Below are 93,219 nucleotides of genomic sequence, written 5' to 3'. Positions count from 1 at the left end.
CCCGTCCTTGAAGTCCTGATCGAACTTCCGTCGCGTCTCTGCCATCGCCGTCCCCCTTTAAGGCGATGTCTCTACGTTACGAGGGGAAGCCCAGCTCAGCAGGCCAACGTGGCCTGATCTCTGCCGTTGCCCTGCTCATCGAGGCGAGGCCCTCGCGGGGCAGGGGTTCGGGGGCGGCAGCCCCCGAGACCACAGACCGAACTCCGCCCCGGTGGAGGGCCATTGGCGGGTGAGCGCGCCGAGCGGACAGCGATACGTGGACCATAACGCACAGCGGGGTAGATCTAGGGTGTTGACCTGCGTAAACGCACAACGGGTGGGGGTGGTGCAGCGATGGGCGGCCATCTGAGGCGTCTCGGCGCAGACCGCATCGCGTTCCTGGCCGCGCTGGCGGCGCCGCTGGCCGTCGCGGGGGCGCTGGCGCCGTTTCGCGACATCCTGCCCAACACCAGCGTCGCGCTCGTCCTGGTCGTGATCGTGGTCGCGGTCGCCGCCCTGGGCAATCGCCTGGCCGGCGCGCTCGCGGCGATCTGGACCGCGGTGTGGTTCAACTTCTTCTTCACCCAGCCCTACCAGCGCTTCACCATCACCAGGCCCGCCGACATCCAGACCGCGATCTTGCTGCTCATCGTGGGCCTGGCGGTCTCGCAGCTGGCCGCCCGCGCCCGGAAGCTGAAGGTGGTGACCATCACCGACGCCGACTACCTGGCCCGCATCCACGACACCGCCGCCCTGGCCCAAAGCGCCAAGGCGCCCGAAACTGTGGTCGATCACGTCACCACCCAGCTCACCGAGGTGCTACACCTACGCAGCTGTCGTTTCGAGTACGGCACTTTGATCGGCCACCCGCCCCGGCTGGAACAAGACGGCAGCGTGTCCTGGGGCCGCAGACGCTGGAACGCCGACCGGCTCGGACTGCCCGATACCGAGGTCGAGCTGCGCACCTTCGGCAACGGCCGCTTCTACGGCCGGTTCGGGGCATGACGAGCATCGGAACGAAAAATCCCGTTAACAGCGCAGAGTTGAGCGGCTTACCGTGACCTTCCGTTCGGATGCGCCGAAGGCGGCTCAGCCGCTGAGCAGGTAATCGCGGGCCTTCTCCAGAGAGGAGATGCCATACTCCTCCTCCACCGCGGAGGCGATCAGATAGCAGAACAGGTACCGCTGGATCGGGGTGATGCCGAGCCTGGCCAGGTGCGCGTAGAGCATGTTGACCACGAGGCGGTGGGCGAGGAACCAGTCCGATTCGAGGATCTCGGTGCGGTACCGGTCGGTAGACATGAGCACGTCGAAATAGTCGACCGGGTGGCGGCGGTTGGCCACCGGCTGGTCGGGGACGTCCAGGTCGATCTCCTTGCGGGCCAGCAGCGGGAGAGCGATCTCCTTCTGGCGGTGGGTGAAGGCGATCCAGTCGCGTACGTGCGGCGCCGGGTCGCCCGCGTCGATCGACGCGACCAGGTCGACCACCGTCGCGCGCATTTCCCTGGCGTTCTTGCGATACCTGGCTTCGAACGCGGCCGTGACCGCGTCCCGGTCCTCGCATGACGAGGCGGCCGCTGCGGCGTGCGAGCGGTAGGACATGTAGCCGCGGCCGATCGGCGGGACGCTCACGTGCGCCAGGGCGATCATGAGGTCGATGGCGACCGCGAACAGCGCGAGCTCGCCCCGGCGGACCTTGTCCAGCGTGCCGAAGGCGAGCCGGGTGCTCTCCGCGGCGGCCGCGTCGATCAGGTTCGCCAGCGGCTGGCCGCCGAAGACGCGCAGCCGGTCGTCGTACGGCTCGGTCTGCAGGGAGTTGTCCGAGTACCAGGGCTGCAGCGGGCCGGTCTCGTGCTCGAGTACGACCAGCAGGCGGTGGGCGGCGAGTTGCTCGTGCTCGTCGAGGCGGGTGGTGGACGGGTGCTCGCGCAGATATCTGGTGATCGTTTCGGTCGCGACGGGGAGGATCTCGCGTTCCCAGTCCTTCAGGGTCGCGCGGAAGTTGAGCCGCAGGTGCGGTCCCTGGCGCCAGTGGCGGACGAGGTACGGCTGCTGCAAGAGGCCGTCCAGGTGCTCGAGCAGCGGGCGGACGCAGTCCAGGATCAGTCCGTCCTTGTCTTGGTCGTAGTAGCGGATCTGGATGCTGTGCCAGGGGAGGTCGCTCACGAGGTTCCCTCTTTCTGCGCCAGCCCGTCCAGGGTGACGGCGGTCAGGTAGCGCAGGTGCGCTTCTTCGACGATCGACAGGCCGAGCCGGTTGCAGAACAGGTGGACGCACCGGTTCAGCACGATCAGGACGTCGTGGCGTTCCGCATCCTCCGAGGTGTCGACGCCGGCGGGGCCAGGGGTGTCAGGAATGCGAGGGCGGCCGGGGGAGCGCGATGCCCCCTCCCTGCGGACCGGATAGAAGCCTCCGGCCCGCTGGAGCACGACGAGGCGCCGGTGCAGGGTGTCGATCGAGCGCCACCATGCGCTGAGCGAGTCGTGAGCGTCGCGCGCGTCGAGGACACCGCCCGGGGGCGGCCCGTCGGCGGAGGGAGCAGGGGCGTGGCTCTCGGACGAGGCGGTGCGGGCGGCGATGAGCCGGCACCGTTCGGCCTGTGCGGTGAGGGCTTCGCGCTGTTTCGTGAAGATCTCCACCTGCCGGGCGCGGGCCGGTGCCGGATCCCAGCGGTCCTGTTCCCGGGCCAGCAGGGGGCCCAGGCGGCGAGGGTCGGGTTCCCAGGCCACGAGGGCGAGCATCATCGCGGCGAGGGCGTGGCCCAGCCGCCGCCGGTGATCGTGCTCGCCGCGTAGGATCGCCAGCGCGATCCGGCTGGAGTCGGTGAAGTGCCGCTCGACGGCGGCCACCGCCTGCGGCCCGCCGAACGTCGCGTACTCGGGCCGGTAGGCGATGGCCTCCACGTGGTCGTCGGGCCGCAGCCGGCGGTCGTAGGCGACCAGGCCCTCCTGCCGGGCGAACTCCTGGGCGAGCAGCGCGTAGCGCTCGCGGTCCCACGTGACCGTCGTCGGATACGCCGCGAGGTGCTCTTCCAGCACGGCTGTGGCGCGTTTCTCGATCATCACCGCGTCGTCGGGGACGCGCGGCAGAAGGCGGAGCCGCAGATGCGGGCCGCCCTCCCAGTACCGCAGGAAGAAGAACCGGTCGAGCCGTCCGTCCAGCTCCCGCACCAGGCCGTCGACGGCCGTGCCGAGCAGCAGGTCGGTGCCGGCCTGGTGGAAGGCGTGCAGCGAGATCCAGCGGTCAGGCATGGCCTACCTCGATCACGTACTCGGTCACATGGTGGCGGCGGTCAGGGGGGCCGCCGTCTCCTTCCAGGCCGAGCGCCGCCTCGAAGTCCGGGAGCAGCTCACGAAAGACGACCACCGATCCGCTCGCGTCCAGCCCTCGGTCGAACAGCGTGACCAGCGCGGGGTCGGCCAGATCGAGATAGGTCGGTTTGGCGAGCCGCACCATGTGCAGCCTTTCGCGGACCGGCGCGCCGGGATCGCCCGAGGAGACGAAACAACGTTCCGGCAGGGAGTGCTCGGCGAACCAGGCCGCGAGCGCGAGCAGGTGCGCTGCAGCGGAGTTCTTGCCCCGGCGCGGGATTTCGCGCACCGGGACATACCAGGCGGCACGGGCTACGGTGACCCGACCGACCGACACCCGGGCCGTACGCTCGACACGGGCCGGCACCGACTCCGGCGGACGGGAGAAGACCGACGCCAGCTCCATCACCGGGCTGGGCATGTCGCCGAAGAGCTGGAGCAAGAGGCGGGCCGTACGCGGCAGCAGCATGGGCGCGACTATCCCGGTGTACACCGGCCGGAGCCGGGTGCCGTGCCCGGCGTGCACCAGAACGAGGCCGCCGGCGCCGGACTCGTGCCGGACGGCCAGGTCCCGCAGGTCGAACGTGGCCGGGCCGCTCGGGACCACGCCCGGATAGCCGATCTCCTGGGCCGCCACCGGGGAACGCAGGTTGACGTTGCTGCCGAACAGCCCGGTGATCTCCACCGGCATGTCGCGTTCCGTCCCGAGCAGGCGGTTTTCGCCAGCAGGAACTCCGGCGACCCGCAGCAGGCGGTGCACGCGGCTGCGCATCGCGCCGTGCCCCGGGCCAAGACCGTTGAGCACCAGCCGCACCGGCGTGCCGTCCGGCGAGCTGATCGTCTGCACGAAGCAGGACAGCGACCCCACCGGACGGACGAACTCGGGGCGGTCGGTGGCGAGAGAGGCCAGCACCGTCGGGTCGATGGTAAGCGCGTCCGGGGTCTCGGGCAGCAGCTCGCGCACCGCGGCCAGCGCCGCCGTCCGGGCGTCTCGAAGCTCGTCGAGCCGGGGCACGGCGGGCGTCCGGCCGGGCGGGTGTCGCTCCTGCCACGGGTACATGAGCGCGTGCAGCTCACCGGCCGGGGTGCCGGGTGCGGCCGGATGGGTGCGCTGCGCGAGCATTCGGTGGAACCGCCCGAACGGCACCTGCGCGCCGGCGCCGAACCACTCCGCGAACAGGTCGGCGGCGAGTAGCCGGGCGACGCCATCACGATCGAAGACCGCCGCGAAGTCGACGATCGCGTGCAGGTCGCCCAGGGCGGGACGCCAGGCGGCCAGGCCCAGCCGCGGGCCGAGTGTGGTGACCACGGCGTTCTCGTGGAAAAGGTTGCGGTCCGGCAGGCGATCGGTATCGTCTCCGGCAAGTTCGGCGAACGCGGACCGTACCTTCCGCTGCAGCGCCTCACGTTCGGACACGCGGGCCGCCTCCGGGTAACAAGCGAGCGCCTCCTGTACGGCGGCCAGCGCTTTGCCCGCCGGATGCGTGCCGAGCCGATCGGTCAGGTCGGCGAGGTGCGCGGCGGCCTGGTCGGCGACCGGGGGGTGGAGTTCCAGCACTCCCAGGTCGACCAGCCGGTCGAGCGCGCCGCCGGCCTGGGTACGGAGGTCGTCGTACGGCGGGCGCAGCAGCCGCCGGAGCGGTTGGGACGCGGCGATGCCGCTGTAGGCGTCCTCCTGGCCGGTCACGTACCACAGGCGCCCGTTGTCCTCCTCGATGCTCGGGTTGGGCCTGACCTCGAAGAGGGCGGCGAGCCCGCCGTCGACGCGGGCCAGGTCGGTGAGCAGCCGGAGCAGCAGGGGCACGTTCGGCTCGACAGCGCTCCGCCACGCCCATGGCCCGTCCCAGCGGACCGGCTCGCCGTCGTCGCTCCACTGCCCCAGAGCCGCCATCATGAAGGTCGCGTGCGGGCTGGTCTTCGCCACGACGCGGGCCAGGTACCTGGTGAGCCGGAGCGCGACCTGGCGCGGCGGGACGCTGCCGGGCGGCGAGGCCAGCCACTGGCGCAGCGCGGCGGACATCGCCGGTCCCGCCTGGAGCACGCCATAGCCGAAGGCGTCGGTGCCGACCCACCGGCGCAGCACTTCGTAGGTGCCCCGGCGCTCCTGATCGAGCAGGTCCGGCAGCTGTCGGACGAGCGCGTCATGCCGATCGAGGTCCGTGAGCCAGGCCGCGACGCGCGGACCGAGGCCGGAAGCGATCTCCACCGGCCAGGCACGGCCCGCCGGCCGCCTTGCGTTGTACAGCGCCCGCCGCAACGCCACCAGCGCCGAGCGCGCCGGGCCCGGCCCGACCGCTCCGATCAGCGGCTCCAGTTCGTCCGCGAGCCGCCGGCCCTCGACGGCCAGCCGGCCACGGGCCGCGAGGATCTCCTGGACGCTCCGCCACGTGGCTGTGCACCTCAGCTCCGCGAGCGCCGTCACCGGTAGCGCGGCGACCCTGGCAACCACGCTCGCGTCCACCGTGCGGCGAGCCGCGTCGATCTCGACACGTCCCGGCAGGCCACGACGGGTCGAGACCATGTCCGGGGAGGCTTAGATGAGCCAGCTCGTACGCGCAATGCCCGAGGCACCCACTTCGGTGTTGCCGAGACCCATGCCCAGGGCCTTCACGAGATCCTCGCCGGGGAGCTCGACCGTCATCACGTCGAGCGCGTCCAGATCGAGGCGGAGCGGTTCATTGGTCGCCATCTGCACTCCCATTCCGACCCACCGGAGCGGGCCATATCGGTGAGGATCACCACCATAAGCACGGTCGACGATCTCGTCCATCCGACAAGAGGGCAATAAATGGGCAGAAAGCACGGAGGTCGAACATTAATCGACCCTCCGCGCTGCGGTGACGAGTGTCGCCACCTTTCCGACCAGGCAGGCGTCACCGTAAGTGTGATGACAGAACCAGTCAATTTCACGATGGTAAGAGATTGCTGTCCGCCGAAGTATCACCGATGCCCGTCGAAAGATTTCAGACGGGCGGAAGGGTGGTCCTGGAGTAAGCTTCGGAAGGTCGACGCGATTAAATGTTACATGTTTGTTTCGCTGCCACGCGGCCGTGACACGAGGACTGCTGCTGCCGCCCGTGGGATCCGCCGGCGCGCGGCCCAGGCGCTGGCCGCGGGCGCGGGTGGCGTCCAAGCTCTCGCGGCTGCCTTCGACGATGAGCTCCGCGAGCGCGGTGAAGACACGGGACTTTTCGTTCCGATGCTCGTCATGCCCCGGTTCATGCTCGAGCCCACCCCGGGGACGATCCCGCCGTTGCAAGCGCGCCTGGTCGCGGTCACGCTGGCCGATCAGGCGGGCTCGGCGCTGGACACCGCCGCGAGCGGCTCGGGTGGTTGACGGCCAGCGCAGGTGGTGCTCGGGAGTACTGGGACTCGCTCCAGGTGGGGCCATTTCAAGCCGTCACGAATTCACACTGTGATCAACAAGTGGGGCCAAGTCAAACCGCCAAGTGGGGCCAGATGGAACCGTCCTAATCAGCCTGTCGGAATCCGCTCACCGACCCGTTTGCCGACGTCGGTTCTCGGCACGAGTTCTCGACGCTCACCACCTGCGACCTCGTAGTTTCCCGGCGGAGTGTCGACAGACGAAGGTATATCGACACTGGCAAGCGATCACGCAGAGCTACTTTGCACTTGGTCGCACGGACCCGAGTGGAGGGCCTCCGAAGTTGGCTTGACCTTGTCACCAGCGTCAACGTTTACCGTCGCAGCATGAGCAACATGGATCGGGTCACCCTCCTCAAGCGCGACCAGAGTTTCTTCGACGCCCTAGTGGCCAGCGATCTTGCCGTTCTGGAGGAGCTACTGGCAGACGACTTCGTTCTGGTCGGCGTCGAGGACGGGGCCGTCGCCGACAGAAAGATCGTGCTGAACCTGGTGGCCTCCGGCTCTCTCCGGTTCCCGCGAATCCATTCGTTCCTGGACGAGGCGATCGTCCGGGTCATTGGCACGGTAGGCATCGTCGTTGGGCGTACTGGCATGAACTTCACCAACCCCGGCGGTGCCACGTTCAGCGCCGAGAGCCGCTACACCCACGTTTACGCCGCTGATGCCCTCGGTGTCTGGCGCCTCGTCTCCGCACAAGGCACCGCAATCAAGGCGTGATCCCCGCCAGGGCGCGGGCGTCCAGGCGGATGTGTCGGTCCGGTTGTGGCAGCACCGACGCCATTGGGATTCAGCCCGCATAAGGTCAAAATCCACATTCAGTGGATCATGGGCGGGTGTTACCCCTGGTGAAGGGCAGTCTGGGATGTCGAGGGTGCTCCTGAGCGCATGTACTGGATAAGGAACTGTTATCCGGTACATGACCGCCGGACGGAGGGCGGTGACCTGCGGGTCCGTCGAGACGGCGGCCGCGCGACTCGGGAGCGTTACACGCGTGGCCCACACGTCCGCAGTAGTCCTGAAACCGTCCCGTATCGGTGATCTTCCGACTACGGTGACGCCCGTCGTCACAAAAGGCCGGGTCGCCGTGGGCGCCGTCCACCAGTTGAAGCTCACCTTGCGGGAGGTCCGCCCGCCGGTGTGGCGGCGGGTCCATGGGCCGTCGGAGGCGATTCTGGTCGAGCTGCACGAGGTGATTCAGGTCGCGATGGGCTGGGAGCAGCACCACCTGCACCTGTTCGGCAAGGGCGATCGGGAGTACGGCGACAACGCCGGCGACGAGACGAAGGTGACGCTGGCCGGCCTGATCCCCCAGGCCGGGGACTGGCTGGGCTACCGCTATGACCTGGGCGACTGCTGGGATCACGACATCGAGGTGGAGAAGGTCCACCGGGCGGCGGCGAACACGGTCTACCCGCGGTGCAGCGGCGGCGGCCGGGCCTGCCCGCCCGAGGACTCCGGCGGCCCGGAGGGCTACGCCGAGCACATGCGGGCCCTGCGGCAGCGCAAGGGCTGGAAGTACCGGGTGGCCAAGTCCATCTTCGGCACCACTCGGTGGGATCCGGCCAAGTGGGATCGCATGGAGGTCAACGCCGGCCTGGCCGGGCTGGCCAAGCTGTGGGCCAAGCAGGCCGCGGCGAAAGCCAAGCAGCAGGGCGAAAGAGAAGGCGGCCGCCGCGGTGGCCGAGGCCTCGACGGGCCCTGCCGCCCCGGAAAACATCCGTCCCGGAAACGGTGACGGTCTCAAGGGACCAACGCATCACCGTCTTTGATGAGGTCAGCGTAGACCTCGGCCGGGCTTCGGAATCCATGGATCCGGCGAGGTCGATTGTTAAGTTCGGCGGCGATGCCATCGAGGTCTTCCTGCGTCAGGCGGCGCAGCTGAGGGTGCCGGGCCAGCTTGGCGGGCTTGGGACGGCAGGCCCGGCGGCGGGCGTTGTCTTCGGCGCTCTGAGCCCGGTAGCGCTCGCGGCCGCCATTGCGGGCGATCTCCCGGGAGACGGTCGAGGCTGAGTGTCCCAGCTGCCGGGTGATCGCCCGCGCCGAGTGGCCGGCGGCCAGACCGCGGGAGACCTCCTCCCGCTCGGCAATGGCCAAATGCCGGGGGAGCGTCGCGCGGGAGTCGGCCGGACGTCACCGGTCTGGGAGAAGAACCGCCGTACATGCTGCAGTGGGGGCACCGACGCCTCGGGCGATGGAGCTCAATGATTCTCCGCCGCGCCATCGCCGCCAGACCTCATCTTGGCGCTCGGGTGACAACCCGTAGTCCCGCACAGGCACCTCCACTGATGATCAAGGCCCATTGTGTGGTGATGCGTTGATCCCTTGAGACCGCCCTCGTTTCTCGACGCATCTGTGGACATTAACCGAAGGCCACTCCATGAACGCGGTGACTACGCAGAGCTACTTTGCACTTGGTCGTACCGACCCGAGTGGAGGGCCACATGGGCACGCCGATACACGAATACGAGACGATCATCGCCGTGCGCGGCGGCCGTCGCCAGCTTCCGCCAGCCGTACCGCTACCCATGGCGAGTTGCCTCGAAGGCCTTGACCCGAGCTCTTACCACGTGTGACCATGATCCGGAAATCACGTGTTACGGCGTAAGGATGTAATCACCGAGAATAGGTAGACCGTGGGCCCGTGATGGTGGCGAGCGCGCGGCCATACGTCTCCTGTTTCGGGATGGGCAAACAAACGCACGCAGATGAGGTCCTGCGGGCAACACGTAAATGCTGATAGCGGCCATCCGCACATGGGAGGATTTTTGAACACGGGCAGAAAACGCGTCACCGGTCTGCGAATCTTCATGGTCGCTGCTCTTGCTGTGGCCGCTATAGGTGTTTTTAGCAGTCCTGCTCAGGCATCTGTCTGGGATTGCACTTCTAATCACCTCTATACGGGTAACTGGGCGTGGGCCATTTGCGAGGGGGGAAGCGGAAGCTACCGCGTAGGGGCAAGGTGCAGCTCCCCGACCTATCCGTACACACGCACTATCTACGGAGAGTGGGTATCGCGTACCTCCGGCGGCGGCAGTGGACCTACCGCGGTGGTATATGGCGATGACTACAATTGCCACATCTTCGAGGCATGGGTAGCGATCTAAGGCTGTAGGGGCTGACCCCCGCCTACCAGTCCAGTCGTACGTGTTGAGGCCGATGACTGTCTGGTGCGCTGGCCCCCAACCAGCCCGTCCAGACCTGGGGCGACAACAGCAACGGCCGGCTCGGCAACGGCTCCACCACCGACAGCCCCTTCCCCATCGGCATCCGGACAGGAGTTAGCGGACTCACGTCCGTCTCCGCAGGTGTAGTGCACAGCCTCGTGGTCTGATCCTCCTGCCCGAGATCACCCCCCGTCCCCTTACGTGCGGCCCCGCCGGACTGGGCTCTCCCAGCGCAGCGCAGTAGAGAGGCCAACGCTTCCACCTGCCGCCCACGGCGAGGCCGCCTAACCCCGCCGGACATCTCCGCGGCGAGCCGAAACCCGAGAACGGCGGCGCCACCCGGCGCATCACGCCGAGCCACCGAACACCGCGACGGCCACCACCGGGAACGCGAGCACCGAACCGGCCACTGCCGGCCGGGCCAACCGGGCCGACCGGGCCGAACAACCAATCCGGTCAGCTAATACTCCAGTGACACTTCGCGATCTTGATGGACGCACGCCGCCGCGAACGCGATCCTGATCGAGGCCCAGCGCGGCGTGCCGATCGTGGCGCTGTGGGGCGGCGGGCTGCTGGCCGTCGGTCGACGGGCTGCGGTTCGTCGTCCCGGTCCAGACGATCAACGCTGCCCCATCGCCGAAGTACTTCGGCTACAAACGCGGCCTCACACTCCTCAACGCAGTAAATGATCAGGTGATGGGGATCGGGCAGATGGTCGTGCCCGGCATGCCGCGCGACTCGCTGTACATCCTCGACACCCTGATCAGCATCCTGGACCCGATCGACGACACCTATCGGCGCAAGCTGAACAAGCAGCTCACCGTCCAGGAGTCCCGGCACCGGCTCGCCCGCAAGATCTGCCACGGCGCAGGCGGCCAGATCCGCAAGACATACCGCGAAGGACAAGAAGATCAACTAGCGGCTCTTGGTCTCGTCGTCAACGCCGTCGCGCTGTGGAACTCGAAGTACCTGTCGGCCGCGCTCGACCAGTTGCGCGCCCAAGGCGTCCCGGTCAAGGATGAGGACGCCGCCCGGCTGTCCCCGCTCGGCCACGCCCACCTCAACGTCCTGGGCCGCTACTCCATCTCCTCCTCCGCCCCGGCCGAAGGCTTACGGCAGCTCGGTGAGATCCCAGACCTTCCCGACGGCGGCGTGGGCGAGGAAGGGGAGTAGACCCCGGGGCCGCAGATGCGGCGGGTGTACCTAGTGGCAAGATCCTCAACGGCAGACCGTGTCCGCGCGAGAATCGGCGCGTAGTCGTGAGACTTGTGCCTGGTCCGTCCTGCTGGCCTCCGGGCATGACTGCTGCTTGCCTGTGGTGCTTATGCCGGGGCGATACGTTCGCCCCGGCATAGGTTCTCTACTCGGCGTGCTCGACTGCGGCTTTCGGAAGTGCGAGCATCACGAGTGCCGTGATCAGGTAGAGCGCGGTGGAGACGATCAGGACGATGCTGAGCGCGTGACTGTAGTCGGGCAGCACCGGCGCTCCGGTGGCTGAACCGGTGACGGTGGTGAAGAAGATCGTGCCGAGAACGGCGATGCCGACAGCGCCGCCGATCTGGTTGACGGTGGAGAGCACTCCGCCTGCGGCGCCTGCGTTGCGTCCGGGGACGCCTGCGAGGACGACGTTGATGAGAATGGGTGCGGCGAGACCGAGCCCGAGGCCACCGATGAAGAGTGCGAGGGCGAGGAGCCAGTATCCGGGATCGTTGCCGTCCTTGACGATGAACCACAGGACGAGCTGAGATGCCGCGATGGTGAGCGAGCCGGTGATCAGGAGCGTTCTGCCCGCTTTGGCGGCGAGAGCGACGCCGAGGCCGGAGGTGATGATCGAGCCGAGCGCGTACGGGAGGATCACCAGGCCGGTCTCCCACGCGGTTCGGCCGGTTCCGTTCTGGAGGTAGACCGAGAGGGTGAGGAAGTACGACCCGATGCCGCCGAAAAAGAGCACCGAAGCGCTCAGGCCGACTGCGAAGGCGCGGATTCTCAGCAGAGCCGGGTCAAAGACAGGTTCGTTTCCGCGTCCGGTGAGGCGGCGCTCGTAGGCGAGGAAGATCGCGAGCACGATGATTCCGGCTGCGAGGAGGGCGTAGCTGGCCCAGGTCCATCCCCATGTCTCGGTCTGGATGATCGGCAGCAGCAGGAGAAGAATGCCCGTGGCCGCGAGGAGCGCGCCTGGGAGGTCCAGTCGCGCGGTCGAGGCGGAGCGGGACTCCGGCAGGACCTTCGCTCCGCTGATGAGAGCCAGGATCGAGACGGGCACGTTGATCCAGAAGATCGTGCGCCAGCCCAGGTCGAACAGGTTGGCGTCGACGAGCAGCCCGCCCAGCAGCGGGCCGGCGACCGAGGCGAGGCCCTGGACCGCTCCGTAAGCGCCGAACGCCTTGGCACGCTCGTCCGGAGCGAATGATGCCCGGATGATCCCGAACACCTGCGGGACCATGATTCCGGCGGTCAGTCCCTGCCCGGCCCGCATGCCGATGAGCATCCCCGGATCGACGGCCAGCGCGCACAGCGCCGAGGTGACCATGAACCCGGCCAGCCCGATCATGAACAGCCGTTTGCGGCCGTACTGATCACCGAGCCGTCCGCCGGTGATCAGGCCCGCGCCCAGGGCGAGGGTGTAGGCGGCGATCGTCCACTGGATCTGAGCGTCGCCGGCACCCAGGTCTTGGGCTATCGCCGGGGCCGCGACGGTGACGATCGTCGCATCGAGAAGGTCCATGAAGGAACCGAAGAGCACCACCAACAGCGCCGTGGTCGCGCCGGCGCTGGCGATGAGTGCCGGGGAAGCCTCAGTTGTGCGGATGCTCGCTCGGGGGTTCGATGAATCGGTCATGTCGGCCACCATCGCGGGCATAGTTGCCGTCGAGTGACCGCTATCGGTGAGAGAATCGGAGAATCATGGCTGCTACCTCCGCGCGGACGCTCAAGCTGCTGTCGATCTTCGGGATCGGTACGATCCTTACCGCCGAGGAGCTCGCCACCCGGCTCGGAGCGTCGGTGAGAACCGTGCGTCGCGATATTGATACGCTCCGGGACCTCGGGTACGAGATCGAGGCCGTCCGCGGAGCAGGTGGAGGATATCGGCTCGGTCGCGCTACCCGCTTGCCGCCGGTCGTATTCGATGAAGATCAGGCCGTCGCCACGGCCGTCGCACTCCAGACCGTGCCGACGGTCCTCTCCGGCATCCGCGAGAACGCGGCCCGTGCTCTCGCCACGCTGCACCAGGCGATGCCCACGCGCAGTCGCCTGCACGCCGAAGCGTTCACCGTCTCCTCAGCCCGCAACTACTGGGAGTTCCCCGCGCCACCGATCGACGCCGAGATCGTCCGCGCCGTTGGCAGCGCGATCAACCGGCAGCATCTCGTTCGCGTGGACTACACCGGTGACGGCGAACCCGCCACACTCATGCTGGAACCGCACGACCTCGTGGTCTGGGCCGCACGCTGGTACCTGGTCGCCTTCGAGCTGGATGCGGACCGATGGCGCGCGATGCGCATGGACCGCATCAAACCACACATGCCCACGCACACCCCCTTCGACCGACGTGACATCCCGCACGGCGATCCCGTCGCCTTCGTCATGACCGCACACGACCGCGGAGACGCCGCTGCCGAATGGCAATGCCGCGGCTCAGCCGTCGTTGCCCTGCCCGCCTCCACCGTCGCCCGGTTCGCCCCCGGCGGATCAACAGTCGGGTACGACACCGAAACCACTTGCCGACTCACACTCGGCGCATGGTCATGGCCAGGGTTGGCAGGACTGCTCCTCACCTTCGACGCCGACATCACAGACATCGAACCGGCCGAACTCAGGCAGGCCCTGCACTCCCTGCGCACCCGAATCAGCAAGGGACTCGGACCCGATCGACCTCGCCGGTGACCTGCACATCTGGCGTCCGCGTTCCCCATCAGCCGCTGACCTGACTGACCGGCCCGCCCGTCTTCTCGGCATCTCCCTACCGTTCTGAATGGAGGCATGCTACCGAGGTAGATCCCACGTACCTCCTCTACGAGACGACTCGTGAGGGGGACAGGCGTGAAGAGCGGAACCCGCGTCGGCTACGCCCGCTGCTCCATCGACGAGCAAGACGTCATCATCCAGGCCGGGCAGCTCCTGGCCTCGGTGTCCCGGAAAGCCGGATCTACATCGACCGCGGTTTCTCCGGCACCACCCGCCGTAACCGCGCCGGCCTCGACCAGGCCCTCGCCGCCGTGTGGGACGGGACGGTGTTCACCGTGATCACGTTCGACCGGTTCGCCCGCAACATGGCCGAGGCCAACGAGACCCTGACCGGCCTGTCCGGGCGTGGCGTCCTGTTCGGACTCGGCGGCTCTGTCTACGACTGGACCGACCCGTTCGGCCGGCTGTTCCTGTAGACTCTCGCCATGGTCGCCGAGTTCGAGGTCGACCTCGGGCGCCTGCGCACCCGTGAGGGCATGGCGCCGGCGAAGAAGAACGGCAAGCTCAAGGGCAAGCAGCCCAAGCTGCCCGAACCCGCCCGGCGCTCCATTCGCCGCCGCTACGCCGAGGGCGAGGTGTCCCTGGCCGATCTGGCCACCGAGTACAGCGTCGGACGCTCCATCATCCACCGCATCATCCACGGGCCGGAAACCTCCAGGTAGGGCGATCACACACCGAAGTCCGACGTCATACTTCGCTCAGGATCATTCTCAGCGCCAACGGCTTCAACCCCGAGGGAGGCCCAGAAGGGCGGCCGGAGCGTTCGCGCGAGGGTCGTACCGCGTGCTGCGGTTCAGCGCGACCCGAATATGATCACCCATTTATCTATACAACGCTTAGCGATATATATCGCATATGGCGCTACGTGAGCAGAGTTACCTCATCCTGTTGGCCCTGGCCGACGGCCCGCTCCATGGCTACGGCGTGATCAAAGCCGTCCGGGACCTGTCGGAGGAGCGAGTGCGGCTCGGTGCAGGCACCCTGTACGGTGCGCTCGACCGATTGTCGGGCGACGGCCTGGTGTCCGTGGTCAAAGAAGAGGTCGTCGCCGGCCGCCACCGCCGCTACTACGACCGGCCACGGCCACGGCCGCACCGTCCTGGCCGAGGAGACCTCCCGCCTGACACGCCTGGCCGCCACCGCCCGGCACCGTTTGTCCCTGCGGCCGGAGTGGGGAACGCGATGACCGGACACGAGCACCTCGCCGCCGAAAGCCACAGCGACGCCTACGCCGACCGCTGCCGCCTGCTGCTGCGCGTGGCATATCCGCCGCGCTTCATGCACGCGCGCGGCGAGGAGTTCCTGGGCACCCTTCTCGATCTGGCCGACCCCGGCCGGTCCCGGCCGGACCTGCGCACCGTGCTGGACGTGCTGCGCGCCGGCGCGGCCTGGCGCCTGCGGGAGCGCCCTCCCCTATGGCACTGGCTCTGCTACCGCCTGTTCGGCAAGCGACTTCCCTTGCGCTACCGCTGGTGGGTCCGTGACGACGTCCGTGGCCGGTTTTTTCTCCTGCGCCTTCTCGGGTCGTGGACATTCCTGGTTTTCCTGCCATGCACACTGGTGGACGGCCTCGGGTTGATCGGCGAGCCCGGCTCCTGGGGGCTCAAACTCGGCGCTCTGCTGGGCGCCTGCGTGACCGCCATTACCAGCCGCCGTCAGATCCGACGCGACTTGCTGGCCAAGCACCGGTTCAACTCCGACGGCACTCCTATCGCCCCGTAGCCTGCCGATGGCGAGCCGTAATGGCCTCTTCGCGTGCCCCTCAGATGATTATGTGTCTTTTGAGAGGGTCTGACATGCTTCCCCCGGCTGCGCCGAACCTGATCGCACGTCATCACCTTCAGCGTGCTGTCCGGTTCCGTTGCAGGTGCGCATCCGTTCTTCCTCGTCCCGGCTCCCGCGCTCCTATCGTTCAATCCTGCGTGGATCCTCCTCGACCCCCTAGCATGTGTCGATGTTTCACAAACCTGTGGGCGATCCCCGAAGCTCCCGAGCTGTCTATCCCGGAACGTTCGACCCCTTCACTGACGGTCATCGGGATCTCGTTGATCGGGCGCGGCGCTTGTTCGAACACGTAACGGTGCTGGTCGCGGTCAATGACGAGAAGCGGCCCACCAAGACGGGTGCGGAACGCGCGCTGGACATCCGTGCCACTCTCCCGGCGGACTGGAAGAACGTGACAGTTGCAGCCTGGAGCGGGCTGACAGTGGCCTACTGCCAGCAACACGGAGCCGGAGTGATCATCCGTGGCGTGCGGAACGCTATCGACGGAGTGCGCGAGTATCAGCTGGCCACCATGAACGAGACGCTGGGCATCACGACCTTATTCATGCCGGCTCGGCCCGAACTGGCGACGATCTCTTCGACCGCGGTCCGCGCGGCTGCGACCTCGAGGGGCCGGTAAGAATCCAGGGTCACGCGTGCGCGAGAGGCGCACCGTGGTCTCGTGACTTTTGTGACAGGACTACGCGCGTGCGTGAGCCGGCCTCCTGCCCGCCACGCGCTGGCCCGGTGGTCGGCTCCGGCAAGTGGGACGGCACCGCGTGGGACAAGGACGAGGTCAGCGACCACCTCGTCGAGCTGGCCAAGCAGTGGGTCCAGCGGGACGCCGGCCAGGCCGGACCGGAGCGGCTGCAGCGGGCGGCCGGCCCTCCACAGTGACCGAGGCCGTCCTGGCCACCGCCCGCGCCCGCCCCGCCCGCGGGGAGCCGGTCACCGCGATCGCCACGGCCCTCAAGGTCGGCCGCTCGACGCTGTATCGGGCGCTGGAAGGCGACGACCGCTCTCCCTCTGCCTGATCGCCGGAGCTCACTGGTCCGGGTTCTGCCAGCTGTCCACGAAGGCCTGCAGTGCGGCGCGCTGGCGCCGTTCCTCGGCGAGCACGGGGGTGGACCTGCAATGGAACCGGAACGCACGCTAAGCCGACTCCATTGCAGGTCCACCCCCGCGACGCGGCCGTGCCTCTGCCTCATGATCGTGAAGTCGATGCAGCTTCACTTCCCTTGTCACCTCAGAAGCCTCAGAAGCCGACGCGGGCGATGATCTCCAGGACAAACGGCGCGGCGACGACGAGGACGGCGATGACGATCAGCAGCGCGATCACGTTGCCGACGAAGCTCGACCGGCCGGACCGGCGCGCCAGCCGCGCCGAGTCCTGAGTGGATTGGCGCGCCCACTGGGCCGCCCTGGCCGCGTTCTGGTTGGCGTTCTGCTGGCTCTGCCACGACGAGAAGTTCGGGTTGGTCATGACGATCTTTCCTTTCGTACCGTATGGATCAGGTCGTTCATTGGGACGAGTCCCCGGCCGGACCGTCCTGCGACCTCCGTGCCGGGATGCATATTCGGATCGCGCCGACGAGCAGAGCGGCGCCGAGGGGCCAGCACCCAGGAGGTAGGGGGCTCCCGGATCGCCGGTGAGCGGGCCGAGCAGAGCGGCGAGCGCAATGACCGCTCCAGCCGCCGGCCGGACCAGTCCGGCGCGGGCGAGCCCGTACGCCAGCAGCGCGATGCTGACGGCGGCGGCATAGGCCAAGGCGAGCCACGGGACGGACTGCGCCGCGACCCACCGCCCGCCGGTGACCCGCAGCGTCGCCTCGACCATCCAGGCCGAGGCGACCACCCCGAGCAGGGCCAGTGCGACGGCGGCCCGCCCCCGTCCTGCGTGCCGCGCGACGTCGCGGTACACCGTCGCGGTCGCCGCCACCCCGGCCCATGCGCCGGCCCCCCACATCACCTCGGCGGATGCGGTCAGGGTCCCGGCGAGGCAGAGCATCGCCGAGGCCAGCAGCCCCAGCCCGCCGAGCGCCTGCGCTCTCATGTCCATCGTCAGGGCCGGCGGTGCGGGCTCAGCAGTGCTTGCTCAGCGACATGTGCTTGATGAGCGGGAACAGGTCGGCGTCGAACTCTGCCTCGGTGTCCTTGATCTGCCACCGGTACGGCTCGGTGTGGCTGGGCATGTTCTTGACGAACTTCGTCAGGTTCGTAGGGTTGGAGCGGGTGTGTCTCAGCCAGCCGAGCACGGCGCCGTTCTCATCCTTGATCTTCGCCCACATCAGCCAGGCGTCGTCGTCATCACTGCTGGTGACCGTGCCATCGAAGGAGGCCTTGCCGTCGGAGGTCAAGGTCCATCGGGCACCCGAGAACATCGTGCAGTCGCCCGCCCGCATCGTTCCGAAGTAGAAGGTCTTGGCGGCCAGGGCGGTGGTGCCCTGCGCGTGGGCGGTTCCGGTGGTGGCGAAGGTCAGCCCCGCGATCAGGGCCGCAGTGGTCGATATGGCGCCCAACATCCTTTGGGTCCCGCGCATGGGATCGTCCTTTCCTGAAGGTGGCTCGTCGATCAGTCACCCTCAGGGTGGGTGGTACCGCGTCCCGTCGTCATGGGTCCCGGGTCCCAGCCGATCCGGGAGGTTGTTCCCGGGCGCGGTGCCGGCGAAAGGGGGCGTTAGGAGGATTCGGGCGCTCCGCCGAGTCCCGCCTCGCGGGCCCGTACGATCGCCGCGGGCCGGTCGGCCAGCTGCAACTTGGTCAGTACGTTCGAGACGTGGTTGCGCACGGTCTTGCCGCTCACGCCGAGGCGCCGCGCGATCGCCGTGTTGTCCAGGCCCCGCGCGACCAGCCCGAGCACCTCATGTTCCCGCTCGGTGAGCTGCGGGAACGGGGAAGCCACGACGGCCTTGGAGAAGTGCGCGAGCAGCCGCGTCGCCACGCCAGCGCCGAAGACCGCCTCGCCGCGGGCGACCGCGCGGACCGTGGCCGTGATCTCCTCGGGGCCGGCGCCCTTGAGCGCGTAGCCGTGGGCGCCGGCCCGCAGGGCGGCCAGGACGTTCTCGTCGTCGTCGTACATCGTCAGGATCAGCGCACGCGTGGGCAGACCGGCGGCCCGCATCCGGGAGGTGACCGTGAGCCCGTCGCCGCCGGGCATGTTGACGTCGAGCACCGCGACGTCGGGCCGGTGCTCGATCGCCGAGCGCAGCGCTTCCTCGCCGGTCACGGCGACCGCGAGCACCGTCATGTCCTCCTCGGAGTCGAGCAGGGCCTGCAGACCCGACGCGAACACGGGGTGGTCGTCGGCAAGGATCAGCCGGATCATCGTGCCCTCCCAGACTCGCCCAGATCCGCCGGCAGGAAGGCGCGCACACAGGTGCCCCCCTCGGGCAGGGAGCATATCGACCATTCCCCGCCGACCTCGGCGGCCCGCTCCCGCATGGAACGCAGCCCCACCCCGGGCGCCCGCTCAGGATCGAGCCCGCGGCCGTCGTCGCGTACCGTCACCTCGACGCCGTCGGCCGCCAGCGCGATCTCGGCCGTGCAGCCGGTCGCGCCGCTGTGCCGGACCGCGTTGGTGATCGCCTCGACGGCGATCCGGTACGCCGCCGTCTCGACCGCGGCGGGCAGCGGCGGCAAGCCTTCCTCGCCGATGACCTCGATCGGCATCGCTCCCGCCAGGGTCGCTGCTCGGGAGCGTACCGCTCCGACGATGCCCAACTCGTCCAGCGCGGGCGGGCGCAGCGCCTCGACCAGGCGCCGGATGTCGGTCAGCGACGCGCTCGCCTCCGCGGATATCTCGCCGAGCAGGGAACGCGCCGCCGAGTCACCCGGTACGGCGCGGGCCGCCAGCGCGGCCTTGAGCCCGATCGCGGCCAGCGTCGGTCCCAGCCCGTCGTGCAGGTCGCGGCGGAGCCGGCGGCGTTCGTCCTCCCGTGAGGCCACCACCTCGGCGCGGGAGCGGGCCAGGTCGTCGTGCAGCCGTACCGCCTGCACCGCGCTTCCCACCTGCTGCGCCAGCGAGGCGATCAGGCTGAGGTCGATGGAGTCGAGCGGGTCGTCCGAGCCGCGCGCCGAGACCAGCAGGAGCCCGACGAGCGTCCCTTGGTAGCGCAGCGGCTCGGCGTGCACCTCGCCCGCCGCGACGCCGTGCCGGGCCGCCGAGTGGCGCTCGCCCGCGCCGTCCACCAGGTCGATCGCCACGTACGGCACGCGTAACGACCGGGCCACGGTTTCCACGATCGCCGGTAGCATCTCGGCGGGCAGCAGCACCGCCTGCAGCCGTGTCCCGAGGCGGGTCAGCGCCCCCTCCGGGTCGTGGCGGTCGCCGTACATCACCCGGTTGACGGTGCTCTGCGCCGCGTTGCGCAGCGGCGCCAGCGCGAGCGCCGCACTGGCCGCGGCGAGCGCGGCGGCCACGGTGCCCGACAGCCGCAGCACGCTGACCAGTAGCGCGACCACGGCCGCATACCCGGCGAGCAGGATCGCGACCACGGTGGCGTACACCAGCGAGCGGTTGGCCAGCCTCTCGATGTTGAACAGGCGGTGGCGGCGCAGCGCGACCCCGATCCCGGCCACGAACGGCAGTCCCGACAGGCCGAGCGCGCCCCACGGCAGCGGCTGCATTCCGGTGATCAGTTCCGGGAGGTGCCAGCCCGCGATGCCGAGTACGGCCGCGGCCGCGCCGCCGCCCAGCATCCAGCGCATCCGCCCGCGCATCAGCGGATCCGGGTTGCCGCGATAGCTGATCGCGCCCCAGACCGTCCCGGCCACCAGCACCAGCGCCACCACCGCCGTCTGACCGCTGTGCAGCAGGCCGAGCCACCGCAGCGCGTCAGGCGCCATCAGCGCCGCGACCCCGCTCCACGCGGCCATCGCGGCCAGGGGCGCGGCGTACGCGACGGCGATCGTCTTCTGGGTACGGGGCGACAGAGGCTGACGAGCCGTGAACGCGAGCACGAAGGCCAGGAACGCTCCCCAGCCGATGGAGTACGACACGATCGCGTTGATGTGGAACAGCCAGAGCTGAGGGCCGCCGGTGGCCAGCGCGAGTACGGGCAGCCCGACGGCGACGGTGAGCGTGCTGCCCAGCAGCCCGGCCGCGAGCACGAGCAGCGGGGCCGTCGCGGGCGCCTCGGGCCGTCGCAGGTACAGCGCGGCCGCCAGCCCCGCCAGCGCGAGGACGAACACGAGATTGCCCCAGCCCTGCACGAGCAGCGGGTACGGATCGGGCCGATCGACGCGCACCGCCACGACCGCGTCCTCGCCGGCCACGCCGTACGGGACGCTGGCGCCCAGGCCGGGACGAGAGACGGCGCCGAGCCCGTCGGCCAGGCGCTCGCCCGCGACGGCGATCACCAGGTCCCCGGTCCGCAGCCCAGGCCCCGAGGGCGCGGCCGGCACGTCCACCACGACGCCGTCGAGACGCCACGTCGACCAGCCCAGCCGCACGACGCTGCCGTCGGACGGCGCGTCCAGTGAGACGGCGGTCGCGACGACGCCCAGCACCACCAGGACGGTCGCGACCCCGGCCGGAACCCTGCGCGACCGTCGCGCCGAAGCCAACCAGGACAGCCGCGTGGACACACCCCCATCCTCACCGACAACCGGCCGCGAAACCACCGGCCCGCCGGACAGGATCGTCCTGAGCCAATGATGGCCCGCCGACCGGTAGGTCACAGGTCGAGTTGGAGTGTCACGATCTTGTGAGTCGGCCGGTAGCCGAGCGTGTCGTTGAGGGCGCGCATGTGGTGGTTGCTGTCGGCGGTGTCGGTCAGCAGGCCGTCGATGCAGGGGTGCCACCGGAATGCGGCAGATTCGGGCCGTCGAGCCTCCGACCTGCGATGTTGCAAGCCCAGCCATCCGGCGTCCAGGAACGTACACGTTTTCGGACGCTCGGGTGGCCTGCGGGAACACCGTCCGGTAACCCTTGTCCAGAAAGTCTCCGCGCTCGTTATGTCCTTTGGCGGCCCGTGCCAGCCGTATTCCGGTGGCCCCCCTGGGTCCTACTGGTGACGTTCCGTGCTTCTCGGCGGCGCAGCGGTTCAGCTGCGGAACCCGCGGAAGACGCCGTCCGTATCGGCGCTCTCGGCGAACTCGCCGAAGTCCATGTTGCCGATGGAGAGGTTGGCATGAATCGCGGGGAGCTCGGAGGGGATGACGCGCATTTCCCATTTGCATTCCAGCTCGATGACCAGGAACGGCATCTCCTGCGAATCGATGGTGACCTTGTCGGCGATGACGAAGAGCGGGTCCTTGTAGCCGTCCGGGAGCAGGGCGAGGAACTGCTGCGAGGTGAGACTTGATAGGCAGGGTCCTCGACGACTCAGGTGGCCGACGCCCGCGCCCGCTCAGCCGATGTCGCCTCCCGGCGCCGGCACGATCTCGGTCCCCGGCGCGGCCACGGCCGGTAGGCACACTCAGTCCTACCGTTATCCGTTGGGCATGGCAGCCGAGGCCGTCAAGATCGTGTTTGCATGCCATACATGATCATTCTTAGCGCCAACGGCTGTCCGTCAGTATCGACCCCGCTCTCACGCGGGGTAGGAGACGCGGCCGGCGTCCGCCGGACAGTCTCGTTGGGAGTCCGCAGCCGCGCGGTGGACAACGAGGTGAACGAGTACGGCAATGACGAACTGATAGTCCTGCTCGACAACGGCGCCACCCGTGCACCTGGCGTGGGGTGGGTATGGTCTGGCGTGGCAGTCCATGGTGGACCTCGCCGGGGCCATCAGCCTGGCGGCAGATGAGGCACAGGTCACGGAGGAAGCGGAGACCGGTGCCGCGTTCGTCTACCCCGCCGGCGGCGGCGCTTCCAGCTACGACGATGAACTTCCGGCCTGGCTCTAACGCATCGAGCAGCGCCCGTTCACTGCGTGGCCGGTTGGCCCGGAACCTCGGCCGCGGCCCGCGCCGCCCGAGCCGCCGTGGTTGACCGGACTCCCAGCGCAGCCTCCATCCTCCTCGCCCGGCACCGACTAGATCACCGCTCTACTGTGATGGAGGGCGGCATGCGGAAGAAAACACACTGACGGCCGCAACGCTCCACAGCTCAGCTATCTGACCAGGCCGCGGCGGCGGCCCGACCGTCCGCAAGAAAAGGCGTCACCTGCGCCTGCACCCCCTCAGGCGTGTTGGTCGATCTGTGATCGGAGCCGCCGGAAGAACACCCGTACGTCGCCGACAAGCAGTTGTGGCTGTTCCATGGCCGCGAAGTGCCCGCCCCGGTCGTATGTCGTCCACTGCACGATGTTGTTCGTCCGGTCGGCGATGTGGCGCAGCGGAATGAAGTTGTCCCGGGGAAAGTCGGCCAGCGCGGTCGGCGTGGTGGACGGCTCGGGCGGCATGCCCCAGTAGTCGGCGTGCGCCCGCTCGTAGTAGATGCGAGCGGACGAGCCAGCCGTGCCGGTTAGCCAGTACAGCATCACGTTGGTGAGCATCTGGTCGCGGTCGACGGCGTCCTCCGGACGGTCGTGGGAGTCGGTCCACTCCTTGAACTTCTCAGCGATCCAGGCCAGTTGGCCTACCGGTGAGTCGGTCAGTCCGTAGGCAAGTGTCTGCGGCCGGGTGGCCTGGATGTCGGCATACCCCTGACGGTCCCGGCTCCACACCTGCATGCGCTCCCAGGAAGCCAGGGCGCGCTCGCGCTCGTCCGGACTCAGCGCGTCCAGCTCGTCTGCATCGGGTTGGTGCGTCGGGGCCGCGTTCGGCAGTAGGTTCAGATGTACGCCGATGACGCGGTCGGGCCGGGTGCGGCCCAGCTCCCGGGAAATGCCCGCTCCCCAGTCGCCGCCCTGCACCCCGTAGCGCTCGTAGCCGAGGCGCTCCATCAACTCGGCGAACGCGGCCGCCACGCGCTTGAACTCCCAGCCGGTATCCCTGGTCGGACCGGAAAGACCGAACCCGGGGATGCTCGGCAGCACGAGGTGGAAGGCATCGGCGGAGTCGCCGCCGTGCGCGCGCGGATCGGTGAGCGGGCCGGCAACCTCGGCGAACTCGACGATCGAGCCCGGCCAGCCATGGGTCATGAGCAGCGGGGTCGCGTCCGGTTCCGGGGAGCGGATGTGCGCGAAGTGGATGTTGGCCCCGTCGATCGTGGTGGTGAACTGCGGCCACTGGTTCAGCTTGGTTTCCGCGGCCCGCCAGTCGTATTCGTGCCGCCAGTACTGCACCAGTTCCACAAGATAGTCACGCGGGATGCCGTACGACCAGCCCACCCCGGGCAGCTCGTCCGGCCATCGGGTGCGGTCAAGACGCTCGTGGAGGTCATCCAGGTCGCCTTGGGGGATGTCGATACGGAAAGGACAGATGTTCTCGTGAGCCAACGTCATCATGCTTGCGTATGTTATGTCCGGGCCCCAAGCCAAATCCGCTTACAAAATGAGGGAAAGCTCTCGGTCGCGGCACGGCGGAACCCGTGTACCGGTTTCTGAACGACGAGCACGTCGAAGAGCGCAGGCCGAGGTTGATCCACAGGTCGCGCACGCAGCCGGCCCGGCCACAGGAGCGGGCAAAGAGCAGGCAGCCCGAGGAAACGATTCATCGCATGGCGACGTCGGCTCCGCCCCGGGTGAGAACGTCGATCAGGCCGTGCAGGGTGATCGCCGGGCCCCAGGCCCGTTGGGCGTAGGCCGGGCGACCATAGCTCGAGATGACTCACACCGCGAGTCGCCACACGTCGCCGTCGCGGCGGATCAGCCCGTCCGTGGTCAGGGCGTCGAGCATCCGCATCCGCACCCCGGGCGGCAGGGAGCCCAGGTGCTGGTCGATCTGGCGGCTGGTGAGCCCGTGCGGTGCCGCCTCGCTCAAGACCCTCCGCTCCCGAACGTGTCCCCAGACATCCGAGCACGTTGTGGTGTCAAGCGATGGCTGCCAGGCGAGGTGGAAACGCGACGGACTCGTCGTAGGTTCGGCGCTTTTGGAGACAGTGATAGAGGCAGCCGATCAGGCGGTTGAACAGGTGCCGTAGAGCTGCGGTATGGGCGTCGTCGGCTGCTTTGCGATGGTCGTAGTGCGCCCGCGCCCCCGGTGAGGGCCGTAGTGCGGCCAAGGCCCAGATGTAGCCAGCGGCGGCCAGACGGTCGTTCTTCACCTTGCGGGTCATGATGTGCCGCGACTTGCCGCTGGCTCGGGTGACCGGCGCCGAGCCGGCATACGCCTTCAGGCCGCGAGCATCGGCGAAGCGGGTCCGGTCGTCACCGATCTCGGCCAGGACGCGGGCACCGACCAGCGGGCCGGCCCCGGGAAGCCGGTGATGATTTCGGCGTCGGGGTGCTGGGTGAAGGCCTCCTCCACGAGGGTGGCCAGGTTCTGCTCGGCTGTGCAGGCCGCTTCGAGCTGGCCGAGCAGCGCGGTGAGCTGGTGGCCCATGGCCTGCTCGACCAGATCAGGGAGACGCATGTGTTCGGCGCGGAAGATCGCGTGAAGGCGTTCGACGTCCTGGTCGACGTGGCGGACTCGCCCGGCCCGTTTGAGCGCGGCCCGCAGTTGCCCGCGGGTCAGGACGGAGTCGGCGGGCAGCGGCCGGTGCGCGGCCATGTCGGTGCGCAAGATATTGGCCAGGGTCAGCACGTCCTGCTCGTCGGATTTCTTGCGCGCGACCCCGTGCCGGTCTCGATAGCGCGAGACCGCGTAGGGGTTGATGGCGAACACCTGCCGCCCGGTGGCGCGCAGGCAGGCCACCAGCAGGCCGTGCGGCTTTTCGATCGCGACCGGGATCGGGTCATCCGGGTGGTCGCCGACGCCGGCCAGCAGCTCCAGCAGCGCGCGCAGGCCTGCGGCGTCGTTGCTGATGCGGGCCTTGGCGACCCGGACGCCGGTGTCGTCGACGATGGCGATGTCGTGGTGGTGTTCGGCCCAGTCGATCCCGCAAAACAGCTTCGCCAAGGTTCCTCCAAGGACAGACAGCCGGTCATCGGCGCGGCTCAAAACCGCAGCGGAGACGCGCGGCCCGCTAATCGAAGGACTCGCCGGTCCGACATCCGATCAGCCGTTCGCGACCCCAGCGATCCACGGGGCCTCCCTCTGCCGCAAGAGCTCACCGGCTCGGCCGCGTTGGGGAGATCGGCCCCGCAGACGGGCTCGAACCACGAACGCCACGCTCGTCGAAAAGCCGTGGTCGTGGCGGGCGAATGCCGGGAGGGCCGGTCTGGGGATAGGCATCCAGTGCCCTCGCCAAGTCAGGTTCTGAGCCTGGCGCCTGCTCACAACATGCGATTAGCCGCCAGGTAGCTGATCAACGCGGGTTCTCCGGGACGGTCCTGGCGAGGCGAAGCGAGAGTGGGTGTGGCTCTTTTCAAGTGAGATCGCGAGTCAGCGTGGAGGTGACCCCGCTGCGACGACCCGGAGGAGAAGGTCTTTCACCTCCACTCGATGGTGTGATGCTTCGTGGCGCACTTCTGCCTCATCGGAGCTGAGGCATGATCGCCGTCATGGCCCCTGGTCACGGTGGACGCTGAACAAGGAGACCCCATGGCGATTTCCGCCTATCTGAAGTGGCTACGGCAGCGCGTAGGTCATGCCCTGGTGCTGATGCCGGCGGTAACAGCCGTCATCGTTGACGACGAGGGTCGCATTCTGCTGGCAGAGGACATCGGCACCGGCTGGTGGACCCTGCCCGGCGGGTCGATCGATCCTGGCGAACGGCCGGCGGACGCTCTCGTTCGGGAGATGCGGGAGGAACTCGGCGTTGACGTTGAGCCGACAGCCGTACTCGGGGTGTTCGGTGGTCCCGAGCTCGTCATCGAGTATCGCAACGGTGACCGCGTCGAATATGTGACGACAGTGTTCGCCTGCCGGATCGCCGCCGGTGATCCGATGGCTGATGGGGAGGAAGTGGCCCGGTTTCGCTTCATCGTCCCTGGCGATCATGAAAGGATGCGCGTGGCGCCGTGGGCGCGTCATGTCCTGGCCCGGATCGATCTGGGCGCATCCGAGGCCCGGTTTGATCCTCCGCTGTCCTCCGGTCTCCCATAACCAACGGGGCGATTCCTAGACAGGTCGGCGGGATCACGGTGGGGCTTCTTCACCCACCCGAGCGGAGGGCCTCCGGGCATGTCTCAGGCGGTCGAAACACCGGAAACTCGCTATGGTGCCCAATGATGTCCCCGAAGTGATCAATGCCGACGTAGGCTCGCCACTGACCGCAGGTCCGATTTGTGAAGGATTGAACGCTGTGACGACGCCGCCAACTTCGTCCGCCGCGCTGAGCGCGTCCAAGGCCCGGTGATCCGCAAGCGCGCCGCGCGGCCCACGCGGCGAATCGACGTGGCCCGCCTTCCCGAGGACATCGTGGCTCTCATCGACACCCTCCAGCCCGGCGAGAACCTGGTCATCACGCGGGACGGCCAGTCGATCGCGATGATCTCCAGCACCATCGACGTGCTCCAAGGCGCCATCGTCGATCGCGACACGCCAGAGGAGGCCAACGACCAACCATCGATCGACTACGACAATGTAACCGTCGTCGCCACCGCGATGAAGCTGTCGACGGCGGCCCGGGTGTCGCTGTCCACCCAACTGGGGGTGGACTACATCGTGCTCGACATGCACGCGGCTCCCGCGACGGCCGACGTGCTGCTGGCACCGCCGGGCAGCCCGCAGTTGATCGCCAGTCTCCGATCAATGTTCCCAAAAGCTCGTGTCATCATCACCGAAATCGAGGACCATGAGCTCGGAGTCAATTACCACGGCCCGGTCCGACGCCTGCTCAACGCCGGCGCCGATGCATACCTGCCCGCGACGAGCGTCCCTCGTCTGGCCAGGCAGCTCGATTACACGCTCACTCATGGGCTTCAGCTCACTGGCGGGATCGCCACGCCACTGGAGATCGCACCGGCCACGGAACCACCAGATCCCAAAGATGCCTGACCCCGCTGCTCCTCAACCCCGGACATGTCACATCCCATGGGGGCAGATCGTCTAGATGCCATGGTGAGAATTCTGGTGACGGGCGGCAGCGGCAGGCTCGGCCGCGCCGTACTCGAGCGAATGTCAGGCGGCATCGGGCGGCGCGCCAGGTCGGCGGAGGTTCCGGCGGCGATCAGATCTGCTGCGGTGTCGTGTCGGCCGTGTCAGTACGGCAATGGCCCCGTATCAATGCGGTCGGCGACGGTGAATGTCATGGGGTGTTCAGCGATTGCGGCTTTCGCGGCTGGGTTCGTGGTCGCTGGTGCTTCTGCCGCGTCCGCGGGCCGGGGGAAGTCGGCGGTCGCAATCTTCGGTGGGTTGACGCGGGCCGTCTTCTCATAGGGGTAGGCCGCGGACTCGTTCACAAGCAGTGGTCAGGTCGCCTGCATCCACACGGTTGCGATCCCGGCTTACGCCCAGCTATTCAGTATTGCTAGATACCGGTAGTCAGTGTTACTGTATACCGGTAGTCAGCAACATTGAGTAGCTGAAAGGGGGTGTTCCATGGGCAAACAGATGACGGAGATGCTCAAGGGAACGCTGGAGGGCATCGTCCTGGCGATCCTGTCCGGCCGGTCCGCGTACGGCTACGAGATCACGGCGTGGCTGCGGGATCAGGGCTTCTCCGACATCGCCGAGGGCACCATCTACGCGCTGCTGGTCAGGATCGAGCAGCGCGGCCTGGTCGACGTGGAGAAGGTCCCGTCCGACAAGGGGCCGCCGCGCAAGGTGTACTCCCTGAACGCTCAAGGACAGGAATATCTCGAAGAATTCTGGAGGACCTGGAGCTTCCTCGCAGAACGGCTCGAACAGCTCCGCAAGGGAGGTAGATGACCATGTCCGACGCTGAAAAGGGCGGCTTCCTCACAAAGGTGATCGGCCCCAAGCGGCGGTGGTGGCAGTACAAGGCGCGCAAGGAGCAGCTTCCGCCGAACTACCGCACGGCGGTCGAAGCGATCGAGCGGTACCTGATGCACTTCGTGCCGACCGACGGCGACAGCAATGCGTCGATGTTCGAAGACCTCGCCGACCTGTTCGAGCAGGCCGCAGCGGACGGGACGCCGATCCGCGAGATCGTCGGACAGGACCCGGTGGAGTTCGTCGAGGCGTTCGTCCAGAACTACTCGGAGGGCGGCTACGTCCCCGCCCGTGCGCGGAAGCGGCTGACCGACGCCATCGAGCGCGCCGCCGGCGAAGACACCGGAAAAGAAGACAAGACAGTCTGATAACGACACAGCACATCGTGCCCGGGGCCGAGTACCACTTTCATCGGCTGTCTGCACTACGCGGCCACGGGGTCATGCCCGGTCGGCTACTTCTCACCGCGGGTCAGCGGCCGCCTCAAGACGGTGACGGCCCAGTATCAGAGCGGTTGGCGATGGTGGATGCCATGAACGGTTCAGCGATCGCACCCTCGGGGCTGTGAACCGAGCCACGCCGAGCTCACCCCCGACCCTCGTGCGGCGCTCATGGCAGCCATGAGCGCCACGCCGGGACGGGCTTTCGCAAGATCGAACACTGTATGTAAGGAGATTCATGATGGGAAAAGGCAACAGCGGTTTCTCGGCAACGGGACTGCGCAGACTGCGTGAGGTGCTGGCACGGCATGTCGAGTCCAAAAGGATTCCCGGGCTGGTCGCCCTGGTCGGCCGGGGCGGTGAGACGCACGTCGAGGCGATCGGGACGATGCGCCACGACGGTGGCGTGCCGATGTGCCGCGACACCATCTTCCGGATGGCCTCGACGACCAAGCCGGTCGCGGTGGCGGCGGCGATGGTCCTGCTGGATGAGTGCCGGCTGCGGCTGGATGACCCGGTCGATGAGTGGCTGCCCGAACTGGCCGACCGGCAGGTGCTGAAGCGGGTCGACGGCCCGCTGGACGACACCGTGCCGGCGCGGCGGCCGATCACCGTACGGGACCTGTTGACCTCCACGTTCGGGCTCGGCATGGACATGACGGCGATGGGCTCCCCGATGATGGCCGCGTTCTTCGAGCAGGGGATCTACGGCCAGGAGGACGGATGGCTGTTGCCGGCACCGGAGCCGGATGAGTGGATGCGCCGCCTCGGCACGCTTCCGCTGGCCTACCAGCCCGGAGAGCGATGGCAGTACAACGTCAGCAATGACGTGCTCGGCGTGCTGGTGGCCAGGGTCACCGGCCAGTCGTTCGAGGCGTTCCTGCGCGAACGCATCTTCGATCCGCTGGGCATGAAGGACACCGCCTTCCACGTGCCCGCCGACAAGATCGACCGGCTGCCACCCCTGTACGCCCCCGATCCGCAGACCGGAGAGTTCCTCGTGGCGGACGCGGCCGAAGGGGGACACCACAGCCGGCCTCCGGCGTTCCCGTCAGGCGGCGGCGGACTCGACTCAACCGTCGACGACTACCACGCCTATTTCCGGATGCTGCTCAATAAGGGCATGCACGACGGCCAGCGGATCCTGTCCCGGCCCGCCGTCGAGCTGATGACCACCAACCGCCTCACGCCCGAGCAACAAGCCGCCCGAGAAACCTGGGGCCGCAACGCCGCCCATCTGGGTTACGGCCTGGGGCAGCACGGCAGCTGGGGCTTCGGGATGGCGGTGCGCACCTACCGTGGTGACTACGCGCCCATCGGCCAGTTCGGCTGGGACGGCGGAACCGGCACCACTACCTACGCCGACCCGGACAACCAGCTCGTCGGCATCCTGCTCACCCAGACCGGAATGTCCACCCCGGATTCGGCGCGGGCCATCCACGACTTCTGGACCACGCTCTACCAGGCAATCGACGACTGACCCGTCTCCCTGGTCGAGGTCGGTCCGGCAGAAGACCTCAACCATGCTCCGGCCTTCGACGCCACCACGTTCTGCGATCACCTTCGTCTACTACAGCACGGCCGACGAACACGTGCGCCGCCTGCTCACCCGGGGCCTGCATCACGCCGACCACATCGATAGCGACATCGACCGCGACGACCTCGGCCACGCACCCGCCTCGGTCTGTCGTTAAGGAAGCTGTCATCAAGTACAGGCGAGCGTGTTGAGCCTGGTCAGTGAGGTCTTCGTCGGCTTCTTGCGGATCTTTCGCGGAATCCGAGACGAGCCCGGTCGCGTACGGTCAGTATTGATTCGGTTTCGGGGGTCGTCCGCAGTGGTCAGGTGACCGCCAGCCCGCGAGAAAGCCGGATGCGACGTGACGCGTGTCGTCGATGAAGACGAGTCGGCCGGGAACTGGACGCTCCTCGATGAGGAGATGGAACTGCTGGCGGGGCGGCGCGGGCCGACGAAAGAGGTGTTCAAGTTCGGTGCGATCGAGGCCGTCGGCCTACCCGAGGGCGTGTCCGACGATGTCGCGCCGGGTGTGCTGCCGGCCGGGCGGGCGCGGGTCGTGGCCGAGGCGCCCAGTCATCTGCGCGCATCCGGAGGAGATCAAGGTGACGTTGCTGGCGGCTTATCTGTACTGCCGCCAGCGGGAGATCATCAACGCCTTGGTCGATCTGCTGATCACCACGGTGCAGCGGATCAATGCTCGCGTCGACACCAGGGTGACCGAGGAGTTCGGGGGACATCCTCGGGAGTCGCGGGCCGTACCACGCCGGGCGGGCGCGGCTGACGTCAGTCAGCTCGCAAGAGGGTGTGCAACTCGGCGGTTTCGAGGATGTGGGCCCGTGAGGGAAAGACCTGATGGAGCAGGACGTCGTGCGCTTCGGGGTCAGGGTCGGCGATGCCGTCGGCCAGGACGTAGAGCTGGTAGTCGCGGTCGGCCGCGTCGAGGACGGTGGACAGGACGACGCCGCTGGTACTGATGCCCGCGATGATCAGAGTGGTGATGCCGCGTTCGCGCAGCCGCTGATCGAGGTCGGTGGTGGATAGGCCTCCGTAACGGATCTTACGCACGATGATGTCTCCGTCCTGGGGAGCGAGACGTTCGTGGATAGCGGTGTCAAGGTCTGCGTGGTGCATGAGACGGTGCTGGGCGATCGGTGCGAAAGACCTGTTGGTGGGCGGGATCGCAGCCCAGTCGGCCTCGGTGAAGCCGACCCGGACATAGGCGACGGTGCCGCCCCTGGCGCGAACGTCGGCGATTACCTTTTCCACGCGTCCCAGCAGGGCTTCACTGTCGCTTTCAGGTAGCAGCGCGAGGATCGCGGGCTGATAGTCCATGACGAGCAGGGCGGTGTGTGCGGGGTCGAGCGCGGGGGCGGTGCTCATGCGAGTGTTTGCCTTTCCGGTGGCGCCTGGTCGGCGTTCTTGAGTTGGGGCGTGCGGTCGTGTCGGGGGAGGAGGAGCGAGGTCGCCAGGAGGAGGAGACCGGCGATCGCGATCGCGGTGCGGGGACTGGTGAGGCCGGCCAGCGGGCCCCACACGCCGGTCATGACTGCGATGGTGGCTTTACTGGTGATCGACCAGGCAGACAGTGCGCGGGCGACGCGGTCCGACGGGAGCTGTTCGAGCCGGTAGGTAGCGAATACCGGGTTGAACACGCCCATGCAGGTGATCAGCCCGAGTTCGACGGCGATGACGAGGAAGAGCCCGGTGGGGCCGGGGCCGATGAAGGCCAATCCGAGTGGCCAGCACGCGCGCAGCGTCCCGGCGGTGAGCATGACCTTGTGCTGTCCGAACCGTGCGAGGAGCGGGCGGGCCAGTCGCGAGCCGATGAGGCCGCCGATGCAGGGGACGCCGAAGGCGAGGCCGTATTGCCAGGGTGCGAACCCGAGGTCGCCGAGCATGAGAACGGCGAGCAACGGCAAGGCTGCCATGATCAGGCCGTTGACCAGGACAGTGTTGAAGAACAACGGGCGCAGCGCCGGGCTGGCGAGGATGTACCGCCATCCCTCCAGCAGGTCGCCGGCTCCAGGCCGGGACGGTGCGGCGGTTCGCGCGGGCCGTGGCTCCCGCCCGCCGATGGCGCGGATCCCCGCGGCTGAGAGGAGGAAGCTGACCGCGTTGGCCGCCACGCTCGTCACCGGGCCCACCAGCCCGATCGCGGCGGTACCGAGCGGCGGCCCGAACGCGGTGGCGGTCCAGGTCGTGGCCTCGAACCGCCCGTTCGCAACGAGCAGGTCCTCGGAGCGGACGAGTGCCTTCAGACATGCTCCGCTCGCAGCGGTGAAGGCGATGTCGGCCGCGCCGACAACGACCGCCACAACCAGGAGCTGAGCGAAGCTCAACCAGCCGAGCACGTAGGCGGCGGGAACGCTCATCAGCGCCGCGAACCGGATCAGGTCCATCGCGATCATCACCGGCCGTTTGCGCCGGAACTCCACCCACGGCCCGAGCGGCACCGCGACCACCGCCCCGACCGCGAGCCCCGCGGCGGCCAGAACCGACACCTCGGTAGGTCCTGCGTCCAGAGTGAGAATCGCGATCAGGGCGAACGCGTCGAACGCGAGCCATGTGCCGAACGTGCTGACCGCATATGCGGCCCAGAACCACCTGAACCGCCGCCCCAGCGACCTTCCCAACGCGCACCCCGCCATCTCTAGGAAACAACCATCCGTTGATTTGAGAGATCAAAACGCGCAGCTAGTAGGCGCGTCAAACAACCGGCTGACCGAAGGCGCACAACTGTGAGTTGTGTACTAAGGTCGGTGGGCGTGGATCTCGATGCTGTGCGCACGTTCGTCGCCGTCGTGGACACCGGCCAGTTCCAGGACGCCGCCGCCGAGCTGGCGGTCACCCAGCAGGCCGTCTCCAAGCGCATCGCCGGGCTGGAGAAGGACCTCGCAGTGCGGCTGTTCACCCGCACTGCGCGCGGGGCCCGGCTCACCATCGACGGGCAGGCGTTCTTGCCTCACGCGCGCGAGCTGCTGCGCGTCGCCGAGCGCGCGGTCGCGTCCGTGCTCCCCGGCAGCCGCCCGCTGCGCGTCGACGTGATCGCCTCGCGCACCGCGGCGTCGGGTCTGATGCGCGGCTTTCACCGTGCGCACCCCGAGATCGAGCTCGACGTGGTGATGCTGTTCGATGTCGAGACGGCTGTCGCCGCCATTCGGTCCGGTGCGATCGACGCGTCCTTCCGGGCCGTGGCCGTGCCCGGCCGGCCCCTTCCTGAGGACATCGAGTCCGTCCGGGTGCTCGACGAGCCGCTCCAGCTCCTCACCGGACCCGCCCACGCGCTGGCCGGCGCTCGGTCGGTGACCGTCGCTCAGCTCGCCGGGCATCGGATCTGGATGCCCGGCATCGTCCCCGGTACCGAGTGGGCCGCCTACTACGACGATCTCGTCGCCGAGTTCGGCCTCACCATCGAGGCGACCGGCCCCAACTTCGGCTCCGACGCGCTCCTCGACACCATCGCCGACACCCCGGCCTTGGCCACTTTCATGGGCGAGCAGACCCGCCTGGTCTGGCCCGCCGACCACGGCCTGCGCCGCATCCCGGTGACCGGCCCGACGCCCGTCTACCCGCACTCGCTCCTGTGGCACCGCGACAACCCCCACCCAGGGCTGGCCACCCTCCGTGCCCACCTCGGCGCCGCAGCGGCCGGCCACGACGCCGCCGGGACCTGGGCGCCGGGCTGGGTGATTCGGCGCTGAACGCCGCCGCGTCTGCGATCATCGTGGCCGGAACGCCTGCGACATCACCGACGCCGAGCGCCCGCTCGGCGCGCAACTTTGCCTCCCGAGCCGGCCTCGGTGCTGCTCGCGGATCAGGACCTGTACGGCTGCGCCCTCGGAGTCATCTGAGCCCCCGGCGATAGCCGCGGGGGGACAGCCCGAACTCCTGGCGGAAGGCGCGGCTGAAGTGGAAGGGGCTGACGAAGCCCGAGGCCGTGGCGATCTGGGCGATATCCAGGTCCGTGGCCTCGAGCAGGCGGGCGGCGTGCCGTACCCGGGCCTCGCGGACGGCGCGCATCGGCGTGCGGCGGGTCTCGGCGGCGAACAGGTGGGCGAAGCGCGACGGCGACAGGGCGACTGCCGCGGCCAGTGACGCCACCGAGTGGCGCGCGCCCGGCTCGGCGGCGATGAGCGCCAGCGCCCGCGCCACCCGCGGGTCGCCGGGCTCTTCTCCCGCCCTGGCCGAGGACGTGGCCAGCACCAGGACCTCCTCCAGCGCGCCGAGCACCAGCTCACGCGCGGGGGACGCCGTCGCGACCGCCGTCGCGACGGCGTCCCCCGGTCCTTGCTCTGGGTCGGGAACGGGTGCTGGGTGCCCGGCGGGCAGGCGGGCGTCGTGGTGCGCCCGGTGGAAGGCCGACACGATCCGCGGGTGCAACGCGGCGGGCACGCCCGCCACCAGGTGGAACCCGGGCACCAGCGTGTACGGCGCCAGCCACCCCGACCAGGAGGGCCGGGGCTGGAAGTGCGCCCACCAGAAGCGCCAGCGCGCGTGCCCGGGCGCGACCCGGTAGTGCTGCGGCGCCCTGGATCCCAGCACGACCAGGTCGCCTGGCCGGGCCAGGCACGCCGTACCCGACTGCTCGACCGAGCCGGCGCCGGCCTGCGTCCACATGAGCAGCCAGCTGGGCGAGCCGGTCGAGCGGCGGATCGCGTAGCCGGGCGGCTTGTCGTGGTGGCCCACGATCATCAGCTCGGCAGCAGGAACAGACATGTTCTCAGCGGTCACAGACATACCCTTCCCCAAGCGGGCTCCCTACCGTGAGAGGTATGAGGCGCAACGAGTTCGAGGAACGGGGCTACGTGATCGTGCCCGCCCTGCTGTCACCTGACGAGGTGGCCGAGCTGCGGGAGGAGTTCATGGCCCTGCACGCCAGGGGTCCCATTCCACGGCATTTCACCCCGACCCCGCAACAGCCGGGCCGGCCGTACGACGTGCTGCGCGACTACCCGCGCGTCATGCACCCGCACCAGGTCAACGACGTGGCCCTGCGCTACCTGCTTGACGCCAGGATCGCGACGATACTGCGCGAGCTGCTCCAGGAGGAGCCGATAGCAGCCCAGAGCATGTTCTACTTCAAGCCTCCGGGCGCCAAGGGCCAGGCGTTGCACCAGGACAACTTCTACCTCCAGGTCCAGCCGGGCACCTGCGTGGCCGCCTGGATCGCGCTGGACAAGGTCGACAGGGCCAACGGCGGGCTGGAGGTGGTGCCGGGGACGCACAAGATGGACCTGTTCTGTCCCGAGGATGCCGACCCGAGCGTGTCGTTCACGCGGGACTACGTGCCGCCGCCGCCAGGGCTGGAGCCGGTGCCGGTCGACATGGAGCCGGGCGACGTGCTGTTCTTCAACGGCAGCCTGGTGCACGGCTCAGAGCCCAACACCACGGCCGACCGCTTCAGATGCAGCTTCATCTGCCACTACGCTGGCCGCTCGGCCGAGCGCATCGCCACGTACTACCCGACGATCACCATGGACGGCGAGCCGATCCACCTGGAGCCCGCCACGGGCGGCGGCCCCTGCGGGACGGAGATCGACGGCCCGCACTAGGGAGCGGCCGGAGTACGCCAGAAACACACCGCGCCACCACGTCCCCGCAGGCCATCGCCACCATGTCCGGCCGGGCCGGCCTGAGCATGCACCGGATCGAGCCGCCGAAGACCACCCGGGTGGAACGCGTCCTGAGCGCGGCCGAGTCGATGTGCGAGCGGAGCTTCACGGTCGCGACCCTGCAGCGCCTGCCGGTCGACGCGGTGAGCAGGCTGGAGGTGCTGGACCTGATCAAGAACGTCGACCACGCCACCCAGTCCACCGCCGAGTTCACCTCGGTCGCTTCGCGCAACGCCGGCCAGAGCAGCGGCGGCAATCACCGCTGCCGCGAACCCTAGGAATTCACGCGTCACAACGGGCGCAGGTGCTCGATCGTGACGTGGTGCTGCTCGGTCAGTCGCTGGGCGATCAACGAGCGGTGGCAGGCCTCGGGGTCGCGCTCGACACAGAGCAGCGCTGCGGTCCCACTGCTCGGCAGCTCAGACACGATCGGCGTGAGGTCGGCGCGGTCGAGGATCTCGGTGGTGTAGCGGCGGGTGTACTCGGCAGCGAGTTCGCGGCGCGAGCGCTTGCCGACCCCTTGGCGGTCATCCTCGGCATATTGGAGTTGGCGTAGCTCGGTGGTCGGGGCGAGCTCACGGTGATGCTCGTAGGCGATCCCGGCAAGGGCGAGGGCCGCCTGCAGCCGGCGCGAGTTCGCCCAGACGTACTCGGGTCCGCGGACACCGCGGCGCTGGCGTACGTCGAGCAGCAGACGAACGTCCGCATGCCGCAGTCGTTGCAGGAAGGACTCGCCGCCGAAGCCGTAGACGCCGATTGTCACCATCTTGAGCACCGGAAATCACCCACCTGCCTACTACTCGTGCCGCCTCCGGCAGCCCTGCCGGAGGCGGCGAGGTCACATCACGCGACGGCGGTTCCCTCAAGCTCGACCATCAGGTCGGGGATCGCCAGCCGTGTCACCCCGAGCATCGTGGTGGACGGTGCCACCTCGGCGGCGCCCAACCGCGCCGCCAGCACGCCGTAGTGCTGGAAGAGCCGATCGACGTCGGTGGTGTAGACGTTGAGCCGGACGAGGTTCGCGAGGGACATGCCGGCCTCGCCGAGCACGGCCTCCAGGTTGTCGAGGCTCAGCGCCAACTGTGCCGCCATGTCATCGGCATGCTGGGGCTTGCCGTCGCCGCTCATCGCGGTCTGCCCGGAGCAGTACAGGGTCTGGGTGTGCCCGGAGACGATCTCACCCTGGTTGTACCCCAGCTCCACCGACCACGCCCACGGGTTGACCGCCGTTCGCTCCATTGCCACATCAGCTCCATTCGATTCGTCGACATTACGTACGTCCATCGGCTCGGTAGCCGCCAACTGTTTGGTCGCGCTGATGAGCCTCCCAACAAATCACGACATCCTGTGTCGTATATTTCGGTAAAGTTCTCGTATGCGCGCCGACCGGTTGGTCTCGCTGGTGCTGCTGCTGCGGCAGCACGGTCGGCTGTCCGCGGCCGCGCTGGCCCGCGAACTGGAGGTATCCACCCGCACCGTGCTGCGCGACATCGAGGCGCTGTCCGCAGCCGGCGTCCCGGTCTACGCCGAACGCGGCCGGCACGGCGGGTTCGCGTTGTTGCCCGGTTTCCGGACCGAGCTCACCGGACTGAACCCCGACGAGGCCCTTGCCCTGCTGGTCGCCGGATCGCGGCGCGGCGCGCAGGCATTCGGCCTCGGCTCGGCGCTCGCTTCGGCGATGCTCAAGGTGGTTGACGCGCTGCCCGAAAGCTATCGGGACACCGCGGCCGGCGCGGCCGAGCGATTGCTCATCGACCCGGAGACCGACCTCCTCTCGCGTCGGCTGGTCGCTGAGGAGGTGCCTGACGCCATAGCGGCGGAGGTCCTGCGCGCGGTGTTCGCCGGGCACAAGCTGCAGATCCACTACGCGGCTGTGGACCAGGCCCCGAAGTGGCGCACGGTGGACCCGATCGGCCTGGTCACCGTACGCGACCGGGGCTACTTGCTGGCCACGAGGTCTGGCGCGGACCGCACCTACCGGCTGTCCCGGGTCTTGGCCGCCAAGGAACTCGCCGAACCCGCACAGCGACCAGACCGGGTCGATCTGGACCGGGCCTGGCAGGAACGCAGCACGCAATTTCGGACCGGCGGCGACCAAGTCACCGTGCTGGTACGGGTGGACCCGGCGCGGCGGGAGGACCTGGTGGGCACCGCGCTGGCCGTCCTCGCCGAAGAAGCCGACTCAGACGGCTGGCTGCGGCTGGAGGTGACCTTCCAAGATCCGAGGCACGCCGAATGGGCGCTGTGGCAGCTCACCACGAACGCGGAAGCCCTGGCCCCGCAGTGGTTGCGCAACTCCCTGCGCAACCGCGCCGCCGCGATCGCCACCCGCTACGGAGTGTCATCCTGAGAGTTGTCGCCTTATGCGGGCAGGCCGCGTTCCTGTCGTGGCCAATCGAGAGGCGGCACTTCGCGGATGGCGTCGCGTTCGGCGTAGACGCGTGCGGTGCGTGCGGCGGTGACGGCCTTCATGGCGTCTGCCGCCTCGGGGTCGGCGGGGGCGAGGTGGAGGACGACAGTCTCCCGGCCGGCGATCTGGAGACCCCGGCCGAAGCCCCGGCGGTGATCGGCGGCCGGTGAAGAAGCCGTCCTCTGCCCCCGCTTACGTTCAGGGCCGGTTCGGACCGGCGGGATCGACGATGTGGGTGAGGGTCAGAGCGGCGAGGTCGGCGATCGAGCGGCGTTGCAGGAAGACCGCGACCGGCAGGCTGACTTCAAGGTCGAGCGCGATGCGGTTGCGCAGTTGGACCGCCATGAGGGAGTCGATGCCCAGACGGTGCGGGCGCTGTGCCGGATCGACCTTCTCCCGAGGGAGCTGGACGACGTCGGCGACCTGCGCGCACAGATAGGCGGCGATGAGCCGCTCCGAAGCATCGGGGTCGTGCTCGGCGAGCGTGGCCCGGGTGAGAAGGGGTTCGGCGGTGTCGTCGGCGGGGCCGTCCTGCGCGAGGCCTCGGAAAAGGGAGGAGGAGCGGAGGGCGGGGAAGTAGTGCGTCCACTTGCCGGGGTCGAAGGACATGACACCCGCCTGGGCAGGTGGGTCGGCGAGCAGGCGTCCAAGGATCGCCAGCGCGTCTCCCGGAGAGAATCCCGCGAAGCCCCGCTCAGACAAGCGGAGGTCCTTGTCGGCCTTGGCGACCTGTCCGGTGGCGGCCCACTGTCCCCAGTTGACGCTGAGGGCGGGCAGGCCGTTGGCGCGGCGGTGCTGCGCGAGCCCGTCGAGGTAGGCGTTGGCGGTTGAGTAGTTGCCCTGACCGGGCGAGCCGATCAGCGAGGCCGCGGAGGAGTAGAGGAGGAAGAAGTCGAGAGGGAGGTGGCGGGTGAGCTCGTGCAGATGCCGTGATCCGTCGACCTTGGGGGGCATCGGCGCGAAGAACCGGTCGCGGTCCAGTTGGGCCAGCGTCCCGTCGTCGAGGACGACGGCGGAGTTGATCACACCGCGCAGGGGCGGCATGTCCATCGCGATTCGGTCCAGGAGATCGGTCAGCTGCCCGCGGCAGGTGATGTCGACCGCCGCGGCGTGGATCTCCACCCCGGAGTCGGTCATCGCTTTGATCCGGTCCAGCGCCTCGGGCGGAGCGCCGGTACGGCCGGTCAGGACGAGATGACGGGCGCCGTGCTCGGCGAGCCATTCGGCGGTGAGCAGCCCGACCCCGCCGAAACCACCGGCGATCAAGTAGGTCGCGTCGGCGTGAACCGGAACCGCGTGTGCGGCGGGGAGCGGCTGGGGCCGGAGGCGGTTGACGTACCGGCGACCGGCCCGCAGGGTGATCTCGGTTTCGTCTCCTCCGGCCTGGATCTCGGCGCACAGCGCGCGGAGCGTGGCGAGGTCCGGATCGGCAGGTAGGTCGATCATGGAACAGCGCAGTTCGGGATGCTCGTAGGGGATCACCCGGCCCAGCCCCCAGACGGCCGTCTGGCCGGGGTCGACGTCATCGGTGTCGTCCGGGGCCTGGGCACCCGAGGTGAGCAGCCAAAGGCGGGGAGCAGGCTGCTGGTCGGCTGCGGCGAGGGCCTTGACCAGGGTCAGCACATCGAAGCAGCCGTCCAGCGCTTCCACCCCGGTCGCGGTGTCGGGGGCACCGGCGGAGAGGTGGATGACGGCCTGCGGCGGCCATGCCCCGATCGCGGCCCGCTCCTTAATCAACTTCTTCCAGTCGTCTTCCGAGCCGGGATCCAGCAGGAAATGCCCGGCGTTGAGCCGCCGGTAGCCGTCACCCGGCTGGACCAGCACCGTCTCGCCTCCGCCCTCGGCAAAGGTGGCGCACAGCCGGGGCCCCATGGGCGAGCCGGTCACCACCAGCCAGTTCGCCCGCTCGGGCGATGGGGCGGTGAGCGGTTCCAGTTCCGTCCATTCCGTGCCGTACAGCAACCGGCGTGCCCTGTGCTCGACGACCTCCGGTAGGTCGGCGGCCAGGCGCTTGAGCTGGAAACCGGTGATGGCGGCGATCATGCGGCCGGTGTCGTCGACGATCAGGACATCGCCCTCGACCAGATCTTTCTCGTGCGGCGGTGAGGTGCGCACGGCACGGGACCACAGGCGCCCGCTCGTGTCCGGCCGGCCGTACAGGCGGCAGTGCCCGGTGCGCACCGGCAGGTAGGTGTCCTGCGTGACACCGGTGGTGTCGAGCAGGGTCATCAGCGGCTGGAGAGCCGAATCCAGCAGCGCCGGATGGAGCAGATACCGCTCGATGCCCGCGGCGATGCTGTCGTGCACGACCAGCTCGGCGGCCACCGCTCGGTCCGTCCGGTGAAGCGCGGCCACGCCCTGGAAGGGCCCGAACTGCTCGATGCCGCGGTTCCGGGAGGCGGCGTAGTGCTCTGCCACGTCCACCCGCTCGGGGTAGGCGGTGAGATCGAGGGCACCGGTCGCGTCGTCGTCCACGCCGGAAGGGCACGGGCGCAGCAGCGCCGTGGCGACCTGGACCCATTCCGTGGGCTTGCCGCTGGAGGGGGCCGCGTCAGCGGTGAAAACCGTCCAGCGGCGGCTTCCGTCGTCCGTGGCCGCGTCCAGACGGGCCTGAACGCGCTGGGCGGCCTCGGAGGTCAGGAAGAGGGCACGTTCGAGCCGCAGGTCCTCCACCTGGAAGGGCTGGTCGGCATAGGCCTCCTGGCCCGACGCCAACGCGAGCTCGTGGTAGGCCGCGCCAGGAAGCACGGGCATCTGGTGCACTCGATGATCGGCGAGATAGGGCAACCTGCCGAGGTCGAGATCGAAGTCCCACACCAGGTGGTCGCCTGGCGCCAGTCGAAGCGCCTCACCGAGGATCGGGTGACCGGCGTCGCCATGCACGACGCGTCCCCGTCTCGCTTCCACCCGCCGGGGTTCCTTCCAATACCGCTCGTGCTGCCAGGGGTAGGAGGGCAGGGAGACATGGTGCCGGTCGTAGGGCTGCATCCGGGCGAAGTCCGTCTCACGGCCGGTGACGTACAGCTCGGCCATCGCCTCCAGCAAGGCCGTACGGCCAGGCACGTCACGGGTCAGCGCGGTGACCACGATCCCGTCCCTGCCGGTGTGCCGGAGGTTCTGCTGCACCGCCCGGGCGAGCAGGGGGTTGGGGCTGAATTCGACGAAGGTGTCGAACCCCGCCTCGGCCAGGTGCTGGACGGCGTCAGCGAACAGTACGGGCATGCGCAGGTTGTCGGCCCAGTACGTCGCGTCCATCTCCGACCCCGAAAGGAGACGGCCGGTGACCGTGGAACACATCGGCGTCGTCCCGTCCTGGGGGCGCACAGGTGCCAGGAGCGTCAGGAGCGGTTCGCGCAACGGATCCATCTGCGGGCTGTGCGAGGCGATGTCCACCTGCACTCTCCGGCCGAAGATTCCTTCGGCTTCCAGGCCGCGGAGGATGGAGTCGATCTTTTCCGGCTCACCGGCGAGCACGCACGAGGTGGGGGAGTTGCTCACCGCCACGACCACCTGCTCACCATGATCGGCCGCCACCGCCTCGGCGCGTTCGACCGGCAGTTCGACGGCGGCCATTGCCCCGCGACCGCTGGTGCCGCGGATCAGCCTGCTGCGACCGCAGATGATCCGCGCCGCGTCGTCGAGGTCGAGCACCCCAGCCACGTGGGCCGCGGCCACCTCTCCCATCGAATGTCCGATCACCGCGTCGGGCTCGAATCCCCAGGAACGCCACAGGCGGGCGAGCGCCACCTGTACCGCGAAAATCGCAGGCTGGGCGATGTCGATCTCGGCGAGCCGGGACGCCCCCGCGTCGGCGGTGAGCTCGGCGATCAGGGACCAGTCGGCGTAGGGCCGCATGGCCTCCTCGCATTCGGCGATCGCCGCCGCGAAAATCGGCTCACTGCCGAGCAGATCACGGCCCATCCCCACCCACTGCGCCCCCTGGCCGGGGAACACCCACGCGGTCTTGTGACGCCCGGCGGACTCGACGTCACCGGCCTCGCCGGTGTGCACCTCGACGGAGTGGCCGTTCGCCACGAACGCGTCCAGCTTCGCGACGGCCTCCTGACGCGTGTCCGCGACCACCGCCAGCCGGAAGTCGTGATGGCTGCGCCGTACCCCGGCCGCGGCGCCCACCTGTCCCAGCGGCGTCGCCGACGAGCCGAGCAGCTCGCGGTATCGCTCCGCGAGCGCGGTCAGCGCCTGCGGGGTGCGCGCGGACAACGGCAGCAGCACCGGCCGGCCATCGGTGCTTGCGGGTTCCTCCGGCCGCGGCGGGGAGGGCGGCTCTTCGACCACGATGTGGACGTTGGTTCCGGCGATGCCGAAGCTGCTCACCCCGGCCCGCCGGGGGCCGGTCTCCTGCGGCCACGGCTGCCCACGATCACAGACCCGCACCCTCACCTGGTCCCAGGGGATCGCGGGGTTGGGGGTCTCGAAGTTCAGGCTCGCGGGCAGCCAGCCGTGCTTGACGCACAGCACGGACTTGATGAGGCCGGTGATCCCGGCCGCGCCCTCGGTGTGGCCGAGGTTGGTTTTGACCGACCCCACCAGGAGCGGCTGCCCGTCCGGCCGTCCCTGTCCGAGGACCGCGTCCAGTGCGGCGATCTCGACGGGGTCGCCCACGCTGGTACCCGTACCGTGTGCCTCCACGTAGGCGACGCTCGCCGGATCCACTCCGGCGTCGCGATAGGCCGCCTTCAACCCCGTTCGCTGACCAGGAACCTGAGGGGCCATGAAGCTCTCGCCGTACCCGTCGTTGCTGGCGGCTCCCCCGCGGATGACCGCGTGTATCCGGTCCCCGTCGGCCAGTGCCCGCGAGAGGGTCTTCAACACCACGATTCCCGCCCCTTCGCTGCGCACATAACCGTCAGCGCGGGCGTCGAACGCCTTGCATTGGCCGTCGAGGGCCATCATCGACCCCTGCGAGAACCCGATGGCGTGATCAGGGGTGAGGATGGCGTTCACACCACCGGCGAAGGCGAGGTCGCACGACCCGGCGCGCAACGACTGCACGGCCAGGTTTACGGCGACCAAAGAGGAGGAGCAGGCCGCGTCGAGCGCCACGCTCAGCCCCGTCAGGTTCAAGGCGTAGGAGATCCGGCCGGCGTTGCCGCCACGGGTGCTTCCCCCGACCGTGTGCACGTCCAACTCGTCGATGACTCCGGACTGGCGGTCCCAGTAGTCGCTGGTGATCACCCCCATGAACACCGCTCCGGTCATGCCGGGCATCTGCTCCAGCACCAGACCGGCATCCTCGAAGGCCTCCCAGGCGACCTCCATCGCCATGCGCTGCTGCGGGTCCATGCGTGCGGCCTCACGCGGTGAGATGCCGAAAAACTCCGCGTCGAACTCGTCGATGCCGGAGACGAAGCCTCCGTACCGAGAGGACAGTTTCCCCGGCGTGCCGGGAACGGGGTGATAGAACTCCTCGACCGGGAACCGGTCCGGGGGAACCTCGGAGATCACGTTGGTGCCATGGCACAGCAGACTCCACAGCTCCTCGGGAGAACGAGCACCGGGCAACCGGCAGGCCATGCCGATCACCGCGATCGGCTCGGAAACAGATCCACTATTTTCGGGCAAGCTCATGCGAACCCCTTACCGTGCGCAAAAAAGAGAATCGGTACGGCGGCCAGGCGGCCGCGTCCAAGATCGTGGCTATGAGACGACCAGTTCGGAATCTTGTCCTGCGCAACTTGTGAGCGGCTTGGGTGGTTTTGCGAGTGACTTGGAGACCACTGGAGCGCCATAGCCGCGCGTGCCGCTCCCGCTCCCCACGCGCAGAGCCACTGGTAGGGCTTCCACACGCAGAGACACCGGCAGAGGACGGCGGCCCGCTCGAACTCTTCAAGATCAACTCAATGTGGATTTTGAGCTTATGCGGGCTGGACCCGCCGTAGGACCGGGCGGCCGCCTTCCAGGACGAGGTCGGCGTTGCCCGGATGGGCGACGTCGACGCCTGCGGTGACCTCGGTCAGGAGCCGCCGGTAGTGGCCGGTCGGCTCCATCGTGTCCGTCGGCAGCCCGGCCTCGGCGCAGAACTCCTCCACCAGCGGCGCACTCCTGCCAGCTCATGAGCTGGTCGTGCAGGTTGGCGTAGGAGTCAGACCCCGCCACCGCGATGCCCCCGACCGCAGCTCCGCGGCGAGGTACGGGGGTGAGGAACCAGCGGACAGCCGTTGGCGCTTAGCCGTTCGGTTGCTGCTCACCGCCCCGTGGCGGAGTTCGTATGGCGGGCGGTGGATCTGCCGGAAGGAACCGCGGCGGTGCCGTGCTGTCCCGTGAAGCCGTGGCGAGCTGCTGGTACTGGTGCTCTCGCGCTTGGCAGTCAGGATGGCTGAACTTCGTCGAAGAGGGCGAGGGCTTCAGTGGGGTCCGGGCTCACGAGGCGTTCCAGACCGGCCATCGTGATCTCCGCCCACCTGCCGGCCCGTGTCCACATCTGTTCCTCGAAGGCGCGGACGGCCTCGTCCAGATCGCCAGGGCCGGGGGCGGCGGCGACGGACTCGGCGAGTTCGGCGCCTTCCAGCATCGCGAGGTTCGCGCCCACCCCCAACGGGGGCATCAGGTGGGCGGCGTCGCCCAGCAACGTCACCCCGGGGACGTGGGCCCAGGTGTGGGACACGGGCAGGACGTAGAGGGGGCGGTGGACGAAAGCGGTGCTGTGGCGGAGGAGGTCGAGGACGGGAGCGGCCCAGCCGTCGAACAGAGCCAGCAGGCTTGATCGCGCGGCCTCGACGTCGGCCAGGTCCAGGCCCGCGTCCATGCCCGCGTCCATGTCCGCGCGCCGGTCCAGGCCCGTGTGCCAGTCCAGCGGCGCGCGGAACTGGGCGTACACCTTGACGTGGCCGCCGCTGTTGCGCTGGGCGACAAGGGCGCGGTTCACGCCGTACACAGCCATGGAACCGTCGCCGACCAGCCGGGCGAGGTCGGGGTGGCGGGTGTCGACGTCGTCCAGGGAGGTCTCGACCGAGGTGATGCCGGTGTAGTGCGGCGTCGCGGACGAGATTGCCGGGCGGACCCGGGACCAGGCGCCGTCCGCGCCGATCACGAGGTCGAACGTCTCCTGTCGCCCGTCCGCGAAACGGACCAGCACGCCGTCCCGGGCCCCCGGCACTACCTCCGTCACGCCCCGCCCCCACTGAACGTCGAGGGGGCCGAGCAGCAGGTCACGGAGTTGCCCCCGGTCGATCTCGGGATTGGCCTGGTCACCCGGACGGGGTTGCCAGTCGCGGAGGACGGTCCCGTCCGTGTCCAGGATGCGCATGGCCTGCCCCTCGGGACGGGACAGCGCCTGGAACTCCGCCAGCAGCCCCGCCTTGCCCAGCGCGAGCTGGCCCATCCTTTCGTGCAGGTCGAGCGTGCCGCCCGGGGGACGGGCGTCGGGGGCGGGATCGCGTTCGAGGATGGTGACGGGGTGACCGTGGCGGCGCAGGACGCAGGCGAAGGTGAGGCCGGCGGGGCCGGCTCCAATCACGGCGATACGGTGTCTCATAGCGATATACTGTATTTAACTATTACGGTGTATCGCAACAGTACGATGTAACCATGACTGTGTGGGACCGGCCGGAGCCGCCGACTCGCCCCGTGCCGCTCGACCGGGAGCGAATCGTTGCCGCCGCCATCGCGCTGGCCGACGAGGGCGGGCTGGAGGCGGTGTCGTTGCGCAAGGTCGCCGCCCGGCTGGACGCCGGCCCGATGCGGCTGTACGGATACATCTCCACCAAGGAGGAGCTGTTCGACCTCATGGTGGACGAGGTCTACGCCGAGATCCTCCCCGAGGAGCAGCCCGGCGACTGGCGGGAGGTGTTGCGCGTCCGCGCCCACCTCACCAGGCAGGCCACCCTCCGTCACGAATGGCTGGCCGACCTGCTCGGCGGCCGCCCGACCCTGGGCCCAAACGCCCTCGCCCTGACTGAGGCCACGCTGGCCGCCCTCGACGGCCTCGCCGACCTCGACACCGTCCTGCGCGCCGTGGAGACTGTCAGTGCCTACTTCACTGGCGCGATCAGGCGCGAGATCGCGAACCTGCGGGCAGAGCGCGCCACGGGCCTGTCCAAGCGCGACTGGCAGCGTGCCTCCGGCCCGCATGTGAGGAAGATGCTGGCCACGGGCCGCTTCCCGGCGCTGGCCAAGGCCGTGCACGACGGCACGGAGGTGGACGCCGAGGCGTCCTTCGCGACCGGCCTGGACTGGGTGCTCGACGCCGTGGCCGCCAAACTCGCCCGGCCGCCGGCGTGACGCTCAGAATTTCCAGGTGACATCCGTGGCATCGCATGACGCCGCCAGACTGCGCACCTACCTGCTCGACTGGTTCAGAGGCAAGCTCTGACGCCGGACGACCGGGCGGCGCTGGAAGGGCTGCGCCATCTGCAGTGGTACGCGGGTTCCTACGCTCATGTCCATGGTCAGCAGCCGCACCCCCTCCGATTCGCGCTCACCGGGTTCCGGTTTCGAGGGAATTCGGACGATGAGCAACCCGCGAGCCGGGATCCAGCGAATCAAACGCCCTCACGGCCATCGGATGCTCCGCACCCTGGCCGACCCGACCACCTCGATCAGCCATCAGACCCTCGATGGCTTCGATCCCTGGCGCTCGGCCACTTACCTTCGCGACCTACTCATGCTCCACGGCGACCCGCCCAGCCCCGTCTCCGAACCTTTCGCCACCCTGCTGATCAGCTACCTCGACCAGCGGCTCAACCTCACCACCGCCGAAGTTGGCACCCATGGAGCCGCTACGCGCCGGGCCACCACCGCAGAAAGTAACGACCGCCAGAGAATGCAGACCGCTCAATCACCGGTCCTTACCAGGGCCGCGCCCCATGATCTGCGATCATCATGCCACGATCTTAGAGAAGAGGCGTTTATGCGTAGATTACGGACTTTTGTCGCCGCGGCCGGGGCCCTGCTGGCCGTTGCGATCAACGCCGCACCCGCGGCGGCGGACGAACCCACGCTCAACTTCCACCAGCAGACCTTGTGGCGGCAATTCACCACACAGGATCCCGACACCGGATCACCGGTGACGACCTGCTTCAGGCTCCCCGCCGTCGTGAAGACCAGCAACGACGTACTGCTCGCCTTCGCCGAGCGCAGGAACGCCAACAACTGCCTCGACCATGGCGCCTTCGACGTCGTCATGCGGCGCTCCACCGACAACGGCGTCACGTGGGAGGCCAGTAGGACGGTCCTGGCCAGTGCCGATGGAGCGGCACTCCAGGGCAATGCGACAGTTGTCACGGACTCGACAGGGCCCGTCTTCCTGTTCACGACATCCGAGCCGACCGAGACGCAGACCACGCCGCGCACGCCGAAGGTTCAAGTCAGTCACGACGACGGGCGGACCTGGTCGGCCCCGAAGGATCTGTCGGCCACCATCAAGGCTCCCGCGCGGAACGGCGACTGGTTCGCCACCGGGCCGGGACACGGGATCCAGCTGACGCGGGGGAAGAACGCCGGACGACTTGTGATGCCTGTCTACTACGGCATCGGCAACCGGCAGAGCGTACGGCTGATCTACAGCGACGACCACGGCCGCACCTGGCGCACCGGCGCGACCGCGACGTACGACGCTTCGGTGCTGAAGCTCAGCGAGCAGACCTTGGTCGAGCGCGCCGACGGCAGCATCCTCGTAATCGCCCGCAACGGCGCGGTTCCCAACCAGACATCCGTCCACGGCCTGGCGCGAGGCGTGAGCACCGACGGGGGCCTGACCTTCTCCGGCGGCTTCACGGCCGTCCCGAACATCACAGCCCCTTCCACCCACCCTGCCCTGCTCCGGCAGCGCAGCGGCAGTCCTTACAGCCGTATCCTGCTGTCGGCGCCCGCCACGCCGAAGACCGAAAACAACCCGGTGGGGATGAACGTCCGCTCTTCCTTCGACGAGGGCGCGACCTGGCGTGACCACACCAACCGCGTCGACAACGTAGGTGTCCGCATCGACGACGACCACGCCGGGTACTCCGACATGACGCTCACCGGCAACGGCGCGATCGGCGTGCTCTACGAGGCAGGCGCCGCCCGCTTCAGGGACGAGATCCGCTGGACCTGGTTCTGGGAGAGCGCCATCGGCCTGCCCTGACCCGATCCCGCGGCGCGGCGCGGCGATCAACTCTCCTGACCGACCGGCAGGGGCGCGCTTTCTGCAGGACTCGATGTCCAGGGGCCGCGAGTGCTCACCTGCCAGCGGCTGTTCAGGCCGGGATTCTGCCGGGTACCCGGTCTCACAAGGAGTCGTTAGGGGCCGCCGCCGAGCGTAACCGCTGGTCGGGGTGGTTGGCGCGGAGAGCGTCAACGGGTGTCGCGGCATCGGCGGGCGGAACGGATCTCATCATCGGCGATCTTGTCGGCGAGCAGGGCGTAGACCTGCGTGGTTTTCGCGCTGGCGTGGCCGAGCCGGAGGCGGACGGCTTCGATCGAGACGCCCGCGTTGACCAGCTCGGTGGCACGGGCGTGGCCGAGCCGGTGGATGTCGATGTCGGCACCGGCCGCTTGGCAGTAGTTGGTCCAGCGGTGATGGGCGACGTCGTAGGACAGTCATAGGACAGCGGTCCGCCGGAGCCGTTGACGGCGGCGCGAAACAGCACCCCGAACTTGTAGCCGACCTGTGCGAGGTAGAGCTTGAGCAGAGCCACGTAGCCGCGGTCGCCGAGCGGCACGGTGCGCACGGAGCCGCTCCTCCGCAGGAGCGGCACTGCCTTCCTGGTCACGCTGCCTTCCTGGGGTTCTCGTAGCGATCGGTGTAAATTCAACGAACCTATCTCTGATCTGGCCCTTCATAGAAAGGCGGTCGAGCTCGACCGCCCCGGCTTGCTGTGGAGACGTCGCTGGTCAGAGGTAGGCGGGTAGCCCGAGACATCTCAGCCTCGGGCCCCCACAGATTCGGGCGTGACAGTCTCCCGTCACAGGGCTCTTGTCGCCCTGTTCTCCAGGCGTGCGGTACCCGTCGCCAATGCCGGAACATGGCCGGGTAGGCAAGAACTGCACCATGAAAGGCGCGAAGTGCCTTCTTAACCGTTCGCAGACGTTTGTACTTCTGGCGCCGGTTCGCGTCCTTGCAGTACACGATCTGGGTCTTGGGATGCCGTTAAGAAGTATGTGATGAGCCGCCAAACATGGCCTGACCTCGGAAAATCGGTGAACTGCCGGGGCGATGGGCGAGGTCGGCATCGCTGTACCTGGGTCGAAACAGGAGAAACCGCCAGCTCGCCAGCGGTTTCTCTGAAGCTGTCTTCGATTACTCGTAAGTGATCTTGTGAATCGCGCTGCGCCGAGCGGCGTGCTGGATACTGCCGGTCCGTTGTTGTGGACCTCGTGCGAGAACGTAGACGAACAGGACCGCCATGACCACTGCGCCTGCCCACATGGCCTGCTGCCAGCCGTCGACGAAGGACTCTTGGGCGGCTCGGATCAGCGCCTGTGCCTGTGAGCCGACCCGGTCGGCCGCGGCGAGGGCGTTGGCGATACCTTCGCGGGCGGTGTGGGCGGCGTCTTCCGGCACTCCGTCGAGCCGGGAGTCGATGGCGCCGCGGTAGTCGGCGGACAGGACCGCTCCGAGCAGCGCGACACCGAGCGCGGTGCCGAACTCCCGGGTGACGTCGTTGAGCGCGGAGGCGACACCTTGACGCTCACGCGGCAAGGCGGTGGTGATCGCCTCGGTGGAGGGCGTCATCGTCAAACCCATACCGAGTCCCATGGCGAGCATGCCGGGGAGGATGGAGAGGTAGCCGCCGTCGACGGAGACGAAGGTGGCCATGAGGACCAGCCCCGCGCCACCCAGGAAGATCCCTGAGGCCATCGTCGAGCGACTGCCGATGCGCGCGGCCACCCGCGGGGCGAGGCCGGAGGCGAACATCATCAGCAGCGCCATCGGCATGAGCGCCAGGGTGGAGCGAAGGCCGGACCAGCCGAGCACCGCCTGAAAGTACGGGAAGAGGACCACGAAGATCCCTGCCTGCACGCCGAAGACCGTCACGAGCGACACGGAACCGCTCGAAAGACCTCGCCCGCGGAACAGCCGGACGTCGAGGAGCGGAGCCTGCCGGCGCAGTTCCCATGCCACGAATCCAGCAGCGGCGATGACGCCGACAAGGAGACTCAGGAGCGTCGCGGACGCGGTCCAGCCTCGTTCGGGGCCCTCATGGAGGAAGAAGACGAGCCCGACCACCGCGACCACGGACGACAGCGAACCGACGGCGTCGAACCCGTGCCCTGACGCCTCTTGCGAGTTCGGGATGGATCGCAGCGCCACGACGATGGCGACGACGACGAGCACGACCGGCAGGACGAACAGCCACCGCCAGCTCGCCAGGTCGACCAGGACGGCCGACAGGTACATCCCCAAGATGCCTCCACCGCCGGCGACGCCGGTCCACACGCCGATCGCCTTGGAACGCTCCTCGTCAGGAAAGGTCGAGGTGATGACGGCGAGGGTGACCGGCATGATCATCGCTGCGCCCACGCCGCTCAGGAAACGCGCGGCGAGCATGATCTCGGACGACGTGGCAAGGCCGGCCGCCGCACTCGCTGTTCCGAAGACGAGCAGGCCTGCGAGCAGCACCGGCCTGCGGCCCCACCGGTCGCCCATCGCGCCGAGCGGCAGGAGCAACGCGGCCAGGCTGATGGTGTAGATGTTGATGAACCACAAGACCTCGGTTTGCGAGGCGTCGAACGCGATGGTGAGCTCCGGCTGGGCGACGTTCAGTCCAGACACCGAAGCGATGACCGCCATGAGCGCGACGCAGACCCCGACCAAGATCGTACATCGTTGTCGAGGGTCTTGGATGGTCGGGGCTTCTGGGTTCGTACTCATGGGATTCCTTTCAAGAAGGCAAGGGGGATCGGCGCCGGAGCGGCGGGCCCTGGCGCTGTCGGATGGTGTGATTACCGGCGTCGGGTGGCGCGCACGACGACGTCGCGGAGGGGGATCGCTCGGCCGCCGGGGCCGGTGAGCGTGCGGAGGTGCTCTTCGGCGGTGACGATCTCCCACTCCGTGTCGTCCAGGCGCGCGGTGATGGCCGCGGAGGTGGCCGACGCTTCGGCGGGAGGATGGTGCCCGTGGCCGGTAGAGCCTGGGGTGTGCAGGTGCCCCACGATGAGCAGCGTGCCGCCGGGGGCCACCCATCCGGCGATGCGGTCGTAGAACTCCAACTGGGGCATCGCCGGGTGGGCGTAGTGGGTCATGACCAGGTCGAACTGCGCACCCGGGCTCCAGACGCTCAGATCCGCCTCAACCCACTGCAAGCGCTCGGGGGCGCCGCTCGTCGCGGCGCGCTCGGCGGCGCGAGCAAGGGCCTCGGACGAGATGTCGGCTGCGGTGACGTGCCAGCCGTGGGAGGCAAGCCAGATCGCCTCGGCGCCGCCGCCGCACCCGGCATCCAGTGCCGTGCCCGGTGTCAGGCCGCTGGTCTCACGAGCGAGGTATGGGTTGGGCGGGTTGCCGCCCATGGATCCAGGGGCCCCAGCTCGTCCCTGTTGCCAGTGTCGTTCCCAGAAGTCCTTGTCGAATTCGTACGTCATAGGTCGTCCCCCTCGTTAACGATGACCTCGTCGCGGTCACGTGCCGACAGATCCGCCGGGCGTGCGCCCCTCTGCGTTCTTCATGGTGCTGACAGAGAAGGCGGATGCGCAAACGTCGTTGCTGAATGGCAAAATGGAGGGGTGGATGAAGCCATTGATCGCACTCTTGACGCCGTCGGACCGAGGTTGAAACGCCTTCGGCTGCATCGAGACGTCACGCTCGCCGACCTCGCGGCGGAGACCGGCATCTCAACCAGCACCTTGTCCCGGCTCGAGGCGGGCCTGCGACGTCCCACGCTAGAGCAGTTGCTTCCGCTTGCTCGCGTCTACGGGGTCACACTCGACGAGCTCGTCGATGCGCCGCAGACTGGCGACCCTCGCATCAATCTGCGTCCCATCTCGTGCAGCGACGGCTCGGTCATCCTGCCGCTGACCCGTAGGCCCGGAGGAATCCAGGCATACAAGTTTGTCCTCCCGAGCGGAAGCGACGACGCCGGACCCGATCTGCGCACCCACGAGGGCTACGACTGGGTCTATGTCCTCAACGGAACGCTCCGCCTTGTGCTCGGGGAACACGACCTCATTCTCAAGCCGGGGGAGGCCGCGGAGTTCGACACGCGCACCCCGCACTGGTTCGGGGCCACCAGCGCCGGTCCCGTCGAGTACCTGAGTCTCATCGGCAAACAAGGCGAACGCGCGCACGTCCGTGCAGCACCGAGACATGGCCCGGCCGAGTAAGAAAACTCAGGGACCTCACCCTGGGAACCGCCCGCCGATACACCCTGCCCACCCACGGCGATCTGGAGGCCGGGGTCGCCAAGCTCCCCACCGACCAGTAGACCCGAGCATCGGGGGTTATGACCCGCTGCCAAGTTCGCCGAGGTCGCCAATGCTCAGCCGGGCGTTGCGCGTGCTCACCTGCTTGATGTTGACCAGACCGGCCTCATCGCTGAGCACCGTCCAGCGGTCGACCAGTTCGTCCATGCTGAGCGGTGGACGCTCCATACTGGCCCTCTGCTCCCGAACAGGTCCCCAGCCGGCAGGTAGCGGAGTGAGAGATTGTGATTGCGGTTCATAATCGTCGCGGGTGGGTGAATCAAGCTGATTGGTTGAGGTTTCTGCTTGATCGTGTTCGCGTCAGGGGCGGTCGGGCAGAGTGCAGGTGGGTGCTGACGGCCGAGTCGACCTGCGTCCGGGCGTACGCGGGATGGCCAGCCTGGACGTGGTCGGCCAGCAAGTGGGTGGTGGCGCGGTGGGCGTACGGGACGATCGTCGCGATGACGGTGAGACCAAGCCCCGTGCACATCGCCGCGATTGCCCCTCGCTTCTAGGTTGTTGTGGTCATCAGAGTGCATTTCCTTGCGTCATGTCGAGTCGCGCGGCGCGGGCGGTTCCGAGGATCTCGATGATCTCCGCCCGCGCCGCCTCGGCTTCCGGTCTCATTGGTCGATCATGCGGATGCCGTGGTCGCCGTATCGGGCTCCCTGGGCTCCGGTGGTGGGGACGGCGGCGTCGATGGCGCTGAGGTCGGCTGCGGTCAGGTGCAGGTCGAGGGCGGCCAGGTTGTCGCGCAGGTGGGCGCGGCGCGAGCTGCCGGGAATGGGGATGACGTCGCTGCCGCGGGTGAGGAGCCAGGCGAGGGCGACTTGGGCGGGGGTGGCACCCTTGGCGGCGGCGAGTCGGGTGATGGCGTCGACGATGGCCAGATTGGCCTTGAGGTTGTCGCCGTTGTAGTGGGGGCGGTAGCGCGGAAGTCGCCGCGCTCGTAGCGCGTGATGGCGCGGACGGCCCCGGTGAGCAGGCCGCGGCCGAGCGGGCTGTAGGCGACCAGGACGGCGCCGAGGCCCCGGAGCGTGGGCAGGATGTCGTTTTCGACATGGCGTTCCCACAGCGAGTACTCGGTCTGGACAGCACTGATCGGGTGAATGGCGTGGGCGCGTCGCAGAGTGGCGGCCGAGACCTCGGACAAGCCGATGCAGCCCACCTTGCCCTGAGCGATCAGGTCGGCCAGCGCGCCGACCGACTCCTCGACGGGGACGGCGGGGTCGATGCGGGCGAGGTAGTACACGTCGATGTGGTCGGTGCGCAGCCGGCGCAGGGACGCTTCGCAGGCGTGGCGCAGATCGTCGGGGGAGCGGCGGGGACCAGCCCTTCGGCGGTGCGCCGGACGCCCGACTTAGTGGTCAGCACGATGCGGTCGCGGTGCGGGGCGAGGGTCCGGCCGAGGAGTTCCTCGTTTGCTCCGTCGCCGTAGAAGTCGCCGGTGTCGAAGAGGGTGATGCCGGAGTCGAGGGCTTCCAGCAGGGTGGCTGCGGCTTCGTGCGGGTCGGCGGGGCCGTAGCTGCCGGTCATGCTCATGCAGCCGAGGCCGAGCCGGGAGACGTCGGGACCGACTCCTCGAGCCTTTACCGGCACTTCCGCAACAAGACCGAGTTGCTGCGCGCGGTCGCCGACCGGATCCTGGTGGCCGCGATGGACGGCTACCGCCCTGAGGGCGACTGGAAGCAGCGCATCACCGCCATAGCCCTGCGCCTGCGAGAGGCATTCGGCCAGCATCCCCAACTCGCCGTCATCTGGGGACGCTACGCGTCCGGCGGCACCGGTTCCCGGCTGTTCATGGAGGAGGCGCTACAGGCCCTGCGGGCCTCGGGCCTGCCCGGCGAGGAGATTCCGCCCCGCTACCACCGGATCGCGATCCTCCTCGCCGCGCTGATCGCCTCCGAGGCCGGCATCGGCACCCTCACCCCCAGCGAATACGAACAGGGCATGGAGCAGTTCCGTGTCGCGGTCCTCGGCGCCGACCCCGACCGCTTCCCCGCCCTGGCCCACTTCGCCCGCGAGATCCGCCCCTCGGGGCCGACCGCCGCGCCGCATACGAAGAGATCCTCGCCGCCCACCTCGCCCGGATCGAGGCCGCAATTCCCTGACGCGCTCTCTCGATCTCCCGGTGGCACCCCGGCGCACCGGCACAGTCGGATGAACCTGGGCGCGCGCCGCCTCACGCCATTCGAAGCATGCTTGAAACGTGGCGGCGTGGGGCAGCTCCGTCAGCACAGCGCCGATCCACACTGCAACGGCAGGCGGCGACGAGCCTGCCGGCCTGCCCGAGCCGGCCACGCCAGCCGCACCTCGCTGGAGATCTACTCCAAGATCGCGCTCGGACCCGCCCAGGAAACCTACGACGGCGTCATCGACCGGTTCCCCGTGTAGACAACCCCTCACACCCCTATCCACCTGCGGGAATGTCACAGGCGGAGGCTGGTGGGGTCAGCCTTACCGACAGGCCTACTGCACACTCTCGTGGAGTGGAAGACCATTGCTGATCGTCACCCGCGCTCCAGACGGAGCGCGATGCCGTCGGCCTCATCGGTGCCCAGCGGGAACGGGCTGTGGCCGATCATTGCGCCGGCCACGACGGCAGTCCCGGTGACCGGCTGGAAGCCGTACTCGGCCATGAGACGGCTCGCGACTGGATTGGGCGTGCCGGCGCCCGCGACATGCCAGAGGGTCAGGTCCGTGCCGAGCTTTGTCATCGTGATGTTCTCGGCCCGAAGCAGGCGACTGATCTCCTGCACCAGATCCATCCCGTGAAGCGCCGTCGGTATGCGTTTGACGCGGCTGTCCTCCACGAGCAGCAGTCCGTTCGTTCCGGTGCGGCCCGGAGTCGTCTGGGTGGGGGAGGACCAGCTGTACGGCGCCGGCGCGTTGTCCGCGTCGCCCTCCGAGGGCCTCGCCCTGACCATCAGCCCCCCGATCAGCGCCGCCGCCAGCAGGGCCCCGGCCGCCAGATACTGGAGTATGGGTTCGTCGTGCAGATAGAGCAGATAGAAGTCCCCGGCCGTTCCGGTGAGCAGCGCGAAACCGAGCACGGCGCCCAGGTGCTGGCTCACCATGACGAGGCCGGCCCGTCCGCCGGAGTCATGCGCGGCAATGCCCTCCATGGCGGTCGAGTAGAGCACCGTGCCGGCCGTGCCGAGACCGAGGCCGAGGAAGATCACGCTGAGGTAGGCGTCGAGAACGGAGCCACCCATGGCCAGCCGGGTGAGCGGCCCGAGCGCCGCGACGAGCAGACCCGGCACCAGCAGGGCGCGCGGCCCGGTGCGGGGCAGCAGCCGGGCGGAGGTCGCCAAGGAGCCGATCAGGAACGAGGCGGGCATCAGGATGAAGGCCGCGACCGTGGGCACCGGTCCGATGTTGGCGTTCAAGATGTGGAGGAGGGGCGAACCCGCGGTCGTCAGGGCGATCCCGATCATGAACAAGGCGAGCGACGCGCCGACACCGTCGCGGGTCCTGGTCGGGTAGGCGGGCAGGATCACGTTCCGGGCCTTCGCCTGCCGCCAGGCGAAGGCCGCGACCAGGAGGATGCCGCACATGAGGGAGAGGGTCGGGAGCGGAGCTCCCCATCCGTACCCGGACTCCGCGAAACCGAAGACGAAGGCGGTGACGCCCAATGTGCTCAGCAGCGCGCCGGGCGCGTCGAAGCGAGCGGGAGTGCGGCGACCGGACCGGTCGCGGACCAGGGTGGCGGTGCCGATGAGGGCGATGAGGGCCAGCAGAACCGTGACGTACATGAACCCGCGCCACCCCAGCACATAGCCGAGCGGCACCGCGAGGAGCAGGATCGTTGCGGAACCGCCGAGGCCGATCACGGCGTAGATCCCGATGGCCTTCCTGCGTGCCGTCGGCGCGGTGAACTGGGCGGCGACCAGGCCGAGGCAGGCCGGGGCGATCAGGGCGGCGCAGACCCCCTTGAGAACCTGACTCCCCACCAGTGCGGCGGGCCCGGCGGACATCGCGCCGACCGCGGTGGCCACCGCGAATCCGGCCAGTCCGATCAGCAGCACCGACTTGCGGCCGATCAGGTCCGCGAGGTGCCCCCCGACCAGCAGCAGCGCACCGAAGGCCAGGGGATAGCCGACATACAGCAACAGCAGGGGGAGGCCGAAGCCCCCGTCGGCGCCAATCTCAGGCAGCAGTTGGGTCGTGGTCGTCGCGTCGAGCAGTACGACCATGTGCGCGAGCATGCCCATCGCAAGGCTCCACCCGCGCCTGGCCTGGGGACCTCCGCCGTCGTCCGCCGGACCGAAGGCAGTAGGTGCGGGCCGGGTGCCGGGCAGCGGGGCCGCCGGTGGTCCCCATCGCGCCGCGGGGCCGACGTTCGCCGGAGCCGTCGGATCGTACGGGTTCGGGGCGTTCGCAGGTGGTGGTGTGGCCGGAGGCAGGGGGTACGAGGTCGGCTGGGGCTGAGCGGCTGAGGAAGCGGCCTGGGGCCGTGGGTCCGGCTGCGCGCCCCGCGCCTGTGGGGTGAAGTCCAGCAACTCCGCTGCCCTGCGGCCCAGCTGGGCCAGTACGGACGCGGGCAGCCACTCCTCGGCCCGGTCCGGAGCCGTGCGCTCGATCACCTGCGCGGGCGTGGGCCGCTTCGCCGGGTCCTTGTCCAGACAGGCGCGCACGAGCTCGACGAGCGAATCGGGAACACCAGTGAGGTCCGCCTCCTCCTCGGCGATCCGGAACAGATGCGCGTTCAGCCCGGTGTCCGTGGCGCCGAAGAGAAGGCGCCCGGTGGCGGCGTAGACGAGGACCGCGCCCAGGCAGAACATGTCGTTGGCAGGAGTGAGTTCGCGGCCCCGGACCTGCTCCGGAGACATGAAGCCGGGGGAGCCGATCAGCATGCCGGTACGGGTGAGCAGGCTCTCCCCGCCGATGCTGTCGAGTGCTCGGGCGATCCCGAAGTCGATGACCCGAGGGCCGTCGACGGTCACCAGCACATTCGAGGGCTTCAGGTCGCGGTGAATCAGGCCCGCCTCGTGCACGGCCTGCAGGGCGAGGGCGAGGCGGTTGGCGAGGGTGTGAACCGAGTGCTCGGGCAGCGGACCGAAGTCCTTGCCGACCACGGTGGTCAGGTCGGGGCCGGGTATGTACTGGGTCGCAACCCAGGGCACCGCCGCCTCGGTGTCGGCGTCCAGGACAGCAGCCGTCCAGTTGCCGCCCACCCGCCTGGCCGCGGCGACCTCGCGAGTGAACCGCTTGCGGAATTCGGGGTGCTGGACATGGTCGGCCTGCACGACCTTTACCGCGACCGTACGGCCGAGATCGGACCGGCCCAGGTAGACCAGGCCCATTCCGCCCTCGCCGAGGCGGGCTATCAGGCGGTAGGGGCCGATGTGTATGGGGTCCTGCCCCGTCAGCTGTTCCACGGTGGAGGGGTCAGCCCTTCAGGTGCGGGCTCAGATGACGGCACAGCTTCATGAAGAGATCGAGGTTGGGGATTTGGAAAACCTTCGCCGCCTCCGGCGCCGTCGACCTCCTCTGGGAGCCGTTGAAGAGCAGTGAGCCGCTGGAAAGGCCGAGTTCGGTGATCTCTGGCCAGGCGGCCGAGTACTTCTTGTCCGAGACCCTGTCCCGGTTGACCGTGTAGGGCCCGAAGTTCACCGTCTCGCCTTGCTGAATACGCGCGATCGTCCCGGACAGCTGGGCGCCGGTGACACACTCCTGGATGTGGTCGCCCCACAGGTGCGGGTAAAGGAACGCAGCGCCGTTCACCCACGAGGTGATGCCGAGAGCCGCCTTGTCGGACTTGAACATGGGAGGACGGCCGAACCCTATGTTCAGGGCGTTCCCTGCCGGGTCGATCAGCGTCGAGCAGGCATCTGACGCGGCGCCGTTGACGGAGCTGCGGTACTGAAGGACGCGCACGGTTCCCCAGTCGTACGCCGCCCAGTAGCCATCCGGCGCCGACACGGCCAGGCCTCCCTTGAAGAAGTAGAGCCTCCAGTCCCGCGACTTCCTCCACGCGAAGCCCTGCTTCGTCGCAAACGTGTCGACCCAGTCGCCCAGGCCGCGTTGGACGGCGACAGCAGCGACGGGCGCGGGCGGCCGCTCGGTGCGGATGTGCGCGATCTCGTCGTCGGCCATGTGATGATCCCCTCGACAGGTTAAGAAGATCCAAATTAGAGCACCTTCCGTGGCGTTGCTATGGATTACCGGGAAGAAGGTGCGGACCTTGGGTGTGTATGGCCGCATCGAGGTCCGCATGGCCCGACGGCAGCGTCAAGCGGATCCACCGCAGGGGGTGAGCCGCCCTGGTCGCGACCGTGGTGAACGCGTCGGTGAAGTCGGTGACGAAGCCCGATTCCTTCAAGAAGTCCAGCTGATCGATGATCCCCCAGCGGGCGGTCACCTCAGCGAGTGCTCGGGCAGCGGCGCGCGGTCTTGAAGGCGGAGTTGGCGGCCCTGACATCGCCGAGTCTGGCCAGAACGGCTCCTATTCTGGCCAGGCGCTCCGCTAGGTCGTCGCCGTCGACACCCTCCGCGATCGTGGCTTTTACGGCCTGCACGGCGCGACGCTGGGCTCCGCGAGTCCGGCACCGGCAGGCGACCGTGGCATCCATCCACATCGAGACCGAGCTGACCACCAGCGCCGAGAACGTCTGGCGGTGGCTCAACGCGCTCACGAATTCCGCGCCGGACCTGCCGCCTCGTAGGCCGAGCCGTCGGCGGGGTTGTCTGCGGCCGACGGTGGGTTCGCCTCAATCATGACGGTCATGTGCCCGTCGGGTCCAGCCACGGTGGCATCGCCTGCCTCGACACCAAATTCAGCGTCGTCGGCGAGCACTTCGCGCTGATCCACCGGCCCTCGTTCCCCCGGAAAGCCTGCGCTGGTTGGAGGATCACGTCGAGCTGATCGACGCCATCGCTCGAACCTTCGGTCTCAAGGGCTGCCGGATGGCGCTCGACATCAGCCGGAGCCCACCGGGATGTGTCAAGCTGTCAGGACGGATCGCGATTCGCCCACAGACTGCCCCAGGACTGTGGCCGCACCGGCCTCCGTGCAGCCCACTGACCATGGGCGCCTTGATGTTCGATGACCCCGGCTGGGGTTCCGATCGGGAAACCTCGTTGCGCCTGCTGCGGCGCTACCTCGATCCTGGGGGCAACACCGTCGATACCGCGAACGGCTATGCCCGCGAACGCGGAGCACCGACCGCATCTTCTCCGACGCTGCCGCCGACGCCTGCGTGGTCGCGCACGGTGCCGTCCGCGAGGTGAAGCTGAGCGGCTCGACGATCGAGTACTCCTCGCCCGAGGCCCGCGCCAGCCATGGGACCCGAGATGCGCGACGACGCCCCCACCTGCACGCCGACCACCGGCGAGCACACGGTTCGACGCCTCGGGTCTGCGTCCAGGGCGGTGGCGTGGTGGTAGGTGAATTCCAGTGATTGGGAAACCACGCGGCAGCCGTGCCGCTGAGAAGGATCTTGCTTGTCGGACTCGCGTGAATGACCAGCTGAGAGAAGGTGCCCCCATTTCGCGGATGGCCCGCGTTCGTTCAGGTCGTCTGTCGCGAAAAGTCCTCTCAGATCATCGAGCTCCGCGAGAGGATTCTGAGAGACGGAGCCTGACCTGTGACCGGCTTCCAAGATCGACCTCAGCGCCGATGACTCTTACCAGTCCCAACACCGAAACTCTCGGCAGGCCTGCCGAGCCGCGAGCGGGAGGAAAAGGCTCGGTAGCCTGTCGTGGTGAGCCATGTGCAGCGTGCCGCCGGCGCGGTCGTCGGCTCGGCGGTGGGCGACGCGCTGGGTGCCCCGTTCGAGTTCGGTCCGGCGGGCGCGTTTTCCGCTCGCTTCCCGATCCCGGGTGCCGGCGGCGGGCCAGGGCGCCCCGCTCGGCCAGGTCGACCTTCTCGGCGAAGCGGTCGAGGGTCGCCTGCAGTTCCTCCTGCAGTGGGCCCGCTCCAGGGCGGTGCCGGCCTCGGTCACAGCGGTGGTCACCCCGGCCGGCTCGGTCTTTTGCAGGGGTGTCATCGGCGGAGGTCGTGCCGGGGCGGATCGGCGCGGCCGGGCTGGAGACGTTCGAAAGCAGCTGGGTGAGCTGGTTGGCGTGCTGCCGGCGCGCGTGGACACGCCCGGCTGGATCACTCGGGATCTGGGTGAGCCGTCCTGAGTTCCCAGCGTAGCCGGGCCGGGTCGACTTCGGTCACGGCCGTCTTCCCGTCCAGCTCCCACCCCTTCCCGTACGCTGCGGCGAAGGCTTCCTCACCCAGCGCGGCCCGCCCGCGGCGGGTGAGCTCGCGAACCTGCCGATCGGTGCGGTCGTGAGCGCCGCGCAGCCGGGAGGCGGCGCCGAGCAGGACGGCCGACTCGTGATGCCACCCGTGCGCCTCGGCGAGTGCGGCCGCGTTCACCGCCACCAGCGACAGCATCGGCAGATCCCGGGTCTCCAGCGCCGCCGCGTACGCCTTCTCCAGCGCCTTCTCCGCGCCGGCCAGGTCACCCGTCTCCAGGCAGAGCGAGGCCCGTACGCTACCGACCAGCATCCGCACGTGGTCACCGGGGAACGTGGTGTCGCCGTGCAGACCCCGTTCGGCGTCGTCGAGCAGTTCCCGCGCCCGGTCCAGGTCGCCGATTCGCATCCGGAAGACGGCCTCCCACGCGTCGACCAGGGCCGGCATCTCCGGCGAGTTCGCGCGCAGCGCCCGCTCCCGGGCCGAGTCGATCACTGCGATCGTCAGGTCGGTGTCGCCGCGCCGCAGGTGCAGGTCGATCCAGCGCAGGTCGAGGAACACCTCGTCGCTGAGGTTGAGCGAACCGAACTCGCCGGCCAGCGACCGGGCCTCGCGCAGGTCGGCCAGCGCGCCGTCGAGGTCGTCGTCGTACTGCCGCAGCTGGGCGCGCATCGGCAGCACGGTGGCCTGGCCCCAGCGGTCGCCGGCCTGCCGGAAGCAGGCCAGGGCCGCCTCCATGTCGGGGCGCATCTTGTCGAGCTCGCCCGCGTTCTCGGCGAACTGGGCCCGGAACATGCGGGCCAGCCCGGACAACCAGACGTTGTCGCCGTCGGCCAGGTGCCCGATGATCGCGAACGCGGTCTCCTCCTCCTGCAGGAACGCGGGCGTGAGCGCGCCGTATGGACCCGGCAGCTCCGGGTATGCGAGCAGCCGGTCGGCCAGCTCGCGCATCTGCGCCTGGTCGTCCGCGGCCTTCTCGGCGCTCCTCCCCGGCCAGGCGTCGACCCGGTCGATCAAGGAGATCACGTGAGCACAGTCGCGGTCGGGCGTCGGCTCGCCGCCGGGCACCGCCAGCGCCTCGCCCAGCCAGTAGGAGGCGTCGGGGTGCCGGCCGAACATGTGCCAGTACCAGGTCAGGTTCAGGGCGAGAGCGACCGCGCCGGGGGCGTCGCCGGTGTCGCACCGCCGGCGCAGGGCGGCCAGCGCGTTGTCGTACTCGGCGCTGATGACTCGCATGGCCGCCAGCTGGCCGGGCCCGCGTAGCTGCGGGTCGTGCCGGGCCATCAGCTCGGCGAAGTAGCCGACGGCCAGGTCGCGGACGGTGCCGAGGTCGCCCGTCCCGGCCAGGCGGCCGGTGCCGTACTCGCGCAGCGTCTCCAGCATGCGGTAGCGGCCCGGGTCGGGCGCGAGTTGCAGCAGCGACCGGTCGACCAGGCACGCGAGCAGCTCGGGGATCTCGTCCGCCGGCACCGCGGTGCCGGCGCAGACCGCGGTGGCCGAGGCCAGTGTGACGCCGCCGGGCAGGATCGAGACGCGTTCGGCGACCGTACGCTCGTGCTCGCTCAGGAGCTCCCAGCTCCAGGCGATGACCGCGCGCAACGTGCGGTGCCGGGGCAGCGCGGTGCGGCTGCCGGTGGACAGCAGCCGGAACCGGTCGGACAGCCCGTCGGCCAGCTCGGGCAGCGACAGCGTCCGCAGCCGGGCCGCGGCCAGCTCCAGCGCCAGCGGCATCCCGTCCAGGCTGCGGACCACCCGCCGGACCTCGGGCAGCGTCGTCTCGTCCACGTCGAAGCCCGGGCGCACGGCCGCGGCCCGCTCGGTGAACAGGCGTACCGACGCCGCCCGCCGGGCCTGCTCCACGCCGTCGTTCGGCCCAGGCAGCGCGAGCGGGCCGAGCGGCACCAGCGCCTCGCCGTCGACCGCGAGGGGCTCGCGGCTGGTGGCGAGCACGCGCAGCCCGACGCATCGGGACAGCAGCGCCGCGACCAGGTGAGCCACGGCGTCGATCAGGTGCTCGCAGTTGTCGACCAGCAGCAGGCTCTCCCGGCTGCCGAGCTGGTCGACGAGGACGTCCAGTTCGTCGCCCTCGACCCGCATCCGGGCCTCGAACATCGCGCCGCCGCGCAGCCCGATCCCGGCGAGCACGGCCGCGCCGACCTTGGCCGGCTCGGTGATCGAGGCGAGGTCGATCATCCAGGCGCCGTCGCGGTACTCGTGGCGGTGGCGGCGGGCGGCCTCGACGGCGAGGCGCGTCTTGCCGGCGCCGCCGGGACCGAGCACGGTGACCAGACGCCCGGCGGCGAGCAGCGTGCCGATCCGGGCGAGGTCGTCATCGCGCCCGACGAAGCTGGTCAGCGGAGCGGGCAGGTTACTCGACCTGGTCTGCGCGGCGGCCGGGGCGGGCCGCTCGGCGCGCAGCAGGCTCAGGTGGCGCTCGCGAAGGGCGGCGCCCGGGTCGGTGCCGAGGACGTCGGCCAGGGTTTCGCGGACCCGCTCGTACCAGGCCAGGGCCTCGGCCTGGCGCCCCTGGGCGGCGAGCGCGTCCATGAGCAGCGCGGCCGCCCGCTCGTGGACGAGGTGCTCGGCGAGCAGGGAGGTCAGGCGGGCGGCGGCCACGTCGGCACGGCCCAGGGACAGCTCGGCGTCGGCGAGGTCGGCGACGGCCTCGACCGAGGCGTGGGCCAGCCGGGTCGCGGCGGCGGGCGCCACCGCGGCGACGACCGTGGGCTCGGCGCCGGGACGATCGCCCCACAGCGCCACAGCCTCGCCGAGCACGGCCGCCGCGGCATTCGGGTCGCCGGCGCGCAGGCGGTCACGGCCGACGGCGGCGAGCTGCTCGAACCGCAGCGCGTCCACGTCGGCTGCCTCCACATCCAGCCGGTAGCCGCCCGCGACCTGCGCGACGTCGCCGGCAGAGCCGAGGGTCCGGCGCAGCCGCGAGACGAGGGCCTGCAGGGCGTGGGCGGGGTCGGCTGGTGGGTCCTCGGCCCAGATCGCGTCGATGAGGACGCTTTGCTCGACCGCGCGCCCGCCAGCGAGCGCGAGCCGTACGACCAGACCCTGTAACCGCACACCCGGAACGGGCAGGGCGGCGTCACCGCGAGACGCCTGAAAGGCACCAAGCAGCGTGACGCGAAGCCGCGCATCCCCGTCCATCTCCCGATCCTCGCGCACGCACCCTCGAGTCCCCAAATCACGGCAGGGCTCTGACCTTCCCTCTGCCCGCGGGTCCATCACGCCACTGTGTGCTCGAACGCAGCGCTGACGCGGCGCAGGACGGGAGTGTCAACGCCATGTGCGCCCATGTCAGCGCCATGTGCGCCCCGTGTGAGCGGCCCGCTTCAGTCTTTGCATGCCTGAAGAGAACAGGACGGCGAACTTCGGAAGGGGAGTTTTCGTGCATGACGTAGTGATCGTGGGCGCCGGCCCGGTTGGTTTGTTCCTTGCCTGCGAGCTTGGCCTGGCAGGCTGCTCTGTCCTGGTGCTTGAGCGGGAGCCGGAGCCCCGCTCCCCGTGGAAGGCGGACCCGCTCGGGATGCGTGGCCTGTCCGCCACCTCGGTCGAGGCGTTCTACCGCCGCGGGATGCTGCACCCGCTGCTGAAGGCGTCAGGCGTCAACGACTATCCCGGCGCGGACGAGCCGACATCCCCACGTGGTGTGGGCCACTTCGCTGGCATGTCGCTCGATCCAGCCAAAGTCGACGTCGCCGCCCTGCCCTTCCGGCTTCCCAGCCCGGCGATGGAGGGCGTGATGTCGAACCTCGAAGCGGTCGAGACGGTGCTGTCCGAGCGGGCATCCATGCTCGGCGTGGAGGTCATGCGCGGCCTCACGGTCTCCGCCATCACGCAGGACGATGAGATCGTGGTCGCGCGAGCCGGCGAGCACGAGTACGCGGCGCGCTGGCTCGTCGGCTGCGATGGCGGACGCAGCACGGTGCGTGGGCTCGCGGGCTTCGACTTCGTCGGCACCGAGCCGCAGTTCACCGGCTACGTCGTCCTCGCCACCATCGCCGATCCCGAGAAGTTGCGCCCCGGGTTCAATCTGTCGCCGGCGGGCATGTACCTCCGGACGCCCGCGAAAGAGTACATCGGCATGCTGGAGTTCGACGGCGGTGCGTTCGATCGCTCGCAGCGGCCGACTCGCGATCATCTCCAGGCGGTTCTGCGCCGTGTTTCCGGCACCGACGTGACGCTGAACGACGTCCATCTCGCTTCGAGCTTCACTGATCGGGCGATGCAGACGACGACCTACAGGCAGGGGCGCGTCCTGCTCGCGGGCGACGCCGCTCACATCCACTCTCCCCTCGGAGCGCAGGGACTCAACCTCGGCATCGGCGACGCCATGAACTTGGGATGGAAGCTCGCGGCGACCGCGCATGGGTACGCGCCGAACGGGCTCCTCGACACCTACACCCACGAGCGCCATCCGATCGGCGCATGGGTGCTCGACTGGACGCGCGCCCAGGCGGCGGTCATGAGGCCGGATCCGCATGCCCAGGCGATCCAAAGAGTGGTTCGCGACCTGTTCGGGACCCGTGACGGAACGACCTACGCGTTCGAGAAGATCTCGGGATCGTCGATCCGCTATGACCTTGGCAGCGAGCAGCCGCTGGTCGGCCGCAACGCCCCGGACCTTCGTCTTGAGGACGGCACTCGCCTCGGCGACCTGATGCGGGATGGACGAGGCGTCGCGCTGGATTTCAGCATCGACCGACGCCTACACGGTTCAGCGATGGGCTGGGAGAGTCGGATGCGGTATGCGGCCGGGCCGGCGAGAAACGACCTCGGATTGGGTGCCGTGCTTGTCCGACCTGACGGCATAGTCGCCTGGGCAGGAGATCGCGATCCTGATCGTGAAGCGTTTGAGCGGGCCGCCAGCCATTGGTTCGGCAGCCCGGCAATCTGAGTCCCAAGCAGCTACCCCATTCCCTTATCGCTTCTGTGGGTGCCCCAAGAGTGCGAAGAGGAATCATGGTGCTGCCTTTTACGCATCGTCGGCGCAGCCGGTGTCGGCTTCCCAAGCCCCGCCCGAGATGACCAGCGGGATCATGAGCCGCCTGAGTGTCGACGTTGCCGCCACGTAATCGATGTGAACCTTTCTTTTCCTCAACCGATTTCAAGGAGCACACATGACGATCACCCTCCGCCCGGGAACCATCGTGATGTTCACCGGCGATTCGATCACCGACTGCCAGCGGCTCGAGAGCGAACAGGGCCTCGGGTTCGGCTACCCGCTGCGCATCGCGGGGGAGTGGGGCCTCCGGCACCCGGAGCGGGCCGTGACCTGGCTGAACTCCGGGATCGCGGGCGACAAGGTGATGGACCTCGAAGCCCGATGGCAGGCGGACGTGCTCGACGCGCGCCCGGACGTGGTGTCGATCCTCGTCGGCATCAATGACATGGGCTGGCACTCCTACGACCCGGACGGCTACGTGATCCCCGCAGAGGATTTCGCGGCAGGTTACGACCGCCTGCTCGCGCCCCTCGCCGAGACCGGCGCCGACCTGATCCTCATCGAGCCGTTCCTCCTGCCGATTCGCGGCCCCATCGAGGTCGGCGACGCGCACCTCGGCGAAGAGGTCAGGAAGGAGTGGCGCGCTGACCTGGACCCGAAGATCCAGGTCGTGCGCGAGCTCGCCCGCAAGTACGGCGCGCACCTGCTCGCCGCCGACGGCATGTTCGCCGAGCTCGCCGCGACGGCCGGGCCGGAGCACTGGACCGCGGACGGCGTGCACCCGACGCCGGCCGGTCACGCCGCACTCGCGGCGGCCTGGCTGCGCCTGGTCGCGTGACCGTGCCTGGCGATCGCCCGCGACACCGGCCGGTAGGAGAGCGGACTGCCGTTGAGCTGTTCCTGGTTCGGGTCCGGCCGAGATAGGGCCAGAAGCGGCCATGAGCCGATCATGTTCGTAATCTCGGAAGCGGGCTGGAGCCTCTCCGAGGCTCTGAGAGGCGGAATCTCGGAAGTCCAGTCTGGAGACGGCTTCCGAGATCAGCCGATCTCGGAAGCCGGGGCGATGCACAGCCGTACATGCGAGTCGCCTGCCCAGGCCGGCGTCTTCAAGATCTACCCATGGCCGGTATTGCCCGTATCTCGGCTGGACCCGCGTCTGCGCCACGGCTCGGCGAGTGATCTGACACCTGCCCGGCCACCGACTAGCCGGAGGAGGACGCGGCTAAATTCACGGTGGCGCGGCCGGGACCGGATCCAACTGCCGAAAGGCCCGATCCCGCACCGCAGGGACGCCAATTGGGTTGTCTTCGGCTGGATCGTCCCGATTGTGAGCCTGTGGTTCCCCAAGCAGATCATCGACGATATCTGGGCGGCCTCGAAGCCCGCCGATCCTCCCCTGAATCCGCTGCACCCCGCCGTGTTGCACGGTGCCCGCCGTTCGGGGCTGGTGCGGGCGTGGCGGGGTTGAAGACCGATCTGGAGCTGGCCCGCCAGGAGATCGCCGCGCTGCGCGGCGAGCGGAACAAGCTGAAGGAGGCGCTGCGGCGGCAGTTGGGCCAGCAGCTCGACCGGCTCGCTTCTCGTCGTCGCCATGAGCTGGCCAAACATGAAACACCAAGAAGCTTGGACCCCCTGAAACGAGGGTCACGACCACGAAAAAGCCGCCGCGACATTCTGGCTGACCTTCTCCTGACCTGCGACGGGATGCCCCAGCGCTAACGGCTGTTCCGCCGTTCCTCAGCTTGCGATTTAACCTCTGATCTTCGCGTATGCCCCGGTTGGCGCTAATAGCGATCTATCGCGCATAGGGGGCTGTAGTGGGTGAGGCCATGTCAATTCGCCAGACGAGAGGCGAGCGGTGACGGGTCAGCGGAACGCGACCTCGACGGCGTGCTCGGAGAAGATCTGCAGGAGATCGTCCAGTTCGATGCTCGGCCCCCAATCGCGCGGGCGGTGGTCTGGCCGGTCATACCCGGCGACGAGGTGGCGGCGGGCCACGTTGGAGTGGTGCCAGACCAGCCGGAACGGGCTGGTGGCACCCCATCCGCCGCAAAGGCAGTCATGCAAGGCGTCGAGGTTACAGCCGAAGTAGCCGCCGGGGCCGTTGATCGCTTCTCCGATGGCGCAGTAGAAGGCGTCGATGTCGGTGACGAAACGACCGTCGAGGTGATACGTCGTTCCAGCCGGTTTGTCCGGCAGCCCCTGGAGACGGTGACCGGCCGCCAAGTCGGCCCATTCGTGCCGCAGCAACCGGTCGTAGCGTGCCCACAGGTTGGGTTCGGCCGGGCCGCCGTCGTACCACATCTGAAAGATCTCGCGGGCACCGCTCGGCGTCGGCTCCTCGATTCCGCCGTCGAGGGTGATGTCCAGCAGGCCGTCACCCAACCTCGACGGGCGGGCGGTAACGACGGTGGCCGACAGCAGTCCAGCCCCTCCGGCGGTATGGCCGTCGCGTTGAAGGGTCATGATGGACGCCGTGATCTTGCGTCCCTCGATGGTCCCTGCCAGTAGCGCTTCGGGACGGAAGCCGATCAGGGTCACCGGCCGGACGGGCGCGGGGGGCCGCTTGCGGAAGACTCCGGCGATGTCCAGGCACTGGCCAAGTTGCTCGTCATCGAGCGCGGCCAGACGGAACCCCGTCGCGTCCGGCTTCTCCTCAGGCAGCCCCCACTCCGGGAGCAGCCGGATAAATCCGCGTAGGTCGAGGTCGACCAGGCCATCTCGCGCCGCCGACGGGCGCTGGCCGATCACGGTGACGTCGATGAGCTCTTCCACGCAGGTGCACCCGTGCTCGTCCCACAGGCACCTGGCAGGCCGCTGCTGGTGGACGGGAAACAGAGCGATGCTGGGCAGCCACGCCCGCTCGGTCCCCATATGCTCCAGCGCGTCCTGCAACGGCCCCGACGGGTCGCAGCCGAGCAGAGTGAATGCCTCGGGTGGCGGGATGGGCTCGGGGTCGACGAAGAGCCCATCGATGTCGTGGCACACGCCCAACGTGACGTCCGGCTCACCCACCTCACCGGTGTAGTCGTCCAGCAGCAGCCACCGCGCGCCCGGCAAAGCAGGAGTTGTCATCGCGACAGACTCTAGCCGCTGATTTACCCCCTTGCCTCGGTTGGCGCTGACGGTGATCTATCACGCATAGCGGGCTGTAGCGGCGAAGCCACATCGGTTCCGGGAGACGAGAAGCGGCCACCGACTCATCGTCGAGATGCGAAGACTTCGAGGAGAGGCGGTGGCTGTGACCTCCATGCTGGCACGCGCACTGGGCGGAGACATCCCACGATCTGGCGACAGTGACCGCACCGATGCGTTAGCCGTGCTGGCCGACTTCCGCACTGACTGGTTCGCCTGCTTGACCAGTCGCCCCGCGGAGTTGTTCGAGCTGACCGACGCGGTGCTGCGCGTGGACGGGCCGGTCAAGACGCTGGTCGGGCCACCGCGACGCCACCCACCGATGCGACTTCAACGTCGCGAAGGAGAGCCCGATGTCCTCGGCGAACCGGCGCAGGGTCGCCTCCACCCCCCATGCCTCGTCGCCGTGACCGCCGCTGCCATAAGGCTGCATTGGCTCGATCTCCAGCGCCAGATCGCCTTAACCGACCACGGCAAGATCAACATTGTCCTTGAGCTGGGTTCTTGCGTAGTTGACATGTGTGCGACGTGGCAGGTTGACGCTCACTCGGCGGGGCATGCCCGGCGGGTTGAAGAACACGTCTGTGGTCGGGCCGGCACGTTCAAGATCGCGATGCAGGCGTCATTCGGGATGGCGATGTGAGGGAGCGAGAAGGCCCCGGCAACATGGCATTGCCGGGATCTTGATGTGCAGCATGTCGCCTTGGTGTTCGTGCTGTCGTGTCTGATGGGGATCAGCGCATTGCGCTCATGGCGCGTTCGATCTTCTCGCTCGGATACGGCGTGGTCCTACGGGTGCCGTACAGGTCCCAGTAGAAGTCGTTTATGGCCGCCGCCACGGGTGCGTACCGGCGGATCACTGCGGCTACAGTTGGCGGGGCACCAGCGGGGTCCGCGCCGTCCGCGCACGCGCGGATGTACTCGTTGCGTTCTCCCGGTATGCCGTTCGGCGGCACCGTCACTCCGCAAACATTGGTGACGAGCCAGTTGACCAGCCGCATCAGCGCGTACCCGATGTCGTGGGTCCGGTTGCGCTCCAGGAAGTCGATCTCCTGCGTGGACAGGTCGAACCGGGAGGAGGCCGCCAGTCCGAGGTCGGCGATGTACAGGCGTTCACCATCGGTGAGGATGTTGCCGAAGTGGCCGTCGAAGTGCATCAACCCCTGGCCGTTCATGAAGGCCACGTCGGTGAGCAGGCACGACTCGACCATGGCGCTTGCCGCTATCGCAGCGTCCTGGCCAGCGGTTCGCTGAGTGGCGAGCCAGTTGTCGAGGTTGTAGGGGATGAACTCCTGAAACAGCACGATGCTGGCCGAGGCCCGGGCAAGGGCGTGGAGACGATCCCGTACCGCTGGTGATCCATCCCAGTACCGCACGACCGCCTCGATGTCGGCGTGCTCCTCGCTGGGGGGCGGCGCTCCCGGCAGCACTCGCCAGTGATACAGCAGCGGAAAGGCCGCACTGCGCCCAGCCAGGACCCAGTTGGTCGTCATGACGTTGGCCGCGAGTTCACGCCAGGCACCGAAGCCCGGCCCGCCGACCTCGACAAGTCCGTACTGGCAGAACGGAGGCACCCCGAACAGGTTCGCGGTGGACATCACGTTGCCCTCGCGGCGCTCCAGGTCGGTCAGTGGGATTCGCTTGGCGAAGACCGGCACGCCATCAATGTCCAGCAGTACCGAGGTACCACCGATCCCCGAGCCCAGAATCTGCGCCTGCTCCAGCGACTCGCCGAGCTGCCGGTCACTGTGCAACGCCAACGCGCTCGCGACATCGCTGTATCTGCTGACACGCTCACCGTGAGACATGTTCAATCGTGTGTCTTGCAGTTCCAATGGCAGGCACCCTTCGTGATCAACTTCGCGTGGTAGACGTTACACCCGTCGGGATAGGCCTTTCCGGGTTCATTCCGCGAGAACACAGTGGTCAGGATTGAGACGCGTCGAGAGCGATACGGTCGGCGAGTTGGGCTTCCAGTCCGGCGATCCGATTGTCCAGGAACCGGCTGTTGTCACGGGCCGCCGTAAGCCGCTCCTGCAGCGGTGCGTCTGTTGGGTAACTCGTCGGCCAGTGCTCGGGCGACCTCGTCGGAGAACGGGCTGCGGGACCGCTTTGTGCTCTCGCCACCGTTCGGCATAGCGGTGATGAGCCTCGGGTCCAGGCCGAGCTGGCCGGCGGTACCCGACTCCAGCACGTCGGACAGCAGCTTGCGGACACCATTGAAGACGGACCGGTGGGTGTTGCCGGTGACTGCGCCGGGCCTGCCGTTCCGATGGGCCAGCGCGATCGACGGCAATCCGTGCCGGACCCGGTGAGGTTGGTCGGCCACGAAACGCTGCGCATGTTCCTGCCGCAGTTGTGCGGGATCGTGGCCGCCACCGGGCGCGTCGATCTCCAGGAAGGCGCTGAGCTCAGCACAGGCCCGGCGCATGACGTCGAACGGGCCTCGGTTGCGCGGACACCTCGTTGAGCTCAGACTGTTCGCGAGATAGTCCCAGAGCAGGTCGCGCAACCAGCGTTGGGAGACGTTGGTGAGGTCGAAGTGGCTCTGACTGCGGTGAAACCGGCGACCGAAGTGGTCGGTCTCGATGAACCCGGTCTCCTTGGTGTCCTGCGGGCTGTAGTAGACGCAGCGCAGCCCGCAGTCGATCTCGTAGCAGATCATGCGGATCATGGAGTCGAGGTCTTTGCGGGTCAGGCCGTCAGCGCCGCGGGTGTCCAGCTCCACCAGCGAGGTGAACCGGTGCTGGCGGGTGTGGTTGGCCAGCCGCTGAACCCCGGCCAGATCCCAGGCGGACCTGCTTTGATCTGTGAATGGGCGAACAGGCCCCACTGAATCTCGGCCTTGACCAGGGCAGGCAGCCCGATCAGGTTGATCATGCCGACGCGGACGATCGGCTCGGTGACCTCGCACCACCGCCGAAGCTGCACCTGGTCCTCGTAGGACTCGCCCTCCACTCGCCAGCGCTGCTTGTGCGGCGGGCACAGACCCTTGGACGAGTCCGTCAGATAGGGGTAAACCGTGACCCGGCAGCTTCCGAACCGGTGAAGGCCGGGTTGTGGATGTCGACGTGCCCGTAGACCTGTTCGACTGTGGCGGCCGAGGCCCAGCCCCCGGCGTCGCGGGCGATCAGGCTGTTGCCGCCGGAGGCGTCGAGCACGTCGGTGGCGAATCCGTGCCGGAAGGCATGAGGGTGGACCCTCCCCGACTCCAGGCTGATGCCGGCCAGCCGGAGCATCTTGCGGACGCCCGCGGTTGCCCGCGGTTGGGGCCGTGCAACTGAAGCAGCAGCATCCCGTGCTCGACACCACGCGGGTACTCGGTGGTCATGTACTCGAAGTAGGTATGCACCATCGCGGGGCTCGCCCGCCGCACCGTGCCGCGTACGACGCCGTCCTGAATGATCCAGGGACGCTTGGTCTTGACGCGAGCCGGGTTGGGGTTGTTCTCGCGATGGCAGATGTGCACATGCGGCGCCCGGCACTCGCCGCAGGCCGCGCCCTCACGCAGGTGCAGGTCGACCAGGTGCAGCCCACAAAGCTCACCAACCCGGAACCCTCCGTCGGCCGGCCAGGTCACTGCCGGCCGGTCCCGTGCCGCCGACCGTGCCTCCACGAGGCGTTGACGGGTTCCCTCGGGAAGGAGCTTCGGATGACGCAGCCGCACCGTCTCGGCCGGCGTGAGCGGGTTGGCCGGCATCTTCGTCAACGCGTGCCCGAGGAGGGCCCGCCGCCGGTCGGTCTTGGTCGGCAACCGATCGCGCTTGAACTCCTCCGCCAGCTCCTGGTTGACGCCCCGCGTGCCCTGGTCGAGGTAGAAACCCTTCAAAGCAGCCGCCGTGGTCTCCACGGCTGCTCTGACCATAAGGGCGCTCGCCGGTCCGCCGCGGCCGGCCGAACGGGCCGGCGTCACCAGGGGAAAGTAGCTCTACTCAGAGCCTTCCGGCGTTTCGCAGTCAAAGCAGAGCATGATGAAGACGATGATCAGGGCCTCGCTCCTTGTCGGCTCGCTGCTGGTCTTCGGCGCCACCACGGCGGAGGCCCAGACGAAGCCGACGCTGGCTTTCGGGCCCCAGCGCTGCATATCGTGACGAACTCACCCACACCAAGGAGATAACTGTGCAAGGCCTTTAGGATGACGGTGCCGCTTACGGCCCCGACGAGACCATGGCCAACACCTCCGCCGACCGCGAGGACGACGGCAGAATCTACGACGACGGCGCGGTGTATGGGTCGGCGTGAAGAGGTCGACCATCTCTGGCGGCGGGCGGTTCCCCATATTCCTCGCTGCCGATTATCGGTCGATGCCTCACTCGCTGATCGTTTTGTTGGGATTTCTTAGTAGGGTTTTCCGGCATGCGTACCCTTTTCGTCGCACTGACAGCTGGCGCGCTTGCGAGCACGGCACTCACCGGAACGGCGGGCGCGAGCTCGGCCAAACCTGTCCCGACCGGCTCCGCGGCCTTCACCAAAAACCCGATCTACAAGACCGGTAAATTCGCGTCCCAGACCTGCGAGGAGCCTCCCATCAAGGGCGGTGACGTCGACTCCGTCCGGATATAGGCCAGCGCCATCTCGGCCTGCCTCGGCAAAGCGTGGGGGGCCCAGCTGAAAAAAGCTGGAATACCGTTCACCAAACCGAAAGTCACGGTCGCCTATGGGGACCGCATCAAGACCGCCTGCGGTATCTACCGCCCGGGCGACACCTTCGGTCTGTACTGCCAGAGGAACACGACCGTCTACCTGATGGTCAACGATTACGGCGTGGCAGATGAGCTCGACTCACCGCAGATGCTCGAAAGCCTCTCGATCGGATACAGCTACCACATCCAGCGGCTGATCGGCGTCCTCGACCAGGAGGCCCGGGTCGCCAGGAAGTCGTCCAAGTCCGGGGTGGTTGCTCTGAACAGCAAGGTCGCGCTGCAGAACATCTGCTTCACCGGCGCCTTCATCGGCAGCGTCTGGGACTCCCTGGGCCACAGCAAGGAGCACGGCTCCGACTACTTCATCAACCGGCACTCCCCGGAGGGCGACGTCCCGGGCAACGGAACGACAAAGAACCGCGTTTACTGGCTGGGACGCGGTTTCGGCGCGCAATCCCCCGGCGCCTGCAACATCTTCACGGCCCCGGCCTCCCGGGTGGCCTAACCCGCCGTCGCCGCCCCCTGCCGGGAAGACCACTTCGGCCTTTCCTCGTCCCGGAGTGATCGGGGCGGCGGGCCCGGCGGGGAGCGGCCACGCCTGGTTCACCGATGACCCTGGCCTGGCGGCGGGTTCGTGGACCTAACCCCGGCCGCCGCCCCGGATGGTCGGCTCGCGCGTTCCCATCTTCTCCACCTCGCTCGCCGGAGGCGTCTTGATGGTCACCCGGCCGCCCCATCCGGTGTAGCGGGTCTCGACGCTGAGCTGCCTGTCCTCTCCCACTGCCGCGCTGACGTGGGTCCTCCCCGGATAAACAGTGACCAACCGTTGGGGGAGCTGGTCGGAGCCCAGGGTGAGCCTGAAGCGCAGCACCGCGGCCTTGTCGTCCGTGGACAGCCCGGTCAGGCTGGTGTTCCGCAGCCAGGGGGAGATCTTCTCCAGCGCGCCGAAGCTGATCGTGCCCGTGTAAGTGCGCCCGGTTCGCTTCCCCTTCGTGATCAGGGCCTTCAGGGTCGCCGGCTCGGCCACGTTCACCAGTTGGCCGTACCAGCCGCTAAAGCCGGCGTTCATGCCGTGCGGGTGCTTGATCCAGCTCTTGCCCTTCGGCGGCGCCCAGGGACCGCCGGTGTAGTAGCTGGTGGTGCCGATCCTGATCGTCCGCTCTGGCCTGTTCAGAATCCACGGGAGGGTGGCGGGTATCTCAGAGGTCTCGTCAGTGGTGAGCTTCGCGCTGACGTCGGAGGCGACGATTCCGGCCCTGCCGAACTGGAAGGAGCCGGTGCGCTTGAGGAAGGACCTGTTCCCGGCGAACTCGACCAGAGTGGCGACGTCGGTGAACTTCACCCCCTTGCCCGCGGCGAACTGGCTCTTCAACACTTTGACCGGATCCGCGGAGGCGGCTGCTTGGACAGGTGTCGCGACCACGGACGTAATGATCGTGGCTGCGGCGATGCCCGCGATCATTTGCTTCACAGTGATTTCCTCTCGGCCTGATACGGGAAGGGAAATCCTGCCGGGCCATGATCACAAACGTGTTTCGGAATGCGTCGTCCCATGGCCGATGCGGGCCAGGTCGGTCAGGTGGAGTTTGGACTCTTCTGGGGAACGGGAGGGGCGGCGGCGTGGGTCACAACCGTCCGTCGACCATGTCCTGGAGCGCTCACCTGCCGACGTTGTCCAGCCTGCCAATTCCGAAGACCGACGACAGCTGAGCGCGGCAGCAGACGAGCACACTGGTTCATCCGCCGGTGCGGACGAGTCTGCAGGAGGCAGGAATCGATTGGCCCGCTTGAGGCGTCTGCGTCGTCGGTGGCTTCGTCCGTCCCGCGAGCGTGGTCGCGCGGCCGGTGCCGACCCCGTTCTCACAGGCAGTGCCGGGATCTGGTGAACGTTCCCGCCTTCCCTGTCGGGAAGGAGAGCGCCGTGCCGCTGCCGCAGATCCCGCTCGACGACCCGCGGGTCCTGGCCCTGGCCAAGACCCGCCAGCAGCTCGCCCACGAGGGCGCCTTGTGCCCGACCTGGGAGGAGCTGACCGACAAGAAACGGGAGGACTCACTGCCTGATGCCCGCAACTACCTGGAATCGGCGATCAACGCCGGACTCGTCCCGGCCGTAGAACTGATCCACAACGGACCGCTCGCCGGTCTGGGCAACATCAACCGCGAGATCGAGCGGCAGGCCACCATCATGGTCACCGCGGCCGCCGACCTCCCACTGCTGCTCTATCGGTTCCGCACCATCCCCACCGGCGGGATGAGCGCCGGGACGGTCCTGGGCAAGCTGGCCGAGACCGCCGAGCACGTCGGCGAGTTCGCCGCCCAGAACTGGGTCGACATGGACGAGGACGAGACCGCCAACTGGCGCAAGGCCCTCGCGGCCCCGGCGGAGGCTGGCCCGCCTCAGCGAAACGAGGAGGGAGAAGCTTCACCGATCCCGAGATTCCCTCAACCGCCACAGCGACATGTTCTGCACGGAAAACGCCCTGGTTCTGGGGCTGAATGACCTGGAGAGGCGCCCGGGAACCCAGAACTTATCTCTTAGAAGCCGGCGTGCCGTGGTGCCTTCATGGGGTCTGCCGCAGGACGTAGCTGCCGCCGGTGACGGCATGGTGGGCGCCGTCCTTGGGACAGCGGCCGGAGGCGCCAGGGGAGTTGCCGTCGAAGAACATGCCGGCGCACTTGAAGCACCAGCGCCACTGCTCCTGGCCGCCCGAGGAGTCGCGGTTGCCGACGTCCTCGATCAGGTAGTAGGCCGAGATGGTCGGGTAAGGACCGAAAGGCGTGTGGCCCGAGGAGCCCCGGCTGGGGCAGTGACCGAACGTGGGGTTGCCCCAGTACCACAGCCCCTGGCAGGCGCCGCACCAGCGCCAGTTGCTCTGTCCCTGGCCTCCGTCCTCGATGGTCTTGAGGACGTAGTTCCCGCTGCCGGTGCTGTGATGACCGCCGTCGAAGATGTTCCCGGCGGGGCACCCTCCCCGCGTCCCGTTCAGGGAGAACCACAGGCCGCTGCAGCGTTCACACCAGCGCCACCCCGCCTGGGCGGCGCTCGCCGGCGCCGGAGCCGCGACGGCGAGCGCGGCGCTCGCGCCCAGGAGCAGCGACGCACCGGCCATCATGCGCAGCACCGCCCTGCGGTGCAGCTGTTCGATCTGGCTCGTCATGAGCGTCCTCCATTTCGATGGGATGCCGGGCTCCCGACTATCGAGGAGGGCCACCGGTCCCGGAAGGCGTCCCGGCGAACTCCGTACAAGCCCGTACAAGCCCGGTGACGGGATGAAAAGGAAGGGCCGCGATGCCACCCGAACCGGAGATCGATCTACTCGACGCCAGCCGGATCACGCAACGGCTGCTCCGCCGTACCTGTGCCTGGTGCGGGACGGAGGTGCCCTACTCCGGACGCGGACGCCCGCGGCGATACTGCGGCAAGTCCTGCCACGACAGGTCATGGGAGGTGCGCTCCGCCGAGGCCCGGCTGCGGCGCGACATCGCCGCCGGCACCGCGAGCACCGAGCCGGTCCGCGAGGTGATCCGTGAGACCGTCACCGAACGGCGCACCCGGCTGATCGCCGCTGCGCCGCCGTCGACGGCTCCCGGGTGGATCGCGCACCTGGAGGAGCTGGTCCGCCAGCTCACGGTCGGGGAGCTGGCGGCCAGCACTGGCATCACGCCAAGCTGCCGCGCGCCTTGCACACCGTGACCATGGCGCTCGACGGCGCCTACCCGGGCGGCCTGAACGTTCTGAAGCGTCCCCGCAGCGAGGCCATCGTCCGTCTCGCCTCGGCACCGTGCTCCAGGCCGAACAGGGCCGGGCCGCAGTGTTACTCCCAGCCGGTCTTCTGGAAGTTGCCAAGGAAGGCGAGGTCGCTGCCCACTCCCGCCGGTATCGGGCCGAGTTCCACCGGGCCGGAGGGGGAAGTCAGGCTGGCGCGGTAAAGCTTCGCCGTGCTGGCCGTGGCGTCCTCGCTTGCTGCGATGATCAAGGACTGGCGGTCCCGGGAAATGGCGATCGACATGATCGTGGCCTCAGTCGCAGGGGCGATCTCGGCCTTGACTCCCACCTCGATCGTCTCCACGTATTCGAGGTCGGCCCGCGCGGCGGCGGGGTCGATCCGCACGGTGTAGAAGTCGTTGCTCGAACCCGCGCAGAGCAGGTCCGTGGAGTTGATCCAGGCCACGGGGGTGCAGTCACGCAGCCCGCCGTCGTCACGCACGGCGACCTTGACACTGAGCGGGTTGTGGATGGGGGCATCGGCGAACCGGTCGACCTTGCGTGCCAGGACATCCAGTTCGAACCCGGCGACCAAGGAGAGTTTCACCGCGACCTTGCTGGGGTCGGCCGCGAACGTCCCGGACGGGTGGACGGTCCCCGGGCACATGACGGCGGCCAGCCTCACGGGGCGGTAGAAGGTCTCCTCGTTCCCGTTGCTGAAACAAGCCAGGCTGATCGGGCGAGGGGAGAGGCGGCCGTTCGCGTCCGCTGAGAGGAACTGCTGGGAGTCGCGCAGGAACCAGAACGACCCGTCCGGGGCGAATCCGGGGTACTTGTCGGAGAACGTCTCCTTGACGTAGCCCTTCTTCGTCGACCTCTCCGTGATGTCCGCGAAGGCCCCCGTGCCGAGGTCGAGCCACCCCACATGCGTCGGGGTGCCGCTGTCCGGGAAGTCCACCTGGATGGCGACGCGCCGCCCGTCCGGCGAGACTGGGCTGATGCCGGCATCTCCCTTGCCGCCGCACAGGTTGCGCATGAACGCCTTCTCCCCTCCCGCCTTCTGTGCGATCTCGGTCAGCTGGGCGGCGAGTGTGCTGACGGAGAAGGTTGCGATGCGGGTGCGGAAGGTGTCGTCATAGGCCGTGGCCTGCCAGCCGCCGTCGCTCGACGAGCAGATGATCGGCCCGGGGGACGAGATCAGGCCGGAAAGGTTCCTCGCCGCCTCGGCGAGCGCGGTCTTCGTGGCATCCGCCTTATTGGCACTGCTCTGCCTTTTCTGTGAGGTGCCGGGGTCTTGGGTGTCCTTCCCGCAGGCGGTGACGGCCAGGAGGATCGCGACTGCCGCCGCGAGCCAGCCGCCTCTGCGGGTGCGCGACGTCTTTCTCGGCTGGTCCGCCGTGCCCATCAAGTCTTCTCCTCAACGTAGCAGTGATGACCTATCAAAAAGTGAATACCATTAACTATGTATTGCTCCTTCACTGCAAGTCGCGCTGAGTACCGGGGAGGCGGTCACGGCTGAGACCGGCGAAAATGGGCGGGTGACAGCATTGACGCGACGGGAACGACTGCGGGCGGAGCTCGAGCAAGATGCCAAGATCGCCGCTCGAAGGATCGCCGCCGAAGAGGGCGTCGAGGGCCTCACCGTCGCTGCCGTGGCCCGCAGCGTGGGGATAACGCCACCGGCCCTCTATCGCTACTTCAACGGCAGGGCGGGTCTCGTCCGTGCCCTCTACGACGACGTCACCGCCGAGTTCATGACCACCGTGTCCCAGGCCGTGGAGCGCCAGGACCCCGACGACGTCAGCGCCCGGCTGCACGCGGCCACCCGCGCCGTGCTGGACTGGTCGCTGGCCAACAAGGCCGAGTTCGACCTTCTCATGGGCGCCGGTTATCCCAAGGTCGCCGCGTCGGAAGAGGGCATCCCAAAGGTCATCTTGCGTGAGCTCGGCGGTCTGTTCGGATTGCTCTTTGTACGGCTGTGGCGCGAAGGGCGGCTGGACTACCTCGCGGACGAGCAGATCGACCCCGCCCTGGCACGGCAGTTGCGGATCTACCGCGAGACCATCGGACTCGAGCTCCCCATCGGAGTGGCCCTGCTGATGATGACCTGCTGGCGGCAGATCTACGGACTGATCTGTCTGGCCGTCTACGGTCACCTCTCGTTCTCCTTCGAGGACCCCCTGCCGCTGTTTGAGCACATGATGGACCAGCTTCTCGGCCTGCTCGGGCTCAGCCGAAGTCCCAACCTGCGCTGACGTGCCTCAGCGGCTGCGCCGCCCACGGAACGTCGCCGTGCCGGAGGTCCGACTGCTCCACCGTTATACGAAGCAGCCGCACCACGCCCATCGAGTACGGCCTGCTCTGGCCGCGCGCGGGGAAACCCTCCGCGTCCGCGCCTTCGTCAAGACGGCCCTCGAGGTGGCCGACGCCACCCGGCGCAGTGGTCCAGGAGCTCCGGCTCAGACGGGCCGGTGTCCGAGATGGTGACGAGAGTGTGCAGCCCCGCGAGGACGCCGGGCGCGGTGAGACCCGGGATCGTGGGCGAGGCGCTCCAGCAGGAGCGTGCGACGCCGCCCGTAGCGCAGCCGGGTGGCGTGGATGTGGCGGTCGTAGGCGTAGGTGTCGATCAGGTCGGCCAGGACCAGCTGGTTGAGGCTCTCGGTGTACTGGTCGGCCTCCTGCGCCAGGACGACCTCCTGGAGCAAGATGGGGCGGGCACGAGCTGAAAGCGGGCGGTGTGGTACTGCGTGGCGACCTTGCCCTTGCCGGTGCGGCAGGGGGAGCCAGCCGGGGCGGCGCAGGAGGACATCGGGCAGTCGTGGGCCTCCACGTGGAGGAAGTCGTCGTCGTGCACTCCGAGGTCGTTTCATGGGTGCGTTTCACCCGTCCAAGATTTTGCACCGGCCTATGAAACAGCGGAAGTCCAGCATGCTTCCGGCCGGGGCGGCTGTTTCATAGGCGAGGGCTTATGAAACAGCTCTGCCGGTTCACGGGACGAATGTTGATCTCCCGGGCGGCCTCGCGCAAGCTTGGCCGCCCGCGAGCGTCGTTCAGCAGACGGGCGGCCGCAATGATGGCCTGGGTCCGCCAGCGCGCCGACGCGATCTCACCCCTCACCTAGCCCGTCCGCTGCCGATGGCCGGCGCGGGGCGCGATGGCGGCATCATCGAGGGGGGTGCCGGCGCCGGATGGCCGGCATCGTGGATTTCCTGTGCCGGGAGGAGACTGGTCCGTACCTCGTCCTCGACGGATACCCGGCAATATGCTCTATTTCGGTGCGTGGAAGCCGCCGATCTTCTGCTCGAGCAGTTCGGCCAGCCGCAGCGGGGCGCGGTCCTCGAACATCGGACCGATGAGCTGCACTCCCACCGGCAGGCCCTCAGGGGACCGACCCGCTGGTATGGCGGTGGCGGGCAGGCCGGGCATGGTGGCCAGGCCGGCCCAGACGAGCTGGTCGAAGTACGGGTACTCGACGCCGTCGATGTCGATGCGCCGTTCCAACGGATTGGGGTCGTGGTCGTGCGGGAACGCGGGCGTCGGCGTGATCGGGCACACCACGGCGTCGAACTCGGCGAACAGTTGCCGCCAGCCGTGGCGGTGGACCTCGCGGCGGTTGTTCGCCTCCATCCAGTCGTGGTGGCTGAACACCATGGCGCGCAGCCGCACGGCGTCAAGACTCTGGTCGTCCGCGCTCAGTCCGGCGACGCGGGTCCGCAGCTGCTCGTACGATTCGATGGGAAAACGCGCGACGGAGCCCGAAATCAGCAACCGCATGTAGAGCGTCGCGGCTTCGGTCAGATCGGGCAGCAGCGGACTGTGCCGTTCGACGCGGGCGCCGCCGTCGACGAGCGCGGCGGCCACCCGGTTCACGCCCGCCCGCACGGCGGACCCGGTCGGAATGAGCGGATGCTCCTCGAGCACCAAGACTCGGAAGTCGCAGAGCCGCTCGTGGCGCGCGGGCGGCAGCGTCACGTCGTACGCCACACCGTGCGTCAGCGGGTCCGGTCCGGCCATGACGTCGAGCAGGAGCGTGAGGTCGCGGGCGGTGCGCGCCATCGGACCGACGACGGCCAGATCGAGGTCGACCGGCAACGGCGGCGCCGGCGGCGCGACCATGCCGCGGGTCGCCGCCAGCCCGAGCGTCGGCTTGTGCGCGTAGACACCGCAGAAATGCGCGGGGGTGCGCAACGAACCGGCGATGTCGGAGCCGATGGACAGCGCGCCGAACCCGGACGCCAGAGCCGCCGCTGATCCGCCGGAGGACCCACCCGACGTGCGACCGTGATCCCACGGGTTGTTGGTGGTGCCGTAGATCTCGTTGAAGCTCTGGATATCTTGCAGCCCCACCGGCACATTGGTCTTACCGAGCACCACCGCGCCCGCGGCCTTCAGCCGCGACACCTGTACCGCGTCCTCGGCCGGCATAAAGTTCGCCTGCGGCAGCATGCCCCAGGTCGTGGGCAGCCCGGCGATGTTGTAGGACTCCTTGACCGTCACCGGAATACCCAGCAGCGGCCGGTCCTCGCCGCGGGCGCGCGCCTGGTCGGCACCGCGCGCGGCGGCCCGCGCACGGTCGAAGTCCGGCACGCAAATCGCGTTGATCACCTTGTCGTCCCGCTCGATACGGGCGATCGCCGCGTCGGTCAGTTCCACCGAGCTCACTTCACCGGCACGCAAGGCAGCCGCGAGTTCTTCGGCCGACTGAAAATTCCATTCCATGAATTTGACTCTAACGGCCTGCTGCAGAGGCTCGTCCCACACAAGTCGCCCGCATCCACCGGAAAAATCGAAACGGCCACCTTCACTGGGCCGAAGTCGCGCACTCGTTCTGCCGTCAAAGATGGTCCACCCCAGGTCAGCAGGGTCAGCAGCAGGTCGACTCCACTGGCAAGGGCATGAAATTCCGCTTCGCGCAATGAGATGGACATCTCAATGCTCATCCTGTTTCTCTCCGGTCACTGACTATTCGCTCGACTGCTGGCCATAGTGCGCGGGGATTGTCCAGTAAACGGGGTAAGTCATTTTAAATTTGTTCTATCGAGGTGGCTGGGGGTCAGCGGCCTTCGAAGCGGGCGCGGCCGGCTCATGCACCGGGACGCGCCGCGTCGGCCATCACCGCAGACCGAAGCTCGCGCCGGGGGCGGCTCAGGGCGTCATTCCCAGCTCGCGCAACTGCGCGGGGCGCAACGGCCGCCAGCCGCTGGTGTCGAGCTTGGCCAGCTCCGCCTCCACGTCCACGTTGATGACGCCGAAGAAGTTGATGAGCGTGGCGCCGTGCGTATCTGGGGTCCCAGTAGTGTCCGCCGAATTTCCAACGGGTATGCAGGTCAGGGGCCCTTCTGAAGTTCGTCCTGGAAGACCCCTTGCCGAAGCTCTGACCAGCATTTCCGTTGCTTCTGCGGCGATTACTACCGAGACCCCGTGCTCGGGTTCGCCTGAGTCGTGGACGGTGGGGCTCTCAGTACGAGCGTGGCAGGCCGAGTACGCGGTGGCCGAGGTAGGACAGGACGAGGTTGTTGCTGACCGATGCGATCTCCAGCAGCTTGGCCTCGCGGAACTTGCGTTCCACGTCGAACTCGACGGCGAAGCCGTTGCCGCCGAAGGCGGTCATGGCCGCGTTGGCCGCGGACCAGGACGCTTGGGAGGCGAGGAGCTTCGCGGTGTTGGCCTCGGCCCCGCACGGCTGGCCTCGGTCGAACAGGTCGGCCGCGTGGAACCGCATCAGCGAGGCGGCCGCCAACTGGGCGTGGGCCTGGGCGAGGGGGAACTGGACGCCCTGGTTGGCGCCGATCGGGCGGTCGAAGACCTCCCGCTTCGAGGCGTAGGCCACGGCCCGTTCGACCAGGAAGCGGCCGTCGCCGAGGGCCTCTGACGCTACCAGGACACGTTCGGCGTTCATCCCGTCGAGGATGCAGTGGAAGCCGCGTCCCTCCCCGCCGATCAGGTTCTCTGCGGGCACCCGCAGGTCGTCGATGAACACCTGGTAGGTGTGGTGGGCGGACATCACTGGAATCCGCTGCCACGTCACGCTCGACCCGGCCTCCCGCAGGTCCACCAGGAAGACCGACAGACCATCGGTCTTCCGCGTCACCTCGGTCGCGGGGGTCGTGCGGGCCAGCAGCAGCATCAGGTCCGAGTAGGCGATCCTGGACGTGAAGATCTTCTGCCCGTTGATGACGTAGTGGTCGCCGTCGCGCACCGCTCTGGTCGTGATCTTGGTGGTGTCGGAGCCCGCGTCGGGCTCGGTCACCCCGAACGCCTGCAGGCGCAGCCGACCTGCGGCGATCTCCGGCAGGTAGCGCTTCTTCTGCTCCTCGGTGCCGTGCCGCAGCACGGTGCCCATCGTGTACATCTGGGCGTGGCAGGCGCCCGCGTGCCCGCCCGACTGGTGGATCTCCTCAAGGATGATCCCGGCCTCGGTGATGCCGCGCCCGCCGCCGCCGTACTCCTCGGGGATGAGCGTGGCCAGCCAGCCGAGCTCGGTCATGACGCGGACGAACTCCGCCGGGTACTCGCCGTTCGCCTCCAGATCGCGCCAGTACTGGCCGGGGAAGCGGGCGCAGACGTCGCGGACGGCGAGCCGGATGGCTTGGTGGTCATCGGTGGGCTGAAAGTCCATAGCTGGAGACTGTACGGCTTTGCGACGATTATGTGTAGCATTCCTGCCAAATCATGCTTGAAACAGTCGTACCAAGACCATCACTCAACTGATTGGAGGGATGATGCGCACCAACTTGCTCAGCGGGGTGCGGGTGCTCGCGGTCGAGCAGTACGGCGCGGCGCCGTTCGGCACGCAGCTCCTCGGGCATCTCGGCGCCGAGGTCGTCAAGATCGAGCAGCCGGGCGACGGCGACGTGTCCCGGTCGGTCGGGCCGCTGTTCCTCGACGACCTGCCGGAAACCGCGCGGAGCGTGTTCTTCCAGGGACTCAACGGCGGCAAGAAGAGCCTCACGCTGAACCTGGCGCACGACAGGGGCAGGCAGATCCTGTTCGAGTTGGCCGCGAGCGCCGACGCGGTGGTCAGCAACCTCCGGGGCGACGTCCCCGAACGGCTGGGCCTCACCTTCGACCGGCTGCGCGCGGCCAACCCCCGGATCGTGTGCGGGCACCTCACCGGCTACGGCCGCGCGGGGGAGCGGGCGGCGCGGCCGGGTTACGACTACCTGATGCAGGCGGAGCTGGGATACTTCGACCTGACCGGTGAGCCCGAAGGCCCGCCGTCCCGGATGGGCATCTCCATGATCGACCTGACCGGCGGGGTGGTGCTCGCCCTCGCCACGGTCAGCGGCATCCTGCGGGCGCGGGCCACGGGCCAGGGGGGCGACGTGGACGTCAGCCTGTTCGACGTGGCGCTGTTCAGCCTCAACTACCCGGCGCACTGGTACCTGAACGGCGGGTTGCGCACCTCCCGGCTGCCCCGCTCGGCGCATCCGTCCCTCACCCCGTGCCAGAGTTATCGCACCGCGGATGGCTGGATCTACCTGATGTGCAACAAGGAGAAGTTCTGGCCGCTGCTGTGCGAGCGGATCGGGCGTCCCGAGTGGGGCGACGAGCCGAGGTTCCGTACGTTCGCCAACCGGCTGGCGGCCAGGGACGAGCTGACCGGCCTGCTCGACGGGGAGCTGTCCAGGCGGACCACCGCCGAGTGGCTGGCGGTGTTCGGCGACGCGGTGCCCGCCGCGCCCATCCTGACGCTGCCCGAGGCCATGGACAGCCCCATGGTCCTGGACGGCGACCGGGTCGAGCGGATCGACGTGGGTACGGGAACCGTGCTGCGGATGCTCGCCAGCCCGATCAGGGCGGACGGCCCGGCACGACCGCCCACCTCCGCGCCCACCCTCGGCGAGCAGACCGACGAGGTGCTCACCGCACTGGGCAGAACGGCCGCTGAACTGAGCGAACTGCGCGCGCTGGGCGTGATATGAGCGGCGAAAGGAACCGTGATACGAGCGGTGACAGGAGCATCGACACGGCCCAGGTGATCCTGTTCGTGCCCGGCGACCGGCCCGACCGGATCGGGCGCGCGCTGGCTGCGGGGGCGGACGCGGTGGTGATCGACCTGGAGGATTCGGTCGCCCCCGCGAACAAGCCAGCCGCCCGCGAAGCTGCCATCCGTGCGGTTGAAGCCGCCCGGGTTCTGCCGGTTGGGGTGCGAGTTAATGCTCTGACCACACCCGACGGAATCCGTGATCTCGCGGCCCTGTTCGACAGTTCGGCCGTGTTGCCGGACTTCGTCGTCCTGCCGAAGGTCGAGTCGGCGGCTGAAGCGCGGCTGTGCGCTCAGGTGCTCGGCGGCCGGGACTGGCGTGGTGAGCTGGTGTGTAGCATCGAGTCCGGCGCGGGGCTTGAGCATGCTGCGGAGATCGCCGCCGCCGACCCGCACGTGGTCGCCCTCGGTTTCGGTGGCGCTGACCTGGCCGCGGCGCTGGGCGCCGAGCTGGATTGGGAGCCGATGCTGCCCGCGCGGGCTCGCCTGGTGTGGGCCGCGGCGGCGGCCGGAATCCGCGCACTCGACATGCCCTGCCTCGACCTCGACTCCGCCGCCGTGCTCGCCAAGGAGTGCCGCCGCGCCCGCACGATGGGCTTCACCGGAAAGTTCGTGATCCACCCCAAGCAGGTGGACGGCGTCAGGCAAGCGTTCACGCCGACGGCGCTGCAGGTTGCGGACGCGCACGCGGTGCTGGGGGCGGCCGAGGACGGCGGGGCGGTCCGCTTCCGCGGATCGATGATCGACGCCGCCGTGGTGCGCCGCGCCCGGCTCGTCATCGAACGCGCGGGGGGCGGCGCATGACGTTCTCCGCGTACTACCTGCTCGGTCCCGGTAGGTACGCCGAGCGGTTCGGGCTCGACTTCGAGGACTTCGCCGTGGGACAGCGGTTCCGGCACCGGCCGGGAGTCACCTTGTCCCAGCAGGACAACACCGAGCACGCGCTGGACACGATGAACTCCGCGATGCTGCACTTCGACGCCGCCTACGCCGGGCACACCGCGTGGGGCAGGCCGCTGATGGTCAGCACGCTCACCGCGCAGCGGGTGATCGGCCTGTGCGCCAAGACGTTCGCCCGGCGGCGCAGGCTGCCGGGGTTCGACGAGATCGGCCTGCGGGCACCGGTGTTCGGCGGCGACACGCTGTACGCCGAGTCGGAGATCCTCGCGGTGGACCCCGGTGGCGATCCGGATGTCGGCGTCGTGCGGGTGCGCACCCGTGGGCTGAACGCGTCCGGCGCCGAGGTGATCGACCTGAGCTACCGCGCGGAGATCTACCGTCGGGGGCGTGGCCCGGACGCCGATCCCGGCGGACCGCCGGTGGACGAGCCGAGGTTCGCGGCCTACGACCTGGTTGACGGCGACCTGCGGGAACGGTACGGCCTGTTCTTCGAGGACTGCCGGCCGGGCGAGCGGTTCGCGCACCACCCCGGATACACCTTTCTCCGCGAGGAGGCGATCGGGCAGGCCCGCAGGTCGATGGAGTTCGCACCCGGCTACCACGAAGGGCCGCCCCTGGTCACCGAGATGTTCGTGCTCGCCGCCGCCACGACCGCATCGACGCGCACCTTCGGGCGGGTGGTGGCGAACCTCGGCTGGTACGACATCGAGCTGCCGACCCCGGTGCGCGCGGGTGACACCGTACGGGCCGACTCGGAGATCCTCGACGCCCGCCCGTCGAGGTCGCGTCCCGCCGAGGGGGTCCTGTCGGTCGCCACGCGGGCGGTGAACCAGCGCGGCGAACCGGTGCTGTCGTTTCGGCGCTCCCTGCTGGTGCACCGTAGGGGCGCTGACAGCCCCTACGGCCCCGCCGGCTACGGGTAGACCCGTGGCATCCCCGGCGGCCACGGATACCTGACCTTGAAGATGGACAGGAAGACCAGGATCTCGACCCCGCGCACGCCGGGCACCGTACGAATGCGGTCGGACACCAGCCGATGCAGGTGCTCCGCGTCCAGGTTGCTGACCTCCGCCATCAGGTCGAAGCCCCCCGCGGTGGCCATCAGCCACTCGACCTCGTCGATCTGCGTGATCGCCGCGGCGATCACGTCCAGGTCGCCCTGGCAGCGCAGGCCGATGGCGGCGCGGTGCAGGAAGCCCACCTTCCTCGGGTTGATAATGGCCGCGATCTTGATGACGCCCGTGTCGATCAGGCGCGCCACCCGCTGCCTGGTCGGCGCGAGGCTGAGCCCGACCGCCTCGGCGATCCGCCCGTAGGTCCGCCGCCCGTCCTCCTGCAATTCGGCGACGATCCGCCGGTCGATCTCGTCCAGCGTCACCTCCTCGCCGCTGTCGGTCAGCGCGGGCAGGACCGGGGGGCATCGCCGGGCGCCGACGGGCTCGTCCGGCACCCGTCTGCCCGAGCCGGGAGGCCAGGAGTAGGAGGCCTTGAACAGGTTGAGATACAGGAGGGTCTCGATGTCGCGCACACCGGGGACCGCGCGGATGCGCTCGGCGAGCAGGCCGTACAGGTGCTGCTCGTCCACGCAGCGGAGCTCGGCGATCAGGTCGTAGCGGCCCGCGGTGGCGACCAGCCAGTCGACCTCGTCCACCTCGCTGATCGTGGCCGCGATGGCGTCGAGGTCGCCCTCGCAGCGCAACCCGACCGCGACCCGCAGCCGGAAGCCGAAAGCACCGGGGTTGGTGATGGCCACGATCTCGATCAGCCGGGACCTGGTCAGGCGGGCCACCCGCTGCCGGGTCGGCGCCTCGGTGAGCCCGACCGCCTCGGCGATCCGCCCGTAGGTCCGCCTGCCGTCGTCCTGCAGCTCGGCGATGATCCGCCGGTCGATCTCGTCCAGCGCGGGCGAATCCTGCGGTTCGCGGCTGTCATGGAGGGCATCGGTCACCCCGCAATCGAAGCATGACCGTCGCCCGTCTGCCACGCGACCCCCCGCCCCGACCGGAACAGCGAAAATATTATCACTTGGCTATCTAATCTATAAGAAACAGTTGTTTATAAGGGTTCCATCAACTATTTTGCCATGCATGAGCGAATCCTATGACGCCGATGCGGTAGCGCTGTCGGACGGCATGCTCCGCCGCGAGTCCGGCCGCCTGCTGATCGAGGACGTGCCAGTCGACGCCCTGGTCGAGCGGTTTTCCGCACCGCTGTTCGTGCTGTCCGAGTCCACCCTGCGACGGCAGGCGCGCCGCATCCGCGCCGCGTTCGAGCGGGCCTGGCCCCAGGGCGAGGTCCTGGTGCTGCCCGCGGTCAAGGCCAACCCCGTCCTCGCGCTCCAGCGGGTGCTCGCGCAGGAGGGCATGGGCGCCGACCTGGTCGGCGCGGGCGAACTGGAGGTCGCGGTCCGAGCCGGGATCGACCCCGCCCTGATCTCGCTCAACGGCACCGGCAAGGACCGGGCCACGATCGAGCGCGCCGTGGCACTCGGCGCCCGCGTCACCATCGACGACGTGCGGGAGATCGAACTCTCGGTGGCGGCGGCCCGCACCGTCGGCAAGCAGGCCAACCTGCGGATACGGCTGCGGCCCTACTACGAGACCGACGCCCGCATGGAGGCCTTCGGCATGCCGATCGCCGACATCTACGGCACCTACAAGTCGGGCGTCCCCTACGACGACCTGGCTGAGGCCGGTCGCGCGCTGTCCGCGCCGGAACTGCGGGTCACCGGCGTGATGATGCACATGGGCCGCTACACCACCGACCTGTCGGTCATCGGCGGGTTCAGTAGGCGGTTCGGCGAGCTGACCGCCGAGGTGTCGGACCTGTGGGGCGGCTGGACTCCGGACACCATCGACGTCGGCGGCGGATTCGCGCCGCAGGTCGACGGGTTCGGCCGGGCGAACCCGAGCTTCGTCCCCCCTGTCCCGCCGTCGATCGAGCACTACGCCGAGGTCGTCTGCGAGAACCTGGCCAAGGGCCTGGCGTCGGGCGGCATCGGCGTCGAGGGCCGTACCTTGGAGGTCGAGCCGGGCCGCGCGTTGTTCGGGCCGTGCGGCATCCACGTGGCGACCCTGCTCAACGTGAAGCGCCAGACCCAACCCTTCCCCTTCACCTGGTACGAGACGGACACCACGCAGCTGTTCCTCTCCGAGATCCCCGACCAGGCCGGCCGCCCGCCGGTGATCCCCGTACGGCTACCGGAGACCGAGACCGCGGTCGAAGTCCGGGTCGTCGGCCGCTCCTGCATGTCCGACGTGCTCGCGCGCACCGCCATGCTGCCCGCCATGAGCGCGGGTGACCTGCTGGCCTTCTGCTTCACCGGCGCCTACAACGACGCGAACGCGAGCAACCTCAACCTGCTGCCCCGCCCCGCGACCGTGCTGGTGAACGGCACGCAGGCCCACCTGGTACGGCGGGCCGAGAGCATCGAGGACCTGCTCGCGCGCGACACCCTCCCCGACTACCTCCACCACACCTTCACTGGAGCCGCCCGATGACCATCACCACGCCCGTACTCGACCACGCGGGGCTCACCTGCGCCGACCTGGCGGCCTCGCTCGCCTTCTACCACGACCTGCTCGGCATGCCGCTGCTCGACCAAGGCGAGGCGCAGGCCCGCGCCGCGGGCATCGAGGACGCCTGGCTCGCCTTCGCCATGCTCGACGCGGGCCGGGGGCAGATGATCGAGCTGCTGGAGTACCGCAGGCCCAGGAGCGCGCCGTCGGTCGCGCCGCCGGTCAGCAGCGTGGGAGGCGGGCACGTCGCCATGGGCGTCCAGGACCTCGACGGGCTGCTCGCGCGCCTGGCCGAGGCCGGGGTCCACCCGCTCACCAGGGAGCCGGTCACGGTGTCAGGGCACGGGCACTGGGACGGCGCGCGGCTCGTGTACGTGCTCGACCCCGACCGCCACGTGGTCGAACTGATCCAGTTCGCCGCCGGGCGATAGGATCGGCGCGGCCTGTCGACCATGGCGGAGGCCGTACAGTTCCCGACGCCGCACGCCCCCGCGCAGGCGCTTCGCGGTCAGGAACGGAGATCGGCATGACGGTGGTGCTGTCCGGCGAGGACGTGCGGCGGGTGCTGACGGTGCCGGAGTGCGTGGCCGCGATGCGTACGGTGCTGGCACGCTGGGCCGGATCGTCTTCGGTTTCTCCCGGACCGAGACCTTCCTGGGCGCCCGGTATCGGAAACATGCCCGTCGGATCGCCGAGCAGAAAGCGATCGTCGTCGGCGAAAACTCGATCCTGGCGGTGATCTGGCATCTGCTGGCCGACCCCGACGAGCACTTCGAGGACAGCGCAGATGAGAAAGTGCCGCGAAAGTTGAGGCCCTGCACACGAGCTATAGCCCGCCCTGGGCCATGGGGTTGTCGCGCCAGCGGTCGGCGGCGCGGACGTAGCCGTGCACGGTGGGGGAGGTGGGCTTCCACCGGCCCTGTTCGGCGATCTTCCCGGTGGGCACGCCGGCGTCGGCCAGCGTGGTGGCGCCGCCGGCGCGCAGCCCGTGCGCGCTGTAGTGCTCGGCGTCGGCCAGCCCGGCCCGTAGCGCGGCGTCCTTGACGATCTGGTTGAGCGTGACCCCGGACAGCCGGGCGCCGCCGCGGCCGGCCCAGCCGGGGGTGCCGCCGATCCGGCCGAACCGGTCGATGGGCCGTAGCAGCGCCCCGGCGGTGATCCCGTGTTCGTGGAGCACCGCCTACCACGGGGTTGAGGAGCCCAGGAACAGCCGTTGGCGCTGAGAATGATCCTGAGCGAAGTATGACGTCGGACTTCGGTGTGTGATCGCCCTACCTGGAGGTTTCCGGCCCGTGGATGATGCGGTGGATGATGGAGCGTCCGACGCTGTACTCGGTGGCCAGATCGGCCAGGGACACCTCGCCCTCGGCGTAGCGGCGGCGAATGGAGCGCCGGGCGGGTTCGGGCAGCTTGGGCTGCTTGCCCTTGAGCTTGCCGTTCTTCTTCGCCGGCGCCATGCCCTCACGGGTGCGCAGGCGCCCGAGGTCGACCTCGAACTCGGCGACCATGGCGAGGGTCTGCAGGAACAGCCGGCCGAACGGGTCGGTCCAGTCGTAGACAGAGCCGCCGAGTCCGAACAGGACGCCACGCCCGGACAGGCCGGTCAGGGTCTCGTTGGCCTCGGCCATGTTGCGGGCGAACCGGTCGAACGTGATCACGGTGAACACCGTCCCGTCCTACACGGCGGCGAGGGCCTGGTCGAGGCCGGCGCGGTTACGGCGGGTGGTGCCGGAGAAACCGCGGTCGATGTAGATCCGGTCGTCCGGCACGCCGAGGACCAGGAGCTGCCCGGCCTGGATGATGACGTCTTGCTCGTCGGTCGAGCAGCGGGCGTAGCCGACGCGGGTTCCGTTCACCCTCAAGTGTTCCGTATAGGCCCTTCACCGGAACAGCTCGCGGAACACCTGTGCGGAACACCCCGACCTGGGGCGCTGTCTCGGCCGGCGGGTGTTCCGGTGGAGGATCCCCTAACGGAACACCCGCACAAACCCCCAGCCGCCCACGCCTGACTACCATTCAAGATCAGCTACTTGCGAGCCAGTGCCACGGGTATTACCAATGCCCCTGGACGGGCTGGTCGGCAGTCGCTCTGATGGGCGCCACGTGGATGATCATCGGCTCGAGAGGTCCACCCCGGCCGGACGGCCACCAGAGCCGATCGAGATCGCTGGTGTGGCCGGCCTTGGCGCGCAAAGCGCGTGATTACCCGCGTCGGGCGGTGGCCGAGGTGTTGAAGTCGCATGTGCGGTAACGACGCGATACTGGATCATGATGTGATCGTTGGCGTGAGAGGAACTGCGCCGGCAATTCGTGATCAAGCGCAGCGATCAGCACGTGAACTGGGTGAAGACGCCATGGGCTGTCCAGGGAGAGAGGTCTAGGGCATGCGCGGTCGACTTGCGGCTGCGGCGTTGGTGGTGACGCTGGGGGCTTGTAGCTCTGGGGGCGCGAGCACCCCTGCCCCCTCGGCGTCCGCTCAAGGCCCTCCGGTGCGGACAGGCTCGGGAACCTGGATAGAAGTTGTCGAGGCCGGGCACGGGACTTCGCTGGATGAAGTGGTGGTAACCAGCAGGCGGGACGCGTGGGCGGTCGGTAACGGCGAAAGCGGCCCCACCGTCAAGCGGTGGAATGGCATCGGCTGGCGCGACGTCACCATACCCGCCGGGCCGGAGTTCCCCATGGCCGTGTCCGCCTCATCGAGCCGTGACGTCTGGGTATTCGGCACCGACGGGAGAGTCTGGCGATGGAACGGTCGTACCTGGTCCAGGCAAGGCGGGCCGACAGGGAGCGACGAGTCGGCGGCGGCCGTGGTGGCGGGCGCCGGAGAGGCGTGGCTGGCGGGAGTCGAGGACGTTGCATATATCAACCGGTGGTCTCGGGAAAGGTGGACCAGGGCGGCTTTACCGTTCAAAGTGGACATCCAGGCGCTCAGCGCGGTGTCACCGAACGATGTGTGGGCCATGGGTGACTCCGCGGTCCTGCACTGGGACGGCACCAACTTTCGGGCCATCCCGCTGCCCCCGCCCTACGCGATCCGGTCGTCGGAGGCCGACGGCACATACCTCCGCCTGTTGGACGTGGCGGCGGTGTCACCTGGGGAAGTCTGGGTGGTGGGAACGATGGGGAAAGATTCCTCGGCGGGAGTGGCATTCCGGTGGGACGGTCATCGATTCACCTCGCTCGCGCTTCCGGAAGGAACGGCCGAACTCACTGCGGTCGAAGGCGATGGGCATGGCGGATTCTGGACCGCCGGCGGCGTAGGCCGCGACAGATGGGACACGCGCCTACAAATTCTTCACAACGATGGCCGGCACTGGACCCAGGAGCCAACCCCCGAGCGGACCGGGACTTGGGGTCACGTTGTGTCCGACTTCGCCCGCCTGCCTGGAGACGATCGGATGATCGCGGTGGGCGGGGAACCCGCTCAGGAGGAGGACAGCTGGCAATACCCTCGAACCGTAGAGATTTTCGATGTGGTGATCTTCGGGTTCTTATGATCTTGTTGGTGCGCCGTGCGTGCCGTCGGGGCAGGCC

94 protein-coding genes and 4 pseudogenes are annotated in these 93,219 nt (G+C 68.6%); 48 read left to right on the top strand and 50 right to left on the bottom strand.

All coding sequences use genetic code 11. From position 1 onward, the window contains the following. Positions 1-333 precede the first annotated feature (333 nt). Positions 334-984, top strand: coding sequence for a DUF4118 domain-containing protein (locus ACFY2X_RS40625; protein ID WP_389948628.1), 651 nt, complete (start codon positions 334-336; stop codon positions 982-984). 84 nt (positions 985-1,068) lie between these two features. On the opposite strand, the gene ACFY2X_RS40620 is transcribed toward ACFY2X_RS40625, so the two are convergent. From ACFY2X_RS40620 to ACFY2X_RS40605, 4 genes are read right to left on the bottom strand one after another with little or no spacing between them, the layout of a single operon-like run. Next, complete coding sequence (locus ACFY2X_RS40620) at positions 1,069-2,145, bottom strand: thiopeptide maturation pyridine synthase (protein WP_389948626.1); 1,077 nt, start codon at positions 2,143-2,145, stop codon at positions 1,069-1,071. Then, positions 2,142-3,230, bottom strand: coding sequence for a lantibiotic dehydratase C-terminal domain-containing protein (locus ACFY2X_RS40615; protein ID WP_389948624.1), 1,089 nt, complete (start codon positions 3,228-3,230; stop codon positions 2,142-2,144). Before ACFY2X_RS40615 ends, ACFY2X_RS40620 begins: the two co-directional genes overlap by 4 nt. Beyond that, entirely contained in the window at positions 3,223-5,811 is a 2,589-nt protein-coding gene (locus ACFY2X_RS40610) for a lantibiotic dehydratase (protein WP_389948622.1), read from the bottom strand. Before ACFY2X_RS40610 ends, ACFY2X_RS40615 begins: the two co-directional genes overlap by 8 nt. 12 nt (positions 5,812-5,823) lie before the next feature. Beyond that, positions 5,824-6,060 carry a hypothetical protein gene (locus tag ACFY2X_RS40605; RefSeq protein ID WP_389948620.1) on the bottom strand — a complete coding sequence of 79 codons (237 nt, stop codon included), beginning with the start codon at positions 6,058-6,060 and terminating at the stop codon, positions 5,824-5,826. Between the two features lie 255 nt (positions 6,061-6,315). On the opposite strand from ACFY2X_RS40605, the gene ACFY2X_RS40600 reads away from it, so the two are divergent. The 3 genes from ACFY2X_RS40600 (at position 6,316) to ACFY2X_RS40590 (ending at position 8,412) form a co-directional block, all read left to right on the top strand. Continuing rightward, the gene (locus tag ACFY2X_RS40600; protein WP_389948618.1) at positions 6,316-6,627 is read left to right on the top strand and encodes a hypothetical protein; all 312 of its coding nucleotides are present in this window, start codon (positions 6,316-6,318) and stop codon (positions 6,625-6,627) included. A gap of 374 nt (positions 6,628-7,001) precedes the next feature. Further along, a complete protein-coding gene (locus tag ACFY2X_RS40595; protein ID WP_389948616.1) occupies positions 7,002-7,394 on the top strand; it encodes a nuclear transport factor 2 family protein in 393 nt (130 codons plus the stop codon). 334 nt (positions 7,395-7,728) lie between these two features. Beyond that, a complete protein-coding gene (locus ACFY2X_RS40590; RefSeq protein ID WP_389948614.1) occupies positions 7,729-8,412 on the top strand; it encodes a plasmid pRiA4b ORF-3 family protein in 684 nt (227 codons plus the stop codon). Between the two features lie 5 nt (positions 8,413-8,417). Here the strand turns inward: ACFY2X_RS40590 and ACFY2X_RS40585 are convergent, their stop codons facing one another. Next, positions 8,418-8,771 carry a helix-turn-helix domain-containing protein gene (locus ACFY2X_RS40585; RefSeq protein WP_389948612.1) on the bottom strand — a complete coding sequence of 118 codons (354 nt, stop codon included), beginning with the start codon at positions 8,769-8,771 and terminating at the stop codon, positions 8,418-8,420. 1,066 nt (positions 8,772-9,837) lie between these two features. On the opposite strand from ACFY2X_RS40585, the gene ACFY2X_RS40580 reads away from it, so the two are divergent. Beyond that, positions 9,838-10,008: a hypothetical protein gene (locus ACFY2X_RS40580; RefSeq protein WP_389948639.1), complete on the top strand. Its 171-nt coding sequence runs from the start codon at positions 9,838-9,840 to the stop codon at positions 10,006-10,008. 327 nt (positions 10,009-10,335) lie between these two features. Further along, a pseudogene (locus ACFY2X_RS40575) lies at positions 10,336-11,014 on the top strand (Tn3 family transposase); the annotation flags it as partial. A gap of 187 nt (positions 11,015-11,201) precedes the next feature. Here ACFY2X_RS40575 and ACFY2X_RS40570 read toward each other — a convergent pair. Further along, positions 11,202-12,566, bottom strand: coding sequence for an MFS transporter (locus ACFY2X_RS40570; RefSeq protein WP_389948610.1), 1,365 nt, complete (start codon positions 12,564-12,566; stop codon positions 11,202-11,204). Here ACFY2X_RS40570 and ACFY2X_RS40565 point away from each other — a divergent pair. From ACFY2X_RS40565 to ACFY2X_RS40530, 8 genes are all read left to right on the top strand, one after another. Continuing rightward, positions 12,565-12,717: a hypothetical protein gene (locus ACFY2X_RS40565; RefSeq protein ID WP_389948609.1), complete on the top strand. Its 153-nt coding sequence runs from the start codon at positions 12,565-12,567 to the stop codon at positions 12,715-12,717. The two genes, ACFY2X_RS40570 and ACFY2X_RS40565, sit on opposite strands and share 2 nt — an antisense overlap. A 28-nt stretch (positions 12,718-12,745) precedes the next feature. Further along, positions 12,746-13,726 (top strand): helix-turn-helix transcriptional regulator, encoded by a 981-nt coding sequence (locus ACFY2X_RS40560; RefSeq protein WP_389948607.1) that lies wholly within the window; start codon positions 12,746-12,748, stop codon positions 13,724-13,726. Positions 13,727-13,770: 44 nt separating this feature from the next. Then, positions 13,771-14,223 carry a recombinase family protein gene (locus tag ACFY2X_RS40555; protein WP_389948637.1) on the top strand — a complete coding sequence of 151 codons (453 nt, stop codon included), beginning with the start codon at positions 13,771-13,773 and terminating at the stop codon, positions 14,221-14,223. A gap of 9 nt (positions 14,224-14,232) precedes the next feature. Continuing rightward, positions 14,233-14,469 (top strand): hypothetical protein, encoded by a 237-nt coding sequence (locus tag ACFY2X_RS40550; protein WP_389948605.1) that lies wholly within the window; start codon positions 14,233-14,235, stop codon positions 14,467-14,469. Positions 14,470-14,662: 193 nt separating this feature from the next. Then, the gene (locus ACFY2X_RS40545; RefSeq protein WP_389948603.1) at positions 14,663-15,529 is read left to right on the top strand and encodes a helix-turn-helix transcriptional regulator; all 867 of its coding nucleotides are present in this window, start codon (positions 14,663-14,665) and stop codon (positions 15,527-15,529) included. 232 nt (positions 15,530-15,761) lie between these two features. Further along, on the top strand, positions 15,762-16,211 hold the full coding sequence (gene coaD, locus ACFY2X_RS40540) for a pantetheine-phosphate adenylyltransferase (RefSeq protein ID WP_389948601.1): 450 nt from the start codon (positions 15,762-15,764) through the stop codon (positions 16,209-16,211). A gap of 68 nt (positions 16,212-16,279) precedes the next feature. Then, a complete protein-coding gene (locus ACFY2X_RS40535) occupies positions 16,280-16,468 on the top strand; it encodes a hypothetical protein (protein WP_389948599.1) in 189 nt (62 codons plus the stop codon). Further along, on the top strand, positions 16,465-16,605 hold the full coding sequence (locus ACFY2X_RS40530; protein WP_389948597.1) for a helix-turn-helix domain-containing protein: 141 nt from the start codon (positions 16,465-16,467) through the stop codon (positions 16,603-16,605). Before ACFY2X_RS40535 ends, ACFY2X_RS40530 begins: the two co-directional genes overlap by 4 nt. A 221-nt stretch (positions 16,606-16,826) precedes the next feature. Here the strand turns inward: ACFY2X_RS40530 and ACFY2X_RS40525 are convergent, their stop codons facing one another. From ACFY2X_RS40525 to ACFY2X_RS40500, 6 genes are all read right to left on the bottom strand, one after another. After that, positions 16,827-17,624, bottom strand: a complete 798-nt coding sequence (locus ACFY2X_RS40525) for a hypothetical protein (RefSeq protein WP_389948595.1) — start codon at positions 17,622-17,624, stop codon at positions 16,827-16,829. A gap of 28 nt (positions 17,625-17,652) precedes the next feature. Further along, the gene (locus tag ACFY2X_RS40520; RefSeq protein WP_389948593.1) at positions 17,653-18,111 is read right to left on the bottom strand and encodes a DUF6294 family protein; all 459 of its coding nucleotides are present in this window, start codon (positions 18,109-18,111) and stop codon (positions 17,653-17,655) included. Between the two features lie 137 nt (positions 18,112-18,248). After that, the gene (locus ACFY2X_RS40515; RefSeq protein ID WP_389948591.1) at positions 18,249-18,896 is read right to left on the bottom strand and encodes a response regulator; all 648 of its coding nucleotides are present in this window, start codon (positions 18,894-18,896) and stop codon (positions 18,249-18,251) included. After that, positions 18,893-21,157 carry a sensor histidine kinase gene (locus ACFY2X_RS40510; RefSeq protein WP_389948589.1) on the bottom strand — a complete coding sequence of 755 codons (2,265 nt, stop codon included), beginning with the start codon at positions 21,155-21,157 and terminating at the stop codon, positions 18,893-18,895. Before ACFY2X_RS40510 ends, ACFY2X_RS40515 begins: the two co-directional genes overlap by 4 nt. An 89-nt stretch (positions 21,158-21,246) precedes the next feature. Continuing rightward, positions 21,247-21,423 (bottom strand): hypothetical protein, encoded by a 177-nt coding sequence (locus ACFY2X_RS40505; RefSeq protein ID WP_389948587.1) that lies wholly within the window; start codon positions 21,421-21,423, stop codon positions 21,247-21,249. Positions 21,424-21,615: 192 nt separating this feature from the next. Beyond that, positions 21,616-21,900, bottom strand: a complete 285-nt coding sequence (locus ACFY2X_RS40500) for a DUF6924 domain-containing protein (RefSeq protein WP_389948635.1) — start codon at positions 21,898-21,900, stop codon at positions 21,616-21,618. Between the two features lie 337 nt (positions 21,901-22,237). Between ACFY2X_RS40500 and ACFY2X_RS40495 the strand changes: the two genes are divergently transcribed. Beyond that, positions 22,238-22,420: a hypothetical protein gene (locus ACFY2X_RS40495; protein WP_389948585.1), complete on the top strand. Its 183-nt coding sequence runs from the start codon at positions 22,238-22,240 to the stop codon at positions 22,418-22,420. 275 nt (positions 22,421-22,695) lie between these two features. On the opposite strand, the gene ACFY2X_RS40490 is transcribed toward ACFY2X_RS40495, so the two are convergent. From ACFY2X_RS40490 to ACFY2X_RS40480, 3 genes and pseudogenes are all read right to left on the bottom strand, one after another. Next, complete coding sequence (locus tag ACFY2X_RS40490) at positions 22,696-23,904, bottom strand: epoxide hydrolase family protein (RefSeq protein WP_389948584.1); 1,209 nt, start codon at positions 23,902-23,904, stop codon at positions 22,696-22,698. A 322-nt stretch (positions 23,905-24,226) separates the two neighbouring features. Further along, a complete protein-coding gene (locus tag ACFY2X_RS40485) occupies positions 24,227-24,379 on the bottom strand; it encodes a hypothetical protein (protein WP_389948582.1) in 153 nt (50 codons plus the stop codon). Positions 24,380-24,428: 49 nt separating this feature from the next. Next, positions 24,429-25,456, bottom strand: a pseudogene (locus tag ACFY2X_RS40480) (IS110 family transposase). Between the two features lie 585 nt (positions 25,457-26,041). Between ACFY2X_RS40480 and ACFY2X_RS40475 the strand changes: the two are divergent. From ACFY2X_RS40475 to ACFY2X_RS40445, 7 genes are all read left to right on the top strand, one after another. Beyond that, positions 26,042-26,545, top strand: a complete 504-nt coding sequence (locus ACFY2X_RS40475) for an NUDIX domain-containing protein (RefSeq protein ID WP_389948580.1) — start codon at positions 26,042-26,044, stop codon at positions 26,543-26,545. Positions 26,546-26,794: 249 nt separating this feature from the next. Further along, positions 26,795-27,439 (top strand): hypothetical protein, encoded by a 645-nt coding sequence (locus tag ACFY2X_RS40470; protein ID WP_389948578.1) that lies wholly within the window; start codon positions 26,795-26,797, stop codon positions 27,437-27,439. Positions 27,440-27,982: 543 nt separating this feature from the next. Further along, positions 27,983-28,312: a PadR family transcriptional regulator gene (locus ACFY2X_RS40465; RefSeq protein ID WP_389948576.1), complete on the top strand. Its 330-nt coding sequence runs from the start codon at positions 27,983-27,985 to the stop codon at positions 28,310-28,312. Beyond that, entirely contained in the window at positions 28,309-28,704 is a 396-nt protein-coding gene (locus ACFY2X_RS40460; protein ID WP_389948574.1) for a DUF1048 domain-containing protein, read from the top strand. The genes ACFY2X_RS40465 and ACFY2X_RS40460 overlap by 4 nt, the downstream gene beginning before the upstream one ends. Before the next feature lie 313 nt (positions 28,705-29,017). Continuing rightward, on the top strand, positions 29,018-30,256 hold the full coding sequence (locus tag ACFY2X_RS40455; protein WP_389948573.1) for a serine hydrolase domain-containing protein: 1,239 nt from the start codon (positions 29,018-29,020) through the stop codon (positions 30,254-30,256). 43 nt (positions 30,257-30,299) lie between these two features. Then, the gene (locus ACFY2X_RS40450; RefSeq protein WP_389948571.1) at positions 30,300-30,470 is read left to right on the top strand and encodes a hypothetical protein; all 171 of its coding nucleotides are present in this window, start codon (positions 30,300-30,302) and stop codon (positions 30,468-30,470) included. Between the two features lie 183 nt (positions 30,471-30,653). Next, entirely contained in the window at positions 30,654-31,073 is a 420-nt protein-coding gene (locus tag ACFY2X_RS40445; protein ID WP_389948569.1) for a hypothetical protein, read from the top strand. A gap of 2 nt (positions 31,074-31,075) precedes the next feature. Here ACFY2X_RS40445 and ACFY2X_RS40440 read toward each other — a convergent pair whose 3' ends face one another. Both ACFY2X_RS40440 and ACFY2X_RS40435 read right to left on the bottom strand, forming a co-directional pair. Further along, on the bottom strand, positions 31,076-31,672 hold the full coding sequence (locus ACFY2X_RS40440; protein WP_389948568.1) for a cysteine hydrolase family protein: 597 nt from the start codon (positions 31,670-31,672) through the stop codon (positions 31,076-31,078). Then, positions 31,669-32,925 (bottom strand): MFS transporter, encoded by a 1,257-nt coding sequence (locus ACFY2X_RS40435; protein WP_389948567.1) that lies wholly within the window; start codon positions 32,923-32,925, stop codon positions 31,669-31,671. Before ACFY2X_RS40435 ends, ACFY2X_RS40440 begins: the two co-directional genes overlap by 4 nt. A 126-nt stretch (positions 32,926-33,051) precedes the next feature. On the opposite strand from ACFY2X_RS40435, the gene ACFY2X_RS40430 reads away from it, so the two are divergent. Further along, complete coding sequence (locus tag ACFY2X_RS40430) at positions 33,052-33,993, top strand: LysR family transcriptional regulator (protein ID WP_389948566.1); 942 nt, start codon at positions 33,052-33,054, stop codon at positions 33,991-33,993. Positions 33,994-34,135: 142 nt separating this feature from the next. Here the strand turns inward: ACFY2X_RS40430 and ACFY2X_RS40425 are convergent, their stop codons facing one another. Continuing rightward, positions 34,136-35,008: a helix-turn-helix domain-containing protein gene (locus tag ACFY2X_RS40425; protein WP_389948565.1), complete on the bottom strand. Its 873-nt coding sequence runs from the start codon at positions 35,006-35,008 to the stop codon at positions 34,136-34,138. A gap of 56 nt (positions 35,009-35,064) precedes the next feature. Between ACFY2X_RS40425 and ACFY2X_RS40420 the strand changes: the two genes are divergently transcribed. Together ACFY2X_RS40420 and ACFY2X_RS40415 are read left to right on the top strand one after the other, a co-directional pair. Then, complete coding sequence (locus ACFY2X_RS40420) at positions 35,065-35,844, top strand: phytanoyl-CoA dioxygenase family protein (RefSeq protein WP_389948564.1); 780 nt, start codon at positions 35,065-35,067, stop codon at positions 35,842-35,844. Between the two features lie 62 nt (positions 35,845-35,906). Continuing rightward, complete coding sequence (locus ACFY2X_RS40415) at positions 35,907-36,182, top strand: hypothetical protein (RefSeq protein WP_389948562.1); 276 nt, start codon at positions 35,907-35,909, stop codon at positions 36,180-36,182. Positions 36,183-36,193: 11 nt separating this feature from the next. On the opposite strand, the gene ACFY2X_RS40410 is transcribed toward ACFY2X_RS40415, so the two are convergent. Beyond that, positions 36,194-36,670 (bottom strand): DUF488 family protein, encoded by a 477-nt coding sequence (locus ACFY2X_RS40410; RefSeq protein WP_389948560.1) that lies wholly within the window; start codon positions 36,668-36,670, stop codon positions 36,194-36,196. 77 nt (positions 36,671-36,747) lie between these two features. Further along, positions 36,748-37,143, bottom strand: a complete 396-nt coding sequence (locus ACFY2X_RS40405) for a RidA family protein (protein ID WP_389948633.1) — start codon at positions 37,141-37,143, stop codon at positions 36,748-36,750. A gap of 136 nt (positions 37,144-37,279) precedes the next feature. Here ACFY2X_RS40405 and ACFY2X_RS40400 point away from each other — a divergent pair, with 136 nt between their 5' ends. Continuing rightward, positions 37,280-38,254, top strand: coding sequence for a helix-turn-helix transcriptional regulator (locus tag ACFY2X_RS40400; RefSeq protein ID WP_389948558.1), 975 nt, complete (start codon positions 37,280-37,282; stop codon positions 38,252-38,254). A 258-nt stretch (positions 38,255-38,512) separates the two neighbouring features. Here the strand turns inward: ACFY2X_RS40400 and ACFY2X_RS40395 are convergent, their stop codons facing one another. From ACFY2X_RS40395 to ACFY2X_RS40385, 3 genes are all read right to left on the bottom strand, one after another. After that, entirely contained in the window at positions 38,513-43,903 is a 5,391-nt protein-coding gene (locus ACFY2X_RS40395) for a type I polyketide synthase (RefSeq protein ID WP_389948556.1), read from the bottom strand. Positions 43,904-44,190: 287 nt separating this feature from the next. Next, positions 44,191-44,364: a hypothetical protein gene (locus ACFY2X_RS40390; protein WP_389948554.1), complete on the bottom strand. Its 174-nt coding sequence runs from the start codon at positions 44,362-44,364 to the stop codon at positions 44,191-44,193. A gap of 278 nt (positions 44,365-44,642) precedes the next feature. Then, complete coding sequence (locus tag ACFY2X_RS40385) at positions 44,643-45,809, bottom strand: FAD-dependent oxidoreductase (protein ID WP_389948552.1); 1,167 nt, start codon at positions 45,807-45,809, stop codon at positions 44,643-44,645. A gap of 53 nt (positions 45,810-45,862) precedes the next feature. Between ACFY2X_RS40385 and ACFY2X_RS40380 the strand changes: the two genes are divergently transcribed. Together ACFY2X_RS40380 and ACFY2X_RS40375 are read left to right on the top strand one after the other, a co-directional pair. Further along, complete coding sequence (locus ACFY2X_RS40380; protein ID WP_389948550.1) at positions 45,863-46,555, top strand: TetR/AcrR family transcriptional regulator; 693 nt, start codon at positions 45,863-45,865, stop codon at positions 46,553-46,555. A gap of 628 nt (positions 46,556-47,183) precedes the next feature. Further along, the gene (locus ACFY2X_RS40375; RefSeq protein WP_389948548.1) at positions 47,184-48,398 is read left to right on the top strand and encodes an exo-alpha-sialidase; all 1,215 of its coding nucleotides are present in this window, start codon (positions 47,184-47,186) and stop codon (positions 48,396-48,398) included. Between the two features lie 209 nt (positions 48,399-48,607). Here ACFY2X_RS40375 and ACFY2X_RS40370 read toward each other — a convergent pair whose 3' ends face one another. From ACFY2X_RS40370 to ACFY2X_RS40360, 3 genes are all read right to left on the bottom strand, one after another. Next, positions 48,608-48,793, bottom strand: coding sequence for a tyrosine-type recombinase/integrase (locus ACFY2X_RS40370; protein ID WP_389948632.1), 186 nt, complete (start codon positions 48,791-48,793; stop codon positions 48,608-48,610). 760 nt (positions 48,794-49,553) lie between these two features. Then, on the bottom strand, positions 49,554-51,047 hold the full coding sequence (locus ACFY2X_RS40365; RefSeq protein ID WP_389948546.1) for an MFS transporter: 1,494 nt from the start codon (positions 51,045-51,047) through the stop codon (positions 49,554-49,556). A gap of 152 nt (positions 51,048-51,199) precedes the next feature. Then, entirely contained in the window at positions 51,200-51,835 is a 636-nt protein-coding gene (locus ACFY2X_RS40360) for a class I SAM-dependent methyltransferase (protein WP_389948544.1), read from the bottom strand. A 141-nt stretch (positions 51,836-51,976) separates the two neighbouring features. Here ACFY2X_RS40360 and ACFY2X_RS40355 point away from each other — a divergent pair, with 141 nt between their 5' ends. Next, positions 51,977-52,573: a helix-turn-helix domain-containing protein gene (locus ACFY2X_RS40355; RefSeq protein ID WP_389948542.1), complete on the top strand. Its 597-nt coding sequence runs from the start codon at positions 51,977-51,979 to the stop codon at positions 52,571-52,573. Positions 52,574-52,690: 117 nt separating this feature from the next. On the opposite strand, the gene ACFY2X_RS40350 is transcribed toward ACFY2X_RS40355, so the two are convergent. From ACFY2X_RS40350 to ACFY2X_RS40340, 3 genes and pseudogenes are all read right to left on the bottom strand, one after another. Beyond that, entirely contained in the window at positions 52,691-52,819 is a 129-nt protein-coding gene (locus ACFY2X_RS40350; protein ID WP_389948540.1) for a hypothetical protein, read from the bottom strand. Between the two features lie 455 nt (positions 52,820-53,274). After that, positions 53,275-53,924: pseudogene (locus tag ACFY2X_RS40345) on the bottom strand (aldo/keto reductase). Further along, positions 53,834-54,250 carry an aldo/keto reductase gene (locus ACFY2X_RS40340; RefSeq protein ID WP_389948538.1) on the bottom strand — a complete coding sequence of 139 codons (417 nt, stop codon included), beginning with the start codon at positions 54,248-54,250 and terminating at the stop codon, positions 53,834-53,836. Before ACFY2X_RS40340 ends, ACFY2X_RS40345 begins: the two are co-directional and overlap by 91 nt. 18 nt (positions 54,251-54,268) lie before the next feature. Here ACFY2X_RS40340 and ACFY2X_RS40335 point away from each other — a divergent pair, with 18 nt between their 5' ends. Then, positions 54,269-55,045 (top strand): TetR/AcrR family transcriptional regulator C-terminal domain-containing protein, encoded by a 777-nt coding sequence (locus ACFY2X_RS40335; protein WP_389948536.1) that lies wholly within the window; start codon positions 54,269-54,271, stop codon positions 55,043-55,045. 116 nt (positions 55,046-55,161) lie between these two features. On the opposite strand, the gene ACFY2X_RS40330 is transcribed toward ACFY2X_RS40335, so the two are convergent. The 5 genes from ACFY2X_RS40330 to ACFY2X_RS40310 are packed head-to-tail and all read right to left on the bottom strand — an operon-like array spanning position 55,162 to position 59,465. Next, positions 55,162-58,032 carry an MFS transporter gene (locus ACFY2X_RS40330; RefSeq protein WP_389948535.1) on the bottom strand — a complete coding sequence of 957 codons (2,871 nt, stop codon included), beginning with the start codon at positions 58,030-58,032 and terminating at the stop codon, positions 55,162-55,164. Between the two features lie 10 nt (positions 58,033-58,042). Further along, positions 58,043-58,750, bottom strand: a complete 708-nt coding sequence (locus ACFY2X_RS40325) for a DUF6585 family protein (protein WP_389948533.1) — start codon at positions 58,748-58,750, stop codon at positions 58,043-58,045. 58 nt (positions 58,751-58,808) lie between these two features. Continuing rightward, positions 58,809-59,015, bottom strand: coding sequence for a hypothetical protein (locus ACFY2X_RS40320; RefSeq protein ID WP_389948531.1), 207 nt, complete (start codon positions 59,013-59,015; stop codon positions 58,809-58,811). 1 nt (position 59,016) lies between these two features. Continuing rightward, complete coding sequence (locus tag ACFY2X_RS40315) at positions 59,017-59,289, bottom strand: hypothetical protein (protein WP_389948529.1); 273 nt, start codon at positions 59,287-59,289, stop codon at positions 59,017-59,019. Continuing rightward, entirely contained in the window at positions 59,286-59,465 is a 180-nt protein-coding gene (locus ACFY2X_RS40310) for a hypothetical protein (RefSeq protein ID WP_389948527.1), read from the bottom strand. Before ACFY2X_RS40310 ends, ACFY2X_RS40315 begins: the two co-directional genes overlap by 4 nt. Positions 59,466-59,497: 32 nt before the next feature. Here ACFY2X_RS40310 and ACFY2X_RS40305 point away from each other — a divergent pair, with 32 nt between their 5' ends. Both ACFY2X_RS40305 and ACFY2X_RS40300 read left to right on the top strand, forming a co-directional pair. Beyond that, the gene (locus ACFY2X_RS40305; protein ID WP_389948525.1) at positions 59,498-59,884 is read left to right on the top strand and encodes a hypothetical protein; all 387 of its coding nucleotides are present in this window, start codon (positions 59,498-59,500) and stop codon (positions 59,882-59,884) included. A gap of 591 nt (positions 59,885-60,475) precedes the next feature. Continuing rightward, entirely contained in the window at positions 60,476-60,781 is a 306-nt protein-coding gene (locus ACFY2X_RS40300; RefSeq protein ID WP_389948523.1) for a hypothetical protein, read from the top strand. On the opposite strand, the gene ACFY2X_RS40295 is transcribed toward ACFY2X_RS40300, so the two are convergent. Next, positions 60,753-63,998, bottom strand: a complete 3,246-nt coding sequence (locus ACFY2X_RS40295; RefSeq protein ID WP_389948521.1) for a BTAD domain-containing putative transcriptional regulator — start codon at positions 63,996-63,998, stop codon at positions 60,753-60,755. The genes ACFY2X_RS40300 and ACFY2X_RS40295 overlap by 29 nt on opposite strands. Positions 63,999-64,194: 196 nt before the next feature. On the opposite strand from ACFY2X_RS40295, the gene ACFY2X_RS40290 reads away from it, so the two are divergent. The 4 genes from ACFY2X_RS40290 (at position 64,195) to ACFY2X_RS40275 (ending at position 67,515) form a co-directional block, all read left to right on the top strand. Next, a complete protein-coding gene (locus tag ACFY2X_RS40290; RefSeq protein ID WP_389948519.1) occupies positions 64,195-65,748 on the top strand; it encodes an FAD-dependent monooxygenase in 1,554 nt (517 codons plus the stop codon). A gap of 223 nt (positions 65,749-65,971) precedes the next feature. Then, on the top strand, positions 65,972-66,634 hold the full coding sequence (locus ACFY2X_RS40285; protein WP_389948518.1) for an SGNH/GDSL hydrolase family protein: 663 nt from the start codon (positions 65,972-65,974) through the stop codon (positions 66,632-66,634). Positions 66,635-67,123: 489 nt separating this feature from the next. After that, positions 67,124-67,264, top strand: a complete 141-nt coding sequence (locus tag ACFY2X_RS40280; RefSeq protein WP_389948516.1) for a hypothetical protein — start codon at positions 67,124-67,126, stop codon at positions 67,262-67,264. After that, a complete protein-coding gene (locus ACFY2X_RS40275; protein ID WP_389948514.1) occupies positions 67,252-67,515 on the top strand; it encodes a hypothetical protein in 264 nt (87 codons plus the stop codon). Before ACFY2X_RS40280 ends, ACFY2X_RS40275 begins: the two co-directional genes overlap by 13 nt. A gap of 147 nt (positions 67,516-67,662) precedes the next feature. Here ACFY2X_RS40275 and ACFY2X_RS40270 read toward each other — a convergent pair whose 3' ends face one another. Beyond that, positions 67,663-68,871, bottom strand: a complete 1,209-nt coding sequence (locus ACFY2X_RS40270) for a barstar family protein (protein ID WP_389948513.1) — start codon at positions 68,869-68,871, stop codon at positions 67,663-67,665. A 166-nt stretch (positions 68,872-69,037) separates the two neighbouring features. Between ACFY2X_RS40270 and ACFY2X_RS40265 the strand changes: the two genes are divergently transcribed. Further along, the gene (locus ACFY2X_RS40265; protein WP_389948511.1) at positions 69,038-69,574 is read left to right on the top strand and encodes a hypothetical protein; all 537 of its coding nucleotides are present in this window, start codon (positions 69,038-69,040) and stop codon (positions 69,572-69,574) included. 91 nt (positions 69,575-69,665) lie between these two features. Here ACFY2X_RS40265 and ACFY2X_RS40260 read toward each other — a convergent pair whose 3' ends face one another. The 5 genes from ACFY2X_RS40260 to ACFY2X_RS40240 form a co-directional block, all read right to left on the bottom strand. Further along, on the bottom strand, positions 69,666-70,739 hold the full coding sequence (locus ACFY2X_RS40260; protein WP_389948509.1) for a serine/threonine protein phosphatase: 1,074 nt from the start codon (positions 70,737-70,739) through the stop codon (positions 69,666-69,668). 203 nt (positions 70,740-70,942) lie between these two features. Continuing rightward, complete coding sequence (locus tag ACFY2X_RS40255; RefSeq protein WP_389948507.1) at positions 70,943-71,659, bottom strand: hypothetical protein; 717 nt, start codon at positions 71,657-71,659, stop codon at positions 70,943-70,945. Then, on the bottom strand, positions 71,626-71,889 hold the full coding sequence (locus ACFY2X_RS40250) for a hypothetical protein (RefSeq protein WP_389948505.1): 264 nt from the start codon (positions 71,887-71,889) through the stop codon (positions 71,626-71,628). The genes ACFY2X_RS40255 and ACFY2X_RS40250 overlap by 34 nt, the downstream gene beginning before the upstream one ends. A gap of 47 nt (positions 71,890-71,936) precedes the next feature. Continuing rightward, positions 71,937-72,170 carry a tyrosine-type recombinase/integrase gene (locus tag ACFY2X_RS40245; RefSeq protein WP_389948503.1) on the bottom strand — a complete coding sequence of 78 codons (234 nt, stop codon included), beginning with the start codon at positions 72,168-72,170 and terminating at the stop codon, positions 71,937-71,939. Next, positions 72,062-72,781 (bottom strand): hypothetical protein, encoded by a 720-nt coding sequence (locus ACFY2X_RS40240; RefSeq protein WP_389948641.1) that lies wholly within the window; start codon positions 72,779-72,781, stop codon positions 72,062-72,064. Before ACFY2X_RS40240 ends, ACFY2X_RS40245 begins: the two co-directional genes overlap by 109 nt. 506 nt (positions 72,782-73,287) lie before the next feature. On the opposite strand from ACFY2X_RS40240, the gene ACFY2X_RS40235 reads away from it, so the two are divergent. Together ACFY2X_RS40235 and ACFY2X_RS40230 are read left to right on the top strand one after the other, a co-directional pair. Next, a complete protein-coding gene (locus ACFY2X_RS40235) occupies positions 73,288-73,494 on the top strand; it encodes a hypothetical protein (protein ID WP_389948501.1) in 207 nt (68 codons plus the stop codon). Positions 73,495-73,503: 9 nt separating this feature from the next. After that, positions 73,504-74,079: a neutral zinc metallopeptidase gene (locus ACFY2X_RS40230; protein WP_389948630.1), complete on the top strand. Its 576-nt coding sequence runs from the start codon at positions 73,504-73,506 to the stop codon at positions 74,077-74,079. A gap of 135 nt (positions 74,080-74,214) precedes the next feature. On the opposite strand, the gene ACFY2X_RS40225 is transcribed toward ACFY2X_RS40230, so the two are convergent. Continuing rightward, positions 74,215-75,045, bottom strand: a complete 831-nt coding sequence (locus tag ACFY2X_RS40225) for a hypothetical protein (RefSeq protein ID WP_389948499.1) — start codon at positions 75,043-75,045, stop codon at positions 74,215-74,217. Between the two features lie 450 nt (positions 75,046-75,495). On the opposite strand from ACFY2X_RS40225, the gene ACFY2X_RS40220 reads away from it, so the two are divergent. Then, complete coding sequence (locus ACFY2X_RS40220; RefSeq protein ID WP_389948497.1) at positions 75,496-76,074, top strand: hypothetical protein; 579 nt, start codon at positions 75,496-75,498, stop codon at positions 76,072-76,074. Positions 76,075-76,135: 61 nt separating this feature from the next. On the opposite strand, the gene ACFY2X_RS40215 is transcribed toward ACFY2X_RS40220, so the two are convergent. Then, complete coding sequence (locus ACFY2X_RS40215) at positions 76,136-76,732, bottom strand: hypothetical protein (protein ID WP_389948495.1); 597 nt, start codon at positions 76,730-76,732, stop codon at positions 76,136-76,138. Positions 76,733-76,863: 131 nt separating this feature from the next. Here ACFY2X_RS40215 and ACFY2X_RS40210 point away from each other — a divergent pair, with 131 nt between their 5' ends. Further along, complete coding sequence (locus ACFY2X_RS40210; protein ID WP_389948494.1) at positions 76,864-77,268, top strand: hypothetical protein; 405 nt, start codon at positions 76,864-76,866, stop codon at positions 77,266-77,268. Between the two features lie 121 nt (positions 77,269-77,389). Here ACFY2X_RS40210 and ACFY2X_RS40205 read toward each other — a convergent pair whose 3' ends face one another. Beyond that, the gene (locus tag ACFY2X_RS40205) at positions 77,390-78,685 is read right to left on the bottom strand and encodes a hypothetical protein (protein ID WP_389948492.1); all 1,296 of its coding nucleotides are present in this window, start codon (positions 78,683-78,685) and stop codon (positions 77,390-77,392) included. 133 nt (positions 78,686-78,818) lie between these two features. Between ACFY2X_RS40205 and ACFY2X_RS40200 the strand changes: the two genes are divergently transcribed. Next, positions 78,819-79,535 (top strand): TetR/AcrR family transcriptional regulator, encoded by a 717-nt coding sequence (locus ACFY2X_RS40200; RefSeq protein WP_389948490.1) that lies wholly within the window; start codon positions 78,819-78,821, stop codon positions 79,533-79,535. A 204-nt stretch (positions 79,536-79,739) separates the two neighbouring features. On the opposite strand, the gene ACFY2X_RS40195 is transcribed toward ACFY2X_RS40200, so the two are convergent. From ACFY2X_RS40195 to ACFY2X_RS40185, 3 genes are all read right to left on the bottom strand, one after another. Beyond that, complete coding sequence (locus tag ACFY2X_RS40195; protein WP_389948488.1) at positions 79,740-79,985, bottom strand: hypothetical protein; 246 nt, start codon at positions 79,983-79,985, stop codon at positions 79,740-79,742. 562 nt (positions 79,986-80,547) lie between these two features. Continuing rightward, entirely contained in the window at positions 80,548-81,999 is a 1,452-nt protein-coding gene (locus ACFY2X_RS40190; RefSeq protein WP_389948486.1) for an amidase, read from the bottom strand. A gap of 739 nt (positions 82,000-82,738) precedes the next feature. Then, positions 82,739-83,899, bottom strand: coding sequence for an acyl-CoA dehydrogenase family protein (locus ACFY2X_RS40185; RefSeq protein WP_389948484.1), 1,161 nt, complete (start codon positions 83,897-83,899; stop codon positions 82,739-82,741). A 103-nt stretch (positions 83,900-84,002) separates the two neighbouring features. Between ACFY2X_RS40185 and ACFY2X_RS40180 the strand changes: the two genes are divergently transcribed. From ACFY2X_RS40180 to ACFY2X_RS40170, 3 genes are read left to right on the top strand one after another with little or no spacing between them, the layout of a single operon-like run. Next, complete coding sequence (locus ACFY2X_RS40180) at positions 84,003-85,205, top strand: CaiB/BaiF CoA transferase family protein (protein WP_389948482.1); 1,203 nt, start codon at positions 84,003-84,005, stop codon at positions 85,203-85,205. Positions 85,206-85,258: 53 nt separating this feature from the next. Then, positions 85,259-86,071 (top strand): HpcH/HpaI aldolase/citrate lyase family protein, encoded by an 813-nt coding sequence (locus ACFY2X_RS40175; protein ID WP_389948480.1) that lies wholly within the window; start codon positions 85,259-85,261, stop codon positions 86,069-86,071. Continuing rightward, positions 86,068-87,090 (top strand): MaoC family dehydratase, encoded by a 1,023-nt coding sequence (locus ACFY2X_RS40170; RefSeq protein ID WP_389948478.1) that lies wholly within the window; start codon positions 86,068-86,070, stop codon positions 87,088-87,090. The genes ACFY2X_RS40175 and ACFY2X_RS40170 overlap by 4 nt, the downstream gene beginning before the upstream one ends. Here ACFY2X_RS40170 and ACFY2X_RS40165 read toward each other — a convergent pair. Next, positions 87,081-88,115, bottom strand: a complete 1,035-nt coding sequence (locus ACFY2X_RS40165; protein ID WP_389948476.1) for an Lrp/AsnC family transcriptional regulator — start codon at positions 88,113-88,115, stop codon at positions 87,081-87,083. The genes ACFY2X_RS40170 and ACFY2X_RS40165 overlap by 10 nt on opposite strands. Before the next feature lie 139 nt (positions 88,116-88,254). Between ACFY2X_RS40165 and ACFY2X_RS40160 the strand changes: the two genes are divergently transcribed. Together ACFY2X_RS40160 and ACFY2X_RS40155 are read left to right on the top strand one after the other, a co-directional pair. Continuing rightward, positions 88,255-89,667 carry a diaminopimelate decarboxylase family protein gene (locus ACFY2X_RS40160; RefSeq protein ID WP_389948474.1) on the top strand — a complete coding sequence of 471 codons (1,413 nt, stop codon included), beginning with the start codon at positions 88,255-88,257 and terminating at the stop codon, positions 89,665-89,667. Beyond that, positions 89,664-90,116, top strand: coding sequence for a VOC family protein (locus ACFY2X_RS40155; protein ID WP_389948472.1), 453 nt, complete (start codon positions 89,664-89,666; stop codon positions 90,114-90,116). The genes ACFY2X_RS40160 and ACFY2X_RS40155 overlap by 4 nt, the downstream gene beginning before the upstream one ends. Positions 90,117-90,511: 395 nt before the next feature. On the opposite strand, the gene ACFY2X_RS40150 is transcribed toward ACFY2X_RS40155, so the two are convergent. Both ACFY2X_RS40150 and ACFY2X_RS40145 read right to left on the bottom strand, forming a co-directional pair. Next, positions 90,512-90,862: a tyrosine-type recombinase/integrase gene (locus tag ACFY2X_RS40150; protein ID WP_389948470.1), complete on the bottom strand. Its 351-nt coding sequence runs from the start codon at positions 90,860-90,862 to the stop codon at positions 90,512-90,514. Positions 90,863-90,956: 94 nt separating this feature from the next. Continuing rightward, positions 90,957-91,541 (bottom strand): annotated as a pseudogene (locus ACFY2X_RS40145) (recombinase family protein). A gap of 699 nt (positions 91,542-92,240) precedes the next feature. Here ACFY2X_RS40145 and ACFY2X_RS40140 point away from each other — a divergent pair. Continuing rightward, on the top strand, positions 92,241-93,182 hold the full coding sequence (locus ACFY2X_RS40140; RefSeq protein ID WP_389948468.1) for a hypothetical protein: 942 nt from the start codon (positions 92,241-92,243) through the stop codon (positions 93,180-93,182). Positions 93,183-93,219: the final 37 nt, after the last annotated feature.

The sequence above is a fragment of the Streptosporangium sp. NPDC000396 genome (genome assembly GCF_042898655.1).
In the GTDB taxonomy this organism is placed as follows: Bacteria; Actinomycetota; Actinomycetes; order Streptosporangiales; family Streptosporangiaceae; genus Streptosporangium.
This window is presented reverse-complemented; position numbering and strand designations above follow the sequence as displayed.

Excerpts from the sequence above, each read along its gene's own strand:
- ACFY2X_RS40235 (WP_389948501.1), top strand. The coding sequence starts at position 73,288 with ATGCGTACCCTTTTCGTCGCACTGACAGCTGGCGCGCTTGCGAGCACG.
- ACFY2X_RS40415 (WP_389948562.1), top strand. The coding sequence starts at position 35,907 with ATGTCCGGCCGGGCCGGCCTGAGCATGCACCGGATCGAGCCGCCGAAG.
- ACFY2X_RS40565 (WP_389948609.1), top strand. The coding sequence starts at position 12,565 with ATGAAGGAACCGAAGAGCACCACCAACAGCGCCGTGGTCGCGCCGGCG.
- ACFY2X_RS40420 (WP_389948564.1), top strand. The coding sequence starts at position 35,065 with ATGAGGCGCAACGAGTTCGAGGAACGGGGCTACGTGATCGTGCCCGCC.
- ACFY2X_RS40185 (WP_389948484.1), bottom strand. The coding sequence starts at position 83,899 with ATGGACTTTCAGCCCACCGATGACCACCAAGCCATCCGGCTCGCCGTC.
- ACFY2X_RS40245 (WP_389948503.1), bottom strand. The coding sequence starts at position 72,170 with ATGCTCCGGCTGGCCGGCATCAGCCTGGAGTCGGGGAGGGTCCACCCT.
- ACFY2X_RS40160 (WP_389948474.1), top strand. The coding sequence starts at position 88,255 with ATGAGCGAATCCTATGACGCCGATGCGGTAGCGCTGTCGGACGGCATG.
- ACFY2X_RS40550 (WP_389948605.1), top strand. The coding sequence starts at position 14,233 with ATGGTCGCCGAGTTCGAGGTCGACCTCGGGCGCCTGCGCACCCGTGAG.
- ACFY2X_RS40610 (WP_389948622.1), bottom strand. The coding sequence starts at position 5,811 with ATGGTCTCGACCCGTCGTGGCCTGCCGGGACGTGTCGAGATCGACGCG.
- ACFY2X_RS40350 (WP_389948540.1), bottom strand. The coding sequence starts at position 52,819 with ATGGACGAACTGGTCGACCGCTGGACGGTGCTCAGCGATGAGGCCGGT.
- ACFY2X_RS40595 (WP_389948616.1), top strand. The coding sequence starts at position 7,002 with ATGAGCAACATGGATCGGGTCACCCTCCTCAAGCGCGACCAGAGTTTC.
- ACFY2X_RS40475 (WP_389948580.1), top strand. The coding sequence starts at position 26,042 with ATGGCGATTTCCGCCTATCTGAAGTGGCTACGGCAGCGCGTAGGTCAT.
- ACFY2X_RS40515 (WP_389948591.1), bottom strand. The coding sequence starts at position 18,896 with ATGATCCGGCTGATCCTTGCCGACGACCACCCCGTGTTCGCGTCGGGT.
- ACFY2X_RS40525 (WP_389948595.1), bottom strand. The coding sequence starts at position 17,624 with ATGAGAGCGCAGGCGCTCGGCGGGCTGGGGCTGCTGGCCTCGGCGATG.
- ACFY2X_RS40270 (WP_389948513.1), bottom strand. The coding sequence starts at position 68,871 with ATGACAACTCCTGCTTTGCCGGGCGCGCGGTGGCTGCTGCTGGACGAC.
- ACFY2X_RS40560 (WP_389948607.1), top strand. The coding sequence starts at position 12,746 with ATGGCTGCTACCTCCGCGCGGACGCTCAAGCTGCTGTCGATCTTCGGG.
- ACFY2X_RS40170 (WP_389948478.1), top strand. The coding sequence starts at position 86,068 with ATGACGTTCTCCGCGTACTACCTGCTCGGTCCCGGTAGGTACGCCGAG.
- ACFY2X_RS40180 (WP_389948482.1), top strand. The coding sequence starts at position 84,003 with ATGCGCACCAACTTGCTCAGCGGGGTGCGGGTGCTCGCGGTCGAGCAG.
- coaD (WP_389948601.1), top strand. The coding sequence starts at position 15,762 with ATGTTTCACAAACCTGTGGGCGATCCCCGAAGCTCCCGAGCTGTCTAT.
- ACFY2X_RS40215 (WP_389948495.1), bottom strand. The coding sequence starts at position 76,732 with ATGACGAGCCAGATCGAACAGCTGCACCGCAGGGCGGTGCTGCGCATG.
- ACFY2X_RS40440 (WP_389948568.1), bottom strand. The coding sequence starts at position 31,672 with ATGAGCACCGCCCCCGCGCTCGACCCCGCACACACCGCCCTGCTCGTC.
- ACFY2X_RS40465 (WP_389948576.1), top strand. The coding sequence starts at position 27,983 with ATGGGCAAACAGATGACGGAGATGCTCAAGGGAACGCTGGAGGGCATC.
- ACFY2X_RS40570 (WP_389948610.1), bottom strand. The coding sequence starts at position 12,566 with ATGGACCTTCTCGATGCGACGATCGTCACCGTCGCGGCCCCGGCGATA.
- ACFY2X_RS40285 (WP_389948518.1), top strand. The coding sequence starts at position 65,972 with ATGACGATCACCCTCCGCCCGGGAACCATCGTGATGTTCACCGGCGAT.
- ACFY2X_RS40395 (WP_389948556.1), bottom strand. The coding sequence starts at position 43,903 with ATGAGCTTGCCCGAAAATAGTGGATCTGTTTCCGAGCCGATCGCGGTG.
- ACFY2X_RS40410 (WP_389948560.1), bottom strand. The coding sequence starts at position 36,670 with ATGGTGACAATCGGCGTCTACGGCTTCGGCGGCGAGTCCTTCCTGCAA.
- ACFY2X_RS40605 (WP_389948620.1), bottom strand. The coding sequence starts at position 6,060 with ATGGACGAGATCGTCGACCGTGCTTATGGTGGTGATCCTCACCGATAT.
- ACFY2X_RS40260 (WP_389948509.1), bottom strand. The coding sequence starts at position 70,739 with ATGTCTCACGGTGAGCGTGTCAGCAGATACAGCGATGTCGCGAGCGCG.
- ACFY2X_RS40545 (WP_389948603.1), top strand. The coding sequence starts at position 14,663 with ATGGCGCTACGTGAGCAGAGTTACCTCATCCTGTTGGCCCTGGCCGAC.
- ACFY2X_RS40290 (WP_389948519.1), top strand. The coding sequence starts at position 64,195 with ATGCCTGAAGAGAACAGGACGGCGAACTTCGGAAGGGGAGTTTTCGTG.
- ACFY2X_RS40425 (WP_389948565.1), bottom strand. The coding sequence starts at position 35,008 with ATGTCTGTTCCTGCTGCCGAGCTGATGATCGTGGGCCACCACGACAAG.
- ACFY2X_RS40615 (WP_389948624.1), bottom strand. The coding sequence starts at position 3,230 with ATGCCTGACCGCTGGATCTCGCTGCACGCCTTCCACCAGGCCGGCACC.
- ACFY2X_RS40460 (WP_389948574.1), top strand. The coding sequence starts at position 28,309 with ATGACCATGTCCGACGCTGAAAAGGGCGGCTTCCTCACAAAGGTGATC.
- ACFY2X_RS40375 (WP_389948548.1), top strand. The coding sequence starts at position 47,184 with ATGCGTAGATTACGGACTTTTGTCGCCGCGGCCGGGGCCCTGCTGGCC.
- ACFY2X_RS40365 (WP_389948546.1), bottom strand. The coding sequence starts at position 51,047 with ATGGCGGTCATCGCTTCGGTGTCTGGACTGAACGTCGCCCAGCCGGAG.
- ACFY2X_RS40400 (WP_389948558.1), top strand. The coding sequence starts at position 37,280 with ATGCGCGCCGACCGGTTGGTCTCGCTGGTGCTGCTGCTGCGGCAGCAC.
- ACFY2X_RS40210 (WP_389948494.1), top strand. The coding sequence starts at position 76,864 with ATGCCACCCGAACCGGAGATCGATCTACTCGACGCCAGCCGGATCACG.
- ACFY2X_RS40625 (WP_389948628.1), top strand. The coding sequence starts at position 334 with ATGGGCGGCCATCTGAGGCGTCTCGGCGCAGACCGCATCGCGTTCCTG.
- ACFY2X_RS40450 (WP_389948571.1), top strand. The coding sequence starts at position 30,300 with ATGCTCCGGCCTTCGACGCCACCACGTTCTGCGATCACCTTCGTCTAC.
- ACFY2X_RS40600 (WP_389948618.1), top strand. The coding sequence starts at position 6,316 with ATGTTTGTTTCGCTGCCACGCGGCCGTGACACGAGGACTGCTGCTGCC.
- ACFY2X_RS40190 (WP_389948486.1), bottom strand. The coding sequence starts at position 81,999 with ATGGAATGGAATTTTCAGTCGGCCGAAGAACTCGCGGCTGCCTTGCGT.
- ACFY2X_RS40360 (WP_389948544.1), bottom strand. The coding sequence starts at position 51,835 with ATGACGTACGAATTCGACAAGGACTTCTGGGAACGACACTGGCAACAG.
- ACFY2X_RS40405 (WP_389948633.1), bottom strand. The coding sequence starts at position 37,143 with ATGGAGCGAACGGCGGTCAACCCGTGGGCGTGGTCGGTGGAGCTGGGG.
- ACFY2X_RS40295 (WP_389948521.1), bottom strand. The coding sequence starts at position 63,998 with ATGGACGGGGATGCGCGGCTTCGCGTCACGCTGCTTGGTGCCTTTCAG.
- ACFY2X_RS40490 (WP_389948584.1), bottom strand. The coding sequence starts at position 23,904 with ATGATGACGTTGGCTCACGAGAACATCTGTCCTTTCCGTATCGACATC.
- ACFY2X_RS40205 (WP_389948492.1), bottom strand. The coding sequence starts at position 78,685 with ATGGGCACGGCGGACCAGCCGAGAAAGACGTCGCGCACCCGCAGAGGC.
- ACFY2X_RS40455 (WP_389948573.1), top strand. The coding sequence starts at position 29,018 with ATGGGAAAAGGCAACAGCGGTTTCTCGGCAACGGGACTGCGCAGACTG.
- ACFY2X_RS40380 (WP_389948550.1), top strand. The coding sequence starts at position 45,863 with ATGACTGTGTGGGACCGGCCGGAGCCGCCGACTCGCCCCGTGCCGCTC.
- ACFY2X_RS40155 (WP_389948472.1), top strand. The coding sequence starts at position 89,664 with ATGACCATCACCACGCCCGTACTCGACCACGCGGGGCTCACCTGCGCC.
- ACFY2X_RS40325 (WP_389948533.1), bottom strand. The coding sequence starts at position 58,750 with ATGGCCGACGACGAGATCGCGCACATCCGCACCGAGCGGCCGCCCGCG.
- ACFY2X_RS40385 (WP_389948552.1), bottom strand. The coding sequence starts at position 45,809 with ATGAGACACCGTATCGCCGTGATTGGAGCCGGCCCCGCCGGCCTCACC.
- ACFY2X_RS40520 (WP_389948593.1), bottom strand. The coding sequence starts at position 18,111 with ATGCGCGGGACCCAAAGGATGTTGGGCGCCATATCGACCACTGCGGCC.